Raw genomic sequence first — 111754 nt, 5'->3', positions numbered from 1 at the left:
AGCCGTCGCCACTGCTCGTGGAGCTGGTCGAACGCGGCGCCGATTTCGCCAGCCTGAATCAATCCGAGTAACCGTTAGAGCCCACCGTCCAGGAGACAACCCCATGCGTGAAGCCGTCATCGTTTCTACCGCCCGCACCCCGCTCACCAAGGCGCACCGCGGCGAATTCAACATCACCTCCGGCGCCACGCTGGCCTCGTTCGCGGTGAAGGCCGCGGTCGAGCGCTCGGGCCTGGACCCGGCGCTGATCGAGGACGCGATCCTCGGCTGCGGCTACCCCGAAGGCACCACCGGCCGCAACATCGCGCGCCAGTCGATCATCCGCTCGGGCTTGCCCATCAGCATCGCCGGCACCACCGTGAACCGCTTCTGCGCCTCGGGCCTGCAGGCGATCGCCATGGCCGCCGGCCGCATCGTGGTGGACGGTGCGCCGGCCATGATCGCGGGCGGCGTGGAAAGCATCTCGCAGATCCGCGGCCGCAGCCCCGGCGACGGCGGCGACCTCAGCCTGGACCCGTGGATCGTCGAGCACAAGCCCGAGCTCTACATGGCCATGATCGACACCGCCGACATCGTCGCCAAGCGCTACAACATCAGCCGCGAAGCGCAGGACCGCTTCTCCGCCGAGAGCCAGCGCAAGACCGAAGAAGCGCAACTGGCCGGCCGCTACAAGGACGAGATCGTGGCCTGCACCACCACGATGGCCGTGACCGACAAGGAGACCAAGGAGGTCACCCACCGCGAAGTCACCGCCACGGAAGACAACTGCAACCGCCGCGGCACCACCTACGAGGCGCTGGCCAAGCTCAAGCCCGTGATGGGCGACGACAAGTTCATCACCGCCGGCAACGCCTCGCAGCTGTCCGACGGTGCTTCGGCCTGCGTGATGATGGAAGCCAAGGACGCCGAGCGCGCCAACCTGAAGCCGCTGGGCGCCTTCCGCGGCCTGGCGCTGGCCGGCTGCGAGCCCGACGAGATGGGCATCGGCCCGGTCTTCGCCGTGCCCAAGCTGCTCGCGCGCCACGGCCTGAAGGTGCAGGACATCGACCTGTGGGAACTCAACGAAGCCTTCGCCTCGCAGTCGATCTACTGCCAGGAGAAGCTGGGCATTCCGTCGGAACGCCTGAACGTGAACGGCGGCGCGATCTCCATCGGCCACCCCTTCGGCATGACCGGCGCGCGCCTCACGGGCCACGTGCTGCTCGAAGGCAAGCGCCGCGGCGCCAAGTACGCCGTGGTCACGATGTGCATCGCCGGCGGCATGGGCGCCGCGGGCCTGTTCGAAATTTATTGATTCATTGAGGAGTCCGCGATGGACCTGAACTTCACGACCGAAGAAGAAGCCTTCCGCAGCGAAGTGCGCAGCTTCCTGGCGAACAAGCTGCCCGCGCGGCTGTCCGACAAGGTGCGCAGCGGCAAGATCCTGGAAAAGGCCGACATGCAGGAATGGCACGCCATCCTGAACGAGCGCGGCTGGCTCGCCAACCACTGGCCCGAGCAGTACGGCGGCCCGGGTTGGACCGCGGTCGAGAAGTTCATCTTCGAGAACGAATGCGCCCTGGCCTTCGCGCCGCGCATCGTGCCCTTCGGCGTCAACATGCTGGGCCCGGTGCTCATCAAGTACGGCAACGAAGCGCAAAAGAGCTACTGGCTGCCGCGCATCCTGAGCGGTGCCGACTGGTGGTGCCAGGGCTACTCGGAACCCGGCGCGGGCTCCGACCTGGCCGCGGTGAAGACCACGGCCGTGCGCGGCATCGACGCGCAGGGCGACCACTACATCGTGAACGGCCAGAAGACCTGGACCACGCTGGGCCAGCACGCCAACATGATCTTCTGCCTGGTGCGCACCAACCGCGAGGCGAAGAAGCAGGAAGGCATCAGCTTCCTGCTGGTCGACATGACCTCGCCCGGCGTGGAAGTGCGCCCGATCATCACGCTCGACGGCGAGCATGAAGTCAACGAGGTGTTCTTCTCCGACGTGCGCGTGCCCGCCGAGAACCTCGTGGGCGAAGAGAACAAGGGCTGGACCTGCGCCAAGTACCTGTTGACCTACGAACGCACCAACATCGCGGGCGTGGGCTTCTCGGTGGCCGCGCTCGAACAGCTCAAGGGCATCGCCGCGTCGCAGACCAAGAACGGCAAGCCGCTGGCGGACGACCCGGCCTTTGCCGCACGCCTGGCGCGCGTCGAGATCGACCTGGAGAACATGAAGACCACCAACCTGCGCGTGATCGCGGCGGTGGCCGGCGGCGGCGTGCCCGGTGCGGAAAGCTCGATGCTGAAGATTCGCGGCACCGAGATCCGCCAGGAAATCTCGTCGCTCGCGCGCCGCGCCATGGGCGTGTACGGCCGTCCCTTCGTCGCCGAAGCGCTGCAGGACGGCTACACCGGCGAGACCTTCGGCCCCGCCTACGCCAAGGCCGCCGCCTCGCGCTACTTCAACAACCGCAAGCTGTCGATCTTCGGCGGCTCGAACGAAATCCAGAAGAACATCATCAGCAAGATGATCCTGGGCCTGTAAGGAGAGATGCAATGAACTTCGAACACACCGAAGACCGGCGCATGCTCGCCGACAGCCTGAACCGCTTCATCGCCGAGCAGTACGCCTTCGATGCGCGCGACCGCATCGCGAAGTCGGCGCACGGTTTCAGCAAGGAAATCTTCCAGAACTTCGCCGAGCTCGGCGTGATCGGCGCGCTGTTCAGCGAGGCCGACGGCGGCTTCGGCGGCAGCGGCTTCGACATCGCCGTGGTCTTCGAAGCACTGGGCCGCGGCCTCGTGGTCGAGCCGCTGCTGGGTGCCGTGATGGTCGGCGAGGCGATCAGCGCCGCCGGCAGCGACGCACAGAAAGAGAAGATCGGCGACATCGTCAACGGCGTGACCGTGGCGGCCTTTGCGCACGACGAAGCCGACACGCACTACGAGCGCACGCGCGTGGCCACGACCGCCGAACGCAGCGGCGACGGCTGGGTGCTCCAGGGTGCCAAGGCCGTGGTGCCGCAAGGCGAGCAGGCCGACCTGTTCCTCGTCTCGGCCCGCACCTCGGGCCATGTGGACGACGAAGCCGGCATCTCGCTGTTCCTCGTGCCCGCCAAGACCGCGGGCCTCACCGTGCGCGGCTGCCCCGCCATCGACGGAGGCCGCGTGGCCGAACTCACGCTCGACGGCGTGACGCTCGGCGCCGACGCGCTGCTGGGCGCCGAAGGCCAGGGCGCCGCCACGCTGGAACGCGCCATCGGCCGCGGCGTGCTCGCGCTGTGCGCCGAAGCCCTGGGCGCGATGGAAGCCGCCAAGACCGCCACGCTCGAGTACCTGCGCACGCGCAAGCAGTTCGGCATCCTCATCGGCAGCTTCCAGGCCCTGCAACATCGCATGGCCGACCTGCTGCTCGAGATCGAGCAGGCCCGCTCGGCCGTGATCAACGCTGCCGCCGCCATCGACGGCAGCGACCGCGTGGCGCGCGAACGCGCGTTGTCGGCCGCCAAGTTCAGCATCGGCCGCATCGGCGCGCTGGTGGCCGAAGAGAGCATCCAGATGCACGGTGGCATCGGCATGACCTGGGAGCTGCCGCTGCCCCACTACGCCAAGCGCCTCGTGATGATCGACCACCAGCTCGGCGACGAAGACCACCACCTGCAGCGCTACATCGCTCTGGGCAAGGAGGTCGCGGCATGACGGACAAGACCGTCCTCATCTCGCAGGAAGGCGCCGTCCGCATCCTGACCAACAGCAACCCGGCCGCGCGCAACGCGATCACGCCGACGCTGTACGCCGAACTCTCCGCCGCACTCACCGACGCGCAGAACGACCCCGAGGTGGGCGCCATCGTCTTCACCGGCGCGGGCGACTTCTTCTGTTCGGGCGGCGACCTGAACCTGCTGGCCAAGCGCCGCGAACTGCCCGAGGCCGAACGCCGCGAGAAGCTCGAAGGCCTGCATGACCTGATCCGCGCGATCCGTGACTGCGGCAAGCCCGTGATCGCGGCCGTGGAAGGCGGCGCGGCCGGTGCCGGCCTGTCGATGGCGCTGGCCTGCGACATGCTGGTGTCGGCGCGCGATGCGTTCTACACGGTGGCCTACGTCAAGGTCGGCCTCACGCCCGACGGCGGCGCCACGGCCTTCCTCGCGGAGTTTGTCTCGCGCCAGCTGCTCACCGAGCTGTGCCTCACCGGCGACCGCCTCACGGCCGAGCGCCTGCACGCGATGGGCGCGGTGAACCGCCTGACCGACAAGGGCGGCGCGCTGGCCGAAGCCATCGCACTCGCCGCCAAGGTGGCCAACGGCCCGCAGCGTGCGAGCGCACGCATCAAGACGCTGTGCCGCCAGGCGCACCGTGCAACGCTCGAGGAACAACTCGAGGCCGAAGCGGTCTACATGGTGACGTCGCAGGCCGACGCCGAAGCCGCCGAAGGCATCGGCGCCTTCCTCGGCAAGCGCAAGGCCGACTTCGTCGCGTTGCGCCACGCGCCCCAGCCCGACGCGTCCTGACGCGCCGAGCCCCTCCCCGCTCGTGCATGCCGATGCAGATGCGGGGGTCTTTCGTTTTCCTGGAGTTGTTCCCATGCCCTCGCTGAATTCCTCGCTGCCGCTCGCCGGCGTGCGCGTCCTCGATCTGTCCCGCATCCTTGCCGGCCCCTGGTGCGGCATGGTGCTGGCCGACATGGGCGCCGAGGTGATCAAGGTCGAGCACCCGGGCCGCGGCGACGACACGCGCGACTGGGGCCTGCGCGTGGGCAAGACCGAGACCGCCTACTTCAACAGCGTGAACCGCAACAAGCGCTCCGTCACGCTCGACCTGCAGACGCCCGAAGGCCAGCAGATCGCACGCGACCTCGCCAAGCAGTGCGACGTGGTGATCCAGAACTTCAAGTTCGGCGGCATCGACAAGCTGGGCCTGGGCTACGAACAGCTGCGCAAGGAGAACCCGGGCCTCATCTACTGCTCGATCTCGGGCTACGACCGCACCGGCCCCGAGGCCGCGCGCCCCGGCTACGACCTCGTGGTGCAAGGCGAGGCCGGCCTGATGGCGCTCAACGGCGAAGCCAACCAGCCGCCGCTGAAGTTCGGCGTGGCCGCCGTCGACCTGTTCACCGGCATGTACTCGGCGCAGGCCGTGCTGGCCGCGCTCTACCAGCGCGAGAAGACCGGCACGGGCCGCCACATCGAGATGGCGCTGTTCGACTGCGGCCTGATGATCACCGCCTACTACGGCCTCGAAGCGCTGCTGATGGGCGAAGACCCGCCGCGCTACGGCAACTCGCACCCATCGATCGTGCCCTACGGCGTGTTCGACGCGGCCGACGGCCCGCTGGTGATCACGGTGGGCAACAACGCGCAGTTCTCGCGCTTCTGCACCGAGGTGATCGAGCGCCCCGACCTCGCGGCCGACGAGCGCTTCAAGACCAACATCCTGCGCTCGGCCAACCGTGCCGCGCTGCTGCCCGAGCTGAACGCCGAGCTGGCGAAGCGCCCGCGCGCCGCGCTGCTCGAAAAGCTCAACGCCTCGGGCATCCCCTGCGGCGAGGTGCTGGGCCTGCTGGAAGCATTGAACTCCCCGCGCGCGACCGACGCCGGCCTGGTGACCAAGCAGCCGCACCCGGTGGCCGGCGAAGTCAACGTGCTGGCGCCGCCCTACCGTTTCGATGGCGAGCGCCTGCCCGTGCGCAGCGCGCCGCCCACTTTGGGCGAAGGCACGCACGACGTGCTGAAGTCCCTGCTCGGCCTGTCGGATGAAAAGCTGGCAGCGCTGAAAACGAATGGTGTTGTCTAAGTAGGCAGCACCCGCATCCCTGAAGAGAAATCCATGGCCTTCCCGTTCCTCCGTACCCCCCGCAACCCCGTGCGCCGCGCCCTGCTCGCGCTGGCCCTTCCCCTGCTGGCCGGCAGCGCCTTCGCCCAGGCCTGGCCAACCAAGCCGATCACGCTGGTCGTGCCCTTCCCGCCCGGCGGCCCGACCGACGTGGCTTCGCGCATCGTGGCGCAGAAGATGTCGCTGTCGCTCAAGCAGAACATCCTGGTCGACAACCGCAGCGGCGCCTCGGGCACCATCGGCGCGGCCTTCGCGGCCAAGGCCGCACCCGACGGCTACACCTTCGTGATGCTGGCCACCCCGACGCTGCTGGCCTCGCACCTGTACGGCACCGTGCCCTACGACATCTTCAAGAACTTCACGCCCGTGGGCACGGTGTACGACCTGCCGATCGTGATGGTGGTGAACCCGAAGGCGCTGCCCGGCGTGAACGGCCTGCAGGACCTGATCGCCAAGGCCAAGGCCGACGGCGGCAAGCTCAACTACACGACCGCCGGGGCCGGCAGCTTCGGCCACCTGACGACCGAGCAGCTGAAGAACATCGGCAAGTTCGAGATGCAGCACGTGCCCTACCGCGGCAGCGCCCCGGCAGTGACCGACCTCATCGGCGGCCAGGTGCCGGCGATGTTCTCCGACCTCGTGGCCGTGATCCCGCACATCCGCGCCGGCACGCTGCGCCCCATCGCCGTGGGCTCCGGCAAGCGCGTGAGCCTGCTGCCCGACGTGAAGACCGTGGCCGAGCAGGGCTTCCCCGGCTTCGACGCCACCTCGTGGGGCGGGCTGCTGGCCCCGGCCGGCACGCCGCAGGCCGTGGTCGACCGCATGAGCGCCGAGCTGAAGAAGGCGCTGGCCGACAAGGAAGTCGGCGAGAAGCTGCAGAGCGTGGGCTCCTTCGCGGCCTACGGCACGCCGGAACAGACCGCCACGCGCATGCGCCAGGACTTCGAGCGCTGGGGCAAGGTCATTCGCGACAACAAGATCACGAACCAGTAAGACACGGCATCCGTCCGCAGCCGGCAAGACCCCCTCAAGGAGACAACATGACAACAGGCAACGACAAGAACAACCCCACGGGAACGGCCGGCGCGCCGTTCCGCCCCCTGTTCCCGGTGCGCGGTCTCGCCGACATCCGGCGGCTGGAAGAAACGCCGCTCGAAGAAGCACTCACGGTGCGCAGCACCTACGAGCTCTTTCGCAACTCCGGCGCGGCCTTCGGCGACAAGACCGCGCTGACCTTCCTGCGCAGCGGCAACCCGGCGGACGAACCCATCCGCTGGTCGTATGCGCAGCTGCTCGCGGGCATCCACCAGACCGCCAACTTGCTGCACACGCTGGGCGTGGGGCCCGACGATGCGGTCGCGGTGCTGCTGCCCGGTTGCCTCGAGTACCACCTCGCACTCTGGGGCGGCGAAGCGGCCGGCATCGTGCAGCCGCTGAACCCGCTGCTCACCGACGAGAAGCTGGTCGCGCTGATGACCGCAGGCCGCGCCAAGGTGCTCATCGCCTACGGCTCGGACAGCGAATCGGGCATGTGGTCGAAGGCGATGCGCCTGCGCGGCCAGGTGCCCACGCTCACCACCGTGCTGCGCGTGGCGCCGCACGACGAGGCACCGGGTTCTGCGGGTGCGTTGCCCGAAGGCGTGGCCGAGTTCGACGTGCTGCGCGCCGCGCAACCGAGCGACCGCCTCGTGAGCGGCCGCGACATCGCGCCCACTGACATCGCCGCCTACTTCCACACCGGCGGCACCACGGGCGCACCCAAGCTCGCGCGCCACAGCCACGGCGCGCAGGTGTTCACCGCCTGGGCCAGCGTGCAGCTCGCGGGCATGAACGAGCAGGGCATCTCGATCAACGGCTACCCGCTGTTCCATGTGGCGGGCGTGCTGCCGGCCTCGCTCTCGTCGCTGTCGGCGGGCGTGGAGGTGATCATTCCGACGCCTTCGCTGCTGCGCAACAAGGAGGTGCTGGCCAACTACTGGAAGCTGGTCGAGAAGTACCGCCCGACCTCGCTGTCGGCCGTGCCCACGGTGCTCGCCGCGCTGGCCAACGTGCCGCTGGACGGCGCCGACATCTCCTCCATCACCTACTGCCGCACCGGCGCCGCCGTGCTGTCGCCCGAGCTGGCCGCGCGCTTCGAGCGCCTGTTCGGCCTGCACGTGCACGAGAGCCTGGGCATGACCGAGATGGCCGGCATCTCGACCATCACGCCACCCGGCGTGAACGGGCCTGCGGGCTGCGTCGGCTTTCGGCTGCCGTACGCGCAGGTGCGCATCGTGGCGCTCGACGAAAACGGCAACGCCAGCGACCGCGAGGTGGCGCAGGGCGAGACCGGCATGGTGCTGTTCAAGTCGCCCAACGTGTTCTCGGGTTTCGTCGATCCGGCCGACAACGCCAAGGCCTTCACCGCCGACGGCTGGCTCGCGACCGGCGACCTGGGCTGGATGGATGCTGAAGAGCGGCTGCACCTCACGGGCCGCTCGAAGGACCTGATCATCCGCAGCGGCCACAACATCGACCCCAAGACCATCGAGGACGCGCTGGGCGCGCACCCGGCCGTGCAGTTGTGCGCTGCCGTCGGTGCGCCCGACGCCTACGCGGGCGAACTGCCCGTGATCTTCGCGACGCTGGTGCCCGGCGCCTCGGCCACCGAAGACGAGCTGCTGGCCTTCACTTCTGCGCGTGTGGACGAAGCGCCCGCCCGTCCCAAGTGGGTGTCGGTGATCGCCACGATGCCGATGACCAACGTCGGCAAGATCTACAAGCCCGAGCTGCGCGCCATGGCCGCGCGGCAGGTGGTGACGGCCACGGTCGCCGAGGTCTGCGCCGCACTCGGCGTGGGCGATGCGGCCCGGCCGGCAGTGAGCACCGAAGGCGAAAGCCTCGTGCATGTGCAGATCGACGCCGCTGCAACGGGCGCACAAGCCGCTGCATTGCAGGAGCGGCTGCACAAGGCCCTGGAACCCCTGCCCTTCAAGACGCGCATCGCGCTGAAGTGATCTTGATCAGCTTCTTCACAACGATTTTCTGAAACCGAACGGGAGACAAACCATGACCCATCAACCCTCGACCCGCCGCGCCCTGCTGTGCGCCGCAGCCTCGACCGCCGCGCTGTTCGCGTTGGCCCCCGCACATGCGCAGGCGCCCTACCCGAACAAGCCGATCCGCCTCGTCGTGCCCTTCCAGGCCGGCGGCGCGACCGACGTGCTGGCGCGCGTGCTGGGCCAGAAGATGTCGGCCAGCATGGGCCAGCCCCTCGTGGTGGACAACAAGCCCGGCGCGGCCGGCATCATCGGCACCGACACGGTCGCCAAGGCCGCGCCCGACGGCTACACCATCGTGCTGTCGCTGAGCAACTCGCTCATGACCAACGAGTTCCTCTACGAGAAGCTGCCCTACGACACGCAGCGCGACCTCACGCTGGTCTACCAGATCGCGATGGCGCCGCTGGTGCTGGTGGTGCACCCCAGCGTGCCCGCCAAGAACGGCCCCGAGCTGCTGAAGTACGTGGCCGCGAACAAGGGCAAGGTCGCCTACGGCTCGTACGGCGTGGGCGCCTACCCGCACCTGGCCGGCGCGCACATGAGCCTCACGCAGCAGGCCGACATGAACCACGTCGCCTACAAGGGCGAGGCACCGATGGTGCAGGACCTCATCGGCGGCCAGATCCAGATGGCCTACGCCAGCGCGCTCGCGGCCAAGCCGCACATCGACGCGGGCAAGCTCAAGGCCGTCGGCGTGACCGGTGAGCGCCGCATGAGCACGCTGCCCAACGTGCCCACGCTGGCCGAGCAAGGCCTGAAGGACGAGGCCTACCGCGTGACCGGCTGGCTCGCCATTGCTGCGCCCGCCAAGACGCCCAAGGCCATCGTCGACCGCATCGCCGACGAAGTGCGCAAGGCCACGCAGCAGCCCGACGTGCGCGAGCGCGTGGCGGCCATGGGCTTCGAGATCAAGGACAGCTCGCCCGAGCTCTTCGCCGCGGCCTGGAAGCAGGAGCGCCCCGTGTGGGAGCGCCTGATCAAGCAGTCGGGCGCCAAGCTCGAGTAACCCCTTTTCCCATTTTTGTCATTCAAGAGGAACAGCCATGAAAGTTCTGGTGCCTGTCAAACGGGTCGTCGATTACAACGTGAAGGTGCGCGTCAAGAGCGACGGCACCGGGGTGGACATTGCCAACGTCAAGATGAGCATGAACCCCTTCGACGAAATCGCTGTCGAAGAAGCGGTTCGGCTGAAGGAAAAGGGCATCGTGACCGAAGTCATCGCCGTGTCCTGCGGTGATGCCAAGTGCCAGGAAACCCTGCGCACCGCGATGGCCATCGGCGCGGACCGCGGCATCCTGGTCGAGACCGCTGAAGAGCTGCAACCCCTCGCGGTTGCCAAGCTGCTCAAGGCGCTGGTCGACAAGGAACAACCCCAGCTGATCATCCTGGGCAAGCAAGCCATCGACGACGACGCCAACCAGACCGGCCAGATGCTGGCTGCACTGGCCGACCTGCCGCAAGCCACCTTCGCCTCGAAGGTCGAGCTCGCAGCCGACAAGGTCACCGTCGCACGCGAAGTCGACGGCGGCATGGAAACCCTGACGCTCACGCTGCCCGCGGTCATCACGACCGACCTGCGCCTGAACGAGCCGCGCTATGTGACGCTGCCCAACATCATGAAGGCCAAGAAGAAGCAGCTGGACACCTTCAAGCCCGAAGACCTGGGCGTGGACGTCAAGCCCCGCCTGAAGACTCTCAAGGTCAGCGAACCGCCCAAGCGCGGTGCCGGCATCAAGGTGCCTGACGTTGCAACGCTGGTGGACAAACTGAAGAACGAAGCGAAGGTGATCTGAACATGACCGCACTTGTTATTGCCGAACACGACCACGCCAGCATCAAGCCGGCCACCCTCAACACCGTGACTGCCGCGCTGGCTTGCGGTGGCGACGTCCACATCCTCGTGGCCGGTGCCAACGCCGCCGAAGCCGCCAAGGCCGCCGCGCAGATCGCCGGCGTGTCCAAGGTGATCGCTGCCGACAGCGCATCGCTGGCCGAGAACCTCGCCGAGAACGTCGCCGCGCAAGTGCTCGCGATCGCCGGCAACTACAGCCACATCCTGTTCCCCTCGACCGCCAACGGCAAGAACGTCGCACCGCGCGTGGCCGCCAAGCTCGACGTGGCGCAGATCAGCGACATCACCAAGGTCGACAGCCCGGATACGTTCGAGCGTCCGATCTACGCCGGCAACGCCATCGCCACCGTGCAGAGCACCGATGCCACCAAGGTGATCACCGTGCGCACGACCGGCTTCGACGCCGCAGCCGCCACCGGTGGCAGCGCCACCGTTGAAACGGCTGAAGGCGTCGCAGACAGCGGCAAGTCGACCTTCGTCGGCCGCGAAGTCACGAAGAGCGAACGCCCCGAACTGACGGCAGCCAAGATCATCGTCTCCGGTGGCCGTGCCCTGGGCAGCGCTGAGAAGTTCACCGAAGTGATGGCCCCGCTGGCCGACAAGCTGAACGCAGGCCTGGGCGCAAGCCGCGCAGCCGTGGACGCGGGCTACGCCCCGAACGACTGGCAAGTGGGCCAGACCGGCAAGATCGTCGCGCCGCAGCTGTACATCGCCGCGGGCATCTCGGGCGCCATCCAGCATCTGGCCGGCATGAAGGACTCGAAGGTCATCGTCGCGATCAACAAGGACGAAGAAGCCCCGATCTTCTCGGTGGCCGACTACGGCCTCGTGGCCGACCTGTTCACGGCCGTGCCCGAACTCGTGACCACGCTGTAAGCGGCTGCGACGATGAAGACCCGCATCACCGAACTGCTCGGCATCCGCTACCCCATCATCCAGGGCGGCATGCAATGGGTGGGCCGCGCCGAGCTGGCCGCGGCCGTGTCGAACGCCGGCGGCCTGGGCATTCTCACGGCGCTCACGCAGCCCACGCCCGACGACCTGCGCCAAGAAATCGAGCGCACGCGCACGATGACCGACAAGCCCTTCGGCGTGAACCTCACGATCCTGCCGGCGGTGAAGCCGCCGCCGTATGCCGAGTACGTGCAGGCCATCATCGACAGCGGCGTGAAGATCGTGGAGACCGCGGGCAACAGCCCGAAGGACTTCATCGAGGCCCTGAAGCGCCACGACGTGAAGATCGTCCACAAGTGCACCTCGGTGCGCCACGCGCTCTCGGCCGAGCGCAACGGCGTCAACGCGGTGTCCGTGGACGGCTTCGAATGCGCGGGCCACCCGGGCGAGGACGACGTGCCCGGCCTCGTGCTGCTGCCGGTGGCGGCGCGCAAGCTGCGCATTCCGATCATCGCGTCGGGCGGCATCGCCGACGGCCGCGGCATGGCCGCCGCGCTGGCGCTGGGCGCAGAAGGCATCAACATGGGCACACGCTTCTGCGTGACCCAGGAAGCGCCGATCCACGACAACATCAAGCAGGCACTGGTGGCCGCGACCGAGCGCGACACCAAGCTGATGTTCCGCACGCTGCACAACACGGCGCGCGTGTTCCGCAACGCGATCTCCGAAGAAGTGGTGGCCACCGAACGCCGTCCGGGCGGCTGCGAGTTCGAGGACATCCGCCCGCTGGTCGCCGGCGCACGCGGCCGCGCGGCGCTGGAGTCGGGCGAGGTGCACAACGGCGTGGTCTCGGCCGGCCAGTGCATCGGGCTGATCGACGACATCCCGACCTGCGCCGAGCTGCTGGAACGCATGGTGCGCGAGTGCCGTGAGCATCTGGACCGCGCCCGCAGCTGGATGAACTGAAGTTCTACCGCGCTCCCGCCGACGGGGAGCCTTGCTCCGCGAATGTCCCCCGGGCTTCGGGCTTCCGCCCCTCCTCCTTGGTTTCGCTGCGCAAGGCACCCCATCGACGTGAGCGTTCAGAGCCGCTTCGGACTGGCACGGCACCGGGCCCGCGAGGTTCGTGCGCGGCGCATCGCAGAAGCTGCATTTGTTGGCGCTCGCCGAGACTTCGTGCCGCATGAACCGGCTGCTTCGCCGGGTTCTTCTCTAGAGTGAATGCCCCTGTCACTCGACACCCCACCAAGGGAAGAAGAAAGGCGCCACACCCCCACCCCCTACTGAGATGTTTGAAGGCTGCTTGCCTCGCGGCAGGTCGTCGGTGCGAAAGCAGCGATGCAAATGCGAGGTATCAAAAGGCGACGGCCGAGGTGTTACTAGCACCCCAGCCGTCTAACCAAGTCCGTGCAACTACCTTGGAAGGAACGCACAAAAATGGCTACCAAGACTATAGCCCGGCCAACTACGCCGGTAGCTTCCGAAGACAACGCCCAAGACCCGGCGGATCTTCTCGAAAACACACTCTCTCAACTCGAAGCTCTTCTGTGGGTCTGCCACGGGGAAGAGATCGACTGGTGCTGCGGTGACGGGCCTCGACAACTGGACAACGTGCTTTGGCTTGCGGCTGAACTGGCTCGCAAGGCTGGAGAGCTGTTTCAACTGAGCGAGAAGGCGCGACGCGCAGCGCTTGAGACTGGCGGTTAGCGGCTGGTCTGCGGGCTGCGTGTTTCGCGGCCCGCCCTGGTGAACAGGTTCTTTGGGGTGCGACGGCTGAAGCCCTTGTGATGGAGGGAATTCGGTTCGGTCGAGGCGCTTGTGGTGCAGGCCTCGGTGGCAGCCATGCGCTCCATGCTGATCGTCGGCAGACAATGCGAGCATCCGCTTTGCAGCCATTGCCGACATCCCTCGGCCTTGCGCGAATGGGTACTATCGGCCAAAACCGGACCTTCCGATCTCGGTCAAAATTTCGCTCCAAACCAGCTTGCTTCCGCGTGCAATGAACCCTTGGTTATCGAATCCGGTAGTTCACACCACCATCGGTGACTTGGCCGTCGAGCTCCAGATGCCCTCGGGCGGGCAACCGAGTGAAGCAATGCTTGACTTGGCCTCAAAGCTCGCCGAATACGCGAAACGGCACGCGGAGCACATCTTGGACCTCATCTACGCGCACTACCGGTATGCCGAAGCCAACGAGTGGCTTGAATTCTGGGATGTCCCTGCCGGCTTGACTCGAGCCCAGGTCATGAACGAGGTGGAATCCATTGCCCTAGTGGTGGACGACCAGCTCGTCGCAAGCGTGTATGTCGACCCACGATGGGACCCAGAGCACAAGCTCGACCTGCGCTATGAGGGGACGATTACTGAAGTGAACGGCGAAGCGTTCGACTTGGTCGATGGCACCCTGGTCCTGCGCTGAGCCGCGTGGCCGTAGGTCAGAATGCGGCCAAAAGCCGACCTTCCCCAGAAGCCTTCAGTGCTCAAGGCCGGACCACCGCGTTAGAACAAAAAATGCATGACGTAAAAGCCCTCGTTGCTTCAGTATCAGTACTCGCTGGAGTCGCCGCTCGGTTCAGTTCGGCAGCCTTGTGCCCTTTGGTTCAAGGCTTCGCACTCCTGCCGTTGACCGACTCTGTCGCGCACGAAATCGCCGGCGCTCACACATCTCCCGATCCCGAACAGCCACTTGTAGCTGACATGGCGCCTGGCGTAGCCTTGCTCGCAAAGGAGCTGTCCTTGGCAGGCCCTGTCGCTTACATATCAACTGAGTACTTCGGCGGAACTGGAGGGCAAGACGCGGTCGTTTGGGATGGCGCCCGTATAGCCCTTCAGCTCAGTGATGGCGAAGACGACAGCATTGCGTGGCCGAACAGCCCGGTTAGCCAGGCGCTCCGCACAATAGGTGTAAGGGCTGCTGCAGGCAAGGACGAGTTCGACACGGTAGGCCTAGGCACGCACCGGAGCACCAGCGGGTGGGCCGCTGCGCATGCGCCAGACTAGAAGCCTGAGATCGGCCACGACCGGACATTCGCGCGAAGCCTTCAAATGAGCACACCATCACATGCACCCGTTGATATGCCGTTCACCGTCGCGGCAGCCGTTCAGATGCTACGTTGGGGTGCGCTGTCCGCAGGCTCACCATATTCGCACGAGAAAATTGCGGAGTGGTGTGACCAATTCTGGTGTCAGTACCTGGAGGTGGATGCTCCCCCCGACGTCGAGCGGCTACTCCCCATCCTCACTGCTGTGGACACCCAGTGGGACCTATTTCTTACCAACACGTACTCGTTCCAGGAACTTCGCACTGGCTCGTTTGAGCAGGTGCGCATGCCGGTCGAATGGTTTGAGCAATGGCTTTGCGCTGCGACTGACGGGAATCTAGCCGGCTGATCGGCTGTAGGCGGCTACAGTCGGCCAAAACCAGTCATTCGACGAGACCCTCAACGCGAATACCTTCTGACGATGGCAATCATTGAAATCACCGGATGGCGACCTGGTTTTCTGAAGGTCTCCTGCACAACGACCTTGCGAGCTGCAACCGGCGTGGGATTGGCGAAAGCCAAGGCCATTACCGACGGAGTGCTCCGCGATGAACGTCAGCGAGTCGAGGTTCCTGACGCGGAAGCACATCAGCTCGTGCTCTCTCTTCGAGAATTGGGGGCATCAGCAGAGGTTATCGATGGAACCGGCGCCCCGACATCCTAGAAACCGCCATGCCCGTGTTCGGTCAGGAGCCGACTTCCATCGAGTCTTCACACTGACTTCGCACAACCTCAGCGCTCCGCCGCTAACGTAGGCATAGAACGCAGCTCTTCCGATTCCGAATGCCCCTAAACACGCTCAAGTCGACCGCGAGAAGGTTGACCATCTGCGTCGGCACCATTGCGATGCTGGGTGCCTGCGCATACTTTGTTGCTGGTCTTGCGCGGGAAAGGCACAGACTCGGCTTTGTTCCCACGGGGCTGGGTGTGACTGGGGTTCGATATGCGAAGGAGGACTCCTGGGGCTTCGGTCCGGGAGGCAATGAGACAGGTGTCATCGCATATGCCCTGCCAGTCCCCACCGCAACAGCCATTCAGAATCAAGGAATTCGCTATCTGCAGGACTTGCCGCCGGAGACGCTCGCCAACGGACTTGGCAGAGCTCACTCTTGGCAAACGACCCCTGCCCAGTTGGAAGGCTCCGACGCTCACGCCAACAGCGTCTTTTCGTTTGACGTAGCGGACTATTTGAATCGCTATGGTTTTGGCATTGACATCGACCCAACGGTCAGACAGCAAATCAACGATGCACTCGCCAATGACGGGAGCTTCCTCTCGCACGAGCGCACCGGAATATTGATAGTTGCTCCAAGCCTGCAGAAGGTCTTCTACATCTACAACGGTTAGGCGCTGGGCGCCCAGGGGTTCTGAACGTCTGCTTTCTCGCCCGGGCAACGGCCGCTTAGGGCCCGATGCGGTCCTTCGATGCGAGAGGTCGACCGACGGCTTTGCAGCGATCGCGGTCTGTCGTGCGTCTGCAATTGACGTCCGCTTCTTGCCAGTGAGCTGCCCTTCAACGCGGCGGCTCCGACCACCAGCGGGAAGAAAAGCTGGCCACAAAAGCCGGGGCGATTCAGTTCGCCCTGTGCTGTTAGCCTTGCATGGTCGGCAGGGCCTCTGCCACGCCAACTCCGGCCATCGTGCCCAAAATTTTAGAAGTGAACTCACCATGACCAGCCCGCTGTACAACGCCTCCGTTCCCGTCATGCAGCAGATGCTGCGCGCCCTGTCCGACGTGCTCAAGAAGGCCGAAGACCAGGCGACGCAGAAAAATATCGATCCCAATGCGCTGCTGCAGGCGCGGCTGTTCCCTGACATGTTTCCGCTGGTACGTCAGGTACAGATCGCCGCAGACTTCTCCAAGGGCATTGCCTCCCGCCTGGCAGGCGCCGAGGTGCCGTCCTGGCCCGACACTGAGGTCAGCTTCGCCGACCTGCAAGCGTTGATCGCCAAAGCTCTGGCCCATATCGGCTCCTTCAAGCCTGAGCAATTCGATTCAAGCGAGAGCCGCGAGATCGTGTTGCGCCCCGGCACCCCCAAGGAAAAGAAGCTGACCGCAGGCGCATACCTTCTGCACTATGGACTGCCGCAGTTTTTCTTCCACGTGACCACCACCTATGCCATCTTGCGCCACAACGGTATGGAGATCGGCAAGCGCGACTACATGGGTGCCTACTGACCCAAGACAGACAGGCGTTCAGTCACTCCGGCCACTGCCGCTCGAAGTGCAAGCGTGCACGGCAACCCCAATGTGTTGACGCGCGACATCGGCACCTCATCGCTGGCGCAGGGTTGCGCGGGGCAACTCACTACGGTGCAGGTCGAGCGCTACGACGGCGTGCTGCCACCGATTCGCGCCTTTGAGCCACCAATGACGCTCCTCCGAGGGGCCTTCATCACCAGATGAAGGCCCCTTGAAGGCGCCGCCCTAGAGCCTGGGCCTGTCGGCACTCGAACGCGGTGTTCAACGGCCAGCGTACGGCAGCGACGAGTGATGCACGACGATGCGCAGCTTGCCGGCACCGTCCTTCACGAAAGTCCAGGTCTTGTCGACCGTGGTGACCTTGCCGTCCGGGTCAGTGAACAGCACGTTACCCAGCGTGCTGGCCACGTCGCCGTGGATGAGCACGGCACTGTTGGCAATCTCGCATTTGGTCCAGCCCTTCAGGGCGAAGCCGGTGTCGTTGGGAAAGGCAGGGTTGCCGCCCACGAAGTACGCCAGCGCGCCGTCGCGAGCGGTGCGGAAGGTCTGCGGCGATGTCGTGAGCGTCGGCTTGAACAGCACTGCGCCCAGCTGGTAGGCGTAGGCGCTGTCGATGACCTTCTCGGCCAGCGCCCTGGCGGCCGGCTGCCCTCCGCTGGAATTCGCAGCGCTGATGTCGACCAGCGCCTTGCACCAGGCCTGCTGGGCCCCCAGGACTTCCGCTTCCGTGATGCTCCGGTCGACGACTTTCTCCTTGGCGGCGGCCGGCAAGATTGCCCCGGCGATCAGGAGGCTGGCGATGGCGCTGGGAATGAATTTTTTCATTTGGGTCTCCAATTGAAGTAGTTGGATACCGGAGCGGCCGGGTGGGTCGAGCCGAGACCCAAAGTGCATCAATACGACATGCACAAGGCATGATGCGCCGGCTGATTTGCTCTGAGTAAAAGATGCAAATGAAATGAATGGTTGTGCATTTGCGAGATAGCCAGGCGTGCAGGCCTGTCTCGTGGGACAGGTGTCGAACGAAAGCCATCCTCTCGGTCTGCACCAGAATTTCCCCCGATCTGCGAAGACCTCATCACATGCAACAACGTTTTCTGAATGCCTTGCTGGTTGCCCTCATCGCCAGCTTCGGCCTCTCTGGCGATCCGGCACGCGCCCAGGCCCAAACGACGCCCAAGGTGCAGCCCGGCGAGGGGCGGCCTTACGAGATTGTCGACAGCGAGGTATGGGACGTGCCCGATCCGGTTTCAGGCCGAGGCTACCAAGTCTTCATTGCTTTGCCGCCGTCCTATGCGAAGCAGCCGCGGCAGCGCTACCCCGTGCTGTATGTGACTGACGCCGACTACGCTTTCCCGATCGTCCGGCAGTTGGGGCGCCGCCTGAACGTTGAAGGGCCTCAGATCGAGGAATTCATCCTCGTCGGCCTGTCTTACGCAAAGGGCGAGGACGGGGCGGTCAGCCGCCAGCGCGACTACACACCGACACCGAACGGCCCAAGCACCGCGCCTGCCAATGCGGTCCACGGTCAGGCGCGCGCCTATCAAGAATATCTGCGCAACCAGGTAAAGCCGTTCATCGCCGCTCGCTACCGGGCCGACCCGGCCAGAGCAATCTTTCTCGGTCACTCCTACGGCGCCCTGCTTGGGATGCAGATCCTTTTCACCGAGCCCGGCTTGTTCAACGGCTATATCCTCGGCAGCCCATCTCTCTGGTACGACAAGCGACATGCCTTGAAGCTCGAAGCGAGCTACGCCAAACAGAATCGGGACCTGACGGCGAATGTCTATCTTTATGTCGGCGCCTATGAGGCGCTGCGCAAAGGTGTTCGGCGCTACAACCAGACGGTAGACATGGTTGCCGACAACCAGGTGCTGGAGACGGTGCTACAGAGCAGAAAGTACCCAAGCTTGAAGCTGAAGTCAGCAGTCCTGAACGACGAGGACCATCTCACCGTCGCGCCGCGTGGCTTTACGCAGGGCATGAAGTATCTGCTCTCGGCGCACTGACAAATCACAGCGAACGGACAAGTCGTCAACTCTTTGTGAGTGCGTATGCAAGAAGGAGTGAAACTGCAGCCTCACACCATCTTTCTGTGAATCAGCGGAAGCCCGGCTTCGGACAGAAGCAGTCATTCGGCGTCGCCACCTCGACCCTTCGAGGTCCGCGGGCCATCTTCAAGCCGGAATCTCGCGCTCCAGTCGGCATAGGAAAGATCGCGCCACTTTTACACCTCGGCAACGCGCACGCAGGTCGCCAAGCGCGTAGACGACGCATTCATCGCTCAGGGCCTCTTGCACTGATCAGATCGCGCACGGCAATGGCCATCACCAAAAGCGCCAAGCCGGCGGCGGTCAGGGTTGCCGCCGCGTAGAAGCTGATCAGGGCCCAGTAAAGGACAGGCTGCTCGACGGCAAGGATGTCAGGTCCTTTGCGGTTGTTGAGCACCCCGGTGCGCACGCTTTCCACCACTTCGATCGCTCCAACAAGGCACCCCCAGCCGATCAAGGTCGCGACGGCGAGGGCTGCCATCGACTGTAGCCACGGCCGTCGGCGGTTCGGGGCATTCGGACGGCCCGTCACGTGCTCACTGCGTTGGCAAACGTCAACCGATTCCCGAAGGAATGCCGAACTGTCACCTCACGCGTGCCCCACCCCGTGTCCTCGATGCCAGGACACGCGTGGCCGTACTGCTTGGCTGCCATCCCGGCATGAAAGCCATCGATTCCGTTGTATGCAATGCGCAGGACTGCACCGCGGCAGGTGCCGCTGTGTTCGGCCAAGTGCTGCACACGGCCTTCGCGCGAAACCTGGAGGTACGGTGGCGGCATAGGCCCAAAGCGATGTTGCTCCACAAGCGTTGTTTCCTTTTAGTTAATCTCACGTGCGCGAACTCATCAGACGCACGTTGTGCGTCTCCGGATTATCGAAGGGCCCATATTCACAATGAAATACACGAATCGACACTGGGCCCCAGCCGAAATCCGTAGGATTTTTTGATGGAGGGACGAGGATTCACACATCCTAAATGGGCCTTTTCCATTGCCTCGGGGGGTGTGTCAATCCATTCCAGCTCCAGCTTTCATGATCGCGCGAAATTGTCGAGAGCAGCGCCCTTTGCGATAGCAAGGCGACCGGCCACAGTCGGCCAAGAGCGGAAGTTCGTCGGCGCCTCTCAGCTTTCCAGACGGGGCGCGCCTGCTTCCCGCCGCCTTCAATACAGTGAACCGAAAATGACGCCTGAAGAAAGCCAAGCCAATCAGTCGATTCTCGACGGCGTGGAAGCCGTCGGTGGCGGCTACGTGTGGGACGCGGAGGTCTTTGCGGTCACTCTTATGGATGTATCTTTGGCGGACGATAAGGTCATTCCGCTTTGCGGTCTGCGAGGCATCCAGCAAATTGCGCTCGACGCCTCGCGGCTCTCCATAGCGACCATCGCGGCATTGGCAGGCATCACCGGGTTGCAGTCACTTGTGCTCGCGCGACGCACCTTCACCGAGGGTCAGCGGAACGAGCTCAGTCGATTGGGGCCTCAGATTGTTGAGGTCGATGACCAGGGCTCGTTGCGGCCACAAGCAGCCACTCGGCGGGCTCATCGAATATGAAAATCGAAGATGGCCAGATCGAGTTCCGGCGCCGCCTCAAGGCTGCTGGCAAGAAGGTAACCGGCCTGATGCCCGGCACCAACGCAGGTTGGCGCAGGAGCAGAGACGATGCAGCCGGGCGATCACTTGACATGAATTCTGGGCGAGAACTTTGCCATCGGCGAGCTCGCCTTGCACGTCGGCATGCCAGCCAAATACCGCGCCATCGTGTCGATGTCCGTCTCTGAAAGGGTCGTGCCGTTAGTCGCACCGTATCCGGGCTATCGACCGAAAACTTCCAATCACTGCATGGCCAGGTCCAGACCCATCCAATTGCAAAATTCAAAGGTGAGGAAGAGCACGAGGAACGCAGAAGCGACGAACGCCCCGCCCACCTTGATGGATGTCAGTACCACTGCAGCTGTCTTCTGATTCTTGTCCTTCTGCCCCCGTTCGTAATGCCACTTGACGGCTAAATACATGCCCACGCTGAGCACGAGAACCTTGAAAATAACAAAAGAGATAGGGATTGAATTCATGATTGAAGGGATATCAATGGTGAAAGACGGCGAAGTGCCCGAGTGCGGCGAGTAGCTCAATAGACCGATGAAGAAACGGAAATTCAATCAATCAATCAATCTAACGAAACGGTTGCGGTGAGCTAAATGGGCGTCCGCAAGGCGCGTCGAAAGGCACGCAAGACATGGGTCGAAAGGCGGAGCAGTCTGCCTGCACCACAGAAGCACTCTCATCGTGCTGTCGAGTGTTCATCTTCCAGGCTGATACGTACAGAACCAGATCAACTGAAAATCTTCGTATCAGATGCAAGGAGGCCGGTAGTCGCGCCGGGGCGGGTCGACGTCTGATATGACAATCTCTGAAGCGGTCCAGAACGACCGTATCAGAAAGAGATGCCCATGAACCGCTACGAGAAGCTTGCCGACAACATCGCTCAGCGTATTCGCGCGGGTAGCCTGAAGGCGAACGATCGCCTTCCCTCCGTGCGCGAACTGAAGTCGCAAATGGGCATCAGTGCGTCCACCGTGTTCTCTGCTTACTACCTGCTGGAGGCGCAAGGGCTTGTCGAAGCTCGGCAGCGGTCGGGATACTTCGTTCGAGCGGGCGCGGAAATGCCGGCCAACGAACTCGCCGCCAGCGAGCCTGTCCTGCGGTCCATGTCGGTCGACGTCTCGTCGCTTGTCTTTCAGGTCCTTGCACAGGCTCGCGAGCGCGATATGGTCCCGCTCGGCTCGGCCTTTCCGTCGCCAGAACTGTTTCCCTTCGAACAACTTGCCGCCGGCCTGACGCGAGCGCTCAAGCGGATGGATCCTTGGCAGACCGTCGAAGATTTGTCACCAGGAAACGCCCAATTGCGCCATCAGATCTCCCTCCGCTACGGCAGCGTCGGGATGGATGTTCCGGCGTCTGAACTGGTCATCACCAGCGGGGCGATGGAAGCACTCAATCTTGCGCTCGAATCGGTGACGCAGCCAGGCGACGTCGTGGCGATCGAAACGCCAACCTTTTACGGTGCGTTGCAGGCACTGGAGCGGCGCGGTCTTCGCGCGGTCGAGGTTGAGACCCACCCGCGTACAGGCGTAGATCTCGACTCTCTTGCTCGCGTGATCGACCAGCATCCGGTGAAGGCCTGCTGGTTCATGCCGACCTTCCAGAATCCAATGGGCTGCACCATGAGCGACGCAGCCAAAGAGCAACTGGTCAGCATGCTCACCGCCCGCGCCATACCGCTGATCGAAGACGACGTGTACGGCGAGCTCGCGCATGGGGCTCGGAGACCGCCACCAGCCAAGGCCTGGGACCGGGATGGCTGGGTGCTGCACTGCAGTTCTTTCTCGAAATCCCTGGCACCCGGATATCGCATCGGTTGGGTAGCGGGCGGTCGCTTTGCAGCCACTTTGGGTCGCAACAAGTTGATGAGCTCGCTGGCGACGGCACTCCCCTCGCAACTGGCGTTGCAGGAGTACCTGCAACACAAGAGTTTCGATCGTCACCTGCGCGCCCTGCGGCATTCGCTCAGCCGCCAGCAGGCTGCATGCTTGCGATTTATCGATCGATACTTTCCAACTGGAACGCGGGTCACGCGCCCCGAGGGTGGCTATTTCCTGTGGCTCGCGCTGCCAGAAGGTATCGACTCGCTCGCACTGCACCAGGACGCTCTTCGGCTCGGCATAGGCGTAGCGCCGGGCCATTTGTTTTCAGCCGACCGCCGATACACCCGGCACCTGCGCATCAACTACGGGTATCTCGGCGACCCGCGCTTGGAAGGGGCTATCAGGAGTCTTGGAGATCTCGCCAACGCGCAGCTGAAATCTACAACTGGGAAATCGGAGCCCATCTTCGAACAACGTTCGTCGAGACCCTAGTTTGCGTCCATGCAGGTCGAGGCCGCCGCCTTCGACTGACTCTCAACGTCACGCGTGCCGCTTCTGTCCAGTCGCGGCTTAAAGAACCCGCAGCACCTCAAACTGCTGTCGGATTGGCGCGACCTGTATCGACACCTCATCACCCTCGCATTTGCCCAGCATTGCCCTACCCAAAGGGGCTTCGCTGCTGATGACCTGAACAAGCTGAGTGCCGCTGACCAACGTCATGCTGCCCCCATCCGGGCCGAGAAAGAGCTGTTGCTGCTTGTCGTCGGAATCGACCAGGCAGACCAGCGCGCCGAGCCGTATTCCTATGCTGGCGTCGTAGGGACGCGGGCGGAATTGGCGCCAATTGGCCATCGCCTGGCGTATGGCTTCGGCGCGCCGAGCTTGGCCGGTGGCCAGGTAGGCGGCTTCGAGTCCCAATGTGTCGTATTTGTTTTCGGCGATGTTCTCTTCGTGCGTCGCCGTTTCATGGGCTGCCCGCACTGCCTGTTCGGCTTGCAGCAGATCTTCGGCGAGCCGTTCCAGCACCTGCTGTTGCAGCAAGAATTTATCCATGACGAAAGGTCGATATCTCGAACAAGCGGGGGCAAGTTTTGATTATGAGGGGCTCCAGAAGCCTTCGAGGGTTCTGTTGGCGGCAGGTTAACTTCAGCAATGGGCCTGAAGGCGACGGTCAGACGTCGTGACTGAAAGACAGCTCGCAGTCTGACGCGAACATTGAACGCAGTCATGCCAATGTCGACCACGACCGACACCAGTCCTTCGGACTTCTGCTTGTCCCTCGTCCGTCTCTGGCGAAAGCTCAGCAGTACGCCCCCGCACATCCATCCGCCATCCACCATAGCGGTCGAACCGCCAACGCCACAGCCGCACCCATCGTGCGCAGGGCATCGGGTGCTCCCCGCAGCGAAATCAAGGAGGAGGCCGCAGGCCGGGGGACATTCGCGGAGGGGAGTACCCGGTGACCTGTGCACGCGCCCCCGACAACAGCGCCCCGAACAAAGGCCGCGAAGAGGCAGTCAACCAGCCGCCACAGCTAAGGAAACCCCCGATATATGAATGGTCATTGACCCCCTAGCATCGAGCGCTGCTCGCCTGTCAAGGTGTACGGATCGCGTCCCGGCGTCCGCCCGGTGACCTGGCGCCTGCCTCAGCTGCCCTTTCTGCGATGACAACTCCTCCCGAGTCCGGCCCCACGCTGGACGCCGCCAGTCCCCTCCCCCCCGACATCGAAGCCGCCGACGAACCCACCAAGGTTCCCCTCGCCATCGAAGACTGGCTCACGGTCCTCATCATGGGCGCGCTGGCGCTCATCACGTTTGCCAACGTCATCGTGCGCTACTTCACCGACTCGTCGTTCGCGTGGACGGAAGAGTTCTCGGTGTTCCTCATGATCATGCTGGCGCTGGTGGCCGGCTCGGCCGCGGTGGCGCGCGACCGGCACATCCGCATCGAGTACTTCTCGGAAAGCGGCTCCATGGCGCGGCGCAAGCGCCTGGCCCAATTCGGCGCGCTGATGATCGCCATCCTGTTCGCGCTGATCGGCGCGCTCAGCATCCGCATGGTGTGGGACGACTACCGCTTCGAGGAAACCACGCCCGGCATCGGCCTGCCCGCCTGGTGGTATTCGATCTGGCTGCCCATCGTGTCGTTCGCGATCGCGGGGCGTGCCATCGGCCTGATGATCCGCCGTGGCCGCAAGACGAACTACAAGTCTGACGACAACAACAGCAAGAAGGGCGACGCCAAGTGATCGCCACCCTGCTCTTCGTCGCCTTCGTGCTCATGATGCTGGTGGGCGTGCCCATCGGCGCCGCGCTCGGCCTGGCGGGCGCGGCCTGCATCGCGCTGGCCAACGCCGACGCCCAGTGGTTCGGCCTGCTGGCCGTGCCGCAGAACTTCTACGCCGGCCTGGGCAAGTACCCACTGCTGGCCATTCCGATGTTCGTGCTGGTCGGCTCCATCTTCGACCGCTCGGGCGTGGCGCTGAGGCTGGTCAACTTCGCCATCGCCATCGTGGGCCGCGGCCCCGGCATGCTGCCGCTGGTGGCGATTGCGGTGGCGATGTTCCTGGGCGGCATCTCGGGATCGGGCCCGGCCAACGCCGCCGCCGTGGGCGCGGTGATGATCGCGGCCATGAGCCGCGCCGGCTATCCGGCCGCCTACTCGGCCAGCGTGGTGGGCGCCGCGGCGGCCACCGACATCCTGATTCCGCCCTCGGTCGCGTTCATCGTGTACTCGGTGCTGGTGCCCGGCGCCTCGGTGCCGGCGCTGTTCGCGGCCGGCATGATCCCCGGCGTGATGGCCGGCCTGGCGCTGATGATTCCGGCCGTGTGGCTGGCGCGCAAGCACAAGATGGGCGCGCTCGAATCGACGCTGCCGCGCCCGCCGTTCTGGAAGAGTTTTCGCGAAGCGATCTGGGGCCTGGCGGCGCCGGTGCTCATCCTGGGCGGCATGCGCGCGGGCTGGTTCACGCCGACCGAGGCGGCCGTGGTCGCCGTGTTCTACGGCCTGTTCGTGGGCATGTGCATCCACCGGACGATCAAGGTGCGCGACCTGTTCGTGATCTTGCGCGAGTCGGGCGAGCTGTCGGCGGTGATCCTGCTGGTGGTGTCGCTGGCGGGGATCTTCGCGTACTCGCTCTCGACGCTGGGCGTCATCGATCCGGTCACGCGCGCCATCGTGAATTCGGGGCTGGGCGAGTACGGCATCCTGGCATTGCTGATCCTGCTGCTGATCACGGTGGGCATGTTCCTGGACGGCGTGTCGATCTTCCTGATCTTCGTGCCGCTGCTGCTGCCCATCGTGCAGCACTACAAGTGGGACCCGGTGTGGTTCGGCGTGATCCTCACGCTGAAGGTGGCGCTGGGCCAGTTCACGCCGCCGCTGGCGGTCAACCTCATGGTCTCGTGCCGCATCGCCAAGGTGCGCATGGAAGAAACCGTGCAGTGGGTGGGCTGGATGCTGTTCTCGATGTTCGTGGTGATGGTGCTGGTGATCGCCTTCCCCGAACTCGCGCTCTGGCTGCCGCGCAAGCTGGGCTACTGATTTTTTCGATCCATCGACAGACCAAGAGGAGACCTCTCTCATGAAATTCCGCCGCACCCTGCTGGGCCTTGCCGCCGTCGCCGCCACGCTCGGCCTGTTCTCGACCGGCGCGATGGCGCAGGCCACCTACAAGCCCGAGTACAAGATGTCGCTGGTGCTGGGCCCGCCCACGCCGTGGGGCCAGGCCGGCAAGATCTGGGCCGACCTCGTGAAGGAACGCACCCAGGGCCGCATCAACATCAAGCTGTACCCGGGCGTGTCGCTGATCCAGGGCGACCAGACGCGCGAGTTCAGCGCGCTGCGCCAGGGCGTGATCGACATGGCCGTGGGCTCGACCATCAACTGGTCGCCGCAAGTGAAGCAGCTCAACCTGTTCTCCATGCCCTTCCTGATGCCCGACTACGCGGCCATCGACGCGCTCACGCAGGGCGAGGTGGGCAAGGACATGTTCAAGACGCTCGACAAGGCCGGCGTGGTGCCGCTCGCCTGGGGCGAGAACGGCTTCCGCGAAATCACCAACTCGAAGAAGCCCATCAAGTCGCCGGCCGACATCAAGGGCATGAAGATCCGCGTGGTGGGCTCGCCCATCTACTCCGACATGCTCACCGCGCTGGGCGCCAACCCCACGCAGATGAGCTGGGCCGACGCGCAGCCCGCGCTCGCCAGCGGCGCGGTCGACGGCCAGGAGAACCCGCTGTTCCTGTTCACCGTGCTCAAGATGCACACGGTGGGCCAGAAGTTCGTCACCACCTGGGGCTACGTGGCCGACCCGCTGGTGTTCGTCGTGAACAAGGAAATCTGGGCCTCGTGGACGCCAGCCGACCAGGCCATCGTGCGCCAGGCCGCGCTCGACGCCGGCAAGCAGGAAATCGCCATCGCGCGCAAGGGCCTGGTCGAGGCCGACAAGCCCGTGCTGAAGGACATCGCGGCCATGGGCGTGACGGTGACCAACCTCACGCCGGCCGAGCGCGACGCCTTCGTGAAGGCCACGCGCCCGGTGTACGACAAGTGGAAGTCGACCGTCGGCGTCGACCTGGTGGCCAAGGCCGAGAAGGCCATCGCCGCGCGCGCGAAGTAAGCCGCGCGTTGCCGTCGGTGGATCGGGGCGGCATGACAATGTCGCCATGCACACCCTGATCATCGACACGGACCCCGGCGCGGACGACGTGATCGCGCTGCTGTTCGCCCTGGCGGCGCCCGAATCGCTGGCGATTCAGGCGCTGACCACGGTGGCGGGCAATGTTCCCCTGGCCAAGACCTCGCGCAACGCGCGCCTGGCCTGCGAATGGGCCGGGCGGCCGGAGCTTCCGGTCTACGCAGGCGCCGAGCGCCCCCTGCAGCGCACGCCCATCTACGCCGCCAACATCCACGGCCGAGAAGGCCTCACGGGCGTGGCCGTGCACGAGCCCGCCGTGCCGCTGGCCGAGGGCGGCGCCGTCGACTACCTCGTTCGCACGCTGCGCGCCGCGCCCGAGCACAGCGTGACACTCGCCATGCTCGGCCCGCAGACCAACCTCGCACTGGCGCTCGAGCAGGCGCCCGACATCGTGCGCGGCCTGCGCGAGCTGGTGCTCATGGCAGGCGCGCACTTCAACGGCGGCAACATCACGCCGGTGGCGGAGTTCAACGTGTTCGCCGACCCGCATGCGGCCGAGGCGGTACTCAAGAGCGGGGTGCCGATCACGATGCTGCCGCTGGACGTGACGCACAAGATCCTCACGAGCGACGCGCGCATCGCACGGCTGCGCCAACTGGGCAACCGCGCCGGCGCGATCGTCGCCGACATCCTCGACGCCTACGCGCCGCAGGAGATGGCCCACTACGGCATGCCCGGCGGCCCGGTGCACGACGCGACCGTGACGGCCTACCTGCTGCGCCCCGACCTGTTCCAGGGCCGCCGCATCCACGTCGAGATCGACAGCCGCGAAGGCATGGGCTTCGGCCAGACCGTGGCCGACTGGCACGGCAGCCTGAAGCGGCCTGCCAACGTGCACTGGGTTATCGACGGCGATGCGCAGGGGTTCTTCGACCTGCTGACGGAGCACATCGCGCGGCTGCCCTGAGCCTCCAACCCTTCAACCAAGCCCCATGAAAAAAGCCACGCTGCGGACAGCGTGGCTTTTTGTTTGGAGCGTCGCAGCGGATCAGTGCTGCAGGATCTTGTTCAGGAAGTCCTTGGTGCGCGGCTGACGGTTCTCCGGATGATTGAAGAATTCGTCCTTCGGGCAGTCCTCGAGGATCTTGCCGCCCACGTCGATGAAGATCACGCGGCTCGCGACCTTGCGGGCGAAGGCCATTTCGTGCGTGACCACCATCATGGTCATGCCTTCCTTGGCCAGGCTCACCATCACGTCGAGCACTTCGCCGACCATCTCGGGGTCGAGCGCCGAGGTGGGTTCGTCGAACAGCATCACGATCGGGTCCATCGACAGCGCACGGGCGATCGCCACGCGCTGCTGCTGGCCGCCCGACAGCTGGCCGGGGAACTTGTCCTTGTGCGCCATCAGGCCCACGCGGTCGAGCATCTTGAGGCCTCGGGTCTTGGCTTCGTCGGGCGTGCGGCCCAGCACCTTGATCTGCGCGATCGTGAGGTTCTCGGTCACCGACAGGTGCGGGAACAGCTCGAAGTGCTGGAACACCATGCCGACCTTGGAGCGCAGCTTGGGCAGGTTGGTCTTGGGGTCGTGCAGCGGAATGCCGTTGACGGTGATCTCGCCCTTCTGGAAGGGCTCGAGCGCGTTCACGGTCTTGATGAGCGTGGACTTGCCGGAACCCGACGGGCCGCACACCACGACCACGTCGCCCTTGGAGATGTTCACCGAGCAGTCGTTGAGCACCTGCACCGGGCCGTACCACTTGGAGACGTTCTTGATTTCAATCATTTTTTCGGACATTTGTTTCTCTCCGGTTCAGTTCAGCCACTCAATCAGCGAATGATGGCGATTTTCTTGTGCAGGCGTTTCACCAGCCAGGAAAGGGCGTAGCACATGGCGAAGTACACGACTGCCGCCAGCAGGTAGGCCTCGATCGGACGGCCGAAGTTCTTGCCCGCCGTTTCAAAGCCCTTGAGCATGTCGTAGGCACCGATGGCGTAGACCAGCGAGGTGTCCTGGAACAGGATGATGGTCTGCGTGAGCAGCACCGGCAGCATGTTGCGGAAGGCCTGCGGCAGCACCACGAGACGCATGTTCTGGCCGTAGGTCATGCCCACGGCCTGGCCCGCGTTCACCTGGCCGCGCGGGATCGACTGGATGCCCGCACGCATGATCTCGCTGAAGTACGCCGCTTCGAACGCCACGAAGGTGATCACCGCCGAGATTTCCGAGCGGTAGTTCGAGCCGAGCGAACCGAACAGCGAATAGAACGACGCCGGCACCAAGAGGAAGAACCACAGGATCACCATCACCAGCGGGATGCTTCGCATGCCGTTGACGTACAGCGCCGCGGGCGCATCGAGCCACTTCTTGCCCGACAGGCGCATGAGCGCCAGGATCGTGCCGAAGATCACGCCGCCGATCGTGGCCACCACCGTCAGCATGATGCTGAAGTAGAAGCCCTTGATGACGAAGTTGCTGATGACGTCCCAGTTGTAGAAGGACAGGTCGAGATTCATCATGTCAGTGTCCTCCGCCACCAGCGCTGGCCGAGACGATGAAGCCCGGCACGCGGGTCTTCTTCTCGATGTACGCCATGAGCCGGTTGATGGCCAGGGCCGACACCACGTAGCACGCCGTCACCGCCAGGTAGACCTCGATGCCGCGCGAGGTTTCTTCCTGCGCCTGCATGGCGAACATGGTGAGTTCGGTGACCGACACGGCGAACGCGACGGACGAATTCTTGAAGATGTTCATCGTCTCGCTCGTGAGCGGCGGGATGATGATGCGATACGCCATCGGCAGGATCACGTAGCGGTAGTACTGCGCGGTGGTGAAGCCCACCGCCATGCCCGCATAGCGCTGGCCCTTGGGCAGCGCCTGGATGCCGGAGCGCACCTGCTCGGCGATACGCGCCGAGGTGAAGAAGCCCAGCGCCAGCACCACGAGGATGAAGCTCGGCACGCCCTTCATCACGGGAACCAGCGCCGGAATCACGTGGTACCAGAGGAAGATCTGCACCAGCAGCGGGATGTTGCGAAAGAGCTCCACCCATGCATTGCCGAAGCGCACGAGCCACGGACTGTCGGGCAGCGTGCGAATGATGCCGATCAGCGAGCCCAGCACCAGCGCGACGATCAGCGCCAGCAGCGCGACCGACACGGTCCAGCCCCAGGCCGAGAGCATCCATTGCAGGTAGCTCGGATATTCCCCCCCGGGGTCTTGCAGGAAGACCTGCCAATCCCAGTTTCCCATGTGTGTTTACTCCTTCAGCTTCTTTTCGAAAAACCGTCCCTTGAAAAGAAACGCCCACCGCGAAAGGTGGGCGTCCATTCACGCAGCGACGCGCGCTTATTCCTTGGTGACGTACTCTTCGGCGGGCTTGTCGTTCGGGTTGGCCCACGCGTTCTTGGTGGCTTCGCCCAGCGGCAGGTTGATGGTCACGTTGGCCGGGGGAATCGGCTTGAGGAACCACTTGTCATACAGCTTGGCGAGTTCGCCCGACTTGGCCTGAGCCTTGATGCTGTCGTCCACGGCCTTCTTGAAGGCCGGGTCGTCCTTGCGGATCATGATGGCGATGGGTTCCACGGCCAGCACGTCGTTCAGGATCTTGTAGTCCTTGGGCGACTTCGACTTGGCGGCCAGGGCAGCCAGGATCGAGCCGTCCATCACGAAGGCGTCGGCACGGCCGGTTTCCAGCAGCAGGAAGCTGTCGGAGTGGTCCTTGCCGTAGACCTCCTTGAAGGTCAGGTTCTCGGCGCGCTTTTGCTTGCGCACGGTCTGCAGCGGCGTGGTGCCGGTGGTGGTGGCGACCGTCTTGTCCTTCAGGTCGGCCAGCGAGTTGATGCCCGAGTTGGCCTTGACGACGATCTTGGTTTCTTCGACGTAGGTGGTCACGCCGAAAGCCACGTCCTTCTGGCGGGTGGCGTTGTTGGTGGTGGAGCCGCACTCGATGTCCACGGTGCCGTTCTGCACGAGGGGGATGCGGTTCTGCGAAGTCACGGGCTGGTACTTGACTTCGAGCTTCTTGCCGGCGGCCTTCTCCAGGTCCTTGATGATGTTGGCGCAGACGTCGTAGTGGAAGCCGGTGTACTGGCCATTGCCGAGCGTGTACGAAAGGCCGGAGGACTCACGCACGCCTTCGGTGATGGTGCCCGAGGCCTTGATCTTGGCCAGGGTGTCATTGGCCTGTGCAAAGGCGCCGCTGGTGGCGAGCGCTGCGACAGCCAATGCCAATACTTGTTTTTTCATACGAAAAGCTCCTGAGGGTGACTGAAACAAATAGAACGAAATTCTAGACACTCGCATTTTGCGGGATACCCGGACCAACCCGGTGCATTCCACGGGCATCGCCGCCCGCCTCGCACCGGCCGCGCCCATCGGGGCGCCAGCCTGGTGCAATCCAGACATTTCGCATTGTCCGACTTTCACTAAGCAGCCTTTGTGCCCGGCATTCGGGCGGCTGTGCGTGGCGCAAGCAGCGACCGGCGATCCCCGGCGTGCAACGGCCGAAAAAAACTGCCGCGACTGTAGTGGTGCCGTGGCCGGGCCGCCAATGCTGATTGCGGGGGGCCGTATGCGTGGTGCTTATAGATTGTGCAGTGCACAAATCTGCCCGCCGTTCACGCTCGTTCAGTGCGGCGGCTGGGTCCCGACCAGGTACGACCAGAGCGCGTCGGCCGTGCGCTTGGGCTGCATGCTTTCCGACAGCCCGGCCCGGGCCGCCGAACGGCCGGCGCCGCCCTTCACCGGGACCGGCGCGGTGGGCCGCTCGCGGTAGGCGCGGATTTCCATCTTGGCCTCGAGGCTGTCGATCTCGGGCGGCAGCGCGCTCACCAATTTGCGCGCCTTGATCTCCTTGCGCACCGCGCTTTGCGGCAGGAAGGCGATGCCGTGGCCTTCGAGCGCCATCACCTTCAGGCCTTCGGCCATGTCGGTCTCGTAGACGCGGTCCAGGTGGATGGCGGTGCCCGACTCCTTGAGCAACTGGTCGACCACGCGCCCGAGGTAGGCGCCCGGCGCGTAGCCCAGGTAGGGCAGCGGCTGGCCCGGTCGGCCCGGCAGCCGGTAGCGCGGCGCGCCCTCGGCATCGGCCTTGACCCAGGGGGCCACGGTTTCCTCGCCCAGGCTGACCATCTCGTACTTGTTGGCATCGAGCTGCAGCGGCTGCGAGGGGTGGTGGTAGGCGATCAGCAGGTCGCAGCTGCCCTCGACCAGCCGCAGCACCGCGTCATGCACGTTGAGCGCGATGAGCCGGCTCTTGATCGGCCCGAAGTGCTCGCGCAGGCTGGTGACCCACGAGGGAAAGAAGGTGAAGGCCAGCGTGTGCGGCACGGCGATCTCGATCACGTCCTGCCCGGCGGCCGAGTGGCCGCGCAGCATGGCGCGCGTGCTCTGCAGCGACTGCAGCATCTCGATGGCCTGGCTGTACAGCGTCTGGCCCGCGGGCGTGAGGCGCGTGGGGTAGGAGCTGCGGTCGACCAGGTCGGTGCCGGCCCATCCCTCGAGCGCCTGGATGCGCCGCGAGAACGCCGGCTGCGTCACGTGCCTCAACTGGGCCGAGCGGCTGAAGCTGCGGGTTTCCGCCAAGCTGATGAAGTCTTCGAGCCACTTTGTTTCCATACGCGGCGATTATGCGAGCGCCGCGCCATACTGGGCGCCCCCTCCTTTTCCCGCATGCGCCATGCCTTTCGACGACCTGCCTGACCTCAGCGCCACCGAACTTTCGCGCAAGATCGCGGCCCGCGACGTGTCCTGCCGCGAGGTGATGCAGGCGTCGCTCGCCCGCATCGACGCGCTCAACCCGCAGTTCAACGCCATCGTCTCCCTGCGCGATCCGGCCCAGCTGCTGACCGAGGCCGACGAACGCGACGCCGAGCTGGCGCGCGGCGAGCGGCGCGGCTGGATGCACGGCTTTCCGCTGGCCGTGAAAGACCTGAGCCACGCCGCCGGCCTGCCGACCTCGATGGGCTCGCCGCTGTCGCCGCGCTCGCCCGCGCGCACCGACAGCCTGCATGTGGCGCGGATGCGCGCGGCCGGCGCCGTCGTCATCGGCAAGACCAACACGCCCGAGTTCGGGCTCGGCTCGCACACTTACAACACGGTGTTCGGCATCACGCGCAACGCCTACGCGCCCGATCGCAGCGCGGGCGGCAGCAGCGGCGGCGCGGCCGTGGCGCTGGCCCTGGGCATGCTGCCCGTGGCCGACGGCAGCGACATGATGGGATCGCTGCGCAACCCCGCCGCCTTCAACAACGTGATCGGCCTGCGCCCCTCGCGCGGCCGCGTGCCCGGCGACCCCGAGCAGGAGCTCTTCTTCCAGCAGCTGGGCTGCGAGGGCCCGATGGGCCGCACCGTGGAAGACACGGCCCGCCTGCTGGCCGTGCAGGCGGGTTTCGACACGCGCGTGCCGCTGTCGTCGCCGCACGCCCTGCCCTCGCCCGATGACCTGCAGCTGGACGGCGACGGTCGCGGCCTGCGCATCGGCTGGCTCGGCAGCCTCTGGCCCGAACTGCCGCTGGCGCCGGGCGTGCGCGAACTCGGCGAGCAGGCGCTCGACACCTTCCGCACCATCGGCTGCGAGGTCGAGCCCTGCACGCTCGACGTGCCGCGCGAGCACAACTGGAGCGCCTGGCTGCGTCTGCGCCAACTGCTGGTGGGCGGCAAGCTCGGCGCCTACCTGAGCGACCCGAAGCTGTTCGCGCAGCTCAAGCCCGAGGCGCAATGGGAAATCGAGCAAAGTCGGCACCTGGACGCCGCCTCGCTGTACCAGGCCTCGCACTACCGATCGAACGTGTACCGCGCGTTCCTGAAGCTCTTCGAGCGCTTCGACTTCGTGGTCGCGCCGACCGCGCAGGTGTTCCCCTTCGATGCCGAGCTGCACTGGCCGACCGAGGTGAACGGCGTGAAGAGCGACACCTACCACCGCTGGATGGAGATCGTCACGCCCTTCACGCTGGCGGGCCTGCCCACGCTCAATGTGCGCGCGGGCTTCGGCGACGGCGGGCTGCCGATGGGGCTGCAGCTGGCGGGGCCGATCCATGCCGACCTCGACGTGCTGCGGCTGGGCCATGCCTACGACCAGGCCTGCGGCTGGGCGGCGCGGCGCCCGCCGGCCTTGTCCTGATCAGATCTGATCAGATCGGCGTGAGCACGCCGCGCCCCGCAAAGTGCCCTTCGGCGTTCGCGAGGAAGTGGTCCACCGACTTCTGCGTGGCCTCGGGCGACCAGCCCGCCATGTGCGGCGTGAGCAGCACGTTGTCCAGGCCGATGAGCGGCTCGGGGCGTTTGGGTTCGCTCTCGTACACGTCCAGGCCCGCGCCCGCGATGCGGTGTTCGCGCAGCGCCTTCGCCAGCGCCTCGGTGTCGACCACGCTGCCGCGGCCGATGCTCACGAGATAGCCCTGCGGCCCCAGCGCGTCGAGCACTTCGGCGTTGACCAGGTGCTTCGTGGCAGGCCCGCCCGGCGCGGCCAGCACCAGGAAGTCGGCCCAGGTGGCGAGCGACTTCAGGTCGTCGAAGTAGCGGTGCGTGGCGCCTTCGCGCGGCTTGCGGTTGTGATAGCCGATGGCCATGTCGAAGGCGGCGGCGCGCTTGGCGATCTTCTGGCCGATGGTGCCCAGCCCCAGGATGCCGAGCTTCTTGCCCGACACGTTCGGCGGCTGCGGAATGGCTTCGCGCCACACGCCTTCGCGGCACAGCCGGTCGAGCGTGCGGAACTCGCGCACGATGCTGATCAGCAGGCCGAAGGCGTGGTCGGCGACGCAGTCGTCGTTGGTGCCCGCGCCGTTGGCGGTGGCGATGCCGCGTGCACGCGTGACCTCGAGCGGCACGCCTTCGTAGCCCGCGCCCATGCAGCAGACCAGCTCGAGCGCCGGCATGGCGTCGACCTCGGCGGGCGTGAGGCCGATGACGCCGATGGTCAGCACCGCGCGGAACTTGGGGCCGTGCTCGGCGATGGCGGCGGCGCGCTGCGCGTCGCCGAAGGCGTAGGTCATGTCGTAGACCTTGGCAATCTGGGCCTGGTGGGCGCTCGAGAGGCTGTTGAGCACCAGCAGGGGAATCTTGGTCGACACGTCTGAACTCCTGGGATCGGTGAAAAGAAAGAAGGGGTGAATGATCGGGCTAGAGCATCGGCACTGCTTCGCTCTTCTGCAAAGCCCACATCTGGGCATAGCGGCCCTGCTGGGCCAGCAGATCGGCATGCGTGCCGCGCTCGACGATCACGCCCGATTCGAGCACCAGGATCTCGTGCGCCTCGACCACGGTCGAGAGGCGGTGCGCGATGACCAGCGTGGTCTTGCCCTGCGCGGCGCTGCGCAGCTCGGACTGGATCGCGCGCTCGTTGGCCGAGTCGAGCGCCGAGGTGGCCTCGTCGAAGATCACGATCGGCGGGTTCTTCAGCAGCGTGCGCGCGATGGCCACGCGCTGCTTCTCGCCGCCCGAGAGCTTCAGGCCGCGCTCGCCCACCGTCGTCTCGTAGCCCTTGGGCGTGGCGGCGATGAAGTCGTGGATGCGCGCGGCACGCGCCGCCCCTTCGACCTCGTCGCGCGTGGCGCCAGGGCGGCCGTAGGCGATGTTGTATTCGACCGTGTCGTTGAACAGCACCGTGTCCTGCGGCACGATGCCGATGGCGCGGCGCACGCTGGCCTGCTGCACGGCGCGGATGTCTTCGCCGCCGATGGTGATGCGGCCCTGCTGCACGTCGTAGAAGCGGTACAGGAGGCGCGCCAGTGTGGATTTGCCCGAGCCCGAGGGGCCGACCACGGCCACCGTCTTGCCGGCGGGAATCTCGAAGCTCACGTGCTTGAGGATCGGGCGGTCGGATTCGTAGGCGAAGCTCACGTCCTCGAAGCGGATGCTGGAATCGACGCCCGCCAGCGGCTGCGCACCGGGCGTGTCGCGCACCTCGCGCTCCTTCTCCATCAGCACGAACATCTTGTCCAGGTCGGTCAGGCTCTGCTTGATCTCGCGGTAGATCACGCCCAGGAAGTTGAGCGGAATGTAGAGTTGGATCATGAAGGCGTTGACCATCACCAGGTCGCCCAGCGTCATGCGCCCTTCGACCACGCCCGAGGTGGCGCGCCACAGCATCAGCACCAGGCTCACGGCGATCAGCAGCTGCTGGCCGGTGTTGAGCATGCTCAGCGTGCGCTGGCTCTTGATGGCGGCCTTGCGGTAGCGGTCGAGGCTGGCGTCGTAGCGCTTGGCCTCGAACTCCTCGTTGTTGAAGTACTTGACGGTCTCGTAGTTCAGCAGCGAATCGACCGCGCGGCTTTGCGCCATGGAGTCGAGCTCGTTCATGGTCTTGCGGAACTGCGTGCGCCACTCGGTCACGGTGACCGTGAAGACGATGTACAGCACCAGCGCCGCGCCCGTGATCCACACGAACAGCGCGTCGAACTTCACGCCCAGGATGGTCAGCACCAGCGTCAGCTCGATGATGGTGGGCACGATGCTGTACAGCGACATCGAGATGAGCGAATGCACGCCGCGCGTGCCGCGCTCGATGTCGCGCGTCATGCCGCCGGTCTGGCGCTCCAGGTGAAAGCGCAGGCTCAGCGCATGCAGGTGGCCGAACACCTGCAGCGCGATGCTGCGCGCCGCGCCCTCAGTGGCCTTGGCGAAGATCAGCTCGCGCAGCTCGTTGAAGAGCGATGTCGAAAAGCGCAGCAGCCCGTAGGCCACCAGCAGCGCCATCGGCACGACGAGCAGCGCCTGCGCCATGTCGGGCTTGGGCGTCATCGTGTCGACGAGGTTCTTGAGCAGCACCGGCACGCCCACGTTCGCCACCTTGGCCGCGATCATGAAGCCGAGCGCGGCGATCACCCGCCATTTGTACTGCCAGAGGTAGGGAAACAGGCGGCGCAGGGTCGCCCAGTCGGAACGGTCGGAGCGCGCAGGCGGATGGCCGCCGGGCGCATGGGGAGAGGAGGAAAGGGCTTCGCCGCTTCGGCGCATGGGGGACAATCGTGGGTGTTGTTGTTGCTTCAGATTGTGCCCATGTCCTCCCCTTCCAGTGCCGCTTCCGCCGCAGCGGCCGCCGCCGCCACCCTCAAGAGCCTGCCCACCGACATGGAGCTGGTGCTCAAGGTCATCCCGATGCCGGCCGACTGCAACGCCAACGGCGACATCTTCGGCGGCTGGGTCATGGCGCAGTGCGACCTGGCCGGCTCGGTGATCCCGGCGCGCTACGCCAAGGGCCGCCAGGCCACCGTGGCGGTCAACGAGTTCATCTTCAAGCAGCCGGTGCGGCTGGGCGACATCCTCTCGTTCTATTCGAAGCTGGTGCGCGTGGGCCGCACCTCCATCACGGTGACGGTCGAGGTGTTCGCCGAGCGCTTCCGGGCGCAGGGCGAGTACATCAAGGTGACGCAGGCCACCTTCACCTACGTGGCCATCGACGACAACGGCCGCCCCCGCCCCATCGAACAGCCGGCGGCCTGAGCCGCCTTCAGGCGACGCCCATGCCGGCGTCGCGCACGCGCTCGAAGCACTCGAACTCGCGGTTGATCCAGCGCGCGTCGCGCCGCTCCACGCGGCGGATGTAGACCGACTGCACCACGTCGCGCGTGTGGGCGTCGATCTCGACCGGCCCGCGCGGGCTGTCCAGCCGCAGGCCGCGGAACGCATCCACCAGCCGCTCGGCGCCCGCCTTGCCGCCGCGCGCGCCCGGCGCGCTCAATGCGGCGTCGATGGCCGCGAGCCCGTCGTGCGCCGCCACGGCGAAGTAGCCCGGGCGCAGGTGGCTGCCGTACTCGGTCTCGAAGGCGCCCGCGAAACGCCGGTTGGCCGGCGACTCGTGGGCAAAGGAATAGTGGTGGCTGGTGACCAGCCCCTCGGCCAGTTCGCCGATGCCGTCCAGGTAGTGGTCGTCGGTGGCGTCGCCCGTGGCGAGCAGGCGGATGCCGGTATCGGCCATGCCGCGATCGCGCCAGAACTTCAGGAAGATGGCCGGCATCTGGCCCGACGGCAGGAAGAAGAACACGGCCTGCGGCTTGAGCTCGCGCAGGCGCAGCATGTAGGCCGAATAGTCGAGCGTGTTCAGCGGCACGCGCAGCATCGCGCCCACGCGCCCGCCGCCCGCGGTGATGCCGGAGACGAAGGCGCTTTCGGCGTCGACGCCCGAGGCGTAGTCGGCCACCACGGTGCACACGTCGCGCAGCCCCTGCTGCAGCGCCCAGCGCGCCAGCGGCGCCGTGACCTGCGCGATGGTGAACGACACCCGCACCATGAACGGCGAGCGCCCGGGGATGCCCGAGGAAGCGGCATTCATGATCACGGTCGGCACGCGCGCCTGCGTGGCGACGGTGCCGACGGCGTAGGCGTTGGAGCTGAAGTCCAGCCCCGTGAGCAGGTCGACGCGCTCGCTCTCGATGAGGTCCTGCGCCTGGCGCCGTGCCTGCTCGGGCGCGCTGCCGGGCACGTCGCGGCGCAGCAGCTCGACCGGCCGGCCCGCGATCTGCTGCTTGTGGTCGGCCAGCCAGACCGCCATGCCGGCGTCGAACTGGCGCCCGCCGCCCGCATAGGGCCCCGACCATGAGCCGATGACCCCGATGCGCAACGGCCGCACGCGCGCCAGCACCAGCGAGGGCGCTGCGAGCGTGCCCGCGAGTAAGCCCAAAGCATGCCGGCGCGTCGGCCCGAATGCTACTTTTTCAGCAGCACGCATCGCCCGCGTGGCGGGCGCTGTGGGCGGGTTGATGTCTGGAGCAAGCACGAAGAACAGTGTACGCAGGCACCGTCCGCAGGCAAGTCCACGGAAGGCTTAGACCTTCGAGAAATCGGGCTTGCGCTTCTCCATGAACGCACCGAACGCTTCCTTCGCGGCCGGCTCGCGCAGCATGCGGCCGAAGCTCGCACCTTCTTCGCCCATGCGCTCGAGCACGGCGGGCATCTGCGCCTTCTTCAGCAGGCGCTTGGTCTCGATCAGCGCGCTCAGCGGCTTGGCCGCGAGCTTGCGCGCCTGCGTCTGCGCGATGCCGTTGGCTTCGGTCGGCGGCACCACGCGGTTGACCAGGCCCACTTCGAGCGCAGCCTCGGCCATGAAGGGCTCGCCCAGCAGCAGGGCTTCGGCGGCGCGGTGGTAGCCCAGCATCTGCGGCACCAGCAGGCTCGACGCGGCCTCGGGGCACAGGCCCAGGTTGACGAAGGGCATCGAGAACGCCGCGTTGTCGCCTGCGTAGACGAGGTCGCAGTGGAACAGCATCGTGGTGCCGATGCCCACGGCCGGGCCGCACACGGCGGCGACGATGGGCTTGGGGAAGGTGGCGATGCCGCGCAGGAAGCGGAACACCGGCGATTCCTGCGTGGAGGCCGGGCCGTTGAGGAAGTCGCCGATGTCGTTGCCGGCGCTGAAGATCGTCGGGTCGCCCTGGATCAGCACGCAGCGCACGGCGGCTTCGCTCTCGGCCGTGGCGAGCGCGTCGGCCAGCGCGGCGTACATGCTGCTGGTGATCGAGTTCTTCTTGTCGACGCGGTTGAAGGTGATGGTCATCACGCCGGCTTCGGTGTGGACGAGGATGTCGCTCATGGAAAGATCCTTGGGTAGGTAAAACGGGGGGCGACGCGCTCAAGCGTCGATGGCTTCGCGGACGAAATCGAGGCGGTCCTGGCCCCAGAACATCTGGTCGCCGACGAACATGGTGGGGGCGCCGAACACGCCGCGCTCCACCGCCTCCTGCGTGACCGCCTTGAGGCGGTCTTTCACTTCCTGCGCGCCGGCCAGCGCGAGCAGGCCCGCGGCGTCGAAGCCTGCATTCTGCAAGACGGCGCCAACGGTCGCGGGGTCGTTCAGGTTCTTCGGCTCGACCCACATCGCATGGAACACCGCGTCGATGTAGGCACCGAAGCGTTCGGGCATCTTCATCTGCACGCCGGTGGCGCCGCGCATCAGCAGCAGCGTGTTGATCGGGAAGTGCGGGTTGTGCACGAAAGGCACGCCGTAGCGCTTCGCGAAGCGCTGCAGGTCGGTCGTGAGGTACGGGCCCTTGGCCTTGATCTCGGCGGGCGAATGGTTGCCCGTGGCCTGGAACACGCCGCCCAGCAGCATGGGCTTCCAGACCAGCTCGGCGCCGGTGTCGGCGCACACGTGCGGCAGCTGCGTGGCGGCCAGGTAGGCGGCGGGGCTGCCGACGTCGAAATAGAACGCGACGGATTTCGTCATGGGTGTCGTCTCCTTGGGGCTGTGCGCCGCGATGCGATGCGTAGCGCGGCGCTGGTCAGAACTTCTCGGACCAGGGGCGCAGGTCCAGCTCGTGCGTCCACGCATCGCGCGGCTGCGCATGCAGCATCCAGTAGCTGTCGGCGATGTGGTCCGGGTTCAGGATGCCGTCGCTGTCCTTCAGCGCATAGCGCTCGGGGAAGTTGCTGCGGATGAACTCGGTGTCGATGGCGCCGTCGACCACGACGTGCGCGACGTGGATGCCCTGCGGCCCCAGCTCGCGTGCCATCGATTGGGCCAACGCGCGCAGCGCCATCTTGGCGCCCGAGAAGGCGCCGAAGTTGGCGGCGCCGCGCAGCGAGGCCGTCGCGCCGGTGAAGATGATCGTGCCGCGATGGCCACCGGCCGGCATCTCGCGCGCCACCATGCGCTTCGCTACTTCGCGGCCGTTGAGGAAGCCCGAGAAGCAGGCCATCTCCCATACCTTGAAGTACTTGCGCGCGGTTTCGGTGAGGATGCTCTCGGGCACGTTCGCGCCGATGTTGAACACCATCACCTCGATCGGCCCGACGGTCGATTCGATCTGCTCGATGAGCGCCACCACTTCTTCTTCCTTGCGTGCATCGCAGGCGAAGGCGTGGGCCCGGCCGCCGTCGGCCTCGATCTGCGCCACCAGCGGCTGCAGCTTGTCGAGGCTGCGCCGCGTGACGCAGGTGGCGTAGCCCTCGCGTGCGAAGCGGCGGGCGATGGCGCCGCCGGTGGCGTCGCCCGCGCCGACGATCAATGCAGCCTTGGTGAGCGTCATCGCGTCATTCCTTGTAGTAGACGATCTGGTTCGAGGTGGCGAGCAACGCGCCCTTCTCGCTCCACAGCTGCGCCTTCTGGTCGAAGAAGCCGTTGAAGAACTGCTGCCCTGCCGCGCAGCCCAGCAGGTAGCCCGTGCCGACCTCGGCCAGCTCGGCGGCGCCGACATGGAAGTAGGTGGTGATCGACACCGTGCCCGCGGGCACGTGCGTGGCGCGGCGCAGCCACACGCGCGGGTAGAACACGTCGCTCAACGCAGCGAGCGAGGCGAAGTCGAGCGGGCGCGCCTGCGCGTCGCGCACCCACAGGCGCGTTTCGCTGTGCTGAAGGCTGCCGTCCCACTTGGCGGGGATGCCGCCGCTGAAGGGGCGCATCTCGTACTGCTCGAGCCAGGCCACGCCCGACGGGCCGATGCGGATGCGATCGACCGCCTCGGGCTTCGGCGCCTCGGGCATGGTGAGGTCGGCCTGGCTCCACGTGTCGCGGCGCGCGGCCGTGACCACGGTGGCGGTGGTCGTCATGTTCGCGGTGCCGTCGGCGCCGGGCTGCGTGATCGTCACCGTCCAGTGCTGCGTCGAGCGGTTGGTGCGCACGGCGATGGCCTGGATGTCGAACGCGCCCTCGCCGAGCGCGGCCGCGTAGTTGACGGTCAGCGCGATGGGCGTGCCGAGCAGGTCGGGGTGCTTGAGCACCGCCTGCAGCGCCAGCGCCGCGGTGGTGCCGCCGAACGGGCCGACCATGTTCCAGTAGTCGGGACTCGTGGTGCCCGTGAAGTGCCCCACGCGGATGTCGCTGTGGTGCAGGGCCAGGGCTTTGTCGAGGGGGTGTGGGGTCGTGCTGCTCATGATGATCGCCAGTGTGCCTGCGGAGGATGACGTCACGCAGTCGTGTGCGGGACGTTGGCGTGCTGCACTGCCGCAGGCCCAGTCAGCGCGGCGAGCCGGTGCAGCTTGTCGAGCGTGCTCGGCCACAGGCTCTGGCTGAATTGCTCGCGGAAGAAACCGAAGTGGCCGATGCGCCGCGCCTGCACGTCGGCCGGCGCGATGCGCTCGACCGCGCTCGGCGCGCCTGCATAAAAACTCACGAGGCTGCGCGTGCCGGCGTGCGTCATGAGCTCGTCGTCGGTCATCGAGAGCGCGAGCACCGGGAAGCGCACGCGCGCATAGCTTTGCAACGCGGGCTCGCCTTCGGCGCCCACGCTGTAGCGCGGGTTCAGGCACCAGCGGCGCCATTGCAGGATCACGCCGCGCGGCAGGTCGCCCACCTTCTTCAGCTTGCGGCCCGGGAAGTAGCCCCACAGGCGCGTCGCCAGCGGCACCAGCACGAACCAGAAATACAGGATGCTGCGCCGCAGCTTCGGCGCGTTCTCGCGCCAGTAGCCGCTGCCGGCCGCGATGCTCACGAGGCCGTCGACCTGCCCGGGCCGCTGCAGGAAGCCCGGCAGCTGCGCGCCGAGGCTGTGGCCCAGCAGGTACAACGGTTCGTCGGGCAGCGCGGCCTTGGCAGCGTCGATCACCGCCTCGTAGTCGCGCGCCCAGTCGAACAGGTCGGCCTGGAAACCACGCAGCGGCGCATCGCCGAGCGAGTCGCCGCTGCCGCGGTAGTCGAAGGTCCAGACCCGCAGGCCCTGCCCCGCGAGCCAGTGCGCGAAGGGCTCGTAGAACGACTGGCGCACGCCCATCGCACCGCCGATGACGATGCTGGCGCGCGGTGCGCCGGCGGGGTCGTAGCGGCGCACCGCCACGTGGGCGCCGGTGTCGACCGGCAGAACCTGCTGTTGCATGCCCTTCTCCTCAATACAGACACGGTCCCTTCGCGAGACACCGCGGAACCGGCTTTGCCGGGCCGCTGGTGTCGCCCCCTGCAAGGGGGTTGGCGAAGCGACACGAAGTGCGCGAAGACTGGGGGTTAGCTCAAACCCTTTCGAAGATGCCTGCGGCGCCTTGTCCCATGCCCACGCACATCGTGACCATGCCGTACTTCAGCTTCTCGCGGCGCAGCGCGTGCACCACGGTGGCTGCGCGGATCGCGCCGGTCGCGCCCAGCGGGTGGCCCAGTGCAATGGCGCCGCCCATCGGGTTGACCTTGGACGGATCGAGCCCCAGCGTGTTCATCACCGCGAGCGATTGCGCGGCGAAGGCTTCGTTGAGTTCGAACCAGTCGATGTCCTCGTGCTTCAGGCCCGCATAGCGCAGCGCGGCCGGAATCGCCTCGATCGGGCCGATGCCCATGATGTGCGGCGGCACGCCCTTGCTGGCGAAGCTCACGAAGCGCGCGAGCGGCGTGAGGCCGTACTGCTTGATGGCCTTCTCGCTGGCCAGGATCAGCGCGCCCGCGCCGTCCGAGGTCTGCGAGCTGTTGCCGGCCGTCACGGTGCCGCGCGCGGCGAACACGGTGCGCAGCTTGGCGAGGCCTTCGATGCTGGTGTCGGGGCGCGCGCCTTCGTCCAGGCTCACGGTGCGGGTCTTGGCGATCGACTCGCCGGTTTCCAGGTTCGGCGTGCGGTCGGTCACTTCGATCGGCGTGATCTCGTCGGCGAACTTGCCGGCGGCCTGCGCGACCAGTGCCTTCTGGTGCGAGGCCAGCGCGAACGCGTCCTGCGCCTCGCGGCTCACCTTCCACTGCTGCGCGACTTTCTCGGCCGTGAGGCCCATGCCGTAGGCAATGCCCACGTCGCCTTCGCGCTCGAAGATCGAGGGCGACAGCGAGGGCGAGTTGCCCATCATCGGCACCATGCTCATGCTCTCGACGCCGGCCGCGATCATCACGTCGGCCTCGCCGACGCGGATGCGGTCCGCCGCCATCTGCACGGCCGACAGGCCCGAGGCGCAGAAGCGGTTGACGGTGATGCCACCGATGCTGGTCGGCAGGCCGGCCAGCACCGCGCCGATGCGCGCGACGTTCAGGCCCTGCTGCGATTCGGGAATCGCGCAGCCGCAGATGATGTCTTCGATGGCCTTCGGGTCGAGGCCGGGAACTGCCGCGAGTGCTGCCTTCAGCGTGGTCGCGAGCAGGTCGTCGGGACGGTAGTTGCGGAAGTAGCCGCGGTGCGACTTGCCGATGGGCGTGCGGGTGGCGGAGACGATGTAGGCGTCTTGTACTTGCTTGCTCATGAAATCTGTCCTTAGTTGCGCACGGGCTTGCCGGTGCTGAGCATCCCCATGATTCGCTCTTGCGTCTTGGGGTGCACGATGAGCGAGCAGAACGCCTTGCGTTCCAGCGTCATCAGGTATTCCTCGGTCACGAGCGAGCCCGCGTCCACGTCGCCGCCGGTGACCACGTTGGCGATCAGGCTGGCAATGTGGAAGTCGTGCGCGCTGATGAAGCCGCCGTCGCGCATGTTCACCAGCTGGCCCTTGATCGTCGCGGCGCCGCTGCGGCCCGCGACGCGGAAGGAGCGGCGCAGCGGCGGGCGGTAGCCGGCGTCGGCCATGGCCTTCGCCTGCTGCAGTGCCACGTAGAGCAGCTCGTCCTTGTTCGGCACGATCACGTCGCTGTCGAGCAGGTAGCCCAGCTTCTTCGAATCGAGCGCGCCCGTGCCCACCTTCGCCATCGCCGCGGCGGTGAAGCCTTCGGTAAGGAAGGGCAGCAGGTCGGTGCCCGTCGACGCCGATGCGTTTTCTGCCGCGCGGCGAGCGATGTAGGTCAGGCCGCCCGCGCCGGGGATCAGGCCCACGCCGACTTCGACCAGGCCGATGTAGCTTTCCATCGCGACGACGCGCTTGGCCGAGTGGATGGCCAGCTCGCAGCCGCCGCCCAGCGCCATGCCGCGCACGGCCGAGATCACCGGCACATTGGCGTAGCGGATCTTGAGCATGACGTTCTGCAGCTCTTCCTCCGCGCCTTCGACCGCGCCGATGCCCGCGACCACGAAGGCCGGCAGCATCGCCTGCAGGTCGGCGCCGACCGAAAACACCTCGTCGGGCGACCAGATCACCAAGCCCTTGTACTCGGCTTCGGCCAGGTCGACCGCGGCGCCCAGCGCCTCGGCCACGTCGGGGCTGATGGCGTGCATCTTCGACTGGATGCTCGCGATGAGCACCTCACCGTCGAGCGTCCACACGCGCACATCGCCTTCGTCGCTGATCGTGGTGCCGGCCGTGTTGGCATCGGCCGCGTTCGCGCCGAGCACGCTCTCGGGGAACAGCTGGCGGTCGTGCACGGGCAGCTTGCGCTGCGGCACGAATTTGTTCTGCGAGGCGCTCCACGAGCCTTCGGGCGTGTGCACGCCGCCGGCTTGTGCGACCGGGCCTTCGAAGACCCACTTCGGCAGCGGCGCGGTGCTCAGTGCCTTGCCGGCGTCGATGTCTTCCTGCACCCACTTGGCGACCTGCGCCCAGCCAGCTTCCTGCCACAGCTCGAACGGGCCCTGCTTCATGCCGAAGCCCCAGCGCATCGCGAAGTCGATGTCGCGTGCGCTCTCGGCGATGTCGGCCAAGTGCACGGCGGCGTAGTGGAAACCATCGCGCAGGATGGCCCACAGGAACTGGCCTTGCGGTCCTTCGCTCACGCGCAGCAGCTTCAGGCGTTCGCCCGCGGGCTTCTTGAGCATGCGGCCGTACACCTCGTCGGCCTTCGCGCCGGCGGGCACGTAGTCGCCGCTCTTCAGGTCGAAGCGCAGGATGTCGCGGCCGGCCTTCTTGAAGAAACCGGCCTTGGTCTTCTGGCCCAGGTTGCCCAGCTCCAGCAGCTTGGCGAGCACGGGCGGCGTCGCGAAGTTGGCGTAGAACGGGTCGGTCTCGGCGTTCAGGTTGTCCTGCAGCGTCTTCACGACGTGGGCCATGGTGTCCAGGCCCACCACGTCGGCGGTGCGGAAGGTGCCCGAGCTCGCGCGGCCCAGTTTCTTGCCGGTGAGGTCGTCCACCACGTCGGGCGTCAAACCGAACTTCTCGACTTCCTTCAGCGTGGCCAGCATGCCGGCGATGCCGACGCGGTTGGCGATGAAGTTGGGCGTGTCGTGCGCGCGCACCACGCCCTTGCCGAGCGTGCTGGTGACGAAGGCCTCGAGGTCATCGAGCACCTGGGGCTGGGTGGTGGGCGTGTTGATCAGCTCCACCAGGAACATGTAGCGCGGCGGGTTGAAGAAGTGAATGCCGCAGAAACGCGGCTTCAGGGCTTCAGGCAGCGCTTCGCTGAGCTTGGTGATCGACAGGCCCGAGGTGTTCGAGGCCAGGATCGAATGCTTGGCGACGTGAGGCGCGATCTTCTTGTACAGATCGAGCTTCCAGTCCATGCGCTCTGCGATGGCCTCGATGATGAGGTCGCATTCGCCGAGCTTGGCCAGGTCGTCTTCGTAGTTGGCCTGCTCGATCAGGCCCGCGTCGGCCACGTCGCCCAGGGGTGCGGGCTTGAGCTTCTTGAGGTTGTCGATGGCGCGCGTGACGATGCCGTTCTTCGGGCCTTCCTTGGCGGCCAGGTCGAACAGCACGACAGGCACGCGCACGTTGACGAGGTGGGCGGCAATCTGCGCGCCCATCACGCCGGCGCCGAGCACGGCGACCTTCTTCACTTGAAATCGGGACATGTTGCTTGGTATTTCTTGGATAGGTTGTGCGCGGAGTTACTGCACACGGTTCCAGGTTTGGGTGCGCCAGAAGGGGCCGAGGTAGCCGCGCACTTCCAGCTTCTTGCCGCCGTCGATCGGCGTGAAGCTCGCGCGGTACTCCTTGCCGTTCTCGGGGTCGAGGATCTTCCCGCCTTCCCAGACGTCCTTGCCCTCGGCCTTCTTGCCGCCACGGATGATCTCCAGGCCCGCGATGGGCTTGCCCTTGCGGTCGTCGGCGCATTCGTCGCAGGTGGCGTCGGGCTTGGTGTCTTTCTTCAACGACTTCTCGATGCGCCCGAGCAGCGCGCCGTTGGTCTCGGCGATGCGGATCTCGGCCTTGGCCTCGCCGGTCTTGTCGTCGACGTTGCGCCACAGGCCCACCGGCGTGCTCTGGGCCATGGCCGAGACGGCGGTGACGGTGAACAAGACGGCTGCAAGCATTGCTTTCATGAGCGGGCTCCCGGTGGGTCGATGAAGAAAGGCTGTGTGCGTCGCTTAAGCGAGTGCGGCGTCGGTGTCCATCAACACCTTGCTGCCGGCGCGCGCGGTGCGCATCAGCATCACGGTCTCGGGGAACAGCTTGGCGAAGTAGAAGCGTGCGGTCTGCAGCTTGGCGACGTAGAACGGATCGTTGTTGCCGGCGGCGATTTCGCGCAGCGCCACTTGCGCCATGCGGGCGAACAGGTAACCGAACACGAAGTGGCCGGCCACGCGCAGGTAGTCGACCGCGGCGGCGCCCACTTCGTCGGGGTTCTGGAAGCCCTTGAAGCCGATCTCGGTGGTGAACTTGGTGAGCTGGTCGCCCAGCATCGCGATCGGGTTGATGAACTCGGCCATCTTCTCGTTCACGCCTTCTTCTTCCACCAGCTTGGCGACGAGCTTGCCGAACTTCTTCAGCGAGGCGCCGTTGTTGCCCAGGATCTTGCGGCCCAGCAGGTCCAGCGACTGGATGGTGTTGGTGCCTTCATAGATCATGTTGATGCGGTTGTCGCGCACGAACTGCTCCATGCCCCATTCCTTGATGAAGCCGTGGCCGCCGAAGACCTGCATGCACGAATTGGTCGCGATGTGGCCGTTGTCGGTGATGAAGGCTTTGACGATGGGCGTGAGCAGCGCGACCAGCTCGCCGCTGTCCTTGCGCACCTTCTCGTCGGGGTGGTTGTGCTCCTTGTCGAGCAGCAGCGTGCAGAAGATCTGCAGCGCGCGGCCGCCTTCGGCGTACGCCTTGGCCGTGAGCAGCATCTTGCGCACGTCGGGGTGCACGATGATGGGGTCGGCTTCCTTGTCCTTGGCCTTCACGCCCGACAGCGAACGCATCTGGATGCGGTCCTTGGCGTAGGCCAGCGCGTTTTGATAAGCCACTTCGGTGAGGCCCAGCGACTGGTTGCCCACGCCCAGGCGTGCGGCGTTCATCATCACGAACATCGCGGCCAGGCCCTTGTTGGGCTCGCCCACCAGCGTGCCGGTGGCGCCTTCGATCACGATCTGCGCGGTGGCGTTGCCGTGGATGCCCATCTTGTGCTCCAGGCCGGCGCAGAAGATCGGGTTGCGCTCGCCCAGCGAGCCGTCGGCCTTGACGTGGAACTTCGGCACCACGAACAGGCTGATGCCCTTGCTGCCCTTGGGCGCGTCCGGCAGGCGGGCCAACACCAGGTGAATGATGTTGCTCGTCATGTCGTGCTCGCCGGCCGAGATGAAGATCTTGCTGCCGGTGATGCGGTAGGTGCCGTCCGCCTGCGGCTCGGCCTTGGTGCGCAGCAGGCCCAGGTCGGTGCCGCAATGGGGTTCGGTCAGGCACATCGTGCCGGTCCACTCGCCGCTCGTGAGCTTGGGCAGGTAGGTCTTCTTCTGGTCGTCGGTGCCGTGTGCGGCCAGTGCCTCGTAGGCGCCGTGCGACAGGCCCGGGTACATGGTCCAGGCCTGGTTGGCGCTGTTGAGCATTTCGAACAGGCACTGGTTCACCACGAAGGGCAGGCCCTGGCCGCCGAAGGCCGGGTCGCACGACAGCGCGGGCCAGCCGCCTTCGACGTACTTGGCGTAGGCGTCCTTGAAGCCGGTGGGCGTCTTGACTTCGTGCGTGGCCTTGTCGAGCACGCAGCCTTCTTCGTCGCCGCTGATGTTCAGCGGGAAGGTGACTTCGGCGGCGAACTTGCCGGCCTCTTCGATCACCGCGTTGATGGTGTCGGCATCGGTCTCGGCGTGGGCCGGCAGTGCCTTGAGTTCCTCGGCGACGTTGAGCACTTCGTGCAGCACGAACTGCATGTCACGCACGGGGGGGTTGTAGGTAGGCATCCGGGACTCTCCTGGTCGAAGCTAGATAGATTGGAAAAAACGAAAACGGAAAAACGAAACGGGCAGCCGTGGCGCTCAGCGCACGGTCTTGAGCCGGCGCGTGCCGCGCGCAGCGGGCGCGGACTCGGCGGCATTGGAGGCAGGCGGCGCGTCCGGCGTGGCGGCGCGCGCAAGGATGTTGTCGAAGCCGACGTTGGCGCGGCCGATGGAGCCGGGCACCTGCAGGAAGCGGGCTTCGTAGTGCAGCGCGAGGATCAGGCCGTGGATCTCGAACCCGACCTGGCGCTCGTCGGCGTCGGCGCGCAGGTGGCCTTCGGTCTTGGACTGCACGATGGCGCGCAGCACGGCGGCCTGCCAGATGCTGACCGACTCGACCAGCGCGTCGCGCACCGGGCCCGGGCGGTCGTCGAATTCGGAGGCGCCGCTGATGTAGATGCAGCCCGAGTCGATTTCGGTCGAGGTGCGCTTCATCCAGTTGGCGAACATGGCGCGCAGGCGCGGCAGGCCGCGGGGCGCCTGCAGGGCGGGGAAGAACACCTCCTGCTCGAAGCGCGCGTGGTACTCGCGCACCACGGAAATCTGCAGTTCTTCGCGCGAGCCGAAGTGGGCGAAGACGCCCGACTTGCTCATCTTGGTGATCTCGGCCACGGCGCCGATCGACAGGCCCTCGAGCCCGATCTGCGCGGCCAGCGCCAGTGCGGCGTCGACGATGATGGCCTTGGTCTGCTGGCCCTTGGGGGCGGCGCGGGCCGGCTTGGCGGGAACGGCGGTGGCAGACATCGTGAAAGCTCCGAATAAAACGAACGGTCGTTCTATTTTGCAGGGGCTTTGCACTTTTGACCGCAAATGACCTTGGGCGGCGCTGGGTTAATAAAGGTTAGCCAAAGCAGGGGGCGACCGCCAGGGGGCCGCACCCTGCCCCTGCGGACTCAAAACTCCTGCGACACGGGGCGCAGCACGACCTCGTTGATGTCCACGTTGGCCGGCTGCTCCACCGCGTAGACGATGGCGCGCGCCACCGAATCGGCCGGAATCTGGTTGGCGTCGTAGAAGGCCTTCACGCCGGCGGCGCTCTCGGCGTCGCTGCTGCCGAACTTCAGCTCCGAGTCCACGGCGCCGGGCGACACGATGGTCACGCGCACGCCGCTGTTGCCCACCTCCACGCGCAGGCCTTCGGAGATGGCGCGCACCGCGTGCTTGGTCGCGCTGTAGACGGTGCCGATGGGCGTGAACACCTTCAGCCCGGCGATCGACGCGACGTTCACGATGTGGCCGCTGCCCTGCGCCTGCATGCGCGGCAGCACGGCGGCGATGCCGTAGAGCACGCCCTTGATGTTGACGTCGATGGTGCGGTCCCACTCGTCGACCTTGAGCTTGTCCAGCGGCGACAGCGGCATCACGCCCGCGTTGTTGACCAGCACGTCGATGCGGCCGAAGGCCTCGACGGTGGCGGCGGCGAGCTTTTCCAGATCGGCGCGCTGGGCCACGTCGGTGGCGACGGCGATGGCTTCGCCGCCGGCCTCGCGGATCTCGGCGACGACCTGGTCGAGCCGGTCGGTGCGGCGGGCCGCGAGCACCACCTTGGCGCCGCGCGCGGCCAGGTGGCGCGCCGTCGATTCGCCCAGGCCGCTGCTGGCACCGGTGACGATGGCAACCTTGCCCTGGATGTTGTCTTGAATGGAGGTCATGGAATTTCCTTGGGGTGTGTTGAAGAAGTGCATGCAGTGTGGAAAATCCACGCGTTCCAGTAAATGAAACTCTGGCGACTTCAGAATTCCCCAAAAAGGAACACCCCTGTCCAACCGCCTCGAAGCCCTGCGCGTGTTCTTCACCGCCGCCGATGCCGCCAACTTCCGCGAGGCGGCCGTGCGCCTGTCGGTGTCGCCGCAGGTGGTGACGCGCGCCGTGCGCGAACTCGAGGAAGAACTGGGCGAGCCGCTCTTTCACCGCAGCACGCGCGGCGTGCAGCTCACCGATTTCGGGCGCCAGCTCGCCGAGCGCGCCCGCGTGGCCGTGGGCGGCGTGGACGAACTTTTCCACCGCATCGACCGGCGCGCGCTGTCGCAGCACACGGGCACGGTGCGGGTCACGGCGCCGCATGTGTACGCCCGGCTGATCCCGCAGGCGCTGGCGCCGCTGCTGGTGCAGCACCCCGGGCTGGTGCTCGACCTGCGGCTGTCGGAGCAGCATGCCGACGTGGTCGACCAGCAGATCGACCTCGGCGTGCGCGTCGGCCCGATGCGCGACGCGCGCTTCGTGGCGCGGGGCGTGGGAAAGATGTCGCTGTGCGTGGTGGGCTCACCCGCACTCGTCGAGCGGGTCGGTGCGCCGCGCACCGTCGATGCGCTGTCCGGGCTGCCGGTGACGGCGCTGATCGACCACAGCTCGGGCCGGCCGTGGCCGTGGGCCTTCAGCAAGAAACGGGTGTTCACCGTGTCGTCGCCCGCGTTCGTGACGGACAACATCGACGCCGAATGCGCCGCGGTGCTCGCGGGCATCGGCTTCGGCCAGCTCATCGGGCCGCTGGCGCAGCCATGGCTGCAATCGGGCGCGCTGGTGGAGGTGCTGGCGGCCGAGGCGCCCGAGCCCTGGCCGATCCACGTCTACCGCCCGCAGCGCGCGCCGGTGCCGGCGCGCGTGCGGCTGGTGTACGACGAGCTGGTGCGCGTGCTCAGAGCTTGAAGGGCACCACTTCCTGGCGCTGCTCGCCCAGGCCTTCGATGCCCAGCGTCATCACGTCGCCCTTCTTCAGGAACAGCGGCGGCTTCATGCCCATGCCGACGCCAGGCGGCGTGCCGGTGGTGATCACGTCGCCGGGCATCAGCGTCATGAACTGGCTCACGTAGCTCACGAGCTTGGCCACGCTGAAGATCATGGTCTTGGTGCTGCCGGTCTGCACGCGCTGGCCGTTGAGGTCGAGCCACATCGCGAGCTTCTGCGGGTTCTCGATCTCGTCGCGCGTGACGAGCCAGGGGCCGATGGGGCCGAAGGTGTCACAGCCCTTGCCCTTGTCCCAGGTGCCGCCGCGCTCGATCTGGTATTCGCGCTCGCTCACGTCGTTGATGGTGCAGTAGCCGGCCACGTAGTCGAGTGCGCTCTTTTGCGACACGTAGCGCGCCTTCGTGCCGATGACCACGCCGAGCTCGACCTCCCAGTCGGACTTGACCGAGCCCTTGGGCAGCATCACCGGGTCGTTCGGGCCCTGGATGCAGCTGGTGGCCTTCATGAAGACGATGGGTTCCTTGGGCACCGGCAGGCCCGACTCGGCCGCGTGGTCGGCGTAGTTCAGGCCGATGGCGATGAACTTGCCGACGTTGGCCACGGGGCTGCCCAAGCGCGGCTTGCCCTTGACCAGCGGCAGCTTGTCGAGCTTGGTCTTGCGCAGCTTGGCAAGGGCGGCATCGCCGAGCTGGTCGGGACCGATGTCCTTGACGATGGCGCTCAGGTCGCGCAGCTTGCCTTCGTTGTCGATGAGACCGGGCTTTTCTTTGCCGGGGTTGCCGTAGCGGACGAGTTTCATGCGTTCCTTTCAGTGCATTGAATGGGGAATCAGTAGGTGGAGCGGCCGCCCGACAGGTCGAACACGGCGCCGGTGGAAAAGGAGCAATCGTCGGTGCACAGCCAGCCGACCATCGCGGCCACCTCTTCCACGGTGCCGAAGCGGCCCATGGGAATCTTCGAAAGCATGAAGGCGATGTGGTCGGGGGTCATCTGGTCGAAGATGGCGGTCTTCACCGCCGCGGGCGTCACGCAGTTCACGCGGATGCCGGTGTCGGCCAGCTCCTTGCCGAGCGACTTGGTGAGCCCGATGACGGCGGCCTTGCTCGCACTGTACGCGCTGGCGTTGGGGTTGCCGTCCTTGCCCGCCACCGAGGCGATGTTGACGATGCGGCCCTCGCCCTTCGTGCCCTGCCTGCGCATCTGCGCCACCACCTCGCGGCAGCACAGGAACACGCCGTTGACGTTGACCTCCATCACCTGGCGCCAGTCGTCCACTGGGTAGTCCCACAGCTTGACGTTGGGCCCGGTGATGCCGGCGCTGTTGACCAGCGCATCGATGCGCGGCGCGTGGGCGAGCGTGGCGGCCACGGCCTTTGCGACCGACGGCTGCTGCGTCACGTCGACCTTCAATGCGAAGGCCTTGGCGCCCAGCGCTTCGGCCGCGCGCACCGCGGCGGCCTCGTCGCGGTCCCACAGCGTGACGCTGCCGCCCGAGGCGACGAGCCGCTGCGCGATGCCGAAGCCCAGCCCCGTGGCACCGCCGGTGACCACGGCGTGGCGGCCTTCGAAATCGAGCCGGTTCATATCGTGATGCCGCCGTCGACCGTGAAGTACTGGCCGGTGGCGAAGATGGATTCGTCGCTCGCCAGGAACACCACCACCGGCGCGATCTCCTCGGCCTGCGCGAGCCGGCCCATGGGCTGGCGCGCCACGAAGGCCTTGCGCGCGGCCTCGGGGTCGGCATTGGCGTTGATGCGGTCGCCCAGCGAGGGCGTGTCGACCGTGCCCGGGCACACGGCATTGCAGCGGATGCCGCGGGCCACGTAGTCGGCCGCCACGCTCTTGGTGAGGCCGAGCACGGCCGCCTTGGTGGTGCCGTAGACGAAGCGGTTGGGCAGGCCCTTCATGCTGGAGCACACGCTGGCCATGTTGATGATGCTGCCGCGCCCGGCCGCGAGCATGCCGGGCAGCACGGCCTGGATGGTCCACATCTGGGCGCGCACGTTGAGGCGGAAGGCAAAGTCGAGGTCATCGTCGCCGGCCTGCTCGATGGTGCCGTTGTGCACCACGCCCGCACAGTTGAAGAGCACGTCCAGCGTGGGCAGCTGCGCCACGACCGCGCCGATGGCGGCCTTGTCGAGCACATCGAGCTTCAGGGCCGTGACGTTCGCCACGCCGGCGTAGGCCGACAGCAGCTGCTCGTTGACGTCGGTGGCCCACACATGGGCGCCCTCGGCCGCGAGCGCCAGCACGCTGGCGCGGCCGATGCCCTGGCCGGCGGCGGTGACGAGCACGGTCTTTCCCTTCAATCTCATGGTCGGTGTCTCCTGGGGTGTTCTGCGGATGCGGGGTGGGTTCGGGTTAGGCCCGATGGGTGACATCTGTGAATCGCCGTATTCTGAATTGGCCTTACCACTTGTCCAATTCAGGACAACCCTTAAGCCGATCCACCGCCTCGCCCGCACCCACTGCCTGCTCCCGTGCCGCTCCAGACCGTCGAACCCCAACGCCTCTATCGCCAGATTGCCGACCAGCTCCGAGGGCTGATCGCCAAGGGCGAATTCGACGTGGGCGCGCGCCTGCCCGCCGAGCGCGACCTGGCCAAGCAGCTCGGCGTGAGCCGGCCCTCGGTGCGCGAGGCGCTCATCGCGCTGGAGGTCGAGGGCTGGGTCGAGGTGCGCACCGGCTCGGGCGTGTACGTGCTCGACCGCTCGCACCGCGCCAGCGCGCCGGTGGCGCCCACCGAGTGGGGGCCGCTGGAGCTGATCCGCGCACGCCGCGTGATCGAGGGCGAGACCGCCGCCATCGCCGCCCTCTCGGGCAAGCGCAAGGACGTGGACGCGATGACGCGCGCCATCGCCACCATGCGCGAGATGGCCGACCGCAACGTCATGCCGCTGGACGGCGACCGCGCCTTTCACCTGGCCATCGTCGGCGCCAGCGGCAACGTGGTGCTGGTCGAGACGGTGCAGGGCTTCTGGGATTCGCGCCGCGGCCCGATCTTCACGCGGCTGGGCGGCTACTTCGAGACCGTGACCTCGTGGCGCGCCGCCATCACCGAGCACGAGGCGATCCGTGACGCCATTGCCGCGCGCGACGCCGAGGCCGCGCGCAGCGCGATGCACACGCACATGGACAACTCGCACCACCGTTTCAGCGCGAGCTGGCGCCGCGCCAAGCCCGCCTGATTTCTCGCCAGCCTTCCTGCCAGTTCACTACAACGGAGACACACCCCATGATCAGCAGCAGCAAGAACAGCAAACGCACCGCCCTCAAGGCCCTGGCCGCCTGCGCCCTCGCAGCCGGCGCGCTGGGCGTATCGGGCATCGCCTCGGCGCAGACCAAGCTCAAGTGGGCCCACGTCTACGAGACCTCGGAGCCCTTCCACAAGTACTCGGTGTGGGCGGCCGAGGAGATCAAGAAGCGCAGCAACGGCAAGTACGACATCCAGGTGTTCCCGGCCTCCAGCCTGGGCAAGGAAGCCGACATCAACCAGGGCCTGACGCTGGGCACGGTGGACATCGTGCTGACCGGCGCGAGCTTCGCGGGCAACAGCTACAAGCCGCTGGCCATCACCTACTTTCCGTTCATCTTCCGCGACGCGGAGCACCAGCTGAAGTACGCCAGGAGCGACGTGTTCAAGGAGCTCGCCAAGGGCTACGACGACAAGACCGGCAACCACATCACGGCGCTCAACTACTACGGCGCGCGCCACGTCACCTCGAGCGCGGCCAAGCCGGTGAGCAAGCCCGAGGACATGAAGGGCCTGAAGATCCGCGTGCCCGACGCGCCCGCCTACCTGGCCTTCCCCAAGTCGCTGGGCGCCAACGCCACGCCGATCGCCTTCGCCGAGGTGTACCTCGCGCTGCAAAGCGGCACCGTGGATGCGCAGGAGAACCCGCTGCCCACCATCGAGGCCAAGAAGTTCTACGAGGTGCAGAAGAACATCTCGCTGACCGGCCACATCGTCGACTCGCTGCTCACCGTGGTCTCGGGCCAGCTGTGGGCCAAGCTCAGTGCCGACGAGAAGAAGATGTTCAACGACGTGATGCAGGAAGCCGCCGAGAAAACCGGCCGCGAGATCATCGCCTCCGAGACCCGGCTGGTGGAGGAGTTCAAGAAGAAGGGCAACAACGTGATCACGGTCGACAAGGGCGCGTTCCGCGAGGCCGTGCTCAAGAACACCAAGCCCACCGACCACGGCTACCGCCAGCAGGACTACGACCGCATCATCGCGATCAAGTAAGGCCACACGATGAGCGACGACAAGCTGCTGGGCGACGACGGCGAGTTCCACGCCAAGGACGAGGCCGTCGACCTGTCCGGCACCACCGTGGAGGCCTGGGCCGCCCTGGGCATCTTCTGGGTGCTGGGCCTCACGGTGCTCTACCAGTTCGTGACGCGCTACGTGCTGAACGACTCGGCCTCCTGGACCGAGGAGATCGCGCGCTACCTGCTGGTGGGCACGGTGTTCGTGGGCGCGTCGATCGGCGTGGCGCGCAACAACCACATCCAGGTCGACTTCTTCTACCGCCACATGCCGCCGGCCATGGGCCGCGCGCTGGGGCTGCTGGTCGACGTGCTGCGCACGGCGTTCTTCGCGGCGGCCGTGGTCATGACGGTGCAGATGATGCTCAAGATCGGCAACAACGCGAGCATGACCATCGTCGACCTGCCGATGAACATCGTCTACGGCGTGTGCCTGCTGGGCTTCGTCGCCATGTGCGTGCGCTCGGTGCAGGTGAGCGTGGTGCACTGGCGCCGCGGCTACTGCGTGCTGGAGCGGCCCGAATCCACGATCGACGACCGCTGAGGTCGCAACCCCACTCCATCACGACAACAACATGCTGAAGATCGCCTTCCTGCTCTTCATGAGCGCCGGCATCCCGGTCGCCGTGGCCATGGCCGGTGCCTCGCTGGTCTACATCCTCTGGAGCGGCAACCTGCCGGGCTTCGTCGTCATTCACCGCATGGTGAGCGGCGTCGACAGCTTTCCGCTGCTCGCCGTTCCCTTCTTCATCCTCGCCGGCAACCTGATGAACAACGCCGGCATCACCAACCGCATCTACAACTTCGCGCTCGCGCTGGTGGGCTGGCTCAAGGGCGGCCTGGGGCACGTGAACATCCTGGGCTCGGTGATCTTCTCGGGCATGAGCGGCACCGCGATCGCGGACGCGGCCGGCCTGGGCACGATCGAGATCAAGGCCATGAAGGAGCACGGCTACTCGACCGAGTTCGCGGTCGGCGTGACCGCGGCCTCGGCCACGCTGGGGCCGATCATTCCGCCGAGCCTTCCCTTCGTGATCTACGGGATGATGGCCAACGTGTCGGTGGGCGCGCTGTTCATCGCGGGGCTGATGCCGGGGCTCATCATGACGCTGCTCATGATGCTCACGGTGGCCTACTACGCGCACAAGAACGGCTGGGGCGCGGACGTGAAGTTCCAGTGGCCGCGCCTCATGAAGGCGCTGGTCGAGCTGCTGGTGGTGTGCCTGTGGCCCACGCTGCTGTGGTTCGCAGTCGACAAGTTCGGCGCGCCGGCCCAACCGGCGGTGGCCATTGCGCTGGTGATTCTTTTCGCGGCCGACAAGGTCTTCAAGTTCGAGGCGGTGCTGCCGATCATGACGCCGGTGCTGCTCATCGGCGGCATGGCGACGGGCCTGTTCACCGCCACCGAAGGCGCGATTGCCGCCTGCGTGTGGGCGATGGTGCTGGGCTTCTTCTGGTACCGCACGCTGCAGTGGAAGATGTTCGTCAAGGTCTGCCTGGAGACGGTGGAGTCGACCTCGACGGTGCTCTTCATCGTGGCGGCCGCCTCGATCTTCGGCTGGATGCTGACGGCCACCGGTGTCACGGCCGACATCGCGAGCTGGGTGCTCAACTTCACCAAGGAAGCCTGGGTGTTCCTGCTGCTCGCGAACCTGCTGATGCTGTTCGTGGGCTGCTTCCTGGAGACCACGGCGGCCATCACGATCCTGGTGCCGATCCTGCTGCCGATCTCGAACCAGCTGGGCATCGACCCGGTGCACTTCGGCGTGGTGATGGTGCTCAACCTGATGATCGGCGTGCTGCACCCGCCGATGGGCATGGTGCTGTTCGTGCTGGCGCGCATCGCCAACCTGAGCATCGAGCGCACGACGATGGCGATCCTGCCCTGGCTGGTGCCGTTGCTGTTGAGCCTGGGCATCATCACCTACTGGCCCGCCACCGTGCTGTGGCTGCCGAAGATCATGCAGTAACGACCACCGCCGGCGCACCCGCGCCGGCTCCGAGAACGATACCCACGATGACCCCCTACATCCGACTCCATCCCGCCGACGACGTCGTCATCGCGCGCTCGCAACTGCTGGGCGGCACGCTCGTCGAGAACGTGGCCGTGCGCGGCCTGATCCCGCCGGGCCACAAGGTCGCCATGCGCGCCATCGCGCAGGGCGAACCGGTGCGCCGCTACAACCAGATCATCGGCTTCGCGAGCAAGCCCATTGCCGCCGGCGAGCACGTGCACACGCAGAACCTGGACATGGGCCCCGACAAGGGCGACTTCGAACGCGACTACGCCTTCGGCGCCGACGTGAAGCCCGCGCCCGCAAAACGCGAGGCCACCTTCATGGGCATCAAGCGCGCCGATGGCCGCGTGGCCACGCGCAACTACATCGGCGTGCTGACCAGCGTGAACTGCTCGGCCACGGCCGCGCGCGCGATTGCCGACCACTTCTCTCGCAAGACGAATCCGCAGGCGCTGGCGGCGTTTCCGAATGTCGACGGCGTGGTCGCGCTCACGCACGGCACGGGCTGCGGCATGGACACGCAGGGCATGGGCATGCAGATCCTGGAGCGCACGCTCACGGGCTACGCCACGCACCCGAACTTCGCGGGCGTGCTGGTGGTGGGGCTCGGCTGCGAAGCCAACCAGATCAACGCCTGGCTCGCGACCGGCCACCTGGCCGAGGGCGAGAACTTCCGCACCTTCAACATCCAGGACACGGGCGGCACGCGCAAGACGGTCGAGAAAGGCGTGGCGCTCATCAATGAAATGCTGCCGCGCGCCAACGCAGTGAAGCGCGAGCCGTGCAGCGCGGCGCACATCACCATCGGGCTGCAGTGCGGCGGCTCCGACGGCTACTCGGGCATCAGCGCGAACCCGGCGCTCGGTGCGGCGGTCGACCTGCTGGTGGCGCACGGCGGCACGGCCATCCTGAGCGAAACGCCCGAGGTGTACGGCGCCGAGCACCTGCTCACGCGCCGCGCGGTGAAGCGCGAGGTCGGCCAGAAGCTCGTGGACCGCATCAAGTGGTGGGAGCACTACACAGAGATCAACGAAGGCGAGATGAACAACAACCCCTCGCCCGGCAACAAGGCGGGCGGGCTCACGACCATCCTCGAAAAATCACTGGGCGCGGTCGCCAAGGGCGGCACGAGCAACCTCGAGGCGGTGTACGAGTACGCGGAGCCCGTGACCGCGCATGGCTTCGTCTACATGGACACGCCGGGCTACGACCCGGTGAGCGCCACGGGCCAGGTGGCGGGCGGCGCGAACCTGATCTGCTTCACGACCGGTCGCGGCTCGGCCTATGGCTGCGCGCCCTCGCCCTCGCTCAAGCTGGCGACCAACTCGGCGCTGTGGCAGCGGCAGGAAGAAGACATGGACATCAACTGCGGCGAGATCGTCGACGGCACGGCCTCGATTGCGGAGATGGGCCAGCGCATCTTCGAGCTGGTGCTGGCCACGGCCTCGGGTGCGCACTCGAAGAGCGAGCAGCACGGCTACGGGCAGAACGAGTTCGTGCCCTGGCAAGTCGGCGCGGTGATGTGAGGCCCATGCAGCCCCTGCCCGCCCGCCCGCCCATCGGCCACGCCATCCCATTGAACGCACGAGGAGCCTGATCCATGTCCAGAACCCTGCCGGCCGACGGCCTGCAAGCCAACGTCGCCCGCATCCTCGAAGCGGCGGGCAGCAGCGCCGCCGAAGCGCAGCAGGTGGCCGCCAACCTCGTGCTGGCCAACCTGAGCGGGCACGACTCGCACGGCGTAGGCATGCTGCCGCGCTACATCGATGCGGTGGCCGAAGGCGGCCTCGTGCCCAACGCCGCCGTGAAGGTCAATCTCGACATCGGCACGCTGATGGGCCTGGACGGCCAGCACGGCTACGGGCAGATCGTCGGCGTGCAGGCGATGGAGCTCGGCATCGCGCGCGCGAAGCAGCACGGCAGCTGCATCTTCACGCTCGCGAACGCGCACCACCTGGGGCGCATCGGCCATTTCGCCGAGATGGCGACGGCGCAGGGGCTGGTGGCGATGCACTTCGTCAACGTGCTCTCGCGGCCCGTGGTGGCGCCCTGGGGCGGCGGCGACGGGCGCTTCGGCACCAACCCGTGCTGCATCGGCATTCCGCTGGCGGGCGCCGAGCCCTTCGTGCTCGACTACGCGACCAGCCGCGTGGCGCAGGGCAAGATGCGCGTGGCCCACAACAAGGGCGAGCAGGTGCCCGACGGCTACCTCATCGACGAACGCGGCGCGCCCACCAACGATCCGGGCGTGGTCGTGGTGCCGCAGGGCAACGGCCTGTTCGGCGCGCTCATGACCTTCGGCGAGCACAAGGGCTACGGCATGGCCGTGGCCTGCGAGTTGCTGGGCGGCGCGCTCACGGGTGGCGGCACCTGGCACCGGCCGGCGGACACGGCGCGCACGGTGCTCAACGGCATGCTGACGGTGCTGATCGACCCCGCGAAGCTCGGCACGCAGAAAGCCTTCGACGAGGAGGCACGCGAGTTCATCGGCTGGCTGCGGCAAAGCCCACCGGGCCAGGGCTTCGAGGCCGTACAGATCGCGGGCGAGCCGGAGCGCCAGGCGCGCGCGGCACGCCGGCGCGACGGCGTGTGGGTCGATGACGCGACCTGGGGCGAGATCGTCGCCGCCGGCGCCAAGGTGGGCGTGGCCGTCGCCTAGCGCCGCGCCGCCTGGCGCGACTTCTGGCTCAGCACCAGCGCGATGCCGCCGAGGATCGCCACCGAGGCGAGCGCCAGCCGCGGCGTGATCGCTTCCGACAGGAACAGCACGCCGCCGAACGCCGCCAGGAGCGGCACCGACAGTTGCACCGTGGCCGCCCGCAAGGCCGACAGGCGGCCCAGCGCCGCGTACCAGACCACGTAGCCGAGCCCCGAGGTCAGCGCACCGGAGGCGACGGCCAGCGCGACGCCGCGCGCATCGGCGTGCGCGCGCGTGGCGAACACCAGGCTCAGTGCCAGGGCCAGCGGCACGGCGCGCAGGAAGTTGCGCGCGGTCGCAGCCAGCGGATCGGCCACGCCCCGGCCGCGCAGCGAATACACGCCCCACGCCACGCCCGCCACCGCCATCAGCACGGCGCCCAGCAGCGGCGGCGCGGCGACGCCCGGCGACACCAGGTAGACAAGGCCGGCCGCCGCAAGGACAAAGCCGCACCATGCGAGCACCCCGAAGCGCTCGCCGCCGCCCAACCCCGCGCCCAGCATCGTGAGCTGCACCGCGCCGAAGAGGATCAGCGCGCCCGTGCCCGCCGGGAGACTGAGGTAGGCGAAGGAGAAGAACGCGACGTACGCGAACAGCATGACGGCCGGGAGCCAGCCGGTGTGCCCGAGGGCGGACGGCTGCGCCCGGAAGCGCACGACGAGCGCCAACGTGATCGCCCCGGACGCGAGCCGGATGCTGCCGAAGCTGGCCGGGTCGATGCCGCCGTGCTGCAGCGCGAGCCTGCACAGCAGCGAGTTGGCCGCGAACGCGACCATGGCGACGGCGGTGAGCGCGACGGCGTGCAGGAGAGGGGCCGGGCGGGCGGCGGCGGCGTCAGGCATGGCGCGCGCCGGAAGGCCAGCAAAGGCGGGAAGGACAAGCACTCATGCGAGCCTCCGATCCAGAGGTCATGCGAAACGGGCTTGTCACCGCGGCACCGCGTGGCGGCAAGGGAGGAAATCGATCGTACGCGCCGCAAGGGGCCGCGTCGAGTTCAGCGTTACGGCGCCGGCCTTGCCGGCAAGGCCATCAAACGATCAGGGCGATCGTGGCTTCCAGGTGTTCCGACGGCGCGCGGCGGAAACCCGAGCGCGCAAAGCGCTGCAGCTGCCCCACCACGAAGGCCGTGAGCGCCGCGGCGCGCACCTGGGCGTCGACGCTGGGCGTGGCCGAGCCGTCGGCGGCGGCCGCGCCGCGCAGCACCTGGCGCAGCGTGGCCTCGATCTTGTCGAAGAACTGGTTCATGCGCTGCTGCAGACGCTCGTTCTCGAACACCAGCGCATCGCCGACCATGACGCGCGTCATACCGGGGTTGCGCTCGGCGAACTGCACGAGCAGCACGAGGATGCGGGCCGCCTGCTGGCTGCCGGTGGCGCCTTCGCGCTCGAGGATCTGGTTGACCAGCGTGAAGACGCTCTGCTCGATGAAGTCGATGAGGCCCTCGAACATCTGGGCCTTGCTCGCGAAGTGGCGGTACAGGGCCGCCTCGCTCACCTCGAGCCGCGCGGCCAGCGCGGCGGTGGTGACCCGCTCGGCACCGGGCTGCTCCAGCATGGCGGCCAGCGCCTGCAGGATCTGCACGCGCCGCTCGCCCGGCTTGGGGCGCTTGCGCGTCGGTGCGGCGGCGGGCGTGTCGGCTGGGGTCTCTACGCCGGGGGCAGCTGTCTCTTCGTTCTGCATGGGAGCGCGTGCAAAGATGTAATCAATTGATTCTCGCACAGCGCAGTGAGCGCGCGCCTTCCGCCGCAGGAAGGCACGCGCAGGGCGCTCAGCGCGCCCGGATCATCGTGCCGTAGGCCTGGTCGGTCAGGATCTCGAGCAGCATCGCGTGCGGCACGCGGCCGTCGATGATGTGCACCGCGTTCACGCCGCTCTTGGCCGCGTCGAGCGCGCCTTCGATCTTGGGCAGCATGCCGCCCGAGATGGTGCCGTCGGCGAACAGGTCGTCGATTTCGCGCGCGCTCAGGTTGGTGAGCAGGTTGCCGTTCTTGTCGAGCACGCCGGGCGTGTTCGTCAGCAGCATGAGCTTCTCGGCCTTGAGCACCGTGGCCAGCTTGCCGGCGACGACGTCGGCGTTGATGTTGTAGCTCTCGTTCTCCTCGCCGAAGCCGATCGGGCTCACGACGGGAATGAAGGCGTCGTCCTGCAGTGCCTTGACCACGCTGGGGTCGATGGAGACGATGTCGCCGACCTGGCCCACGTCGTGGTGCACGTTCGGGTCGGTGCGGTCGGCCAGCTTGAGCTTTTGCGCGCGAATGAGGCCGCCGTCGCGCCCCGTGAGGCCCACGGCCTTGCCGCCGGCCTGGTTGATCAGGCCCACGATGTCCTGCTGCACCTCGCCGGCCAGCACCCATTCGACGACTTCCATGGTCTCGGCGTCGGTCACGCGCATGCCCTGCACGAAGCTGCCCTTCTTGCCCAGCTTGTTCAGCGCGGCCTCGATCTGCGGGCCGCCGCCGTGCACCACCACCGGGTTCATGCCGACCAGCTTGAGCAGCACCACGTCTTCGGCGAAGTCGGCCTGCAGCGCCGGGTCGGTCATGGCGTTGCCGCCGTACTTGATGACGATGGTCTTGCCGTGGAACTTGCGGATGTACGGCAGCGCCTGGGCCAGGATCTCGGCCTTGTCGCGCGGAGGGATGTTGAGGACGGGGTCGGTCATGGGCGGTCAGGCTCCAAAGCGGTGGACGATGGGAAGAATTCTCGCAACAAGGCGGTGCCGGCGGTCAGGGCCGCAGCCAGCGCGGGACCTTGAAGCGCACGATCATCAGGTACGCCCCGACGTAGGTCGTGACGAACAGAAGGCAGAACAGCATCAGCACGAAGGTGTTGTTCCAGAACAGCACCGCGGGCACCACCGACAGCGCGGCGAACATCCACAAATAGGGCGAGGTGCGGTTGTTGCGCGCCAGCAGCTGGCGCGCCTCGTCGTCCGCGAAGGCCACGCGCACGATGCGCCGGAAGATCAGCTGGTGGAAGTGCAGCGCGTCGGCCGTGCCCGGCGACTGGCCCCGGGCCAGCTTGCGGTAGATGGAGAACAGCGTCTCCCACACCGGGTAGATCAGGAGCAGCATCGGGAACCACGGCGACACCACGCGGTGGCGCTGCACCAGCGTCACGCAGGCCACGGCGATCACCATGCCCCAGACGTAGGCGCCGCCGTCGCCGGCGAAGATCTTGCCGCGCGGGTAGTTCCAGACCAGGAAGCCGAAGGTGGCGCCGACCAGGCAGATCACCATCGCCGCCAGCTGCCGGTCGCCCAGCTGCAGCGCGACGTGCGAGATCGCCAGGCACACGAGCACGGCCACGGTGCCGGCCAGGCCGTTGTAGCCGTCGATGATGTTGAAGGCATGCGGCAGGCCGCCGATGGCCAGGGCCGCGAAGACCAGCGAGGCATAGGGCAGCAGCGCCAGCCAGCCGTCGAGCGTCTCGAAGCCGGTGCGCGCCACGCCCAGCCCTTGCACCCAGCACACCAGCAGCGCCGAGCCGATGGTCAGGCCCAGCCGGTAGCGCACCTTGACCTGCTGGGTCACGTCTTCGACGATGCCGCCGAGCACGGCGGGCAGGATGCACACCAGCGTGAGCATCGAGGACTTGAGCGGCCAGGCGATGTTCAGCGGCTCGATCAGGCCGGCGCCCAGCCAGGCCGCGCTCATGCCGAGCATGATGCCGGCCCCGCCCAGGCGCGGCACGTGGCCCTTGTGGAAACGCTGGGGCATGTCGGCGCCGTAGCGGCGTGCGTGTCTGCGCGCGCGGCGCATGAACAGCTGCACCGCGATGGCGGAGACGAAGAAACTGAGGATGATCAGGGCAATCATGAGTGGGGTTGGGGGAACCCTAGAATTCCCGAGCGAAATTAGACCATGCCCACGCCCCCTTCTTCACCCCACGCCCCGGTCACCCTGTCGATCGTGAGCCACGGCCAGCTCGCGCTGGTGCTGCCGCTGCTCGAGCAGCTCGACCGCCACAGCCGAGGCTCGATCGCCAAGGTCGTGCTCACGCTGAACATTCCCGAGGCCGACCTGCTCGCAGGACGACAGTGGGGTTTCGCCATCGAGCGCATCGAGAACGCGGCGCCCCTGGGCTTCGGCGCCAACCACAACCAGGCCTTCGCGCACTGCGACACGCCCTGGTTCCTGGTGCTCAACCCCGACATCCGCTTCGACGCCGACGTGCTCGCCCCGATGCTCGCCCAGGCCGCGCCCGATGCCGGCCTGATGACGCCGCGCATCCTGGAGTCGGGCCGGCCCGAGCCCGAGCCGCACCGCGCGCTGCTGACCCCCTTCGAGATCCTGGGCCGCAAGAAACCCGGCTACCAGCCGCCGGCCGTGCCGGCCTGGATTCCCGGCCTGTTCATGCTGTTTCGCAGCGAGGCCTACCGCAAGATCGGCGGCTTCGACGAGCGCTTCTTCATGTACGGGGAAGACTTCGACATCTGCGCCCGCACCCGGCTGGCCGGCTGGAAGCTCCAGGTGACCGAAGACCTGCGCGCGCGCCACGACGCCCAGCGCGCCAGCCACCGCAGCAAGAAGTACCTGTACTGGCACGTGACCAGCCTGCTCAAGGTGTGGCTGTCGGGCGCTTTCTGGCGCTACTGGCGGCTGCAGCGCGCCGCCGCCTGAAAAAGGCACGCCGGCGTTTGCGAGGACAATCGGGGCCGAAAAGCCCGCACGAAAAGCCCGCTAGCGCCGCTTTCAGCACCGACGATGACGACCACGAGCAGCCCGACCTCCCTCCCCGAACACGCCCACCTGGTTCACCCGAAATACCGCCCGGACATCGACGGGCTGCGCGCGGTCGCGGTGCTCTCGGTGCTCGGCTACCACGCGTTCCCGCAGTGGATCAAGGGCGGCTTCATCGGTGTCGACATCTTCTTCGTCATCTCGGGCTTCCTGATCACCACCATCATCCTGGGCAGCTTCCAGGGCGACGGCTTCAGCTACCGCGAGTTCTATGCGCGCCGCGTGAAGCGCATCTTCCCGGCGCTGGCGCTGGTGCTGCTGGCCACCATGGCTTTCGGCTGGTTCGCCCTGCTGCCGCACGAATGGGAACAGCTGGGCAAGCACGTGGCCGCGGGCGCAGGCTTTGTCTCGAACTTCGCCTTCTGGAGCGAGGCCGGCTACTTCGACAACGCCGCCGAGACCAAGCCGCTTTTGCACCTGTGGTCGCTGGCCATCGAAGAGCAGTTCTACATCTTCTGGCCCGTGCTGCTGGGCCTGGCCTGGAAGCGCAAGTGGCGCATGCTCGCGGTGCTCGGCACGGTGGCGGCGATGTCGTTCCTGCTCAACGTGACGACCATCCACAGCCACCGCACGGCCGCGTTCTATTCGCCGCTGTCGCGCTTCTGGGAACTGATGATCGGCGGCATGCTGGCCTACGCGCGGCTCCACCGCCCGCCACCGAAGCCAGGCTGGAGCCGCCACGCGCAGTCGATCGCCGGCCTCGTGCTGATCGTGCTGGGCCTGTGCTACATCCGCGGCGGCAAGGCCTTCCCCGGGTTCTGGGCCATCCTGCCGTCGGTAGGCGCCTTCTTCTGCATCGCCGCCGGACCGAGCGGCGTGCTCAACCGCTATGTGCTCGCGTCCAAGCCGATGGTCTGGGTCGGGCTGATCAGTTACCCGCTCTACCTCTGGCACTGGCCGCTGCTGGCCTATGCGCGCATCCTCGAGGGCAAGCTGCCATCGGACGGCATCCGCGCGCTGATGCTGGTGGCGTCGTTCGTGCTCGCGTGGCTGACCTACCGGTTCGTCGAGCGCTACACGCGCCGCAGCGAGAACCCGACGGTGACGGCGGGGCTGGTGGCCGTGATGATCGGCTTCGTCGTGCTCGGCCTGCTGGCGACCACGCGCTACTACGTGGGCCGCCACAGCGATCCGTACTTCAACAAGACCGCCGCGGCTGCCAAGGACTGGGCCTACCCGGACGGCCTGAGCCCGATCAAGGTCGACGGCGAGGTGCTGCAGCAGATCGGGCAGGGCAAGCGGCGGGTGCTGTTCTTCGGGGACAGCCACGTCGAGCAGTACGGGCCGCGCGCCGTCGAGCTCTCCAAGACCTCGCCGGGCACGCTCGATTCGCTCTCCTTCGTGACCTGGGGCGCCTGCCCGCCGATTCCCAACGTGGTCGACGAGCAGAACAACCTCTGCGGCGAACGCCGCGACGGCGGCATGCGGCTGGCCATGAGCGACCGGTTCGACGCCGTCGTCTTCGGCGGCTGCTGGAACTGCTACTTCTCCGAGACCGGGAAGCCCAACGCAGAGAACGCAGCGGCCGACCGCTACTACTTCTTCGACGGCAAGGACAAGCGGCGCTTCATGGGCGGCGGCGGCGTGGACTTCTCGCTCAACATGCTCGAGACCGTGCTGACCACGTTGGCCAAGCACAAGCAGGTCTACCTGCTGCTGGACAACCCGGTCGGCGAGGGCTTCGGCCCCGAGGAGTTCATCAAGGGCGGCCGCCTGGGCGACATGCAAGTGGGCAAGATGTCGCCCACCGCTCCCTGGGACGCGAGGCAGAAGGCGCTGCACGAGCGCATGCGGCAGATCGCGCAGCGCAGCGGCGCCATCGTGATCGACCCGATCCCGACCCTGTGCCAGAAGGACTGGTGCACCCGCGCCGATGCCGACGCCACGCCGATCTACAAGGACGCGGGCCACCTGCGCGCCGAGTACGTGCGCACGCACGCCACCTACATGGACCCGGCGATGACGTCGGCGCCGGCCCGCTGAGGACCAGGCTGCGGCGGCCTGCGGGCCGCCGCGGCGCGCATCAGGACTTGTAGACCTTGCGCAGGCTGCGGATGCCCGGCAACTTCGTCAGCGCGCCGATGAAGCGCACCATGCCCGGCGTGCTCCGGCGCAGCAGGAACAGCGTGATCCACAACCGCAGCTTCTTCTTGCGGCCCACATACGGGTTCGCGAAGACGATGGCCGCGTAGTCGTCGAGCACCGCCGTCATCTCGCCGCGGTACTGGTCGTCCTTCTTGATGGCCTCGATCGCCTCGTTCACGAAGAACAGCTGGAAGCGCGGCATCAGGTATTCGCGCAGGTAGTAGCGGCCACGCTGGTGCTCGTCGGGGAACATCTGCAGCAGCTTCTTGAAGTACTTGAAGCGGCTGCGCACCATGCGGATGCCGAACGAGGTGCTGGCCGTGTGGATGCACCAGACCGTCACCGCCTTGTCCACGAAGTGATTGCTGTAGCCCTTGCGGAAGATGCGCAGGAACAGGTCGTCGTCCTCGTAGCCCATGAACTGCGAGTCGAAGCCGCCCACCGCGTCGAAGGCCTTGCGGCTCACGAGCGCGGCCGAGGGCAGCACGAACATGTCGTAGCGCAGCAGGTCGAAGATGCTGCGCTTCGGATGCTGTGCGTGGTCCTTGATGACGCCCGTGCGAATCACGTTGCCGTCGCCGTCCGCTTCGTACAGGTCGGCGTAGATGTAGCCGAACAGGCGGTCGTCCCACGGGATCGACGACACCAGCGTCTCGATGTGGTTCGGCAGGTAGAAGTCGTCCTGGTCCAGGAAGCAGATGTACTCGGAGGTCGACGCCGCCACGCCCGCATTGCGCGCCGAGCCCTGGCCGCCGTTCTCCTTGTCGAGGATGCGGAACGGGTAGCGGGCCGCCAGCCCGTCGAGCGCGGCGCGCTCCTCCGGACGCGAGCCGTCGTTGACCACGATCACCTCGTGTGCGGGCACCGACTGCTCGAACACGCTCTTCACCGAGCGCTCGATGAAATCGGCGCCGTTGTAGAACGGAATGATGACCACGACGTTCGGCCAGGCCATCGGCTCGCCGGGCGGGGAAGGGTTCGCGGGGACGTTGGTTGGGTTCATTGTTGTTGTGTCAGACAGATTCGAAAAGATCGCGGACCACGCCGCGCACCCCGCGGCCGAACTTGTCGTAGCGACCGGTCATGGCCTCGCGCAGGATCGGCACGCACCGGGCCAGGCGCGAGGCGGGCAAGCCGGCGCGGAAGCGCTGGTGCACGATCTTGCTGCGCACCTTGTCGATGATCTCGGGGGGCACGCGATCGCCGAGCTGGAGTAGACGCTCCAGCAACAGCTCGGCCTTGATCGCGCGCTCGACGTGCGTGTTGCCCCGCGAGGCGAGCGCCTTGCGCACCTTTTCCTTGAAGGTGTCGCGGCGGGCGCCGATCTGGTTGGATTCGTGCTGGCGGTATTCGATGAGGGACTCTTCCAGCAGGTCGACCCGCGACGTCGTCGACGCGACGATCCCCAGCCATTCATCGTGCACCCATTCGACGGGCAGCGGCAGCGCATCGGCGAGCAGCGTACGACGGAAAACCGTGGTGGCGCCGGTCACGAGGTTGCGGCGCAGAAACACGTCGAAGGCTCGGCCTGTGTGGATCCGCTCGATTTCGGACGGCGTGACCTCGAGCGCATGGAACAGCGTGTTGCCCAGGTCGCGGCCTTGGGAATCCACGAGGCGCGCGTCGGTGTGCAGCAGCCACAAGTTGTCGTCCTGCACGAAAGGCGCCACCATCCGCTCCAGCCGGTCGGGCATCCACACGTCGTCCTGGTCGCTCAGCGCGATCAGGTCGCCGGTGCAGGCCGAGATGGCCTGCTCGAAATTCTTGACGACCCGCAGGGCCACGGGGTTCTCGAAGACCCGCAGGGCGATGGGCGGCCCGGGGCGCTCCGCCGCGCATTCGGCCACCGTGGCGCGCACGACATCGACCGAGCCGTCGCGCGAGGCGTCGTCGGACAGCACGATCTCTATCGGCGGCCGGGTCTGCAGGCAGATGCTGCGCACCTGCTCGCGCAGGAAGCGGGCGCCGTTGTAGGTGCACAGGGCGACGGAGACTTCGAGAGGACGGGGATTGCGCATGGGTGGATCGTTTTTCTGTCGGGCATGCTGCCGATGGCAGCCGCAGCCCGTCCGATCGGGGGAGCGGTGGGCTCTTCCATGGTTACGAATTGCAGGGGAACCGGAGCCGGTAAAATTATCTCTCAGTTGATACTCTGAATAAAATGCGCGGGCTCGCACGAGCACCGTCCCGGCCCTTACGGCCATAGCCCTCCAAGAAATCCCGCTTGACCCCCTCGGCCACGAAGCGCTTTTGCTCATCGCCGTTTCACGCGGCGGTGGGAACCTGACCCTGCACATCGGCATCCGCATGGCAGACAAAGACACTGACGCACACGCATGAGCCAAGTTCATTCCAATCTCCATCGAAGCGCCCTGGCCGACTGGTGGGAAGGCACCCGCCGCACCGACATCTGGTGGACGCTGGCCTGGTTCGACGTAGTGCTGCGCTATCGCCGCTCCATGCTGGGGCCGCTGTGGCTCACGCTGAGCATGGGCATCATGATCGGCGGCATGGGCCCGCTGTATGCCTCGCTCTTCGGCACCCAGCTGGACAAGTTCTTCCCGCACCTGGCGCTCGGCGTGATCTTCTGGGGTTTCTTCTCCGCGATCGTCACCGATGCCTGCAACGCCTTCGTCGGCGCCTCCAACTACCTGAAGCAGGGCTACTTTCCCATCAGCCTCTTCGTGTGGCGAGGCCTGGGACGCAACCTGATCCAGTTCGCCCACCAGATCGTGCTGTACATCCCCGTCGCCCTGTGGGCCGGCGTCTCGCTGTCGTGGTCGGTTCTCCTGGTCATTCCGGCCTTCCTGATCCTCATCGTCAACGCCCATGCGCTCGGCCTGCTGCTGGGCCTCATCTGCACCCGCTACCGCGACGTGACCCAGATCATCACCAGCATCATGCAGATGCTGATGTTCCTCACCCCTGTTTTCTGGCTTCCCGAGAACCTCCCGGGCCGCGCCAAGTACGTGCTGTGGAACCCCTTCGCGCAGATGCTCGACCTGTTGCGCACGCCGCTGATGGGCGGCGTGGCCCACCTCGAGAGCTGGATCGGTATCGGTCTGTGGACCGTGTTGTGCCTGACCGCCGCGAGCGTGATGTTCGTCAAATACCGCCGCCGCGTCGTTTACTGGCTCTGATCCATGGCATCCATTTCACTCAAGAACGTTTCGGTCAGCTTCCCCATCTACGGGGCAGGCTCGGTGTCACTCAAGAAGACGCTGGCGGCCTCCGTCACCGGCGGGCGCTTCGGCAAGGAAACCGGCGTCACCGTGGTGCAGGCGCTCAGCGGCCTCAACCTCGAACTCAAGAGCGGCGACCGGCTGGGCCTGATCGGCCACAACGGCGCGGGCAAATCCACGCTGCTGCGCACGCTGGCGGGCGTCTATGAACCGTCGTCGGGCGAGTTCACGCGCCAGGGCTCCGTGGCCAGCCTGATCGATCCCGCACTGGGCATCGAGATGGACGCCACCGGCATCGAGAACATCATGCTGCGCGGCCTCGTGATGGGCATGAGCAAGAAAGAGGTCGACCGGCTCACGCCCGACATCTGCGAATTCAGCGGCCTGGGCGAGTACGTCAACATGCCCGTTCGCACCTACTCGACCGGCATGATGATGCGGCTGGCGTTCTCCATTTCGACCAGCGTCGAGGCCGACATCCTGCTGATGGATGAATGGCTGTCGGTGGGCGACGCCGCCTTCACCGAGAAGGCAGAGAAGCGGATGCGCGACGTGGTCTCCAAGTCGGGCATCCTGGTGTTGGCATCGCACTCGCCCGAGCTGATTGCCAAGGAGTGCAATCGCGTGATTCACCTGGAGCACGGCCGAATCGTCGAAAGCTGAGGGAGTACGGCTGCAAACGCCTTGACTCACATCGGTCTCCGTAGACCCCTCGGGCATTCAACGAATATGATGATTACCCCCATCTTGCGCCCCCAAGGATTGAATGAATATGCATTTCAAGTGCAACGTTTGCGCGTCTGTCCGTGTGGGCCGCTCATTGACACGGGGTGATGGGCGCAATGTCCTGTTCTGCGAGAACTGCGACATGGGGGTCGTCGAAGTGGTTCCCGAAGATACGAGCGTCTTCTATGAAGACACGTACTACGGCGCGAGCAACGCGGACGAGGTCGGTTACCACGACTACGAGTTCACGGCGGATCACAGCCTGCTGTGGGTCAAGCTGATGCTGGAGGCGATCTCACCCGCGGGCCGGATTCTGGACATCGGCTGTGCCAACGGCCATTTGCTCCGAAGCCTGAACGGCGACTACGAACGCTTCGGGATCGAGGTCAATGCGGCCGCAGCCAGCGTGGCCCAACAAAAAGGCGTGGCCGTCATTGCCTCCGATGTGTTCGATCCCGCAGTCAGCAATCAAACGCACGGCAGTTTCGACTTCATCACGTCGATCGCAACCTTCGAGCACGTGAACGATTTCAGGGGCGCATTCGATGTTTCCCTGAAATCCCTTCGACCCGACGGTGTCCTCATCTTCGAGGTCCCGCTGATGTCGTACACAAGGAACAACAAGGATTGGCTCGAATCCTCGTACGAGCATGTCTACTACCCCACGGTCAAGGGGCTGGAGGCCTTGTTCAAGGAATTTCCGGACCATCAATTCACTGGATTCGAGTCCGATATCGCCGGGTACAGCTCGACCTACATCGGCGTCGCCGCTCGCGATCCTGCGGTCTTCGCTCGCGTGAGCCAGCTTCTCGAGGCAATGACACGGCCTTCGCCCGCCGGCCTTGCCGACGAGGAGACCTGCATCAATCTTGCGTACAACGTCGTCCACTCATTCAACGTGACTGCCGACCGCATTCTGGCACTGCCTACGCTGGTCAAGCATGCCTACAGTTTCAATCTGGTGAAGCGCCTGACCCAGCTCTGGCATGCGGACCGGGTCGTTGCAGACAATGCCGGAGGCGCATTGGAAAGTGCGAAATGGCATGAGCAACAGGCGAAGAATTGGCAACATGAGTGGGATCGCCTGCATCACGACACCGAAAACCTGAAAGCGACCAACGCTGCGATGTACAAGCAGCTGCAGTCGCTGATGAATCCATCCTGAGCGACGTGTCGAGAAGCTCCAGGGGTCGCTCCGGATCAGGGAGCAACACGCGGATGACCGCGACGCGCCGCGAATCGAAGACGTTCCGCGACTAGACGGCGCGAAGGACTGCCCACGAAAAGCGGCGTCCTAGAGCGATGCCCCATCTTTCCACCGAGTGGAACAGGGCGGCAGTGACAAGACAAAGGGCGACTGTTGCGCACAGCAGCACAACGGTCCCGCTGCTCGAAAGCTTGTCTCCCCGACCCAACGCCAGATAAGCCCACGATGTGAAGCTGCAGAGCACCGGAACGTGCAGCAGGTACATCGAGAAGGAGACCTGGCCGAGCCACCTGGATATCGGCAACGAAAGTGCCCGCTGAAATCCCCCGTTGAGCAACACGCCATAGAGCAGCCCGGCACTGCAGAGCGTGAGCCACACGGGCCCGAAGTCACTTGGCCGCACCGCGGCGAAGACGATCGCGCCGATCAGCAAAGCCCACGACACCAAGGGCGCGGCCTTCGACCCGCTTAGCTTCCGATGCATGTCGAGCTGCGTGAAATTCGCAATCGCGGCGCCTGCGGCCATCGCCACGAACGGAGATGCAAGCCATCCGGTGATCGCGAGCAGCGCCACATGAATGACGCCTTGCAGCACGGGCCCCCGCCCCATGACAAGCAGCGCAGCGAAGACAAGGATCGAACCTTGCATCTCGACGGGCATGGTCCAAAGCGGCGCATCGTAGGAGCTTGCCGGCGAGCCATCGACGTACACCCTCCAGAAGGAAAAGTGCAGCACATCCGCCACCGTGGGGGTGAAGGAGTAGACGATCGGCAGCCAGCCCTCGCTTCCTGTCACCTTGCTCGCCGGGATGTTGCGCATCCACCCGAGAGCCATCAACACCATGGCCAGACACGACGCCGCGAAGATCGGCACGGTGAGCCGCGGATAGCGTCGAAGCGCCAGGTCGACGACTGCGCGTCGCTCACCGGTCCGAAAGAATCCCACGCTCAACACGTAGCCGGAGAGAACGAAAAAGATGAACACCGAGAATGAACCGTCGGTGAGAAGAGGATAGAAGCCGGGACGCCATGTCGGCCAGAAGATCTCCCCCGCGTGGCACAAGACGACAACGAGCGCCGCCCAGCCGCGCAGGCCGTCAAGGTAGGTTTCTCTCATGCTTCGATGGCGCTCTACTTGGCTGCTGCTCGTTCTGCAATCGGCGGATGCAATGTCTCGGCCTTGCTTCCGCCACGCAGCAGCCGCTGGGCAGGCTTTTCGACGAGCAGATAGACCGTCGTCGCCAGCACGAGGAGCACACTGAAGTAGACAAACTCGGGAACGCCCGGCCATGCGAACGTGGTCACGAATGCCTTGATCAGGATGAGATGCAGCATGTAGATGGAGAAGCTGATCTCGCCAAGAAATACGAACGGGCGCAAGGACAGCAATCGCCCGACCAGGCCGCGACCGGAGGCAAGACACCCGATCGCCAATGCAAAAGCCCAGCACGATCCGGCCGGCTGAAAAAACAGGTTGAACCACGGGCTCGGGAACTGTTGTTGCACCGCGTAGAAGCCTGTCAGCATCCACCATGTGCAAACAGCGAGCGCGATCACTTCAACGGCCGTCCACCACCACAGCGATCTGGACTGATGGCTCAGATACCTCCTCCACAGCACGTTGGTCGACATGCCAAGCACAAACTCGAACCCACGCATCAACGGGTTCGGGTAAGTCGCATATGCCGCCGTGAACCGATTGAAGTCACCGCTTTCGATCGGCACCTCTGCGATGCGAAGCGCTGCGATCAGACCCACCGCCAACACAGCGGCGCCCAAGAGCTTCCAGTGCCAAGTGCGCTCGATGTTGACCAGCAGGAACGGAAACGCCAGATAGAAGAACATCTCTGTCGAGATGCTCCACGACACGGAGTTCCACGAGAACGTGTACGCCAGAAATGGGAAAACCGAGTGCACGAGCATCGCATTAACGCCGAGCACCACCCACTTGTTGAAGATGCCGGGACCGTCGAATGTGATCGAGTCCGGCGCCACGCTGACAACCAGCAAGACGATGCCGACGACATGTACCGGCCAAAGTCTCGCAACCCTTGCGCGCATGAACGTCGAGATCGACCCTGGCGGGCGATCGCCATAGACATGCGTCAGGATGAACCCGGACAGGACGAAAAAGAAACTGACGCCCTGCGCAAGCGCCAAAGGCGCACCGCGCAACCATGGCCATGCAAGGCTGTTGGACCCGTGCAAGACCACAATCATCATTGCGGCAAAAAATCGCAGGCTGGTCAGCGCCTTGAGATTTTCAATGGTGGGTTGCTGCGGCATCGTTTGGGCCCGTGCGCTTGCCGCCGCGCGCGTCACAGCGAAGCTCGCGATACCGGTCGTGAGTCTCTTTCAAATGAGCGCCACTTTCGCGAAGGCGGTTGCATACGCCTCGATCATCTTTTCGCGGCTGAAGTGCGCCAGTGCATGGGCACGCGCGGCCGTCTTCAGTGCATCGAGCGCCTGCGGCTGCTCCTGCAACCTGGACAGCAGCCCGTGAATGCGCTCGGTTTCGGTCGGCTGCATCAGAAAGCCGTTGACCCCGTCGGCCACCAGTTCAGGAATTCCGCCCACTGGCGCTGCAATAACGGGAATGCCACACGCATTCGCCTCCATGACCAGAACGGGTCTGCCATCGAACTTCGACGGCAGGATGAGCACATCCAGTTGGTGCAATGCTTCCCTGGCGTGTTCCACAAAACCGTGATACCTCAGCCTGTCGGTGATCCCACTGGTTGCAACGCGTTCCTTGACCATGGCCGCATCGGGGCCTGTGCCGAACATGTCGAAATCGAGACCGGGGTTCAGGCTCGCCAGCCGCCGCGCCAATTCGATGAACCCAACAGGATTCTTCTCACCTGACATCCGGCCGACATATCCGACCTTGAGTCCAGCGCCGCTGGGCGGCGTGGCAGCAGGGAAAAAATCGTCCACATCAACGCCGCTGCGAACGACGACAACAGGAGGATCGGGCCTGCGGGACGATCGCCTGATGAAATCGCCCATGAAATCACTCTCGACGATCACGGCATCGAAGCATCCTTCATAGAGGAAGTGGTTCAACGTATGGCCGATTTCGTTGTACAGGATGTCGGCGATCCGCAGCGCAGGCAACCGCTCTTTCCAATAGGGAAGGAGGTGATACAGCTGGGTCGCGCCCACCTGCAGCACGAGATCTATCTTGCGATCGACAAGCAGTTCTTGAACCAGATCGAACCGGGTCACCGAGGACATGCCGGACAGGTTGAGAAGATGCCCGGTCGAGGCGAAATCTTCCAGCGCATCAGGCTCGTAGTCTGCAGACGCATCGCCGCAATAAGCCACCGTGATCTCGACTCCGCGCGCTCTGAGCGCACGGAAGATCGCGATCGAGAGAGCCCCCTTCACCAGGAAAGGGAGCAGTGCCAGGATACGGGGCGAGTTCATTTGGTCAGGGTACGGACAAGACGCGACCATGCACGCCGGGGAAAGGAGGGGGACCCGCGTGAGGCCAGGGCTTCATTGAGCGCCTGGTGCTCGGCCTGGAGCGAACGATAGGCGCGCTCCCAGTTCTCGCACTCCCCTTTGAAGTAGTCCCTCGCCTCGATATAGGCCCGGATATCACTGTGGAGTTTGTCGACATCCTGATAGGCATCGGCACCCGGTCCCACGAATGCGAAGGAGCGCCGACCGATTTCGGCGAGCTCGGGATGGTCGCTGTAGTTTCCCAGCATGGCACGGAAATGCTGGAAATCAGAGGCTGCTGTCGACTGCATCATCACGCCGATCAGCCTGTGGGCCTGCAACGGTGGCAACTGGCTCAGCGATGGATGGCGGCATGTCCATGCAACCATTCGCGTGATGGAAGGAAGCAGCGAACGCGCTTCGGCAAGAGGCACCAGATTGCGTTGCATCGCGTAGCTGACCTCGAGCAGCGTGCCGACCGGATCACCGTGTGTCACGCCACGCGAGTGCGCGCGAATGGAAGTCAGGGGCTGCGGAATGATGGCGAACTTGCATCCGTGCTGCAGCGCGCGAGTCCACAGTTCGTAGTCCGGCGCGCGGACCATCAGCGGGTCATCCAGCCCGATTCGCTGGTGCGCGGAAGCGCGCACCATGGTGGAGGACCGGCACAGGTGGTTGGCACCGATCCAGGTGTCGACCAGATTCAGGTCGCGCGGCTGGTTGTATCCCGCCTCCATCGCGTCGGCCGATGGGTGCCGATTGTCATTCTCGTCATAGATCGCGACATAGGTACCAATGACATCGAGTTGTGGATTCCGGGCAGCCGCCTCCAACTGGATTTCGGCCTTTCGTGGATCGACCCAATCGTCCGCATCCAGGTTGACCAACCACTCGCCACGCGCTTCTTGAACCGCCCGGTTGTAGCTGGCCGCACCGCCCAGGTTCTTCTCATTGACGAACAGCCTGATGCGCGGGTCTTCGAAGGAGGAAACGATAGCCACCGAGTTGTCGACGGATCCATCGTCCACGACCACGATCTCGAAGTCCTGCACCGTCTGGTCCAGGATGCTGCGCAACGTCTTGCCTATGTAGCGCTCGTAGTTGTACGAAAGAACGATGTACGAGAGAAGCGGGCTCTTGCTCATTGGAGGCAACCGGTGACGCGGTCCAGGTCACCCGCCGACAGGTCAGCGTGGAAAGGCAAGCCGATGACACGGGGTGCGAGGGCGTCGGTTGCCGACAGGTCGGACCTCGGCACATCCTTGAACGCCGGATGCCGGTGGCAACCCAGGCCCCACCAGCGACGCCATTCGACCTTGGCATCGTCGAGCCGAGCCAGGGTCGCGGCGAGATCCGCAGCCGGAACCATCACGTTCAACGTCATGGTGACCCAATCGGTTCCGACCCCGCGCTGCAGCTGCACCGCTTTTCCTTCCAGTCGACTCGCATACGCGGCCGTCAGGTCACGCATTTCCTGGAGGCGCGCCGGCAGCCCGTCCAGCGCCGCCAAGCCCACCGCTGCCGCGTATTCGGAAATGCGATAGTTGCCCGCGCGCAGCGAAGACAGGCGCTCCTGGCCGGCGAATCCGAAGCCCGTCATGGCGGTCGCGCGTTCCATCAACGCCTGGTCGGCACAGAAGATGGCGCCGCCTTCGCCGATGCCCAGCGTCTTGGTGGCATGCAGGCTCACGCAAACGGGTTGCTGGCCGATACCGGAGAGCGAAGTCAATGCCGCCGCCGCATCGAACACGACGGGAATCCCGTGCCGCGCCTCGAAGTCTGCCCACGCGGCGAAGTCCGGCGGCGCACCGAAGGCACTGACGACCAACACGGCAGCAACCGGGCCGGGCACGGACTTCAGCGCGGCGGTCGCGATTTCGGGCGTGAGCGCCAGGGTGTCCGGATTTGCCTCAAGCAGGTACGGCGTCAGCCCGGCATTGCACACCGCGTGCGCGCTGGCGATGAAGGTGAACGCCGGCATCAGGCAGTGACCGCCCTGCTCACAACGCAACCTCAATGCAAGCTCGATCGCGGTGGTTCCATTGGAGGTCAGCGTCGTGTGACTGCCTCCGACCAGATCGCCGAGACGGCGCGCGAATTCTCCGTTGAGCGGCCCGTAGTTGCTGTACGTGCGGGCGCTGTCGATGCGCTCAAGGTAAGGAAGGAGTTCAGCCGACATTGGCAGTTTCGGTCGCAAAACCTTGATCGTCGCCGGGGAAGCGTCGCGTTCTTGAATGGGCATGACTTGAGACATCTGAGCAGTGGGGCGATAAAGGCTTGGGCCGAAAACAGGACAGCAGGGGCGGCGTCACCCCCCGCGGCGAATGGGGCGTGCCGGAACACCAACGACGGTCGATCCGGGCTCGACGTCCCGGATCACCACGGCACCGGCACCCACCGTCGACCAGGCACCGATCACGACACCTGGCGCGACGCAGACGCCCACGCCCAGATTGGCGCCCTCTTGAATCGTGACGCGCCCGGCAAGGGCGCACGAAGGCCCGAGATTGACGAAATCCCCAAGCACACAGTCATGAGCGATCGTGCAGCCGGGATTGATCAGGCCGTGGGCCCCGATCGAGACATCCGTCGTGATGTTGCAAGGGCCGATGATCATGGTTCCTTTGCCGACCGAAACGCAGGAGCCGATCACCGCTGCCGGATGCCGCACCGTGACGAACGCAGTGCTGGCCCCCAGAGACAGTGCGGCGCGTTGACGCGCCCTGCCGTCCCCGACCGCCAAGACGAAGCGCGCGACAGGGTCCGGCAAAGCCTCCAGACGCTCGGCTCGCACTGGCAGACCCCGGATATCCGTGACCGGGAAGCCCGGATCGACCACGAAGCCGGACACATGCTCCCCGGATGTCTGCAAGGCAGACAGCACTTCGCGTCCCAGTCCGCCCGCTCCATAGATAAGAAGAGTCATGTGCAACGGTGTGGTAAGTCAGAAGAAAGGTGTCCCGCGCCGAAGCAAGTCGGGCGAGTATACGGTTGACATTTCATACCTGTGGCATCCGCAGCCACCGGCAGCACACCTATGAAAAACAATTCCAGTGGACCTGCATCCCCGCAATGACCAGACTGTTTCACGAGCCGGCCGGGCGAAACACGATGTACCTGCTCGCCAGATAGGCTGTGATCGTATAGACGGGCATGCCCATTGCCTGCCCGAGATAGCTATTCACTCCGAGATGCTCTATTGCAACAATGACTGTCAGGAGATTTGCGCCATACGCGACCGCAGTCGCAAGGATGAATTTCGCTACCGCAGTCAGTTGCCGTCCTTCGTACGCAAACGTCCAGCGGCTGTTGAGAGTGAAGCTTATGCACAATCCAACGCCATAGCCGATGAGATTCGCAACGACATCCCTCGCGCCGAAAAAATACTTCGATGCAAAAATTATCGATAGTCCGCTCAGCGTGTTTATGACGCCTACGACGAGAAATCGAATGAATTGAGAAGAGAAAATATTGCCTCCCTTCATTTCTCAAAACAGCTTCACAATATCAACCCCGACTTCATTGGCGGCGAGGATTTGCATGAGCGCATCGCTCAGCACTCAACAATTGAGAAATCCCCACCGTGAGGCTGCGAATTTTTCGCATGCGCGCCCCGTTTGGAAGAACGGAACGAAATTGAACACGCCGAGAAAACAGCATGGATGACCCGTTGACGCCGGTCGTGATTTTTGGAGACTTTTTTGCAACCCTTTTGAATATGGAGATTATCTCGGCGATTGTCACTGGACGCTCCGAGGCAATTATCTTCACGAGCGCACCGGGATTGAAATTCAATTCATCGAGCACTGCAGTGATTTCCATTGCCGCATCGTCAACCGAAATATAGTCGCGAATAGTGTCGATGGGAACGTAAATCTTGACCGGCTTATTTCTAACAATGCTGCGCGCAACATGGGTCAATAGCCCCTGCGGCTTTCCCGTCGCCTGACCCGCACCATAAAGTGTGGATATGCGGGCAAGGAGTACCGTCATTCCCGGATTCGCAACGCAAAACGATCGCAGCAAATCTTCTTGGCTTAATTTCTCCCGGCCGTACGCACTGTTAGGCGCAGGCAGGGACCGCTCGGTGATCACTTCGTCCGAGCAAGCCGCGTAGATCGCGCCCGCAGAGCTTGAGAAAACGAGCTTGCCGGGTATCGATAGGAGCCGCGCGTCTGCCTGGATCAATTCAAGCAGCCAAGCCAGGGCACGGGTCTCTGGCCCAAGCGATTCTTCGGAACTTGCCATGGTTCCCACACCCGCAGCCCAATAGATTTCCCAGTGGTTCGCCCGACTCGCCTGAGCGGAAAACTCACGAACCGCCCTTTCGATCTGCGAGCGCAGCCTCGCTTCATCGGCCCACTGGAATCGCTCCGAGGGCTCAAATGGTCTTACGCCTCGCAACGAGAGCGCTCGACACAAGGCCGACCCCAGCAGGCCTCGCGCCCCCAGCACCCAAGCCAGCATCATGAACGGTTCGATCGGGTCGGTTTGGAGCTGACCACGTAAAGCGGCTTGCCCATTGCGATCCCCATCGTCACTGCCAAATATTCCGCAATGACTCCGAGCGCCGTCAGTATCACCCCGGAGAAAAAAGCCACCACAACCGCCAGCGACGCCCAGCCCTCCACGGGAACCTGTCCTGTGTATTTTTCATACAAGGCATACATCGCGAAGCCGACAGCAAACAATATTGAAAAGGCACCAACAACCGTGATCAGGCGGAGCGGCCGGGTTCCGGTCGTCAGAACCAGGCTCCAGAAATGCTTCACAAGCGAAAGAAAAGAATAGCCCGACGGTCGGCCAAACTCTTCTCTGAGCTGAAGCGGGCAATGCCCGATGCGGCCGGTGATCCAGAAAAGCCCGACATCAAGGTACACACCGTTTCCGCAATACGCCGACAAGGTGCGCGCTATTTCACCATCGATCAATCTGAAGCTGTTGAAGCGGCCAATGGAGGCGTTGCCCAAAAGCCGCATGCTGATTATCTTGGCGGTCTTGCTGAAAAAATTTCTAACGAACCCGTGCGGCGCCGGATTTGTGGGCTGGGCATAAACAAGCTGCAAACCCTCCCTAAGCGCCTGATCGATCAGGGTCTGGATACTTGCTGGATCCTGTTGCCCGTCTTCATCCATGGTGACCACCCAGTCACCCGTTGCACTCGCCATGCCTGCCATCGTTGCGGCGTGTTGTCCGTAATTGCGAGACAACCATACCGGATGAACAAAAGAATACTTCTCCGCGAGCGCGCCAATCACGACATCCGAACGATCCGGCCCGCAATCGTGAACGAGCAATATCTCGCACACAAAAAACTCGGTCCCGTCGGCCGTTTTTTGAGGCGAGGTGAATTTCTCGATCTCCGCGACAAGGGCGGCAAGCGTCTGCTCTCCCGCATAAACCGGAATCACGACGGATATTCGCTGAGAGTCATTCATTGCAGTACATCACATGCTCAATTATCGAAAAACCATTCCGCTTCATTTTTCCGCAAAGACAACGGAAAAATCAAAGAAATTCATTTATCCAAACAAATCACAGCCAAGTTTCCAATCACGGAAACTGACTCTTCGCTTGGCCACGCTGCCGAGGTTTTGCAGAGATTTTCTCCTTGAATCGCCTGCTCGCCAACCGCTGGCTTGAATCGATATCCGGAAGTCTCCAACAGCAATGGCAATTTGGAATAAATCGGATAGAGCGCAGACACGTTCATATCACCTTGGATGGTGTTCAACCCTGCTGGATATCCGCCTCTGCCACCGCCAAAAAAAATGTATTCAACTTTTTGAAAATCAGCCTTCTGTTCAAGGCGCGCAACAATTCGATTGACCTTCATCCGGTCCCACGCATTCAAACGCTGCTGATCGGCGAAAACTTGATTGCTCTTGAAAACAAAAGACACAATCAAAATAGCCGGAAGCACCATAAAGACGGCTGCAGGCATTTTTTCCAGCCTCTGGTGCAATATCGGATACGCGAGCAAGAGGATCAATCCGATGATCAGCGACGTCTGCGACAACACCCTGGGTACCGGCCACCAATCCTTGAAAGGAAGGATGACGCCCACTGTCGCCAACGCAAGCAACGGTGCCGCAAGCACGAAAATCGTCTTTTTGACTCGAGATTTGCCTTCTCCTGGGTCTCGAAAAACTTCAACGCACACTGCAAGGCCAGCGATGACAAGCATCACGGCGATGATGACTTTCACCCAATGGCCTCCCATGGGCTCCCCGAGCCAATATATCTTGGCAATCAGCTCAAGAATCTGAGAGATTCTCTCGGGCACTTCGTGCAATTTGATAAATTCTGCACGGCTCGTCAAGCTGATAAGGCCAAATCGCTTGGATATGGTCACTATTGCCATGAAAAGCACGACGGAAGCCAAGCACACAAGCAACAGACTCAGGGCTCGCCTGCGATAGTCGACGGCAGGTCGGCTATCCGATGTCGATCTGCTTCTAAAGACCTCACCAAACAGGATCGAAAAAATCAGCGCGATTGAAAAATAATTCAAAAAGCCCTGATACACAAAAAGCATTGCTACCGTTGCAGCAAAAGAAATCAGAAGGTTTCTATTTCTCCTCCCCGCGTCTCGCGACAATGCTTCGAGCGCAATGATCGTAAGCAATGCTCCAACGCAATAGCCTGGAAGCACCATGCGAAAGGTAAGTATTTCGGCAAGATACGGATGCGCCACCATCAGCGAGCCCGCAACGAGGGCGCCAGGGCTATCGACTGCTCCCACAAATCTCAATACCGCCAGAACCAATCCAGCTTGCAGCAACAACGAAAGAAGGCCCAAGGAAATATAGATGTCGGCTATATTTACACCCAAGGCATGTATGGCTCCGTCGATTGCCGCCAGGAAAAAACGACCTTGCGCAAGAAAGACGTCAAACTCACTCGTTGAAAATCCTTGCCCGAATGAGTAATCGTCCACAGCAAAGCCTCGATCAAGGACGCCACCTCTTGCGATCAAGGCAATTCCGAAGAATATGAGGAGCAGCTTCAAGTGCCCTGATTCGAGCAAGCCGTCAATTTTGTTTTTTTCTGTTTTCATTAGACAGGTGACTCAAGAAAGCACAGACCTATTTTCAATTTACTTCAATTCCGGGAGCTGAAAATTCTGATCCAACCGATTCAATGCGCTGTATCCGTTGCCAAAATCCATGAGTCGAATGCTCATTTGCGGCGAACGAAGCGATAAGCCTGCCAGGTCCAGCGGGCAGCCAACACGCCACCCCGAATGATCCAAGGCGCGTTGCGCTCGAGCCAGCGCGAAGCCTTGAGGCTCGCGAAAACGATCTGTTCGTCGTATTGCCCCCCCGATCCAAAGAGCCCGCCGATGAGTTCTTCCGCCGTGGGCTCCATCCTGGGAGGCGCGACCACGGAGTCGTCGACAGCCTCCGACTGATTGCCGGCGACCGCTGAGCCAAGGCCCACCACGAGCTGCCTGGATTTCTGCCTGAGCGATGCGGAGGCACTTGTTCGCAGCAGGTCGCTGTATTCGATGCGCCTGCGGGCAAGATCGCGCGGCGTGTGCACCATGGAATTGCGCCGCTTCCTGTAGAAGAAGAAGACGTCGGTGGTCACGATGGACCGCAGGCCCGCATCGCACATCCTCATGAAGAGCGACCAGTCTTCGTAGCAGCTCAAGCTCTCCAGGTAGGGAAACCGCTCCATCGCCGATCGCCTGAAAAGCGCAGTGGCGGTGGAGAACCTGTTCTCGAGCAATCCGGCGACAACAGCCTCGCCGGAAAACATGGCGTAGTCACGGCAGGGGTTGACGGCTGCTCCCACCACGGGCGGCACGTCCCCATCGATGAAGTAGCCCGCCGGCGTCACGACGATATCGAACTCCGCGTTGTTCTCCAGCGCGGCCACGCCGACCTCGAGAAAGCGCGGATGGATCAGGTCGTCGGCGTCGAGTGTCAGCACGTACGGTCCGGTCGCATGACGAACGCCGACATTGCGCGCTCCCGCCAGACCGACATTCGCGGCCAGCCGGATCACCTTGACGCGCGGGTCCGCGCTGCGCGCGAGTTCGTCGATTCCGAGCACGCTCTGTGCGTCCGTCGACGCGTCGTCCACCACGAGGATTTCGATGTTCCCGTAGTTCTGCCCGATCAGGTTCTCGAGCGTCGCGGGCAAATAGCCCCCGAGGTTGTAGTGAGGCACCACGACCGAGACCAGGGGAGGTTGTTCACCCAATGCCCGCCACGCCCGCTTTCGCTTCGCCGCGGTGAGCCACGGCCACGGACTCTCCGGATGACGCACCGGCACCAGCTTTTCATTGCGGGCGAAGTTGCGCCCCAGCACCTCGACCAGCCCGGTGGGCGTTCCGTCGAACTTCAGGCAGTTGATCCCGTCAAGCCAAGGCGTGCCTTCGCCGAACGCGGGATTCGCCTTGTTCAGGATCACGCGCCCTCCCTGCAGCGACACGTCCAGTGCCGCCGTGGCTGCAGCCTCGAAGGCACCGGGGAACACGACCGTCGCATTTGCGGCCAGCGCGTCGAACACGTGCTGCTCCGCCTGCGCCAGAAAAACGGCACGCTCGACAAGCGTCGGCGGAACCAGCCGTTCGATCTGCGCACGATAGGCCTCGTCGGTGCTGCGCGCATCCAGCGTCATCGCGCCGGTGTACTGCGGGCAATTGCGCATCAGGCCGACGACGCCGCGCACGAAGAGATCCGGGCGCCCCGACCGCTGGAATTCGGAGGCGAAGACCACGGCTTGATCCGTTGACGCAGGCACCGTATCGGTGGCGAGCGACGTGCGATCGAACGGCACGTGGCAGAGCACCCGCGGCTCCCATTCCTGCATCGGGAAATCGAAGATGTCGCGCACGGCCTCGCTCACGGCGAGACTGGGCGCCACGACGTAGTCGCAATCGCGCAGGCATTTGCGCTCAAGGTCGCTCAAGTTGAGATCTGCGATCGCGAGCGGTCTCGCTTCAGCGTGCAGGAGCGCGGTGTGCGATCCGTGAAGACGAACGGCCACGGTGGCATCGGGCAGAAAGCCCTGGAGCCGGCATTCCTGCAAGGTACAGAATGCCAGCCCCCCGAGATCCGGAAACTCCAGGTAGTCGATGGGGCCGCTCTTGCTCAATTCGGCCAGGGCCCTGAAGACGCATGCCGAGCGCCAATGCCACAGCGTGTTCGAGTACGCCGAGGCGGGTGGATGATGGCGCGAATCGGTGAAGCGGCCCTGGGTCGCTCGTGTGTCGACCTCGACCAGCTCCACCTGAGGGAACGCGGCCTTGAACGCCGTGGCATCGACGGCGGCATCGACCATCACCAGGGTCGTGCGCTTGCGGTCTGCTTCGTCGAGCGCACGCAGCATGTTGCGCATCACCCGGCCGCTGGCCCCGGGCGTGTACGGAGTCAGCTCCGTGGAAACGAACACGAGACGGCTCATTCAGCTTCCCTGAAAGCGCCGGCAACGCCGGAGTGCGACAGCGGCGTTCCGCCGGCAATACCGTGGCCAACTCGCACGCCGCCGGGAGACCCCGGATTGGCGCACACCGTCGCGCCAGCCGACAACATTGAATCAGACACTGCGTCTCCCCCATCCCGCTTCGGGATCTTTTTCATCGTCTTACATCGGCTGATTCGCCCGCAAGCGATCGCCTGTTCTCTTCAGCCGCGGTTCGCAGCCTGCCACCGCCATGCATCGCGGCACATCTCATCGACATCGCGCTTGGCAACCCAGCCCAGCAGCTCGCGCGCAAGACTCACATCGGCAAAGCTGATGCCGATGTCCGCATCCCGCCGCGGCACGATCTCATAAGGGACACACTGGCCACTGACCCGCTCGAACGTCCGGATGACTTCCAGCACCGAGGTTCCATGTCCTGTTCCGAGATTGACCACGATGCGAGCCTGATTCTTCGTGAGGAAATCGAGCGCAGCCACATGCCCCTCTGCAAGATCCATGACATGGACGAAATCGCGCACGCCGGTTCCATCATGGCTCGGGTAATCGTCGCCGAAGATCTGCAACGACGGACGGATCCCCGCGGCCACCTGACAGACCAGCGGCATCAAGTTGCTGGGCGTCCCCAAAGGGCTCTCGCCGATCAGCGCACTGGGGTGTGCCCCCGTCGGGTTGAAGTACCGGAGCGTCGCAATGCGCCATTGCGAATCGGAGCGACCCAGCTCACTCAGCAACTCTTCCACGACCAGCTTGGTGCGCCCGTAGGGATTGCTCACCGCACAGGGTGCGTCCTCGGCAACCGGCATCGGCTGCTCGGGCCCATAGACGGTTGCAGATGACGAGAAGACCAGGGTCTTGCATCCCGCACGCGCCATCGCCCCCATGAGCGCAATGGAACCGTGCACGTTGTTGTCGAAGTAGTCGATCGGCTGGCTGATCGATTCGGTCACCGCCTTCAGCCCGGCGAAATGCAGGACCGCGGACACCGGATGGCCTGCAAAGACCTTGTCCAATGCCGCCGGGTCGCGGATGTCGCCCTTCTGCCAGACCACGGGCCGCCCGATGATTTGCTCCATGCGCGCCAGGACGGCTGGGGCGCTGTTGGAGAAATTGTCGAACACCACGAATTCATGCCCGGCACGTGCCAGCTCTATGCATGTGTGGGACCCGATGTAGCCGGCCCCGCCAGTGACCAGAATCAACGCCCGACTCCGGCAAGGCTGTCGGCGAGCGACGGCGCGGCGGCGTCCTTCGCCGACAGGATCGGGGAAGCACCGAACAGCGGCCATTCGATGCCGATCGCCGGGTCGTTCCACGCAATGCTCCGCTCGTGGGCGGGCGCATAGTACTCGGTGGTCTTGTAGAGAAAGTCGGCACTTTCACTCAACACCAGGAAGCCGTGCGCCAGGCCGGGAGGAATCCAGAGTTGGCGGTTGTTGTCCTCGCTCAGTTCGACCCCGACCCATCGCCCGAAAGTCGCAGACGTGGGACGGATATCGACCGCGACGTCAAACACGGCACCGCGGGCCACGCGGACCAGCTTGCCCTGTGCCTGCTCGACCTGGTAATGCAGCCCCCGCAACACGCCCTTCGACGAGCGGGAATGGTTGTCCTGCTTGAACGTCAGCTCCGAGCCGGTCGATCGCCGGAACACCTCCTCGTTGTAGCTCTCGAGGAAGAAGCCTCGGGCATCACCGAAGACTTTGGGCTCCAGGACAACGACGTCCGGAATGCTGGTGGGAGATATCTTCATACTTCATCGTTAGGGAAACGCTCGCCGTCAAACCCGGCGCCACGATCAGGGCATTGTTATCCAAAATCCTGACTGGATTGCCCCGGCGTTACTCCCCTTGCCCAGGTATCCATGCCAGGAGATCGTGAAAACAACGGTACGGCCTTTGGCGACCTCTCCCGCAGGTGTTGTACGGCGTTGGCTGGGCTGCTTCACCCCTGCCCAATCAAGCGCCGCAGTTCGCTCTCATATTGCCGCAGCATTGCCTGAATGTCGAAGCGGCGCTCCGCAAAGGCTCTGGCGGCCAATTGAAAGTCTTCGAGCTTCTGCTTGTCCGAAGCAAGCTTTTCAATCCTGCGAGCGAATTCGTCGTACGCACCGGGCGCGCACAGATAGCCTTGCTGCCCTTCCTCGATCATGTCCGGCAGTGCCCCGACCCTGGACGCGATCACCGCCGTCCCGCTGGCCAATGCTTCCATGATGATGTTCGGTCGTCCGTCAAGCCGCGACGGCAGGCACAGGATGTCGCACGCCTGGAGGTAAGGCCTGAGATCCGCGACGGAGCCTTTCAACAAGAATCTCCCAGGCGGGAAATTGGCCGCTGCAATGGCCGATCTGAGCTCCGGCTCGAGAGAGCCGGTGCCAGTCATCAGGAACACCACATTCGATTCGCTGGAAATGCGCTTTGCTATTTCGACGAAGCCCAGAGGATCTTTTTCCTCGGACCAACGGCCAAAGAATCCGACGACTGTTGCGTTTCCAGGAATATCGCCGGCCATCGGGGAGGGCTGCCCCGGATCCGCCGGCGCGTTTTTTTCCAGATCGACACCGCTTTCCACCAGGCTGATGCGCTGCGGGGATTCGCCCGCGGCAATCAACCATTCCCGCACTTCGGCATTTTCAATGAAGGTCAGGTCGATGCAGTCGGCATACCGCCGGTTGTTGGCCGTATGGCCCACCGTATTGAAAAGCAGGTCGGCCACGGCAAGACGCGGATACCTGAGCTTCCATGCGGGCAGGCAGTCATATGCAAAAGCACTGCCGATCACCCAGAGGATCTGGACATCCCTGGATTGCAGCAGGTGATCGAAAAAGTCGCGCCAGTATTCAGGTTCGAGAAACCGCGGCAGATGGAATATTTCCGGCGTTGCCGATTCGAACCAGGAGGTGGTATCGCCGTGGGCTTGCCCCACGGGCACGGTCGTCACGATCACCACGCGCCACCCGTTTCGCACCAATTGCGCCACGATGGCGCTCAACAAGCGCTCGGCGCCGCCCAGCACCAGGAATGGCAGCGCGATCAACAAGGTGGGGCCGGTGGCCGCCTGAACATGGAAATCGCGCCGGGTCGCAAAAGACTGCGGCGGACGAGCCGGTGGAGAAGCGCCTGCCGCTCTCGCAGACTGAAGTGCGTCTTCCGTCAACACGTCTTCGTTGAAGCGATGGACCAGCAGCTTCTGGATTTCGTTGTCGAGCACGTCGCTTCTATTGCTCAGCGTGTTGCCGTGGCTGCGATAGTGGAAAAGCGGCTCGCGAATGCCAATGAAGCGCGCGCCGAGCGCCGCAAGGCGCACCCAGAACAGCCAGTCCTCATGGACATGCCCCGTGGTCGGGTCCGTGTCCCGGTAGCCGCCGGCCTTGCGCCAGAGTTCCTTGCTGTACACGGCGCAAGTGAGCGCATTGTTGCCGTCGAGCAGCATGTCCAGGGTCGGGCGTTCGTGCGGCGTCCAGACATCCGATCTGTCGCCAAAGAACTGCAGCCCCGGCGAGACCACCCCGTAACCGGAATGCTCCAGCATGAAGACCGCCTTCTCGATGTAAGTCGGCGCGATGCGGTCATCGGCATCCAGGCAGCAGATGTACTTGCCCCTGGCGTGACTGATGCCGAAGTTTCGGTTGGCGCCGGCACGGTACGGCTGGTCCTGCAGCAGCAGCCGCAGCTTGGGCGACGCCTTGGAGACGGCATCGATCAGGCGCTGGCGGGAGTCGGGGGAGCTCGAGCCTCCCTCCACCACGATGATCTCGATGTCGGTGAAGGTCTGCGCCTCGACCGAGCGGATCGCCTCGCCCACGAGGTGGCCGTAGTTGAAGCAAGGAACTACGATGCTGACGAGCGGCCGATCCGATGGCCAGTCCTGCCCGCTCGGCGGTTGCACGGCATCCGGCACGACGCCTGCCGGTGCGAGGAGACGGACCGCCGCCGCGGTGCGCTTCGCGGCCTCCAGGTTCCTGGCGCCGCTTCCGGCCAACGCGCGCCGGCGCCTGAATTCCCGAAGGTGATCGAAGATGCGACCCCGAAGCGTCCACCACGCCAGCTTTGCGACTTGTTTCGCCCGTCGTGCAGCGCGGGGATTGCTCGTCGCCCAGCGACGCAAGGGCGTCGTGGCTCGCCATGCGATGGTTTGTTGCATGGCCTCCACCCGACCCGCGGCCTCCAGCGCCCGGTGTTCCATGGCGGCGGTCTTCGCGACCTCCTCGGAGAGTTTCCTGCGAAGCGCCGCAGCCTCGCCCTCGCGCTCCGCGGCCCGCCTGATCTCGAAGTTGATGGCCTCGGTGGCCTGCGCCGCATTGAGACGAGCATCCGAGAGGATCACTTCGACTTCGGCCTTCAGGCGCTGGACCTCTCGGCTCGCGGCCCCGGAACTCACCGGTTGCCGGTCGCCGGATTGCAATCTCTTCAGGTCGAACGACCAGAGCTGCCCAATGCGCGCAACCAGCGGCGGCGTGAACTCGCTGCCGTCCAGTCGCGCAAGCGATCGCACCGAGACTTCGGTCGACTGGCCCGCATGCAGAAGGTGCAGGTGCGTCAGGGCCTTGGTTTCCTCGGTCGTCGCGCCATCGAAGTCGGCGTTCATCAAGCGCTCAAAGACTTCCTTGGCGCGCGCAGCCTGGCGTTCGCTCTTCGTGACGATGCCGACATAGGTCGAGGCGTAGTCCTTGATGGAAACTTCCGCGCCGGTCAGATGAGCCCCGAGCGCCGTTTCGACGATGTGGCGGATCGCCCCCTCGCTCGGATAGTAGATGTGCTCCAGCGAACTGTTCAGCCACGCCGCGTTGCTGGACTCGGCCGACATGACAGGAACCTCGAACAGCAGGAACCCGTCGTCTTTCAGCAGTTCGATGGCTGCGTGGAATCCGCCGCGAAAATCGAGCAGGTGCTCGAAGACCGCGATCGCGGTCACCACGTCGAATTCGGCGCGATGATCCTGCACCAGCTGCGGCGCCAGCAGGTCGTTGCCAAGTAGCCGAATGCCCTTGTCCTGCGCCTGCCCGGCGGCCTTGGCGTTGACTTCGATGCCGGACTTGTCGAAAGCGCTTGTGAACTTGTCCAGCAAGTAGCCGTTCGCGCAGCCTATGTCGAGAACCTTCCCGTGGTCGGCCAGCAAACGGACCAGCGCGGCAGCCCAACCCAGTCCGTGCTCGGCCATGAACTCATAGTCCGCATAGCCGCTGCTCGCGCCGTTCACGTAGTAGTTGTCGTCGTAGTACGCCTGCGTGCTCTCCGGCAGGTTGGCGATCACACCCAGGCCGCAATGAGTGCATCGCTTGATTTCCATGCCATCTGCCCGAATGGCGAACGGCTTGAAGCTGGTACCGGAACACGCGTTGCAGATCATTTTTTTGCTTGCCAGTAGAAAACGAAAGGCGGTCCGGCGTGGCGCCGGACACGTCCCTTGCACGCCCTCGATTTAAGTTGCGGAGATCTCTTCGCGCGCGCTGCGCAGGGTCTCTTCGAGAACCGAGTCCATGTCGGAGGGCTCAACGTGAAGCCCCAGCGCCTTCAGCCTGGACGGATCGCCGACGAAAGCCCTGACATCGCTGTTGCCGCGTCGCGACTCATCGTGCTTCAACTCGACCGGCACGCCGGAGACAGCGATCAGCCGCTGCGTGAGGTCCAGCAGACGCTGTCCGTCGCCGCTGCAGATGTTCACCACCTGCGCAGAGGCGTCGCTCGCCAGGGACAGGTCGACGAGAAGCTTCGCAGCGATCCGCACATCCATGAAGTCCCGCACGACATCGAGATCGCCGGTGGACAGCACACCACCATGCGCGCCCATGCAAGCGATCTGGTGCGCAAAGCTTCCCAGGGCCAGAGACTTCGGCATGCCAGGCCCGATGGGATTGAACAGCCGGGCCACCACCACAGGCAACCCGCGCGAAGCCGCGACGAAGGCGTGGCTCGTCTGCGCCAACTTGCTCGCGCCATAGGCCGTGTTGGGACGGCAGGCCGCATCCTCGCGCACGGGCTGCTGGGCGGCAGGCACCGCCCCGTATTCGGCTGCGCTGCCCGCCAGGAGCACGCGCGGCTTGCTCGGCATGGCGAGCGCGCCATCCAGCAGGTTGGCAGCGAAGACGACGTTGGCCTCGTAGAGCTCGCTATAGGAGGGGGCGGAGGAAACCCCCGCCAGATGCATGACGAACTGCGGCTCTACGGACAAGAGCAGATCGCGGACCTCGGCCGCATCGGCAGGATCGGCAAGCACGCGCCTTGCCTCGCCTGCGACAGCGGCCCGTTCGGTTCTGCTGACGGCGAAGGCTTCAAGGCCGCGCGCCTGCAGTTCTTCAAGCACCGCCCGCCCGACGAATCCGCTGGCACCGGTGACAAGCACGCGCATAGGCTACTCGGGCAGGAAAAGCTCGCGACTCTCGTCGAACATCTTCTGCGCTGTCGAGTAGTCTTCCGGTCGGCCGATGTCGAGCCAGAAGCTCTCGGGCTGTTGGTGGCAGCGCACCTTCTTGCCGGCCGCGCTCAGCTTGAGCAACAGGTCCGGCATGTCCAGGTGAACACCCTCGCTGACATGCGGCTTCACCGCGTCGCGGTTGAGCATGTAGAGGCCCATGCTGACCAGGTGCTTGCTCATGGGTTTCTCGAGGTACCCCTGGAGATTCATCTCCGCATCGACCTGGATGAGCCCGAAATCGATCTTGACCTCTCGTTCGTAGACGCAGATCGTGGCATCCGATTGCCGCTCGGCATGCGTGCGGATCAGCTGGCCGATGTCGAACGTGGTGAGCAGGTCGCCGTTGGTGACGATGAAGTTCTCGCCGACCTTGTCGATCAGCGCGCCAAGCGGACCGGCCGTCCCCAGAGGGCTGTCCTCGAGGCTGTAGTCGATCTTCAGCCCGAATCGCGAACCATCGCCGCAAAACGCGCGGATCAGGTGATGCAAATGGTTGACCGCAAGGATGACTTCGTCGACGCCGGCGCGACGCAGCTGCCGCAGCAGGAGTTCCAGCACCGGCATGTCCCCCAGGGGCATGAGAGGCTTGGGAAACGAGGCGGTGAACGGCTGAAGGCGAGTGCCCTTGCCGCCGGCCATGACGACTGCTTTCATGATGCTAGCTCCCTCAGACGGTGTAGACCGCAGGGCGGTACAGGTGGATGTTGCGGCGAATGAATTCGATGCTCTGGCGCAACCCCTCGTCCAGGTCGACTTGCGGCGACCACCCCATCAACTTCGCGGCCAGCGCGTTGTCGGAGACGAGCTTCAAGACCTCGCTCTTGTCGGGGCGCATGCGCGCGGTGTCCGCAACGATCTCTTTTTCCACGCCCATCAGCTTGAGGATGCGTTCGGCAAAGTGACCGATCGTGTAGGTCGAGCCGGTTCCCAGGTTGATGGTCTGCCCCTCGATGCCGGGCGTCACCGAAGCAGCGACGAAACCGGCGACCGTGTCCGTCACGAAGGTCATGTCGCGCTCAGGGGTCAGCGATCCGAGCTTGATCACGTCCTGGGTCAATGCCTGCGAGATGATGGTCGGGATGAATGCCCGGGCGGACTGGCGCGGGCCGAACGTGTTGAACGGGCGCAAGGTCACGACACCGGTGTCGAACGAGCGGTAGTAGCTCTCGGCGATCTTGTCCGCCCCGATCTTCGAGGCCGAATAAGGCGACTGCCCTTGCAGCGGATGCTCTTCGTCGATCGGCACGCGCACCGCGGTGCCGTACACCTCGGAGGTGCTCGTGTGGACGACGCGACGAACCGACAGACGGCGCGCGGCCTCCACGACGTTGAGCGTTCCTTCGACGTTGGTGCGCACGTAGCTGCGCGGGGCAACGTACGAGTACGGAATGGCGATCAGGGCCGCCAGATGGCAGACGACGTCGATGCCCTGCATGGCATGCATGACGAAATCGCCATCGTCGATGTTGCCCGCCACGACGCGGAACTGACCCTTCACGTCATCCGGTGCGAATTCGAGATTGCCCCAACTCGATGCGGAACCGTAGCGGACCATGGCCGTGACGTCAGCGCCGGCACGCACGAGCGCTTCGACGAGATGGCTTCCGATGAACCCGCCTGCGCCGGTTACGAGGTACTTTTGACCCGTCAGGGTTTGAGTTGATGCATGCATGACTTGTGCTACCGAAGAAATTGTTGTGTGTCAGTGTTCAGAATGAGTGCTCTTCGACAAGCAGCCGATTGAGGTACTTGCCGTAGGCATTTTTCTGCAGTGGCAAGGCCAGCCGCGCCAGTTGCTCCTTGTCGATGAAGCCATGCCGCCACGCGATTTCCTCCGGGCAGGCGATCTTCAACCCCTGCCGGTGCTCCAGCGTGGCGATGAACTGCCCCGCCTCCAACAGGCTTTCATGCGTACCGGTATCAAGCCAGGCGTAGCCGCGCTGCATGATCTGCACGTTGAGCCGGCCAAGATCGAGGTACGCCTGATTGACGGCCGTGATCTCGAGCTCGCCTCGCGCACTCGGCTTCACCGCCTTGGCGATGTCGATGACCTGGTTGTCGTAGAAGTACAGGCCCGTCACGGCGTAGTTGCTCTTGGGCTTGAGCGGCTTTTCCTCGATGCTGCTGGCCTTGCCTTGTGCGTCGAACGCGACCACGCCATACCGCTCCGGGTCATGCACGTGGTACGCGAACACAGTGGCTCCCGCGTCCTGCGCGTCGGCGCCGCTCAGCAGATGGGCAAAGTCATGCCCATAGAAGATGTTGTCCCCCAACACCAGCGCGCTCGGCGAGTTCCCCACGAACTTGTCGCCGATGATGAACGCCTGCGCCAGGCCATCGGGACTCGGCTGCACCGCGTACTGCAGGTTGATGCCCCACTGGCTGCCGTCGCCCAGCAGCTGCTGGAAGCGCGGCGTGTCCTGCGGCGTGCTGATGATCAGGATGTCGCGCATGCCGCCGAGCATCAGGGTGCTCAGCGGGTAATAGATCATGGGCTTGTCGTACACCGGCAGCAGTTGCTTGCTCATGGCGAGCGTGGCCGGGTGCAGGCGGGTGCCGGAGCCACCGGCAAGGATGATGCCTTTGCGTTGCGTCATGGGGTCTTCTAGTGTGGGAGGCCGGGAAAAATCAGTCGGTCAGAGCGTCTCGCGCAGCATGCGTGCCACGCCTTCCTGCCAGGGCGGCAGTCGCAGGCCGAAGGTGGTCTGCAGCTTGGTGGTGTCGAGCCGCGAGTTGTGCGGGCGCTTCGCGGGCGTCGGAAAGGCGCTGGTGGGCACGGCCTCCACGGCCTGCGGGCCGGCCTTGAGTTCGACGCCGGCCTGCTGCGCCATCTCGAGCACGAAGCGCGCGTAGCCGTGCCACGTGGTCTCGCCGCCGGCGATGGAGTGGTACAGCCCGGCCTTGGCCGGGTCTTGCAGCGTGGCGCGAATGGCGTGCGCGGTGATGTCGGCCAGCAACTCAGCCCCGGTGGGGGCGCCGAACTGGTCGTCGATGACCGTGAGCTTGTCGCGCTCCTTGGCCAGGCGCAGCATGGTCTTGGCGAAGTTGCCGCCGCGTGCGGCGTACACCCAGCTGGTGCGAAAGATCAGGTGCTTCGCGCAATGCTGCGCCACCAACTGCTCGCCTTCGAGCTTGGTCTGGCCGTACACGCTGAGCGGGCCGGTCGCGTCGTCTTCTTTCCAGGGGCGGGTGCCGCTGCCGTCGAAGACGTAGTCGGTGGAGTAATGCACCATCAGCGCGCCGATCTGCTGCGCGGCCTCGGCCACCACGCCGGGCGAGGTGGCGTTGAGCTTGCGCGCGAAGTCGGGCTCGCTCTCGGCCTTGTCGACGGCAGTGTGCGCGGCGGCATTGACGATGACGTCGGGGCGCACCGCCAGCACGGTTGCAGCCAGCTGCTCGGGACGGCTGAAGTCGGCGTGGAAGTCGGTGCTGTCGAAGTCCAGGGCGACCAGTTCGCCGAGCGGCGCGAGGCTGCGCTGCAACTCCCAGCCGACCTGTCCACCTTTGCCGAGCAGCAGCAACTTCATGCGGAAGCCTTTGCAGGCGCAGCGTCGTATTGCTTCTCGACCCATTCACGGTACGCGCCGCTTTGCACGTTGCGCACCCACTCGCCGTTCGCGAGGTACCACTCGACGGTCTTGCGGATGCCGGTATCGAAGGTCTCGGCGGGCTTCCAGCCGAGTTCGCGTTCGAGCTTGCGTGCATCGATGGCGTAGCGGCGGTCGTGGCCCGGGCGGTCCGTGACGTAGGTGATCTGTTCCTTGTACGGCTTGCCGTCGGCGCGGGGGCTCAGTTCGTCGAGCAGCGCGCACACGGTGTTGACGATCTCGATGTTGGGCTTCTCGTTCCAGCCACCGACGTTGTAGGTCTCGCCGAGCTTGCCGGCCTCGAGCACGCGGCGGATGGCGCTGCAGTGGTCCTTCACGTAGAGCCAGTCGCGCACCTGCATGCCGTCGCCGTACACGGGCAGGCTCTTGCCGGCCAGTGCGTTGACGATCATCAGCGGGATCAGCTTCTCGGGGAAGTGGAACGGGCCGTAGTTGTTCGAGCAGTTGGTCGTGACCACCGGCAGGCCGTAGGTGTGATGCCAGGCGCGCACGAGGTGGTCGCTGGCAGCCTTGCTGGCCGAGTACGGGCTGTTGGGCTCGTACTTGTTCTCTTCGGTGAAGGCCGGGTCGGTCTTGGAGAGCGAGCCGTAGACCTCGTCGGTCGACACGTGCAGGAAGCGGAAGGCGGCCTTCTGGTCGGCCGGCAGGGCGTTCCAGTAGCCGCGCACCGATTCGAGCAGGCGAAAGGTGCCGAGCACGTTGGTCTGCACGAAGTCTTCCGGGCCGTGGATCGAACGATCCACATGCGATTCCGCGGCAAAGTTCACGACGGCGCGGGGTTTGTGCTCGGCCAGCAGGCGATCGAGCAGCGCGCTGTCGCCGATGTCGCCCTGCACGAAGACGTGGTTCGCGTTGCCCTTGAGCGACGCCAGGGTCTCGAGGTTGCCCGCGTAGGTCAGCTTGTCGAGGTTCACGACGGGCTCGTTGCCCTGCGCGATCCAGTCGAGCACGAAATTGGCGCCAATGAAGCCTGCGCCGCCGGTAACCAGGATCATGGAGTCCCCTGCATGTAGAAAAAAGTTTGCTTTACCAAAAATCAACATTCAATTATCCCATCGGTGTGAAGTGCCGATGTACAGGGCTTGGCCGGCTTGCGGGGCCCGCCTACAATCGCCAACAATTGCAGGAGAGCGGGCCTCCACGGAGGCCCTACCGAAGGCGCAAACTCCCATAAACGCTCAGGTCGGCCCGACGAAATTCCAGGCAACGCCCAGGAACTTCGGCAAGGGGTCAGTACTGCACTCATCGATACAGCCGTCTGGAGAGCCGCCACGCCATGTGGCGCACCGAAGGAGCAAACCCGCTGCGGGTGCAGCAGGGTGAATCTCTCAGGTACCGAGGACAGGGGGAGCGGCAACTTGGACATCGGTCGTCCGGTTGCTTGCTATTGGTTCAATAGCACTCCACGCCCGCCGTTCAAGCGCTGCAAACTCAAAGGTACTTGCAATGCGTGTGATCGTTCTTGGCGCCGGCCTGCTCGGCGTGACTTCGGCCTACTACCTCCAGCAACTCGGCCACGAGGTGACCGTGATCGACCGGCAGGCCACCCCGGCCGCCGAAACCAGCTTCGCCAACGGCGGCCAGATCTCGGTCAGCCATGCCGAACCGTGGGCCAATCCAAGCGCGCCGCTGAAGGTGCTGCAATGGCTCGGCAAGGAAGATGCGCCGCTGCTGTTTCGCATCCGCGCCGACATGCGCCAGTGGCTCTGGGGCCTGCAGTTCTTGCGCGAATGCACCCCCGCGCGCACCCGCCACAACATCGAACAGATCGTTCGTCTCGGTACATACAGCCGGGAAATGTTGCAGCAATTGCGTCGAGACACCGGCCTGAACTATGACCAGCGCACGCAAGGCATCCTGCACTTCTACACGACGCAAAAGGAATTCGACGGCGCCCTCGCGCCCGCCGAGCAGATGCGTGCCCTGGGCTGCGAGCGGCTGGTCATCTCGGCCGACGAAGCCATCAGGATCGAACCCGCCCTCGCCCACATCCGCCCCCAACTCGCCGGCGCCACGTACACCGCCGAAGACGAATCGGGCGACGCCAACCGCTTCGCGCGCGAGCTCGTGAAGCTGGCCGAAGCGGCCGGCGTGAAGTTCCTCATGAGCCACACGGTGACCGCGCTGCGCGAAGCCGGCGGCAGCATCGACCACGTCGAGGCGACCGACAACGAAGGCCGCTTCCAGCGCATCCGCGGCGACGCCTTCGTGCTCGCGATGGGTTCGCTGAGCCCGCTGTATGCCGCGCCGCTGGGCATCCGCCTGCCGATCTACCCGGCCAAGGGCTACTCGGTGACGCTGCCCGTGAAGGACGCGTCGAAGGCGCACCAGGTCTCGCTCACGGACGACGAATACAAGCTGGTGTTCTCGCGCTACACCTCCGAGTCGGGCGACCGCCTGCGCATCGCCGGCACGGCCGAGCTCAACGGCTACGACCGCGACCTGAACCGCGTGCGTTGCGAAGCCATCGTGCGGCGCGTCGAGGAGCTCTTCCCCGGCGCCGGCGACACCGAGCGCGCGCAGTTCTGGACCGGCCTGCGCCCGGCCACGCCGAGCAACGTGCCGCTGATCGGCAAGACCAAGCTGCCGAACCTGTTCCTCAACACGGGCCACGGCACGCTCGGCTGGACGCACGCCTGCGGCTCGGGCAAGTCGATCGCGCGCATCGTGAGCGGGCTGGCGCCCGAGGTCGACTTCGCGTTCGCCGGCATGCCGGCGCCCGCGCCGCGCGCCGTGCAACCCGCACTGGGCTGACACGACACGCGTCCTCGGGTCATGCCTTGAACGTGACCCAGGGCTTGAGCCGCACGGCGCAGCGGATGAGCCCCGCGCTTTCCTGCGCCTCGATCACCGCGCCGATCGGTTTGTAGGCCTGCGGCGCCTCCTCGATGCGGCGCTCCTCGCGCAAGGTCACGCACTGCCAGCTGGCATCGGCGTCGCCGGGCGCAGGCCGCATCGCGCGCACTTCCTGCCGACGCATGCGCCGGCCGGCCCCATGGCTGCACGACCACAGCCAGTCTTCATGCCCCAGCCCGGTCGCGAGGTACGAGTGATCGCCCATCGACCCGGGAATCAGCGCCAGGTCGCCCGCGTGCGCCGGCGTCGCGCCCTTGCGATGGATGTTCATGCCGTGCTCGCGCAGCACCACGTTGTGCGGCACGTCGACCACCAGCGTCGACGCCGTGGCGCCCAGCAGCTCGGCGAAGTCCTTGCGCACCAGCTCGGCCAGCACGACGCGGTTGGCCCACGCATAGCGCGCGGCCACGCCCATGGCTTCGAGGTACTCCTGCGCCAGCGGCCCCGCCAGGCCGTACAGCCCGCTCTTCGGATGGCGCAGGCCTTGCGGCCACTCGGCCCGCGCGCGGTCCATCCAGCGGCCACCGACATGGAACCCGATGTCGCGCGAGCCGCTGTGGATCATCACGACGACCTCGCCGGCCTTGAGCCCCGCGCGGTAGGCCGCGTGCCGGTCCATCACCTGGTCGACCACCTGCAGCTCGACGAAGTGGTTGCCGCTGCCCGGCGTGCCCAGGCACGGGTCGCGGAACACCTCGTGGCGCGCGCCGGTGTAGGCCGGCGGTGCGTGCCGCGACTGACCGCCGAAGCTCGCCAGGCCGATGCACGCGCCGATCTCGGCCTGCAGCCGGTCGCGGTCGCAGGCCGCCCAGAGTCCGTCGCCACGCACGGCGTCCAGGAACGCGGCCGGTCCGTCGTCGAACAGCGCGCGAAACGCCGCCGTGTGCACCGGCACGTCGCGCCCGTTGTCGAGCAGGCTGCGCGTGAGCCGCGCGAGCAGCTGCGTCTTGTGCGGCGCCACCTGGTCCAGCGTGAGGCCGGTGGTCAGCAGGCGCATGCCGCAGTTGATGTCGGTGCCGACCGCGGCGGGGATCACGAAGTCGCCATCGGTGGCGACGACGCTGCCCACCGGCGCGACCGAGCCTGGATGAAAGTCCGGCGTCGCGCAGGCCTTGCACACGCCGTGCGCGCCGTCGGGCGAGCGCACGCTGGCGAAGGCCAGCAGCTGGTTCACGGCTTTTTCTTCCAGCGGCAGGCTCTGCGGCAGAAGCACGGTCGCCTGCGCGGCTTCGTTGCGCAGGTGATAGATGCCGTCGCGGTAGTCGACGGCGATGTTCGCGCGCGAAAAGGCGCGCTGGAGTCTCGAAAAATGACTGTGGGTGGGGCTGCCCATGGCTGCAATTCCATTCGGGGAAACCGTGTCGGTTTCCGGGCCCCGTCACGTCGCGTGGCGGGGCGAAAGAGATCGACCGCGTGCCTCGGGGCGCGCGGATCACTCTTTCTTGCAGCAGCAGAGATTCAAGAAAGCGGGCGGATTCTAGCGACGCGAAGCGCCCGCGAACACAGTGCGCAGGCGCGCGCGTCGTTTTTTCCCGTCAGTCAGCCAGTCAGTCAGTCCGGCGCAGTGAACACCGTCAGCACGCCGGTGTAGCCGTACAGGTGGTGGCGCGCGATCTCGCCCGCGGCGAAGAAGCCGACCAGCGGCACGTCGCCCAGCGCATGCCGCACGATCTGCAGCTCGGCGCCCGGCGCGCCGAAGTGCGGGCCGCCGCGCCCCGAGCAGCTCACGTACACCGCGCCCGCGATGCGCCGCGCCGGATGCGGTGCGGCCTCGGCCTCACCGGCCGCCACGGCGCGTGCGGTGGCCAGCGTCTGTTCTTCGGGCTCGAGCTCTTCGCGGATCTCGGCGCAGATGCGCATCAGGTCGGCGCGCGCCGCCTGCGCGTTGCGGCGGCAGAAACTCAGCCGCATGCCGGCCTCGGCGTTGTCGGCAATGGCGATGCCGCGCCGCGTCGGGTCGAGGCCGATGATGTGGCGCACCAGCACGTCGGCGCCCAGGTCGCCGGTGCGGCGGATGCCGTCGCTGCCCGCGTCGGCCAGGCCGACCAGCGTGTTGCGCACGGCGTCGATGGCTTCCTGCGGCCGGTCGAGTGACACCTGCAGGTCGGCCAGCAGCACGTCGAGCGCCGGCTCGCCGTCGAGCGACAGCAGCAGGTTGCCGTCGGCCTCGGTGATCTCGCGCTCGCGCGCGCCGCCGGTGCGCAGCGGCTGGCAGCCCTGCGTGACGCGCGACACCAGCCGCACGCCCTCGCCGAACACCACGCCCGACAAGCCGCCCGAGAACACGCCGCCCGCCGCCCCATGGCCGCGGATGTTGCCGTTGCCGCCGACCGCGAACTGCAGCGCCCCGCCGCGGCCGGACGAGAGCCCGCCGAACAAGTAGCCGGTGTCGGTGCGCCCCGCCATCTCGCCGATGAGCTCGCCCAGGTCGGGCGTGGCCGGGTCGGCGTGCACGAGCGCGGTGTGCGCCTCGAAGCCGCTCATTTCGGAACTGCCCAGCGGCGCCACGCCGGAGAACACCCGGTACTGGTCGCTGGGCAGCGCGCACAGCATCAGGCTCAGGCCGGGCTCGTCGAAGTACTCGGCGTTGTTGGCCGACACGCCGATGCCGACGGTGCCCGACCAGTCGGTGACCTCGGGCAGCTCGGCGCCCAGGTGATCGAGGATCTCCTGCGCTTCGGCCGCGTAGTGGTCGGTGATGTAGAGCAGCCCGAGCGTCGGGTTCGACGCGTAATCGGGCAGCGCCATCTGCGCGCGCAACTGGGCCAGCACGAGGCCGGCGGCCATGCGCCATTGCGGGTGGGTGGCATGGCCGGTGGGAAACAGTTTCATGGTGCGTACCGACCCGTGCGTCGTCGTCTGGAAAGGTGTCTGTAAGACGTCAGCGCCGGCCGGAGGTTCGCTTGCGCGCGGCGGCGGACGTGGTTTTCTTGCGCGCGGCGGGTGCCGGCGCGGCTTTTTTGGCGACAGCTTTCTTCGGGGCAGCCTTGGCGGCCGGCTTGCGCGCCGTCGCCTTGCCGATGACCTGCCCCACGGCGTCGGCCAGCGGCTGCGCCATGGCCGGCACCTTGAGCTGCGCCGCGTCCTGCAGCGCCGTGCTCGCGATCTGCTGGAACTGCTCGGTGAGCGAGCCCCACCATTGCATCGGGTCGACCACGCCGGCAGCGCCGTTGGACGAGGCGGGTTTGGCGCGCGACGCCTTCTTCGGTGCCGGGGTTTCCTCTTCTTCCGCTTCTTCCTCGGCCTCGTCGAACTCTTCTTCCTCTTCCTCGACAGCTTCCGGTTCGGGCCGCGGTGCGGGGGCCGGGGCGGGAGCCGGTGCAGGCGCCGGCGCCATGGCCGCGGCCTGCTTGGTGAACGCGCTGGCGATGTCTTCCATCCGCACGTTCATGCCGCGCAGGGTCGACAGCGTCATCTTCTGCACCTCGAGCGCCTGGATGGTCGCCTTGAGCGCGTGGCCGTTCTGTTCGAGCCAGTACTGGACGGTCTTGAGTTCCTGGATGCGCTTGTCGACCTCTTCGACGCTCATGGTGGGCGCGACCCAACTCGCGAGGCTGGGGATGCCGGGCACCGAGCCGGAGCCCGCGGCGGCACCGCCGGCGAGGTTCTTCAGGAAGTCGAATCCGGGGACGAACTGGCTGAAGTCGAAGGGTTTGCTGGCGTTGCTCATGCGGGAGGTCTCCTGGCTGGGTTTTCTTGTGTTGCCAGCTTACTCCAAGCCCCTTGCCAGCGAATCAGAGCTCGTCCCTGACCCGGCTGAAAACCTTCCAGAAATTCGCGTCCTGCGAGGTCGCGAAGTTGATCCGCATCATCGTGCTCGGCGGGCGGCGCGCATGGAACAGCGAACCCGGCGCCAGCAGGTAGCCCTGGTCGAGCATGCGTTGCGTGAGCGCGTCGGTGTCCACGCCCGTGTCGACCCAGCCGAACAGCCCCGCCGGCTCCGAGGCGAAGGTGCAGCCGTGCGACATGGCCAGCTTCACCGCGCGGCCGCGCGCGCCGTCCAGGCGGATGCGCACGCGCTCCGAATGGCGGCGCAGCTGGCCCTGGTCGATGCACCACGACAGCGCCCGCTCGAACAGCGTGGGCGAGGTCAGCGTGGCCAGCAGCTTGGTCTCCAGAAGCCGCTCTTTCAGCGCGGGCGAGGCGGCCAGGAAGCCGATGCGCCAGTTGGGCGCCAGGATCTTCGCGAAGCCGCTGACGTAGATGGTGCGCTGCAGCCCGTCGAGCGCACTCAGGCGCGTGGCGTGCTCGGGCGCGAGGTGGCTGTAGGTGTCGTCCTCGACGATGTGGAAGTCGTGTTCGTTGGCCAGCTTGAGCACGCGGTGCGCGCTGCCCGGCGTGAGGCTGTAGCCGGTCGGGTTGTGCAGCACGCTCACGCTGACGAAGAGCTTGGGGCTGTGCAGCTTGCAGTACTGCGCCATCACGTCGAGGTCGGGCCCGTCGGCGCGGCGTGGCACGGGCAGGATGCGCATGCCCAGCGCCTCGAGCCGCGCGAACTCCAGCGCCCAACCGGGCTCCTCGACCATCACCGGATCGCCCGCGCGCAGCAGCGTGCGGCTCACGATGTCCAGCGCATGCGTGGCGCCGATGGTGGTCACGATCTGGTCCGGCCCGGCCGGCACGTTGATGCGCACCAGCTTCTGCGACAGGCTGCGGCGCAGCGCGAGGTCGCCCGAGGGCTCGCCATATTGAAGCGATAGTTCCTGCAGCGCCGAGGTGGTGGTCACGCGGCGCACCGCGGTCGCCAGGAAGGTCGAGGCCATCCAGTCGGGCGGGAACACGCCCATGCCCGGCTGCGGCTTGTCGCTCGGGCGGTGGAACATGCTGCGGATCAGCGAGCTGGCGTCGGCCGGCACGCGCGAGGCCATCATCGGCGGGACCACGGGCACGGCATGCGCCGGGTTGCGCGAACCCTCGGGCGCCGGCGCGGCGTCGCGCACGTAGAAGCCGCGCTGGCGGCGCGCCTCGACGAGGCCCTGCGCGAGCAGCTGGTCGTAGGCGGCGACCACGGTGTACGGGCTCACGCCCTGCTGGCGCGCGCACTCGCGCACCGAGGGCAGGCGTGCGCCGGGGGCCAGCAGCCGGTTGCGGATGCGCTCGGCGAGGCGGTCGGCCAGCTGCCCGGTCAGGGACTGGGTGGAGGTTCGGGTCAGCATCGGATCGGGCTGCATCGCACAGAGAGCAAGAAAAGAGCGGCGTGTGTCGAAGGAATGACCAATACAGATTTCAGATTTGTTCGATCATCTGTACTGGAACTGTAATGGTCCAAAGTTTAGAGTCTGTGACATGAACTGGCAAGAATTCACCGCGCTGCTGGTGCTGGCCACGGCGATGAGCTTCTCGCCCGGCCCCAACACCACGCTCTCCACCGCCCTGGCGGCCAACGGCGGCCTGCCGCGTGCGATGCGTTTCGTGGTCGCGGTGCCGGTCGGCTGGACCTTGCTGCTGGCGATCTGCGCGGCCGGCCTCGGCGCACTGGTGGTGGCCATGCCGCCGCTGCGCCTGGCGATCAAGGGCCTGGGCATCGCCTACCTGCTGTGGCTGGCCTACAAGCTCAGCGGCAGCGCCCAGCTCGGCAAGGCCGACAGCGCCCGCCTCTCGGTCGGCTTCGGGCAGGGCGTGATGCTGCAGTTCGTGAACATCAAGGCCTGGCTGCTGGCGCTCACGCTGGTGGCGGGCTGGATCGCCGGCCAGCCCGACGCGCTCGCGCGCTTCGCCATCGTCGCGCCCGTGATGCTGACCTACGCCTTCACCAGCAACTTCGCCTATGCGCTGGTCGGCGCGCTGCTGCGCGAGTGGCTGGCCAAGGGACGGCGCCTGCTGTGGTTCAACCGCGCGATGGGCCTGATCCTCGTGCTCACGGCCTGGTGGATGGTGGGCGTATGAAGCTCGCCCTCAAGGACGAAACGCTGGGCATGTGGCTCGGGGTGGTCGGCGTGGCGCTGTTCGCGATCACGCTGCCGATGACGCGGCTGGCCACGGGCACGCAAGAGGCGCCGCAGCTGTCGCCGTGGTTCGTCACGCTCGGGCGCGCGGCGCTGGCGGGCGTGCTGTCGGCCATCTTTTTGCTGGTCACGCGCTCGCCGCGCCCGGCGGCGCACCAGTGGAAGCCGCTGGGCATGGCGGTGCTGGGCAACTGCATCGGCTTTCCGCTGCTGCTGGCCTTTGCGCTGCGCGTGGTCACGGCCAGCCATGCGGCGGTGGTGACGGCGCTGCTGCCACTGGTGACGGCCGCAGTCGCGGCCTGGGTGCTGCACCAGCGCGCGCGGCTGGGCTTCTGGCTCTGCGCCATCGCGGGCAGCCTGCTGGTCGTGGTGTTCTCGGTGCTGCGCGCGCAGCAGAGCGGCCACGGCTTCGGTTTCGAATGGGCCGACCTGCTGCTGGTGGGCGCGGTCGTCGCGGCCTCGGTCGGCTACATCTACGGCGCGCAGGTCACGCCGTCGCTGGGCGCCGAGCGCGTGATCTGCTGGGTCTGCGTGATGGCGCTGCCCGTGACGCTGCCCGCCACCATCGCCCTGTGGCCGCAGCAGCCCGTGGCCGCCTCGGCCTGGGTCGGCTTTACCTACGTGGGCATGTTCTCGATGTGGATCGGCTTCTTCGCCTGGTACCGTGGCCTGGCCCTGGGCGGCGCGCTGCGCGTGAGCCAGACGCAGCTGCTGCAGCCCTTCCTGTCGATCCTCGCGTCGATCCCGCTGCTGGGCGAGCCGCTCGACCTGGTGACGCTGGGCTTCGCCGCCGCCGTGGTCGCCACGGTGGTCGCGGGCAAGCGGCTCTCGCAACCGGCGAACCCCACCGTTCCACGCGGCGCCGAGCCGCAGGCCAGGAGCTGACGACCATGACGCTGTTCAGCCATGTCACCGTCGGCTGCACCGACCTGCCGCGCGCCGCCGCCTTCTACGACGCGGTGCTGACCCCGCTCGGCCTCATCCGCCGCCCCGTGACGCCCGACGGCGGCCCCGACGCCGCCTGCTGGATCGTGCCGGGCCAGACGCTGCCGCGCTTTTACGTGTACATCCCGCTGGACGGCGAACCCGCCAGCGCCGGCAACGGCAGCATGGTCGCGTTCTGCGCGCCCTCGCCGCAGGCCGTTCACGCCGCCCACGAGGCGGCCCTGCGCCACGGTGGCCGCGACGAAGGTGCGCCCGGGCCCCGCCCCCGCTACGGGCAGGGCTATTACGGCGCCTACCTGCGTGACCCGGACGGCAACAAAATCCATGTCGTGCACCGTGGCGACATCCCGCCATCCTGACGACACACTCAGACTCACCTCTCATTCGCCAGAAAGAAGAAAGCCTCCCATGAACTGGAAACTCGCCGCCCGCGCCGCCAAGATGAATCCTTCGGTGCTGCGTGAAATCCTCAAGGTCACCGAGCGACCCGGCATCATCAGCCTGGCCGGCGGCCTGCCCTCGCCCAAGACCTTCCCGATCCAGGAGTTCGCCGACGCCTGCGCCGAAGTGCTGCACAACGACGGCCAGGCCGCGCTGCAGTACGCCGCCAGCGAAGGCTATGCGCCGCTGCGCCAGGCCGTGGCCGACATGCTGCCCTGGGACGTCGACGCCTCGCAGGTGCTCATCACCACCGGCTCGCAGCAGGGCCTCGATCTCGTGGCCAAGGTGCTGATCGACCCAGGCAGCAAGGTGCTGGTCGAGACGCCCACCTACCTGGGCGCGCTGCAGGCCTTCGGCCCGATGGAGCCGCACCCCGTGGGCGTGGCCAGCGACGACGAGGGCGTGATCGTCGACGACCTCGTGAGCAAGGCGGCCGACGCGCGCTTCGTCTACCTGCTGCCCAACTTCCAGAACCCCACCGGCCGCACCATGACCGAGGCGCGCCGCGCCGCTGTCTCCGCGGCCGCAGCCGCCGCGAACCTGCCGATCGTCGAGGACAACCCCTACGGCGAGCTCTGGTTCGACGAAGCCCCGCCGCTGCCGCTGGCCGCGCGCAACCCCGAGGGCGTGATCTACCTGGGCTCGTTCTCCAAGGTGCTGGCCCCGGGCCTGCGCCTGGGCTTCCTGGTGGCGCCGAAGGCCATCTTCCCCAAGCTGCTGCAGGCCAAGCAGGCGGTCGACCTGCACACGCCGATCTTCACGCAGCGCATGGTCTCGGCCGTGATGAAGGACGGCTTCCTGGACCGCCACGTGCCCACCATCCGCGCGCTGTACAAGCGCCAGCGCGACGCCATGATCGCTGCGCTGCACCGCGAGATGGCCGGCCTGGACGTGAAGTTCAACGCCCCCAAGGGCGGCATGTTCCTGTGGGCGCGCCTGCCCGAGGGCATCGACACCGTGACCCTGCTGCCCAAGGCCGTGGAGCGCAACGTGGCCTTCGTGCCCGGCGCGCCGTTCTACGCCGGCGAAGGCGATCCGCGCACGCTGCGCCTGTCGTTCGTGACCGCCAGCGTCGAAGAGATCGACACCGCCATCGCCGCGCTTGCCGTCACGCTGCGCGAAGAGCTGGCGCTGCTGGCCCCCGCCCACGCCTGACGGGGCCGACGACGATGCACATCGCCATCCTCACCTTCGACGGCTTCAACGAGCTCGACTCGCTGGTCGCGCTCGGCGTGCTCAACCGCGTGAAGAAGCCCGGCTGGCGCGTGACGCTGGCTTCGCCCAGCGCCACCGTGACCTCGATGAACGGCGTCACGGTGCACGCCACCGCGACGCTCGAGTCGGCCTGCGAGGCAGGTGCGGTGATCGTCGGCAGCGGCATCCGCACGCGCGAGATCGCCGCCGACGCGGGCCTGATGGGCGTGCTGCGCGGGCTCGACCCGTCGCGCCAGCTCATCGGCGCGCAATGCTCGGGCACGCTGCTGCTGGCCAAGCTCGGCCTGCTGGGCCCGGTGCAGGCCTGCACCGACCTCACGACCAAGCCCTGGGTGCAGGAAGCCGGCGTCGAGGTGCTCAACCAGCCCTTCTTCGCGCAGGGCAACGTGGCGACCGCGGGCGGCTGCTTCTCGGCGCCCTACCTCGCGGCGTGGCTCATCGCGCGCACCGAAGGGCTCGAGGCCGCGAAGAGCGCGCTGCACTACGTCGCGCCGGTCGGCGAGAAAGACGACTACGTGGCGCGCGCGCTGCGCAACATCGAGCCGTACCTGCAGGCGCAGCAGCCGGCCACGGCCGACGCCCTCTCCGCACAAGGACACTGAACACCATGCTCAACATCTGGGGCCGCATCAGTTCGATCAACGTGCGCAAGGTCGTGTGGTGCGCGCAGGAGCTTGGGCTCGACTTCCAGCGCACCGAGGCCGGCGGCAAATTCGGCGTGGTGCAGACGCCCGAATACCGCGCGCTCAACCCGAACGCCATGGTGCCCACCATCGACGACGGCGAAGGCGCCGAGCGCGTCACGCTGTGGGAGTCGAACGTCATCGTGCGCTACCTGTGCGCCCGCTACTCGCACGGCACGCTCTACCCGAGCGAGCTGCCCGCGCGCTTCGACGCCGAGCGCTGGATGGACTGGCAGCAGACCACGCTCAACCGCGCCAGCCGCGACGCCTTCGTGCAATGGGTGCGCACGCCGCCTTCGGAGCGCCAGCCCGCGCTGATCGCCGCGTCGGTGCGCGAGAGCGAGGCGCTGTTCGCGATGCTCGACGCCCACCTCGCGCAGCGCCCCTACATGGCCGGCGAGCGCTTCACCATGGCCGACATCCCGATCGGCTGCGAGGCGCACCGCTGGTTCGGCCTGCCCGGCGCCGAGTACCGCCGGCCCGTCTGGCCCAACGTCGAGCGTTGGTACGCCGACCTGCTTTCCCGCCCGGGCACGCGTGGCGTGCTCGATCTATCCCTCGAATGACCCTGATGAAATCCCGCCCCTTCAAGCAAGTCGACGTCTTCACCGCCACCGCCTACTACGGCAACCCGCTCGCGGTGGTGATCGACGGCCAGGACCTGGACGACGCCGCCATGCAGCGCTTCGCGCAGTGGACCAACCTGTCGGAGACGACCTTCCTGCTGCCGCCGACCGACCCGGGCGCCGACTACCGCGTGCGCATCTTCACGCCCGGCGGCGAGCTGCCCTTTGCCGGCCACCCGACCATCGGCAGCTGCCATGCGTGGCTGCAGGCCGGCGGCAAGCCCAAGGTGGCGGGCCGCGTGGTGCAGCAGTGCGGCGCCGGCCTGGTGCCGCTGCGGCGCGACGGCGAGCGCCTGGCCTTTGCCGCGCCGCCGCTCAAGCGCAGCGCCCCGAGCCCCGCGCTGCTGGCCAAGGTGGCCGGCGCGCTGGGCCTGAAGGCGCAGCAGGTCATCGCGGCGCAGGTGCTCGACAACGGCCCGGTCTGGTTCGGCTTGCTGCTGAACGACGCCGACGCCGTGCTGGCGCTGCAGCCCGACCACCGCGCACTGAAGGAACTGGGCGTGAAGGCCGGCGTGGCCGGCGTGCCCTCGGCGCACGACACCTCGCTGCTCATCGGCCGCTCGAACCGCGAGGCGCGCGCCTTCGGCAACCGCCCCGCCACGCCGAACGACGACGGCGCCAAGATCGACCTCGAGGTGCGCGCCTTCGCCGAGCCCATCGGCGTGCAGGAAGACCCGGTCACCGGCAGCCTCAACGCCAGCCTGGCCGAATGGCTGATCGCAGACGGCCACATGCCCGAGCGCTACCTGGCCGCGCAAGGCCAGTGCCTGGGCCGCGCGGGCCGCGTGCACATCGAGCGCGACAGCGACGGCACGATCTGGGTCGGCGGCGATGCCGTGACCTGCGTCGACGGCCACGTCACCCTCTGAACAAAGGCACGCCATGGCCCCCGCCGAAATCGACCACCTGGTGATCGCCGCCGCCTCGCTGGCCGAGGGCGTGGCATGGTGCGAGGCCACGCTCGGCGTCACGCCCGCGCCCGGCGGCGTGCACCCGCTCATGGGCACGCACAACCGGCTGCTGAACATCGCGAGCGCCGCGTTCCCGCGCGCCTATGCCGAGATCATCGCGATCGAGCCCGGCAAGGCGCCGTCGCGGCCGAAGACGCACCGCTGGTTCGACCTGGACGACGCCGCGCTGCAGGCCGCGCTCGCGCAGCGCGGCCCGCGGCTCATTCACTTCGTGGCGCGCGTGCCCGATGCGCACGCCGCCACGCAGGCGCTCGCGCGCGAGGAGCATGCGCACATCGACCGCGGCCACCTGCTCGAAGCCTCGCGCGACACGCCGGCCGGCCGGCTCGAGTGGCAGATCACGGTGCGCGACGACGGCCAGCGCCTGTTCTACGGCGCGCTGCCCACGCTGATCCAGTGGGGCGCCGTGCACCCCACCGACGCCATGCCCGCCTCGGGCCTGGCGCTGCGTTCGCTGCGCGTGGCGCATCCGCGCGCGCCGGCGCTGTCGGCCACGCTCACGGCCATCGGCATGGGCAGCCTGCCGGTCGATGCCGGCCCGCCCAACCTCATCGCCGTGCTCGACACGCCGCGTGGCCCCGTCACCCTCGAATCGCAAGGACTCTGACTCTCATGCTCACCCTGACCGAAATCGCCTGGTTCGCCCTCGCCTCGCTGCTGCTGGCGCTCACGCCGGGGCCGAACATGATCTATTGCGTGTCGCGCACGCTGATCCAGGGCCGCCGCGCGGGGCTCATCTCGCTGGGCGGCGTGCTGATGGCCTTCCTGGTGCACCTGTTTGCCGCGGCGCTGGGCCTCACGGCGCTGCTGCTGGCGGTGCCGGTCGCGTTCGACGCGATCCGTTTCGCCGGCGCGGCCTACCTGATGTGGCTCGCATGGCAGGCGGTCAAGCCCGGCGGCAATGCGCCCTTCGAGGCCCGCGCGCTGCCGGCCGATCCGCCGGCCAAGCTGTTCCGCATGGGCTTTCTCACGAACCTGCTGAACCCGAAGGTGGCGATGTTCTATCTGTCGTTCTTTCCGCAGTTCATCCACCCCGAGCGCGGCTCGGTGCTGCTGCAGAGCCTGCAGCTGGGCATGGCGCAGATGGCGAGCAGCGCGCTGGTCAACACCGTGATGATCGTCGGCGCCGCGAGCATCACGGCCGTGCTGTCGCAAAGCGCGGGCTGGCTGCGCGCGCAGCGCTACATCATGGGCAGCGTGCTGGCCGCGCTGGCCGTGCGCGTGGCGCTCACCGAACGCAAGTAAGCAACCCGAAGGACGTCGATGCGATTCACCCGCGAAGAGATCGAAGCCGCGCAGCGCACCGTGCATGCGGCCATGCCGCCCACGCCCCAGTACACCTGGCCGCAGCTGTCGCAGCGCCTGGGCGCCACGGTCTGGGCCAAGCACGAGAACCACACGCCGGTCGGCGCCTTCAAGATCCGCGGCGGCCTGACCTACTTCGAGACCCTCGCGCGCGAGCAGCCCGCCGTGCGCCACGTGATCAGCGCCACGCGCGGCAACCACGGCCAGTCGGTCGGCTTCGCCTCGCAGCGCCACGGGCTGGCCGCGACCATCGTGGTGCCGCACGGCAATTCGCGCGAGAAGAACGCGGCGATGCGCGCGCTCGGCGTGACGCTGGTCGAGCATGGCGACGACTTCCAGGCGGCCGCCGAGCACGCGGCGGTGCTGGCCGAGCGCGACGCGCTGCACCGCGTGCCCTCGTTCCATCGCGAGCTGGTGCGCGGCGTGTCGACCGCGTATGTCGAGTTCTTCAGCGCATTGAAAGCTTCACCGCCCGACGTGCTGTTCGTGCCCATCGGCCTGGGCTCCGGCTTTGCCGGCGCGGCGGCGGCGCGCGCGCATTGCGGCGTGTCGACGAAGCTCATCGGCGTGGTGTCGGCGCATGCCACGGCCTACCGCGATTCATTCCGCGCGCGCCGTGCGGTCGAGTCGCCCGCCACCACGCGGCTGGCCGACGGCATGGCCTGCCGCACGCCGGTGCCCGAATCGCTGGAGGTGATCCTGCGCGAAGCCGACGACGTGATCACCGTGACCGACGACGAGGTGGCCGAAGCGATGCGCGTGCTTTTCAGCGACACGCACAACGTGGCCGAAGGCGCGGGGGCCGCCGCGTTGGCGGGGGCGCTTCAGCAGAAGGAGCGCTGGCGCGGGCAGACGGTGGGCGTTGCGCTGAGCGGCGGCAATGTCGACGCGGACATGTTCGCCGGGGTGCTGGGGCGCAGCGCCTGATCCGCTCTCAGGGCAGCGGCCCTGTGTTCGCCGTGCTCAGTGGCAGCTGGGACACCTCGGTCAGCAGCAGGGCCAACTGCTGCGCGGCCGCATCGATCACCGCCTGACCCTTCGCTGCCGTGGCCGCTGCGGCGTTACCGGCAGCGCCCTGCGCGTTGTAGTCCTCCATCGCCCAGCCGAGCTTGGCGCTCTTGCCGTTGCCGAGGATCGCGCAGTCGGCCGCGCGCTGCTCCGAGGTGGAACTGAAATCCTTCGCCTCGTCCATGCGCACGCGCGCGGGCGTCAGCGCCAGCATCATCGAGGTCTCGATCTCGCCCGCGTGCACGCCGAAGCGGTGCTCGCGGGCGCTGAACTGCGCGTTCGCATCGCCCAGCGGCAGGTTGAACCAGCTCACGCTGTAGACGATCAGGCCGTGCGCGGCGCGCAGCTCGCGCGCCACGATGTCCATCGCGCCCACATGGCCGCCGTGGGCGTTGAACAGCACCAGCTTCTTCACGCCGGCGCGCGCCACGCCCGCGCCGATCTCGTTC

Annotated in this window: 109 protein-coding genes and 2 riboswitches (2 of these 111 cut by a window edge); of the genes, 51 read left to right on the top strand and 58 right to left on the bottom strand. The window is 65.8% G+C overall.

What is annotated here, in order from left to right; all coding sequences use genetic code 11:
* From AC07O4_RS26135 to AC07O4_RS26045, 19 genes are all read left to right on the top strand, one after another.
* Positions 1–71 carry the 3' portion of a 3-hydroxyacyl-CoA dehydrogenase NAD-binding domain-containing protein gene (locus tag AC07O4_RS26135; protein WP_495306044.1) on the top strand. It extends 2065 nt beyond the left edge of the window, so only the last 71 of its 2136 coding nucleotides appear in the window; its start codon lies beyond the left edge, outside the window; it ends in the stop codon at positions 69–71.
* 32 nt (positions 72–103) lie between these two features.
* Positions 104–1294 carry an acetyl-CoA C-acyltransferase gene (locus AC07O4_RS26130; RefSeq protein WP_062478557.1) on the top strand — a complete coding sequence of 397 codons (1191 nt, stop codon included), beginning with the start codon at positions 104–106 and terminating at the stop codon, positions 1292–1294.
* Between the two features lie 18 nt (positions 1295–1312).
* Positions 1313–2521 carry an acyl-CoA dehydrogenase family protein gene (locus tag AC07O4_RS26125; RefSeq protein ID WP_495306043.1) on the top strand — a complete coding sequence of 403 codons (1209 nt, stop codon included), beginning with the start codon at positions 1313–1315 and terminating at the stop codon, positions 2519–2521.
* 11 nt (positions 2522–2532) lie between these two features.
* Entirely contained in the window at positions 2533–3675 is a 1143-nt protein-coding gene (locus AC07O4_RS26120; RefSeq protein ID WP_495306042.1) for an acyl-CoA dehydrogenase family protein, read from the top strand.
* Positions 3672–4487 carry an oxepin-CoA hydrolase, alternative type gene (locus AC07O4_RS26115; protein ID WP_495269339.1) on the top strand — a complete coding sequence of 272 codons (816 nt, stop codon included), beginning with the start codon at positions 3672–3674 and terminating at the stop codon, positions 4485–4487. The genes AC07O4_RS26120 and AC07O4_RS26115 overlap by 4 nt, the downstream gene beginning before the upstream one ends.
* A gap of 73 nt (positions 4488–4560) precedes the next feature.
* Positions 4561–5769, top strand: a complete 1209-nt coding sequence (locus AC07O4_RS26110; RefSeq protein ID WP_495306041.1) for a CaiB/BaiF CoA transferase family protein — start codon at positions 4561–4563, stop codon at positions 5767–5769.
* A 33-nt stretch (positions 5770–5802) separates the two neighbouring features.
* On the top strand, positions 5803–6801 hold the full coding sequence (locus AC07O4_RS26105) for a Bug family tripartite tricarboxylate transporter substrate binding protein (RefSeq protein WP_307635933.1): 999 nt from the start codon (positions 5803–5805) through the stop codon (positions 6799–6801).
* Between the two features lie 47 nt (positions 6802–6848).
* Positions 6849–8804 (top strand): acyl-CoA synthetase, encoded by a 1956-nt coding sequence (locus AC07O4_RS26100; RefSeq protein WP_495306040.1) that lies wholly within the window; start codon positions 6849–6851, stop codon positions 8802–8804.
* A gap of 52 nt (positions 8805–8856) precedes the next feature.
* A complete protein-coding gene (locus AC07O4_RS26095) occupies positions 8857–9855 on the top strand; it encodes a Bug family tripartite tricarboxylate transporter substrate binding protein (protein ID WP_495306039.1) in 999 nt (332 codons plus the stop codon).
* A 37-nt stretch (positions 9856–9892) separates the two neighbouring features.
* Entirely contained in the window at positions 9893–10642 is a 750-nt protein-coding gene (locus AC07O4_RS26090) for an electron transfer flavoprotein subunit beta/FixA family protein (protein ID WP_095947367.1), read from the top strand.
* A 2-nt stretch (positions 10643–10644) separates the two neighbouring features.
* Positions 10645–11577, top strand: a complete 933-nt coding sequence (locus AC07O4_RS26085) for an electron transfer flavoprotein subunit alpha/FixB family protein (RefSeq protein ID WP_495306038.1) — start codon at positions 10645–10647, stop codon at positions 11575–11577.
* Positions 11578–11589: 12 nt separating this feature from the next.
* Positions 11590–12561, top strand: a complete 972-nt coding sequence (locus AC07O4_RS26080; protein ID WP_495306037.1) for an NAD(P)H-dependent flavin oxidoreductase — start codon at positions 11590–11592, stop codon at positions 12559–12561.
* A gap of 471 nt (positions 12562–13032) precedes the next feature.
* Positions 13033–13302 (top strand): hypothetical protein, encoded by a 270-nt coding sequence (locus AC07O4_RS26075; RefSeq protein WP_495306036.1) that lies wholly within the window; start codon positions 13033–13035, stop codon positions 13300–13302.
* A 445-nt stretch (positions 13303–13747) separates the two neighbouring features.
* Entirely contained in the window at positions 13748–14014 is a 267-nt protein-coding gene (locus AC07O4_RS26070; RefSeq protein ID WP_369644351.1) for a hypothetical protein, read from the top strand.
* 626 nt (positions 14015–14640) lie between these two features.
* On the top strand, positions 14641–14985 hold the full coding sequence (locus AC07O4_RS26065; RefSeq protein ID WP_495306035.1) for a hypothetical protein: 345 nt from the start codon (positions 14641–14643) through the stop codon (positions 14983–14985).
* 72 nt (positions 14986–15057) lie between these two features.
* Positions 15058–15300 (top strand): hypothetical protein, encoded by a 243-nt coding sequence (locus AC07O4_RS26060; protein ID WP_495306034.1) that lies wholly within the window; start codon positions 15058–15060, stop codon positions 15298–15300.
* A gap of 155 nt (positions 15301–15455) precedes the next feature.
* Positions 15456–15983, top strand: coding sequence for a hypothetical protein (locus AC07O4_RS26055; RefSeq protein ID WP_447741978.1), 528 nt, complete (start codon positions 15456–15458; stop codon positions 15981–15983).
* A 322-nt stretch (positions 15984–16305) separates the two neighbouring features.
* Positions 16306–16815, top strand: coding sequence for a DUF1993 domain-containing protein (locus AC07O4_RS26050; protein WP_390346778.1), 510 nt, complete (start codon positions 16306–16308; stop codon positions 16813–16815).
* A 54-nt stretch (positions 16816–16869) separates the two neighbouring features.
* Positions 16870–17043, top strand: coding sequence for a hypothetical protein (locus AC07O4_RS26045; protein ID WP_495306033.1), 174 nt, complete (start codon positions 16870–16872; stop codon positions 17041–17043).
* Positions 17044–17100: 57 nt separating this feature from the next.
* Here the strand turns inward: AC07O4_RS26045 and AC07O4_RS26040 are convergent, their stop codons facing one another.
* Positions 17101–17664 (bottom strand): metal-independent carbonic anhydrase family protein, encoded by a 564-nt coding sequence (locus AC07O4_RS26040; RefSeq protein WP_139701440.1) that lies wholly within the window; start codon positions 17662–17664, stop codon positions 17101–17103.
* A 257-nt stretch (positions 17665–17921) separates the two neighbouring features.
* On the opposite strand from AC07O4_RS26040, the gene AC07O4_RS26035 reads away from it, so the two are divergent.
* Positions 17922–18848 carry an alpha/beta hydrolase gene (locus AC07O4_RS26035; protein ID WP_495306032.1) on the top strand — a complete coding sequence of 309 codons (927 nt, stop codon included), beginning with the start codon at positions 17922–17924 and terminating at the stop codon, positions 18846–18848.
* 268 nt (positions 18849–19116) lie between these two features.
* Here the strand turns inward: AC07O4_RS26035 and AC07O4_RS26030 are convergent, their stop codons facing one another.
* Complete coding sequence (locus AC07O4_RS26030) at positions 19117–19371, bottom strand: hypothetical protein (protein ID WP_495306031.1); 255 nt, start codon at positions 19369–19371, stop codon at positions 19117–19119.
* A 47-nt stretch (positions 19372–19418) separates the two neighbouring features.
* Positions 19419–19694, bottom strand: a complete 276-nt coding sequence (locus AC07O4_RS26025; protein WP_495306030.1) for a glyoxalase superfamily protein — start codon at positions 19692–19694, stop codon at positions 19419–19421.
* A 378-nt stretch (positions 19695–20072) separates the two neighbouring features.
* Here AC07O4_RS26025 and AC07O4_RS26020 point away from each other — a divergent pair, with 378 nt between their 5' ends.
* Positions 20073–20444, top strand: a complete 372-nt coding sequence (locus tag AC07O4_RS26020; RefSeq protein ID WP_495264892.1) for a hypothetical protein — start codon at positions 20073–20075, stop codon at positions 20442–20444.
* 281 nt (positions 20445–20725) lie between these two features.
* Here AC07O4_RS26020 and AC07O4_RS26015 read toward each other — a convergent pair whose 3' ends face one another.
* A complete protein-coding gene (locus AC07O4_RS26015; protein ID WP_495264893.1) occupies positions 20726–21049 on the bottom strand; it encodes a hypothetical protein in 324 nt (107 codons plus the stop codon).
* Positions 21050–21340: 291 nt separating this feature from the next.
* Here AC07O4_RS26015 and AC07O4_RS26010 point away from each other — a divergent pair, with 291 nt between their 5' ends.
* Entirely contained in the window at positions 21341–22807 is a 1467-nt protein-coding gene (locus tag AC07O4_RS26010; protein ID WP_495306029.1) for an aminotransferase-like domain-containing protein, read from the top strand.
* Positions 22808–22885: 78 nt separating this feature from the next.
* On the opposite strand, the gene AC07O4_RS26005 is transcribed toward AC07O4_RS26010, so the two are convergent.
* Positions 22886–23368, bottom strand: coding sequence for a GreA/GreB family elongation factor (locus tag AC07O4_RS26005; RefSeq protein ID WP_062471040.1), 483 nt, complete (start codon positions 23366–23368; stop codon positions 22886–22888).
* Positions 23369–23981: 613 nt separating this feature from the next.
* Between AC07O4_RS26005 and AC07O4_RS26000 the strand changes: the two genes are divergently transcribed.
* Genes AC07O4_RS26000 through AC07O4_RS25985 form a run of 4 tightly spaced genes read left to right on the top strand, consistent with a single transcriptional unit; the run spans position 23982 to position 27924 of the window.
* Entirely contained in the window at positions 23982–24566 is a 585-nt protein-coding gene (locus AC07O4_RS26000) for a TRAP transporter small permease (protein ID WP_495306028.1), read from the top strand.
* Positions 24563–25861 carry a TRAP transporter large permease gene (locus AC07O4_RS25995; protein ID WP_307635951.1) on the top strand — a complete coding sequence of 433 codons (1299 nt, stop codon included), beginning with the start codon at positions 24563–24565 and terminating at the stop codon, positions 25859–25861. Before AC07O4_RS26000 ends, AC07O4_RS25995 begins: the two co-directional genes overlap by 4 nt.
* Before the next feature lie 40 nt (positions 25862–25901).
* Positions 25902–26939: a DctP family TRAP transporter solute-binding subunit gene (locus AC07O4_RS25990; protein ID WP_062471046.1), complete on the top strand. Its 1038-nt coding sequence runs from the start codon at positions 25902–25904 to the stop codon at positions 26937–26939.
* 46 nt (positions 26940–26985) lie between these two features.
* The gene (locus AC07O4_RS25985; RefSeq protein ID WP_495306027.1) at positions 26986–27924 is read left to right on the top strand and encodes a nucleoside hydrolase; all 939 of its coding nucleotides are present in this window, start codon (positions 26986–26988) and stop codon (positions 27922–27924) included.
* 81 nt (positions 27925–28005) lie between these two features.
* On the opposite strand, the gene AC07O4_RS25980 is transcribed toward AC07O4_RS25985, so the two are convergent.
* The 5 genes from AC07O4_RS25980 to AC07O4_RS25960 form a co-directional block, all read right to left on the bottom strand.
* Positions 28006–28743, bottom strand: coding sequence for an amino acid ABC transporter ATP-binding protein (locus AC07O4_RS25980; protein WP_056576214.1), 738 nt, complete (start codon positions 28741–28743; stop codon positions 28006–28008).
* Positions 28744–28787: 44 nt separating this feature from the next.
* Complete coding sequence (locus AC07O4_RS25975) at positions 28788–29477, bottom strand: amino acid ABC transporter permease (RefSeq protein ID WP_070060204.1); 690 nt, start codon at positions 29475–29477, stop codon at positions 28788–28790.
* Between the two features lies 1 nt (position 29478).
* Complete coding sequence (locus AC07O4_RS25970) at positions 29479–30210, bottom strand: amino acid ABC transporter permease (protein WP_307582881.1); 732 nt, start codon at positions 30208–30210, stop codon at positions 29479–29481.
* Between the two features lie 96 nt (positions 30211–30306).
* Complete coding sequence (locus tag AC07O4_RS25965; RefSeq protein WP_062471058.1) at positions 30307–31206, bottom strand: amino acid ABC transporter substrate-binding protein; 900 nt, start codon at positions 31204–31206, stop codon at positions 30307–30309.
* A 381-nt stretch (positions 31207–31587) separates the two neighbouring features.
* Positions 31588–32577 carry a LysR substrate-binding domain-containing protein gene (locus AC07O4_RS25960; RefSeq protein WP_492698163.1) on the bottom strand — a complete coding sequence of 330 codons (990 nt, stop codon included), beginning with the start codon at positions 32575–32577 and terminating at the stop codon, positions 31588–31590.
* Between the two features lie 61 nt (positions 32578–32638).
* On the opposite strand from AC07O4_RS25960, the gene AC07O4_RS25955 reads away from it, so the two are divergent.
* Positions 32639–34081, top strand: a complete 1443-nt coding sequence (locus tag AC07O4_RS25955; RefSeq protein ID WP_495306026.1) for an amidase — start codon at positions 32639–32641, stop codon at positions 34079–34081.
* Positions 34082–34091: 10 nt separating this feature from the next.
* Here the strand turns inward: AC07O4_RS25955 and AC07O4_RS25950 are convergent, their stop codons facing one another.
* Entirely contained in the window at positions 34092–35030 is a 939-nt protein-coding gene (locus AC07O4_RS25950) for a 2-hydroxyacid dehydrogenase (protein ID WP_495306025.1), read from the bottom strand.
* 49 nt (positions 35031–35079) lie between these two features.
* Positions 35080–36915, bottom strand: coding sequence for an ABCB family ABC transporter ATP-binding protein/permease (locus AC07O4_RS25945; RefSeq protein WP_495306024.1), 1836 nt, complete (start codon positions 36913–36915; stop codon positions 35080–35082).
* 42 nt (positions 36916–36957) lie between these two features.
* Here AC07O4_RS25945 and AC07O4_RS25940 point away from each other — a divergent pair, with 42 nt between their 5' ends.
* Positions 36958–37401, top strand: coding sequence for an acyl-CoA thioesterase (locus AC07O4_RS25940; protein WP_070060209.1), 444 nt, complete (start codon positions 36958–36960; stop codon positions 37399–37401).
* Positions 37402–37408: 7 nt separating this feature from the next.
* Here AC07O4_RS25940 and AC07O4_RS25935 read toward each other — a convergent pair whose 3' ends face one another.
* The 12 genes from AC07O4_RS25935 to AC07O4_RS25880 form a co-directional block, all read right to left on the bottom strand.
* A complete protein-coding gene (locus AC07O4_RS25935; RefSeq protein WP_139701560.1) occupies positions 37409–38527 on the bottom strand; it encodes an ABC transporter substrate-binding protein in 1119 nt (372 codons plus the stop codon).
* 195 nt (positions 38528–38722) lie between these two features.
* Complete coding sequence (locus AC07O4_RS25930) at positions 38723–39487, bottom strand: enoyl-CoA hydratase (RefSeq protein ID WP_070060210.1); 765 nt, start codon at positions 39485–39487, stop codon at positions 38723–38725.
* Positions 39488–39526: 39 nt separating this feature from the next.
* Positions 39527–40120 carry a 2-hydroxychromene-2-carboxylate isomerase gene (locus AC07O4_RS25925; protein WP_070060211.1) on the bottom strand — a complete coding sequence of 198 codons (594 nt, stop codon included), beginning with the start codon at positions 40118–40120 and terminating at the stop codon, positions 39527–39529.
* Positions 40121–40175: 55 nt separating this feature from the next.
* Complete coding sequence (locus tag AC07O4_RS25920) at positions 40176–40922, bottom strand: SDR family oxidoreductase (RefSeq protein ID WP_354346766.1); 747 nt, start codon at positions 40920–40922, stop codon at positions 40176–40178.
* Positions 40923–40926: 4 nt separating this feature from the next.
* Entirely contained in the window at positions 40927–41766 is an 840-nt protein-coding gene (locus AC07O4_RS25915) for an acyl-CoA thioesterase (protein ID WP_487848591.1), read from the bottom strand.
* Positions 41767–41798: 32 nt separating this feature from the next.
* Positions 41799–42704, bottom strand: coding sequence for an alpha/beta hydrolase family protein (locus tag AC07O4_RS25910; RefSeq protein ID WP_495306023.1), 906 nt, complete (start codon positions 42702–42704; stop codon positions 41799–41801).
* A gap of 130 nt (positions 42705–42834) precedes the next feature.
* Positions 42835–44034: an acetyl-CoA C-acyltransferase gene (locus tag AC07O4_RS25905; RefSeq protein WP_495306022.1), complete on the bottom strand. Its 1200-nt coding sequence runs from the start codon at positions 44032–44034 to the stop codon at positions 42835–42837.
* Between the two features lie 11 nt (positions 44035–44045).
* The gene (locus tag AC07O4_RS25900; protein ID WP_495306021.1) at positions 44046–46445 is read right to left on the bottom strand and encodes a 3-hydroxyacyl-CoA dehydrogenase/enoyl-CoA hydratase family protein; all 2400 of its coding nucleotides are present in this window, start codon (positions 46443–46445) and stop codon (positions 44046–44048) included.
* A 36-nt stretch (positions 46446–46481) separates the two neighbouring features.
* Entirely contained in the window at positions 46482–46916 is a 435-nt protein-coding gene (locus tag AC07O4_RS25895) for a DUF2147 domain-containing protein (protein WP_495306020.1), read from the bottom strand.
* A 45-nt stretch (positions 46917–46961) separates the two neighbouring features.
* The gene (locus tag AC07O4_RS25890; RefSeq protein WP_070060218.1) at positions 46962–48758 is read right to left on the bottom strand and encodes an acyl-CoA dehydrogenase C-terminal domain-containing protein; all 1797 of its coding nucleotides are present in this window, start codon (positions 48756–48758) and stop codon (positions 46962–46964) included.
* 75 nt (positions 48759–48833) lie between these two features.
* On the bottom strand, positions 48834–49538 hold the full coding sequence (locus tag AC07O4_RS25885) for a TetR/AcrR family transcriptional regulator (protein WP_070060219.1): 705 nt from the start codon (positions 49536–49538) through the stop codon (positions 48834–48836).
* A gap of 149 nt (positions 49539–49687) precedes the next feature.
* Positions 49688–50446 carry an SDR family oxidoreductase gene (locus AC07O4_RS25880; RefSeq protein WP_095949521.1) on the bottom strand — a complete coding sequence of 253 codons (759 nt, stop codon included), beginning with the start codon at positions 50444–50446 and terminating at the stop codon, positions 49688–49690.
* 106 nt (positions 50447–50552) lie between these two features.
* Here AC07O4_RS25880 and AC07O4_RS25875 point away from each other — a divergent pair, with 106 nt between their 5' ends.
* Positions 50553–51440 (top strand): LysR family transcriptional regulator, encoded by an 888-nt coding sequence (locus AC07O4_RS25875; RefSeq protein WP_495306052.1) that lies wholly within the window; start codon positions 50553–50555, stop codon positions 51438–51440.
* Here the strand turns inward: AC07O4_RS25875 and AC07O4_RS25870 are convergent.
* The 3 genes from AC07O4_RS25870 to AC07O4_RS25860 are packed head-to-tail and all read right to left on the bottom strand — an operon-like array spanning position 51430 to position 53794.
* Positions 51430–52278 carry a fumarylacetoacetate hydrolase family protein gene (locus tag AC07O4_RS25870; protein WP_493195867.1) on the bottom strand — a complete coding sequence of 283 codons (849 nt, stop codon included), beginning with the start codon at positions 52276–52278 and terminating at the stop codon, positions 51430–51432. The genes AC07O4_RS25875 and AC07O4_RS25870 overlap by 11 nt on opposite strands.
* Before the next feature lie 29 nt (positions 52279–52307).
* A complete protein-coding gene (locus AC07O4_RS25865; RefSeq protein ID WP_492740998.1) occupies positions 52308–53063 on the bottom strand; it encodes an SDR family NAD(P)-dependent oxidoreductase in 756 nt (251 codons plus the stop codon).
* Positions 53060–53794, bottom strand: a complete 735-nt coding sequence (locus tag AC07O4_RS25860; RefSeq protein WP_062471114.1) for an SDR family oxidoreductase — start codon at positions 53792–53794, stop codon at positions 53060–53062. The genes AC07O4_RS25865 and AC07O4_RS25860 overlap by 4 nt, the downstream gene beginning before the upstream one ends.
* A gap of 165 nt (positions 53795–53959) precedes the next feature.
* On the opposite strand from AC07O4_RS25860, the gene AC07O4_RS25855 reads away from it, so the two are divergent.
* The 6 genes from AC07O4_RS25855 to AC07O4_RS25830 all read left to right on the top strand — a co-directional run bounded on the left by AC07O4_RS25855 (position 53960) and on the right by AC07O4_RS25830 (position 60425).
* Positions 53960–54667 (top strand): FadR/GntR family transcriptional regulator, encoded by a 708-nt coding sequence (locus AC07O4_RS25855; RefSeq protein ID WP_159273772.1) that lies wholly within the window; start codon positions 53960–53962, stop codon positions 54665–54667.
* A gap of 47 nt (positions 54668–54714) precedes the next feature.
* Entirely contained in the window at positions 54715–55725 is a 1011-nt protein-coding gene (locus AC07O4_RS25850; protein ID WP_070060224.1) for a sialic acid TRAP transporter substrate-binding protein SiaP, read from the top strand.
* A gap of 9 nt (positions 55726–55734) precedes the next feature.
* Positions 55735–56292 (top strand): TRAP transporter small permease, encoded by a 558-nt coding sequence (locus AC07O4_RS25845; RefSeq protein ID WP_070060225.1) that lies wholly within the window; start codon positions 55735–55737, stop codon positions 56290–56292.
* Between the two features lie 31 nt (positions 56293–56323).
* A complete protein-coding gene (locus tag AC07O4_RS25840) occupies positions 56324–57718 on the top strand; it encodes a TRAP transporter large permease (protein ID WP_095743531.1) in 1395 nt (464 codons plus the stop codon).
* A 47-nt stretch (positions 57719–57765) separates the two neighbouring features.
* Positions 57766–59292, top strand: a complete 1527-nt coding sequence (locus AC07O4_RS25835) for a UxaA family hydrolase (RefSeq protein ID WP_307582846.1) — start codon at positions 57766–57768, stop codon at positions 59290–59292.
* A 74-nt stretch (positions 59293–59366) separates the two neighbouring features.
* The gene (locus AC07O4_RS25830) at positions 59367–60425 is read left to right on the top strand and encodes a malate/lactate/ureidoglycolate dehydrogenase (protein WP_495269004.1); all 1059 of its coding nucleotides are present in this window, start codon (positions 59367–59369) and stop codon (positions 60423–60425) included.
* Here the strand turns inward: AC07O4_RS25830 and AC07O4_RS25825 are convergent.
* From AC07O4_RS25825 to AC07O4_RS25810, 4 genes are all read right to left on the bottom strand, one after another.
* The gene (locus tag AC07O4_RS25825; RefSeq protein WP_495306019.1) at positions 60422–61306 is read right to left on the bottom strand and encodes a DMT family transporter; all 885 of its coding nucleotides are present in this window, start codon (positions 61304–61306) and stop codon (positions 60422–60424) included. The genes AC07O4_RS25830 and AC07O4_RS25825 overlap by 4 nt on opposite strands.
* Positions 61307–61493: 187 nt before the next feature.
* Positions 61494–62144 carry a nucleoid occlusion factor SlmA gene (gene slmA, locus AC07O4_RS25820; RefSeq protein ID WP_062471138.1) on the bottom strand — a complete coding sequence of 217 codons (651 nt, stop codon included), beginning with the start codon at positions 62142–62144 and terminating at the stop codon, positions 61494–61496.
* 88 nt (positions 62145–62232) lie between these two features.
* Complete coding sequence (gene argB / locus AC07O4_RS25815) at positions 62233–63126, bottom strand: acetylglutamate kinase (protein ID WP_062471140.1); 894 nt, start codon at positions 63124–63126, stop codon at positions 62233–62235.
* A gap of 64 nt (positions 63127–63190) precedes the next feature.
* Entirely contained in the window at positions 63191–64282 is a 1092-nt protein-coding gene (locus tag AC07O4_RS25810) for a glycosyltransferase family 4 protein (protein ID WP_062471143.1), read from the bottom strand.
* 45 nt (positions 64283–64327) lie between these two features.
* On the opposite strand from AC07O4_RS25810, the gene AC07O4_RS25805 reads away from it, so the two are divergent.
* Together AC07O4_RS25805 and AC07O4_RS25800 are read left to right on the top strand one after the other, a co-directional pair.
* Positions 64328–65086 (top strand): glycosyltransferase family 2 protein, encoded by a 759-nt coding sequence (locus AC07O4_RS25805; protein ID WP_495306018.1) that lies wholly within the window; start codon positions 64328–64330, stop codon positions 65084–65086.
* Positions 65087–65170: 84 nt separating this feature from the next.
* Positions 65171–67189 (top strand): acyltransferase family protein, encoded by a 2019-nt coding sequence (locus AC07O4_RS25800; protein ID WP_495306017.1) that lies wholly within the window; start codon positions 65171–65173, stop codon positions 67187–67189.
* A gap of 40 nt (positions 67190–67229) precedes the next feature.
* Here the strand turns inward: AC07O4_RS25800 and AC07O4_RS25795 are convergent, their stop codons facing one another.
* A complete protein-coding gene (locus tag AC07O4_RS25795) occupies positions 67230–68294 on the bottom strand; it encodes a glycosyltransferase family 2 protein (protein ID WP_159273766.1) in 1065 nt (354 codons plus the stop codon).
* A 10-nt stretch (positions 68295–68304) separates the two neighbouring features.
* Positions 68305–69309 carry a glycosyltransferase family 2 protein gene (locus AC07O4_RS25790; protein ID WP_495306016.1) on the bottom strand — a complete coding sequence of 335 codons (1005 nt, stop codon included), beginning with the start codon at positions 69307–69309 and terminating at the stop codon, positions 68305–68307.
* A gap of 318 nt (positions 69310–69627) precedes the next feature.
* On the opposite strand from AC07O4_RS25790, the gene AC07O4_RS25785 reads away from it, so the two are divergent.
* From AC07O4_RS25785 to AC07O4_RS25775, 3 genes are all read left to right on the top strand, one after another.
* Entirely contained in the window at positions 69628–70431 is an 804-nt protein-coding gene (locus tag AC07O4_RS25785) for an ABC transporter permease (RefSeq protein WP_492686368.1), read from the top strand.
* A gap of 3 nt (positions 70432–70434) precedes the next feature.
* Positions 70435–71136 (top strand): ABC transporter ATP-binding protein, encoded by a 702-nt coding sequence (locus AC07O4_RS25780; RefSeq protein ID WP_492733766.1) that lies wholly within the window; start codon positions 70435–70437, stop codon positions 71134–71136.
* 103 nt (positions 71137–71239) lie between these two features.
* A complete protein-coding gene (locus AC07O4_RS25775; protein ID WP_495306015.1) occupies positions 71240–72364 on the top strand; it encodes a class I SAM-dependent methyltransferase in 1125 nt (374 codons plus the stop codon).
* A gap of 91 nt (positions 72365–72455) precedes the next feature.
* Here AC07O4_RS25775 and AC07O4_RS25770 read toward each other — a convergent pair whose 3' ends face one another.
* The 20 genes from AC07O4_RS25770 to rfbB all read right to left on the bottom strand — a co-directional run bounded on the left by AC07O4_RS25770 (position 72456) and on the right by rfbB (position 96305).
* Positions 72456–73523 carry an acyltransferase family protein gene (locus AC07O4_RS25770; protein ID WP_495306014.1) on the bottom strand — a complete coding sequence of 356 codons (1068 nt, stop codon included), beginning with the start codon at positions 73521–73523 and terminating at the stop codon, positions 72456–72458.
* Positions 73524–73537: 14 nt separating this feature from the next.
* Entirely contained in the window at positions 73538–74692 is a 1155-nt protein-coding gene (locus AC07O4_RS25765) for an acyltransferase family protein (RefSeq protein ID WP_495306013.1), read from the bottom strand.
* 69 nt (positions 74693–74761) lie between these two features.
* Positions 74762–75835: a glycosyltransferase gene (locus tag AC07O4_RS25760; protein WP_495306012.1), complete on the bottom strand. Its 1074-nt coding sequence runs from the start codon at positions 75833–75835 to the stop codon at positions 74762–74764.
* Positions 75832–76998 carry a glycosyltransferase family 2 protein gene (locus AC07O4_RS25755; RefSeq protein ID WP_492733756.1) on the bottom strand — a complete coding sequence of 389 codons (1167 nt, stop codon included), beginning with the start codon at positions 76996–76998 and terminating at the stop codon, positions 75832–75834. Before AC07O4_RS25755 ends, AC07O4_RS25760 begins: the two co-directional genes overlap by 4 nt.
* The gene (locus tag AC07O4_RS25750; RefSeq protein ID WP_495306011.1) at positions 76995–78095 is read right to left on the bottom strand and encodes a DegT/DnrJ/EryC1/StrS family aminotransferase; all 1101 of its coding nucleotides are present in this window, start codon (positions 78093–78095) and stop codon (positions 76995–76997) included. The genes AC07O4_RS25755 and AC07O4_RS25750 overlap by 4 nt, the downstream gene beginning before the upstream one ends.
* 66 nt (positions 78096–78161) lie before the next feature.
* Positions 78162–78779 (bottom strand): NeuD/PglB/VioB family sugar acetyltransferase, encoded by a 618-nt coding sequence (locus AC07O4_RS25745; protein ID WP_492740986.1) that lies wholly within the window; start codon positions 78777–78779, stop codon positions 78162–78164.
* Between the two features lie 160 nt (positions 78780–78939).
* The gene (locus tag AC07O4_RS25740) at positions 78940–79338 is read right to left on the bottom strand and encodes a GtrA family protein (RefSeq protein WP_492740985.1); all 399 of its coding nucleotides are present in this window, start codon (positions 79336–79338) and stop codon (positions 78940–78942) included.
* A 34-nt stretch (positions 79339–79372) separates the two neighbouring features.
* Positions 79373–80320: an NAD-dependent epimerase/dehydratase family protein gene (locus tag AC07O4_RS25735; protein ID WP_492741070.1), complete on the bottom strand. Its 948-nt coding sequence runs from the start codon at positions 80318–80320 to the stop codon at positions 79373–79375.
* Entirely contained in the window at positions 80320–81291 is a 972-nt protein-coding gene (locus AC07O4_RS25730; RefSeq protein WP_492733749.1) for a glycosyltransferase, read from the bottom strand. Before AC07O4_RS25730 ends, AC07O4_RS25735 begins: the two co-directional genes overlap by 1 nt.
* 80 nt (positions 81292–81371) lie before the next feature.
* Positions 81372–82913 carry a glucosyltransferase domain-containing protein gene (locus tag AC07O4_RS25725; protein WP_495306010.1) on the bottom strand — a complete coding sequence of 514 codons (1542 nt, stop codon included), beginning with the start codon at positions 82911–82913 and terminating at the stop codon, positions 81372–81374.
* Between the two features lie 122 nt (positions 82914–83035).
* Positions 83036–85270, bottom strand: a complete 2235-nt coding sequence (locus tag AC07O4_RS25720; protein WP_492740983.1) for a glycosyltransferase family 2 protein — start codon at positions 85268–85270, stop codon at positions 83036–83038.
* 221 nt (positions 85271–85491) lie between these two features.
* Positions 85492–86490: a UDP-glucose 4-epimerase GalE gene (gene galE, locus AC07O4_RS25715; RefSeq protein ID WP_492740982.1), complete on the bottom strand. Its 999-nt coding sequence runs from the start codon at positions 86488–86490 to the stop codon at positions 85492–85494.
* Positions 86487–87041 (bottom strand): dTDP-4-dehydrorhamnose 3,5-epimerase, encoded by a 555-nt coding sequence (rfbC, locus tag AC07O4_RS25710; RefSeq protein WP_492733745.1) that lies wholly within the window; start codon positions 87039–87041, stop codon positions 86487–86489. The genes galE and rfbC overlap by 4 nt, the downstream gene beginning before the upstream one ends.
* Before the next feature lie 191 nt (positions 87042–87232).
* Positions 87233–90637, bottom strand: a complete 3405-nt coding sequence (locus tag AC07O4_RS25705; protein ID WP_495306009.1) for a glycosyltransferase — start codon at positions 90635–90637, stop codon at positions 87233–87235.
* Between the two features lie 72 nt (positions 90638–90709).
* Positions 90710–91636, bottom strand: coding sequence for an NAD-dependent epimerase/dehydratase family protein (locus AC07O4_RS25700; RefSeq protein WP_495306008.1), 927 nt, complete (start codon positions 91634–91636; stop codon positions 90710–90712).
* Between the two features lie 3 nt (positions 91637–91639).
* Positions 91640–92356 (bottom strand): sugar phosphate nucleotidyltransferase, encoded by a 717-nt coding sequence (locus tag AC07O4_RS25695; RefSeq protein WP_013539238.1) that lies wholly within the window; start codon positions 92354–92356, stop codon positions 91640–91642.
* A gap of 13 nt (positions 92357–92369) precedes the next feature.
* The gene (locus AC07O4_RS25690) at positions 92370–93374 is read right to left on the bottom strand and encodes a GDP-mannose 4,6-dehydratase (protein WP_099794925.1); all 1005 of its coding nucleotides are present in this window, start codon (positions 93372–93374) and stop codon (positions 92370–92372) included.
* Positions 93375–93411: 37 nt separating this feature from the next.
* Entirely contained in the window at positions 93412–94299 is an 888-nt protein-coding gene (rfbA, locus tag AC07O4_RS25685) for a glucose-1-phosphate thymidylyltransferase RfbA (RefSeq protein WP_495306007.1), read from the bottom strand.
* A gap of 39 nt (positions 94300–94338) precedes the next feature.
* Complete coding sequence (gene rfbD / locus AC07O4_RS25680) at positions 94339–95229, bottom strand: dTDP-4-dehydrorhamnose reductase (RefSeq protein ID WP_495306006.1); 891 nt, start codon at positions 95227–95229, stop codon at positions 94339–94341.
* A complete protein-coding gene (rfbB, locus tag AC07O4_RS25675; protein ID WP_495306005.1) occupies positions 95226–96305 on the bottom strand; it encodes a dTDP-glucose 4,6-dehydratase in 1080 nt (359 codons plus the stop codon). Before rfbB ends, rfbD begins: the two co-directional genes overlap by 4 nt.
* 118 nt (positions 96306–96423) lie before the next feature.
* Positions 96424–96514: riboswitch (glycine riboswitch) on the top strand.
* 44 nt (positions 96515–96558) lie between these two features.
* A riboswitch (glycine riboswitch) is annotated at positions 96559–96665 on the top strand.
* Between the two features lie 91 nt (positions 96666–96756).
* Between rfbB and AC07O4_RS25670 the strand changes: the two genes are divergently transcribed.
* Positions 96757–98064, top strand: a complete 1308-nt coding sequence (locus AC07O4_RS25670) for a D-amino acid dehydrogenase (RefSeq protein ID WP_369644831.1) — start codon at positions 96757–96759, stop codon at positions 98062–98064.
* Positions 98065–98083: 19 nt separating this feature from the next.
* Here the strand turns inward: AC07O4_RS25670 and AC07O4_RS25665 are convergent, their stop codons facing one another.
* From AC07O4_RS25665 to AC07O4_RS25650, 4 genes are all read right to left on the bottom strand, one after another.
* Positions 98084–99499 (bottom strand): RtcB family protein, encoded by a 1416-nt coding sequence (locus AC07O4_RS25665; protein WP_495306004.1) that lies wholly within the window; start codon positions 99497–99499, stop codon positions 98084–98086.
* Between the two features lie 218 nt (positions 99500–99717).
* The gene (locus AC07O4_RS25660) at positions 99718–100998 is read right to left on the bottom strand and encodes an FIST signal transduction protein (RefSeq protein WP_492740975.1); all 1281 of its coding nucleotides are present in this window, start codon (positions 100996–100998) and stop codon (positions 99718–99720) included.
* A 49-nt stretch (positions 100999–101047) separates the two neighbouring features.
* Positions 101048–101836, bottom strand: coding sequence for a PhaM family polyhydroxyalkanoate granule multifunctional regulatory protein (locus AC07O4_RS25655; RefSeq protein WP_492740974.1), 789 nt, complete (start codon positions 101834–101836; stop codon positions 101048–101050).
* Between the two features lie 64 nt (positions 101837–101900).
* Entirely contained in the window at positions 101901–103322 is a 1422-nt protein-coding gene (locus AC07O4_RS25650) for an aminotransferase-like domain-containing protein (RefSeq protein WP_095747421.1), read from the bottom strand.
* A gap of 130 nt (positions 103323–103452) precedes the next feature.
* Here AC07O4_RS25650 and AC07O4_RS25645 point away from each other — a divergent pair, with 130 nt between their 5' ends.
* The 10 genes from AC07O4_RS25645 to AC07O4_RS25600 are packed head-to-tail and all read left to right on the top strand — an operon-like array spanning position 103453 to position 111224.
* Positions 103453–104052 carry a LysE family translocator gene (locus tag AC07O4_RS25645; RefSeq protein WP_070060269.1) on the top strand — a complete coding sequence of 200 codons (600 nt, stop codon included), beginning with the start codon at positions 103453–103455 and terminating at the stop codon, positions 104050–104052.
* Positions 104049–104996 carry a DMT family transporter gene (locus tag AC07O4_RS25640; protein WP_495306003.1) on the top strand — a complete coding sequence of 316 codons (948 nt, stop codon included), beginning with the start codon at positions 104049–104051 and terminating at the stop codon, positions 104994–104996. Before AC07O4_RS25645 ends, AC07O4_RS25640 begins: the two co-directional genes overlap by 4 nt.
* A gap of 11 nt (positions 104997–105007) precedes the next feature.
* Entirely contained in the window at positions 105008–105415 is a 408-nt protein-coding gene (locus AC07O4_RS25635) for a VOC family protein (protein ID WP_495306051.1), read from the top strand.
* 49 nt (positions 105416–105464) lie between these two features.
* The gene (locus AC07O4_RS25630) at positions 105465–106652 is read left to right on the top strand and encodes an aminotransferase-like domain-containing protein (RefSeq protein WP_062471189.1); all 1188 of its coding nucleotides are present in this window, start codon (positions 105465–105467) and stop codon (positions 106650–106652) included.
* A gap of 14 nt (positions 106653–106666) precedes the next feature.
* On the top strand, positions 106667–107314 hold the full coding sequence (locus tag AC07O4_RS25625) for a DJ-1/PfpI family protein (protein ID WP_495306002.1): 648 nt from the start codon (positions 106667–106669) through the stop codon (positions 107312–107314).
* Between the two features lie 5 nt (positions 107315–107319).
* Positions 107320–107961, top strand: coding sequence for a glutathione S-transferase family protein (locus AC07O4_RS25620; protein WP_307582797.1), 642 nt, complete (start codon positions 107320–107322; stop codon positions 107959–107961).
* Between the two features lie 5 nt (positions 107962–107966).
* Complete coding sequence (locus tag AC07O4_RS25615; protein ID WP_172438398.1) at positions 107967–108890, top strand: PhzF family phenazine biosynthesis protein; 924 nt, start codon at positions 107967–107969, stop codon at positions 108888–108890.
* A 13-nt stretch (positions 108891–108903) separates the two neighbouring features.
* Complete coding sequence (locus AC07O4_RS25610) at positions 108904–109599, top strand: VOC family protein (protein ID WP_495306001.1); 696 nt, start codon at positions 108904–108906, stop codon at positions 109597–109599.
* A gap of 5 nt (positions 109600–109604) precedes the next feature.
* Complete coding sequence (locus tag AC07O4_RS25605; protein ID WP_062480600.1) at positions 109605–110237, top strand: LysE family translocator; 633 nt, start codon at positions 109605–109607, stop codon at positions 110235–110237.
* 18 nt (positions 110238–110255) lie between these two features.
* Positions 110256–111224, top strand: coding sequence for a threonine dehydratase (locus AC07O4_RS25600; protein WP_492731648.1), 969 nt, complete (start codon positions 110256–110258; stop codon positions 111222–111224).
* A gap of 7 nt (positions 111225–111231) precedes the next feature.
* Here AC07O4_RS25600 and AC07O4_RS25595 read toward each other — a convergent pair whose 3' ends face one another.
* Positions 111232–111754, bottom strand: partial view of a creatininase family protein gene (locus AC07O4_RS25595; protein WP_495306000.1) — the 3' portion only. 314 nt of this gene lie beyond the right edge of the window; only the last 523 of its 837 coding nucleotides appear in the window; its start codon lies beyond the right edge, outside the window; the stop codon is at positions 111232–111234.

The sequence above is a fragment of the Variovorax sp. GW821-FHT09D04 genome, from assembly GCF_059416405.1.
The sequence above is the reverse complement of the archived record's forward strand: the minus strand, read 5'-3'. Positions and strand labels throughout refer to the sequence as shown.

What these genes read in the sequence shown, in the direction of transcription:
- AC07O4_RS26080 (WP_495306037.1), top strand. Translation starts at nt 11,590, where the DNA reads ATGAAGACCCGCATCACCGAACTGCTCGGCATCCGCTACCCCATCATC.
- AC07O4_RS26000 (WP_495306028.1), top strand. Translation starts at nt 23,982, where the DNA reads ATGACAACTCCTCCCGAGTCCGGCCCCACGCTGGACGCCGCCAGTCCC.
- AC07O4_RS25780 (WP_492733766.1), top strand. Translation starts at nt 70,435, where the DNA reads ATGGCATCCATTTCACTCAAGAACGTTTCGGTCAGCTTCCCCATCTAC.
- AC07O4_RS25775 (WP_495306015.1), top strand. Translation starts at nt 71,240, where the DNA reads ATGAATATGCATTTCAAGTGCAACGTTTGCGCGTCTGTCCGTGTGGGC.
- AC07O4_RS25900 (WP_495306021.1), bottom strand. Translation starts at nt 46,445, where the DNA reads ATGTCCCGATTTCAAGTGAAGAAGGTCGCCGTGCTCGGCGCCGGCGTG.
- AC07O4_RS26075 (WP_495306036.1), top strand. Translation starts at nt 13,033, where the DNA reads ATGGCTACCAAGACTATAGCCCGGCCAACTACGCCGGTAGCTTCCGAA.
- AC07O4_RS25905 (WP_495306022.1), bottom strand. Translation starts at nt 44,034, where the DNA reads ATGAGCAAGCAAGTACAAGACGCCTACATCGTCTCCGCCACCCGCACG.
- AC07O4_RS25605 (WP_062480600.1), top strand. Translation starts at nt 109,605, where the DNA reads ATGCTCACCCTGACCGAAATCGCCTGGTTCGCCCTCGCCTCGCTGCTG.
- AC07O4_RS25960 (WP_492698163.1), bottom strand. Translation starts at nt 32,577, where the DNA reads ATGGAAACAAAGTGGCTCGAAGACTTCATCAGCTTGGCGGAAACCCGC.
- AC07O4_RS25615 (WP_172438398.1), top strand. Translation starts at nt 107,967, where the DNA reads ATGAAATCCCGCCCCTTCAAGCAAGTCGACGTCTTCACCGCCACCGCC.
- AC07O4_RS26105 (WP_307635933.1), top strand. Translation starts at nt 5,803, where the DNA reads ATGGCCTTCCCGTTCCTCCGTACCCCCCGCAACCCCGTGCGCCGCGCC.
- AC07O4_RS26085 (WP_495306038.1), top strand. Translation starts at nt 10,645, where the DNA reads ATGACCGCACTTGTTATTGCCGAACACGACCACGCCAGCATCAAGCCG.
- AC07O4_RS25920 (WP_354346766.1), bottom strand. Translation starts at nt 40,922, where the DNA reads ATGACGCTCACCAAGGCTGCATTGATCGTCGGCGCGGGCGACGCCACC.
- AC07O4_RS26115 (WP_495269339.1), top strand. Translation starts at nt 3,672, where the DNA reads ATGACGGACAAGACCGTCCTCATCTCGCAGGAAGGCGCCGTCCGCATC.
- AC07O4_RS25840 (WP_095743531.1), top strand. Translation starts at nt 56,324, where the DNA reads ATGCTGAAGATCGCCTTCCTGCTCTTCATGAGCGCCGGCATCCCGGTC.
- AC07O4_RS25825 (WP_495306019.1), bottom strand. Translation starts at nt 61,306, where the DNA reads ATGCCTGACGCCGCCGCCGCCCGCCCGGCCCCTCTCCTGCACGCCGTC.
- AC07O4_RS25990 (WP_062471046.1), top strand. Translation starts at nt 25,902, where the DNA reads ATGAAATTCCGCCGCACCCTGCTGGGCCTTGCCGCCGTCGCCGCCACG.
- AC07O4_RS25885 (WP_070060219.1), bottom strand. Translation starts at nt 49,538, where the DNA reads ATGTCTGCCACCGCCGTTCCCGCCAAGCCGGCCCGCGCCGCCCCCAAG.
- AC07O4_RS25650 (WP_095747421.1), bottom strand. Translation starts at nt 103,322, where the DNA reads ATGCTGACCCGAACCTCCACCCAGTCCCTGACCGGGCAGCTGGCCGAC.
- AC07O4_RS25845 (WP_070060225.1), top strand. Translation starts at nt 55,735, where the DNA reads ATGAGCGACGACAAGCTGCTGGGCGACGACGGCGAGTTCCACGCCAAG.
- rfbC (WP_492733745.1), bottom strand. Translation starts at nt 87,041, where the DNA reads ATGAAGATATCTCCCACCAGCATTCCGGACGTCGTTGTCCTGGAGCCC.
- AC07O4_RS25645 (WP_070060269.1), top strand. Translation starts at nt 103,453, where the DNA reads ATGAACTGGCAAGAATTCACCGCGCTGCTGGTGCTGGCCACGGCGATG.
- AC07O4_RS25765 (WP_495306013.1), bottom strand. Translation starts at nt 74,692, where the DNA reads ATGCCGCAGCAACCCACCATTGAAAATCTCAAGGCGCTGACCAGCCTG.
- AC07O4_RS25955 (WP_495306026.1), top strand. Translation starts at nt 32,639, where the DNA reads ATGCCTTTCGACGACCTGCCTGACCTCAGCGCCACCGAACTTTCGCGC.
- AC07O4_RS25970 (WP_307582881.1), bottom strand. Translation starts at nt 30,210, where the DNA reads ATGGGAAACTGGGATTGGCAGGTCTTCCTGCAAGACCCCGGGGGGGAA.
- AC07O4_RS25805 (WP_495306018.1), top strand. Translation starts at nt 64,328, where the DNA reads ATGCCCACGCCCCCTTCTTCACCCCACGCCCCGGTCACCCTGTCGATC.
- AC07O4_RS25865 (WP_492740998.1), bottom strand. Translation starts at nt 53,063, where the DNA reads ATGAACCGGCTCGATTTCGAAGGCCGCCACGCCGTGGTCACCGGCGGT.
- AC07O4_RS25655 (WP_492740974.1), bottom strand. Translation starts at nt 101,836, where the DNA reads ATGAGCAACGCCAGCAAACCCTTCGACTTCAGCCAGTTCGTCCCCGGA.
- AC07O4_RS25750 (WP_495306011.1), bottom strand. Translation starts at nt 78,095, where the DNA reads ATGCCCATTCAAGAACGCGACGCTTCCCCGGCGACGATCAAGGTTTTG.
- AC07O4_RS25940 (WP_070060209.1), top strand. Translation starts at nt 36,958, where the DNA reads ATGTCCTCCCCTTCCAGTGCCGCTTCCGCCGCAGCGGCCGCCGCCGCC.
- AC07O4_RS25700 (WP_495306008.1), bottom strand. Translation starts at nt 91,636, where the DNA reads ATGCGCGTGCTTGTCACCGGTGCCAGCGGATTCGTCGGGCGGGCGGTG.
- AC07O4_RS25860 (WP_062471114.1), bottom strand. Translation starts at nt 53,794, where the DNA reads ATGAGATTGAAGGGAAAGACCGTGCTCGTCACCGCCGCCGGCCAGGGC.
- AC07O4_RS25620 (WP_307582797.1), top strand. Translation starts at nt 107,320, where the DNA reads ATGCTCAACATCTGGGGCCGCATCAGTTCGATCAACGTGCGCAAGGTC.
- AC07O4_RS25925 (WP_070060211.1), bottom strand. Translation starts at nt 40,120, where the DNA reads ATGACGAAATCCGTCGCGTTCTATTTCGACGTCGGCAGCCCCGCCGCC.
- AC07O4_RS25985 (WP_495306027.1), top strand. Translation starts at nt 26,986, where the DNA reads ATGCACACCCTGATCATCGACACGGACCCCGGCGCGGACGACGTGATC.
- AC07O4_RS26060 (WP_495306034.1), top strand. Translation starts at nt 15,058, where the DNA reads ATGGCAATCATTGAAATCACCGGATGGCGACCTGGTTTTCTGAAGGTC.
- AC07O4_RS25870 (WP_493195867.1), bottom strand. Translation starts at nt 52,278, where the DNA reads ATGAAACTCGTCCGCTACGGCAACCCCGGCAAAGAAAAGCCCGGTCTC.
- argB (WP_062471140.1), bottom strand. Translation starts at nt 63,126, where the DNA reads ATGACCGACCCCGTCCTCAACATCCCTCCGCGCGACAAGGCCGAGATC.
- AC07O4_RS25720 (WP_492740983.1), bottom strand. Translation starts at nt 85,270, where the DNA reads ATGAGCCGTCTCGTGTTCGTTTCCACGGAGCTGACTCCGTACACGCCC.
- AC07O4_RS25980 (WP_056576214.1), bottom strand. Translation starts at nt 28,743, where the DNA reads ATGATTGAAATCAAGAACGTCTCCAAGTGGTACGGCCCGGTGCAGGTG.
- AC07O4_RS26005 (WP_062471040.1), bottom strand. Translation starts at nt 23,368, where the DNA reads ATGGATAAATTCTTGCTGCAACAGCAGGTGCTGGAACGGCTCGCCGAA.
- AC07O4_RS25915 (WP_487848591.1), bottom strand. Translation starts at nt 41,766, where the DNA reads ATGAGCAGCACGACCCCACACCCCCTCGACAAAGCCCTGGCCCTGCAC.
- AC07O4_RS25600 (WP_492731648.1), top strand. Translation starts at nt 110,256, where the DNA reads ATGCGATTCACCCGCGAAGAGATCGAAGCCGCGCAGCGCACCGTGCAT.
- AC07O4_RS25630 (WP_062471189.1), top strand. Translation starts at nt 105,465, where the DNA reads ATGAACTGGAAACTCGCCGCCCGCGCCGCCAAGATGAATCCTTCGGTG.
- rfbA (WP_495306007.1), bottom strand. Translation starts at nt 94,299, where the DNA reads ATGACGCAACGCAAAGGCATCATCCTTGCCGGTGGCTCCGGCACCCGC.
- slmA (WP_062471138.1), bottom strand. Translation starts at nt 62,144, where the DNA reads ATGCAGAACGAAGAGACAGCTGCCCCCGGCGTAGAGACCCCAGCCGAC.
- AC07O4_RS25705 (WP_495306009.1), bottom strand. Translation starts at nt 90,637, where the DNA reads ATGATCTGCAACGCGTGTTCCGGTACCAGCTTCAAGCCGTTCGCCATT.
- AC07O4_RS25850 (WP_070060224.1), top strand. Translation starts at nt 54,715, where the DNA reads ATGATCAGCAGCAGCAAGAACAGCAAACGCACCGCCCTCAAGGCCCTG.
- AC07O4_RS25835 (WP_307582846.1), top strand. Translation starts at nt 57,766, where the DNA reads ATGACCCCCTACATCCGACTCCATCCCGCCGACGACGTCGTCATCGCG.
- AC07O4_RS25910 (WP_495306023.1), bottom strand. Translation starts at nt 42,704, where the DNA reads ATGCAACAGCAGGTTCTGCCGGTCGACACCGGCGCCCACGTGGCGGTG.
- AC07O4_RS25670 (WP_369644831.1), top strand. Translation starts at nt 96,757, where the DNA reads ATGCGTGTGATCGTTCTTGGCGCCGGCCTGCTCGGCGTGACTTCGGCC.
- AC07O4_RS25810 (WP_062471143.1), bottom strand. Translation starts at nt 64,282, where the DNA reads ATGATTGCCCTGATCATCCTCAGTTTCTTCGTCTCCGCCATCGCGGTG.
- AC07O4_RS25890 (WP_070060218.1), bottom strand. Translation starts at nt 48,758, where the DNA reads ATGCCTACCTACAACCCCCCCGTGCGTGACATGCAGTTCGTGCTGCAC.
- AC07O4_RS25665 (WP_495306004.1), bottom strand. Translation starts at nt 99,499, where the DNA reads ATGGGCAGCCCCACCCACAGTCATTTTTCGAGACTCCAGCGCGCCTTT.
- AC07O4_RS26040 (WP_139701440.1), bottom strand. Translation starts at nt 17,664, where the DNA reads ATGAAAAAATTCATTCCCAGCGCCATCGCCAGCCTCCTGATCGCCGGG.
- AC07O4_RS25660 (WP_492740975.1), bottom strand. Translation starts at nt 100,998, where the DNA reads ATGAAACTGTTTCCCACCGGCCATGCCACCCACCCGCAATGGCGCATG.
- AC07O4_RS26095 (WP_495306039.1), top strand. Translation starts at nt 8,857, where the DNA reads ATGACCCATCAACCCTCGACCCGCCGCGCCCTGCTGTGCGCCGCAGCC.
- AC07O4_RS25695 (WP_013539238.1), bottom strand. Translation starts at nt 92,356, where the DNA reads ATGAAAGCAGTCGTCATGGCCGGCGGCAAGGGCACTCGCCTTCAGCCG.
- AC07O4_RS25740 (WP_492740985.1), bottom strand. Translation starts at nt 79,338, where the DNA reads ATGAAGGGAGGCAATATTTTCTCTTCTCAATTCATTCGATTTCTCGTC.
- AC07O4_RS25965 (WP_062471058.1), bottom strand. Translation starts at nt 31,206, where the DNA reads ATGAAAAAACAAGTATTGGCATTGGCTGTCGCAGCGCTCGCCACCAGC.
- AC07O4_RS25755 (WP_492733756.1), bottom strand. Translation starts at nt 76,998, where the DNA reads ATGAGCAAGAGCCCGCTTCTCTCGTACATCGTTCTTTCGTACAACTAC.
- AC07O4_RS25945 (WP_495306024.1), bottom strand. Translation starts at nt 36,915, where the DNA reads ATGCGCCGAAGCGGCGAAGCCCTTTCCTCCTCTCCCCATGCGCCCGGC.
- AC07O4_RS26010 (WP_495306029.1), top strand. Translation starts at nt 21,341, where the DNA reads ATGAACCGCTACGAGAAGCTTGCCGACAACATCGCTCAGCGTATTCGC.
- AC07O4_RS26100 (WP_495306040.1), top strand. Translation starts at nt 6,849, where the DNA reads ATGACAACAGGCAACGACAAGAACAACCCCACGGGAACGGCCGGCGCG.
- rfbD (WP_495306006.1), bottom strand. Translation starts at nt 95,229, where the DNA reads ATGAAGTTGCTGCTGCTCGGCAAAGGTGGACAGGTCGGCTGGGAGTTG.
- AC07O4_RS26110 (WP_495306041.1), top strand. Translation starts at nt 4,561, where the DNA reads ATGCCCTCGCTGAATTCCTCGCTGCCGCTCGCCGGCGTGCGCGTCCTC.
- AC07O4_RS25735 (WP_492741070.1), bottom strand. Translation starts at nt 80,320, where the DNA reads ATGCTGGCTTGGGTGCTGGGGGCGCGAGGCCTGCTGGGGTCGGCCTTG.
- AC07O4_RS25725 (WP_495306010.1), bottom strand. Translation starts at nt 82,913, where the DNA reads ATGAAAACAGAAAAAAACAAAATTGACGGCTTGCTCGAATCAGGGCAC.
- AC07O4_RS25745 (WP_492740986.1), bottom strand. Translation starts at nt 78,779, where the DNA reads ATGACTCTTCTTATCTATGGAGCGGGCGGACTGGGACGCGAAGTGCTG.
- AC07O4_RS26125 (WP_495306043.1), top strand. Translation starts at nt 1,313, where the DNA reads ATGGACCTGAACTTCACGACCGAAGAAGAAGCCTTCCGCAGCGAAGTG.
- AC07O4_RS25830 (WP_495269004.1), top strand. Translation starts at nt 59,367, where the DNA reads ATGTCCAGAACCCTGCCGGCCGACGGCCTGCAAGCCAACGTCGCCCGC.
- AC07O4_RS26050 (WP_390346778.1), top strand. Translation starts at nt 16,306, where the DNA reads ATGACCAGCCCGCTGTACAACGCCTCCGTTCCCGTCATGCAGCAGATG.
- AC07O4_RS25785 (WP_492686368.1), top strand. Translation starts at nt 69,628, where the DNA reads ATGAGCCAAGTTCATTCCAATCTCCATCGAAGCGCCCTGGCCGACTGG.
- AC07O4_RS25880 (WP_095949521.1), bottom strand. Translation starts at nt 50,446, where the DNA reads ATGACCTCCATTCAAGACAACATCCAGGGCAAGGTTGCCATCGTCACC.
- AC07O4_RS25690 (WP_099794925.1), bottom strand. Translation starts at nt 93,374, where the DNA reads ATGCATGCATCAACTCAAACCCTGACGGGTCAAAAGTACCTCGTAACC.
- AC07O4_RS26065 (WP_495306035.1), top strand. Translation starts at nt 14,641, where the DNA reads ATGAGCACACCATCACATGCACCCGTTGATATGCCGTTCACCGTCGCG.
- AC07O4_RS25790 (WP_495306016.1), bottom strand. Translation starts at nt 69,309, where the DNA reads ATGCGCAATCCCCGTCCTCTCGAAGTCTCCGTCGCCCTGTGCACCTAC.
- AC07O4_RS25930 (WP_070060210.1), bottom strand. Translation starts at nt 39,487, where the DNA reads ATGAGCGACATCCTCGTCCACACCGAAGCCGGCGTGATGACCATCACC.
- rfbB (WP_495306005.1), bottom strand. Translation starts at nt 96,305, where the DNA reads ATGATCCTGGTTACCGGCGGCGCAGGCTTCATTGGCGCCAATTTCGTG.
- AC07O4_RS25795 (WP_159273766.1), bottom strand. Translation starts at nt 68,294, where the DNA reads ATGAACCCAACCAACGTCCCCGCGAACCCTTCCCCGCCCGGCGAGCCG.
- AC07O4_RS26120 (WP_495306042.1), top strand. Translation starts at nt 2,533, where the DNA reads ATGAACTTCGAACACACCGAAGACCGGCGCATGCTCGCCGACAGCCTG.
- AC07O4_RS26130 (WP_062478557.1), top strand. Translation starts at nt 104, where the DNA reads ATGCGTGAAGCCGTCATCGTTTCTACCGCCCGCACCCCGCTCACCAAG.
- AC07O4_RS25975 (WP_070060204.1), bottom strand. Translation starts at nt 29,477, where the DNA reads ATGATGAATCTCGACCTGTCCTTCTACAACTGGGACGTCATCAGCAAC.
- AC07O4_RS25640 (WP_495306003.1), top strand. Translation starts at nt 104,049, where the DNA reads ATGAAGCTCGCCCTCAAGGACGAAACGCTGGGCATGTGGCTCGGGGTG.
- AC07O4_RS26035 (WP_495306032.1), top strand. Translation starts at nt 17,922, where the DNA reads ATGCAACAACGTTTTCTGAATGCCTTGCTGGTTGCCCTCATCGCCAGC.
- AC07O4_RS25625 (WP_495306002.1), top strand. Translation starts at nt 106,667, where the DNA reads ATGCACATCGCCATCCTCACCTTCGACGGCTTCAACGAGCTCGACTCG.
- AC07O4_RS25760 (WP_495306012.1), bottom strand. Translation starts at nt 75,835, where the DNA reads ATGAACTCGCCCCGTATCCTGGCACTGCTCCCTTTCCTGGTGAAGGGG.
- AC07O4_RS25730 (WP_492733749.1), bottom strand. Translation starts at nt 81,291, where the DNA reads ATGAATGACTCTCAGCGAATATCCGTCGTGATTCCGGTTTATGCGGGA.
- AC07O4_RS25800 (WP_495306017.1), top strand. Translation starts at nt 65,171, where the DNA reads ATGACGACCACGAGCAGCCCGACCTCCCTCCCCGAACACGCCCACCTG.
- AC07O4_RS25770 (WP_495306014.1), bottom strand. Translation starts at nt 73,523, where the DNA reads ATGAGAGAAACCTACCTTGACGGCCTGCGCGGCTGGGCGGCGCTCGTT.
- AC07O4_RS26030 (WP_495306031.1), bottom strand. Translation starts at nt 19,371, where the DNA reads ATGGCAGCCCTCGCCGTCGCGACCTTGATCGGCTGGGGGTGCCTTGTT.
- AC07O4_RS25895 (WP_495306020.1), bottom strand. Translation starts at nt 46,916, where the DNA reads ATGAAAGCAATGCTTGCAGCCGTCTTGTTCACCGTCACCGCCGTCTCG.
- AC07O4_RS26090 (WP_095947367.1), top strand. Translation starts at nt 9,893, where the DNA reads ATGAAAGTTCTGGTGCCTGTCAAACGGGTCGTCGATTACAACGTGAAG.
- AC07O4_RS26020 (WP_495264892.1), top strand. Translation starts at nt 20,073, where the DNA reads ATGACGCCTGAAGAAAGCCAAGCCAATCAGTCGATTCTCGACGGCGTG.
- AC07O4_RS25610 (WP_495306001.1), top strand. Translation starts at nt 108,904, where the DNA reads ATGGCCCCCGCCGAAATCGACCACCTGGTGATCGCCGCCGCCTCGCTG.